The following is a 113,242-nucleotide window of genomic DNA, read 5'->3' as shown; positions in this document are numbered from 1 at the left end:
GCGGGCCATCGCCGTCGTGTCCTCCGACCGCGAGGTGGCCGAATCGGTGCGGCGGATGGGAGCCAGACCGGTTCCGTCTGCTCTGCTGTTGCGCCGGCTTGGTCGCGCCTAGATTACGAATTTAAGGTTTTACCCGTTGAGGTGAGACCTCACCCGCCACTTCTGTACTATTCGCCCCAGATGTTTACCCTGGGAGGCGACGCAGTGAGGTTTGGCCGGGTACCGGTGGCCGCGGGGATCGCGTTCGGACTGGTGCTTACCCCCACCGGGGCCGCGATCGCCGATCCCAAGCCGACGCTCGCTCAGGCCAAGGCCAAGCTGGAGAAGCTCAACGACAAGGCGGACAAGGTCGTCGACCGCTACAACACGGCCACGGAGCGGTACAAGAAGGCGAAGTCCAGCTACACGGACCTCGACAACAGCTACAAGCGCAAGCTGGCCACCGTCGCCGACCTGCGCGCCCAGGTGATCAGCATGGCCGTCGACAGCTACCAGCTCGGCGGCGACGTCACGTCCCTGCCGGGCTTCCTCGGCGCCGACAACCCCGACGACTTCCTCGCCCGCCTCGCGCTGACCGGCCAGATCTCCAAGGAACGGGCCGAGAAGCTGAGCGCCTTCGACCGGGAGAACCGCGGGCTCAAGACCGAGCGGGACAAGGCCGAGAAGGCCCTGGAGGCGGCCGACAAGGAGCGCGACGGGGTCCAGAAGGAACGCGCGGAGATCCTCAAGCTCATCGCCCAGCAGAAGAAGCTGCTGGAGAAGCTGAACGCCTACAACCCGGGCAACCCCAACAGCACCGGCATGAAGTACACCGGCTCCGCGTCGGGCAACGCGGCCTCGGTGCTGCGCTTCGCCTACGCGCAGATCGGCAAGCCGTACGTGTTCGGCGGGACCGGGCCGGGCGGCTACGACTGCTCCGGCCTGACGCAGGCGGCCTGGCGGGCCGCGGGGGTCTCGCTGCCGCGTACGACGTGGCAGCAGTGGGCCTGGGGGGCGAACCGCCGGGTGAGCCTGGACGCGCTGCAGCCCGGGGACCTCATCTTCAGCGAGGGACTGGGGCACGTCAGTATCTACGCGGGCAACGGGCAGATCGTTCACGCGCCGCAGACGGGCGACGTCGTGAAGGTCGTCAAGCTGTCGGCCTACGGGCGGCGGCTCGTGGGCGCCATCCGTCCCTGAGGCCCGTCCGTACGTCCTCCCGCGCCGGCGGCGCGGTGCCCTGTTATCGCAGTGAAAACTGTGACGAAAGTGACAAATCGCCCCTTACTGGGCCCTGTCCCGAGAAGTGTGAGTATGGTCACATTCCGGTAACGGAGGCCGGTCGCCGAGCAGGAGTTTCGATCCTGACTCGGTCCCTTGTCTGATCTTGACAAGCCGCCGTCCGCTTTGCCGATTCGTGAGGTGTCGGCGTAGCTTCTGGCGTCGCGGTGACACGCCATGTCGCCCGCAGAATCCGCCGGTCGCCTCCCGTGCATCCCCATGAGAAAAACCTCGACGGGGCGGCGACCTGCCGAATCCGTGCAGCCAGGAGGCACGGAGCCGGGGAACCACCGATCCCCCTCCCTAGGGGATCAGGGGTGAATCGGCGCTGTTCGCACGCGCCGTAGGGCTACTTCCAGGCCCGAATCCGTCAGCTAACCCGGTAGGCGTTCGTGGAAGTCTCAAGGAGAAATCCTGTCTACCTCCCCGCTTAACCCCCGTCTGTCCCGTCTTGCCCTGAGTGGCGCGGCGCTCACCATGACCGTGACGGCCGGAGGTGTGGTCCTCCACGCCCCGGCGGCTCAGGCGGCGACCACGAGCGACGCGGCCACGACCTCCACGACCTCGGTGCAGACCAGCACGAAGTCGTCGAAGTCCGCCAAGGCCGTCAAGACCGCCAGGTCGGCCAAGGCACGCAAGGTCGCTCGGCAGCAGGCGAAGGCTCACCGGGCCGTCGCCGTGGCCAAGAACCAGATCGGGGACCCGTACCGCTACGGCGGCACCGGCCCCGGCTCGTTCGACTGCTCCGGACTCGTCCAGTACGCCTGGAAGAAGGCCGGAATCAGGCTCCCGCGCGTGGCGAGCAGCCAGTTCGCCCGCACCCGGACGAAGGTCTCCTGGAAGAAGCTCAAGCCAGGCGACCTGATGTTCTTCAACGGGCTCGGCCACGTAGGCATGTACGTCGGCAAGGGCAAGATGATCCACTCGCCCAGGACCGGCGAACGGGTACGTATCGACAAGCTGAGCGGATGGCGCAAATCGTCGTTCGTCGGCGCGGTCCGTCCCGGTATGTGACCACAGCCCCGCCCCGATCCCCGTACGGGATCGGGCGGGGCTGTCGCCTTTTCCCACCCCGGGCACCCGTCCGGCCCGGCTACCATCGGGCATCGTGTCCGACCAGGTGAGCCGACGCCGACGAGCCGCCCCGGCGGCTCTCCTCCTCCTGGTGCCGCTCCTCGCGTTCATCCCGGTCGCGAGCGCGCCGATCGCGGCCGCTCCCGCGCCGCCCGCGGGCGCGCGCGGACTGTGGCCGGGGGAGTCCGTCACCGTCCGTGGGACACGGTCCATGATCATCGCCCCGGCCACGCCCACCTCGTCCGTGTCGCTGGCCGAGCTGGCGCACCTGGCCGACACGGCCGCGCTCCGCGTCGGAACGGTCCTCGGCGAGCCCGTACGCCCCCTCGTGGTCGTCCCCGCCTCCGCCGCCGAGGCGGCCCGCCTGGCCGGGACCGGCCCGATCGAGGGCCTCGCCGCGCTCGCCGACGGCGACCGGGTGCTCGTCGTCCCCGAGGTCTTCGCCCGCCTCAACCCCACCGGCAGGGACGTCGTCCTGGCGCACGAGCTCACCCACGTCGCCGCCAGCACCGACCGCCTCCCCATCTGGCTGTACGAGGGTTTCGCCGACTACGTCGGCTACCGCGACTCGGGACTGCCCGTACGGACGGCCGCCGCCGAACTGGCGGACGAGGTGCGCGCGGGACGCCTGCCCGCCGCACTGCCCGGCCCCGCCGCCTTCGCCGCCGACGGGAGCGACCCGGCGCGGCTCGCACGGGCTTACCAGGAGGCCTGGCTGGCGTGTCGCTTCCTCGCCGACCGCTTCGGCGAGGGGACTCTGGTACGCCTCTACCGTGAGGCCCGGGTGGACGGCGCCGACCGGGCACTCGCCGGGCTCGGGCTCTCCACGGCCACGCTGACGGCCCGCTGGCGCGCGTACGTGCGCGAACAGCTCGCGTGAGAGCGTGAGGGCGTGAGGGCGTGAGGGCGTGAGAGGGGGAGGCAGATGAGCGAACGCCGGCAGCCGGACGGCGCCAAGCCCGCCGGCGACGGCGGCGATCGGGCTGTGAGCGGCGCGCCCGCTTATGAAGGCGGTGATCAGGCCGTGAGCGGCGCGCCCGCTTATGAAGGCGGCGATCGGGCTGTGAGCGGCGCGCCCGCCTATGAAGGCGGCGATCGGGCCGTGAGCGGCGCGCCTGCCTACGACGGCCAGCAGGAGGGCGGCGAGGTCCGCCTGCGCCGCCAGGCCGCGCTCGCGCTGGCCGTCCTCGCCGCCCTCGTCCTGGCCGTGGCCGCCCTCACCACCCCCTGGCAGGCGCTGCTGACCGCAGGGGAGCCGCCCGGCCCGGCCCGCGACTTCACCGCCGCCCAGCTCGCCCGCTCCCAGGCGTTCGACGCCGCGACGAGCCTGCCGAGCTACCTCTCCCTGGCCCTGACGGTCCTCGTCGCGGGCCTCCTGGTCGCCACCCCGCTCGGCGCGCGGGCGACCGGGTGGCTGCGCGGCCCGTGGTGGCTGCGGACGATCCTGGGCGTGGCGGTGATCGCCGCGGCCACGCTGGCGCTCCGCTGGCCCCTCGGCATGTGGTTCGAGACCGTCCTGCGCGAGTACGGCCTGTCCACCCAGTCCTGGCCGTCCTGGAGCGGCGACCGGCTGAAGAACGCGGCCGTCGAGGCGTTCCTGCTCGCCCTGACCGTCACGGCGCTGGTGGCGCTGGCGCGCCGGTTCCGCCGCTGGTGGATCCCGGCGGCCGCGGGCGCGTTCGCCCTCACGGTGGCGGCCTCGTTCGTCTATCCCGTGGTGTTCGAGCCGATGTTCAACGACTTCACCCCCATGCGCGAGGGCCCGCTGCGTACGAGCCTGCTGGCGATGGCCGAGCGGGACGGCGTGCCGGTGGAGGACGTGCTGGTCGCCGACGCCTCACGCCGTACGACGGCGCTCAACGCCTACGTCTCCGGCTTCGGCGCCACCCGCCGCGTCGTCGTCTACGACACGTTGCTGCGCGCCCCGGAGGCGGAGGTGGAGCTGGTGGTCGCGCACGAGCTGGGCCACGCGAAGCACGACGACGTCCTCCACGGCACGCTCCTCGCCGGCCTGGGCGCGGCGCTGGGCGCCGTCCTGCTGTTCCTGATCTTCGACCTGGTACGCCGCCGCGCCGCCGTCCCCTCGATCGCCGACCCGCGCGCGGCCGGGGCGCTGATGGGCCTGATGAGCCTCGGCACCCTCCTCCTCGGCCCCGTCCAGAACGTGGTCAGCCGGCAGGTGGAGGCGCGGGCCGACCTGCACGCGCTGGAGTTGACGAGAGACCCGGAGACGTTCGTGGCCATGCAGAAACGCCTCGCCCTTTCCAACATTTCCGACTTGTCGCCCGATGCGGTGGAATATGTCCTCTATGCCTCCCATCCCTCCGGCCCCGAACGCATCGCCATGGCCCGCGCCTGGGCGCGACTGAACGGCGTCAACGCGCCGTGACCCACTCCGCCACAGATCCGGACACCAGGGTGGTCGTCGTCACGAACGACTTCCCGCCGCGGCCGGGCGGGATCCAGTCGTTCGTGCACGGGCTCGCGCTGCGCACGCCGGGCGTCGCGGTCTACGCCCCCGCCTGGCCGGGCTGCGAGGAGTTCGACCGGCGGCAGCCGTACCCCGTCGTACGGCACCCGACGCGGCTCATGCTGCCGACCCCCGACGTGGCGCGCCGGGCCGCTCGGCTGGTGGCCGAGCACGGCGCGCGTACCGTCGTCTTCGGCGCGGCGGCGCCCCTCGGCCTGCTCGCGCCGCACCTGCGCCGGGCCGGCGCGCGGCGCGTGGTGATGCTCACCCACGGCCACGAGGCGTCGTGGGCGAGCGCGCCGGGCTTCCGCGCCGTGCTGCGCAGGATCGGCGCGCACGCGGACGTGGTGACCTACCTCGGCGACTACACCCGCCGCCGGCTGGAGGCCGCGATCGCGCCCGGCAAGCTCGTCCGGCTGGCCCCCGGTGTGGACGCCGGGCAGTTCCGCCCCGGCCTGCCCGGGGCCGCCGTGCCGGGGCTCGCGGGCCGTCCCGTGGTGGTCTGCGTGTCGCGGCTGGTGCCGCGCAAGGGCCAGGACCGGCTCATCGCGGCCTGGCCCCGGGTGCTGCGGGCGGTGCCGGACGCCGTCCTGCTGCTGGTGGGCGGCGGGCCGTACCGGAGAAGGTTGGAGCGGCTGGCGGGCGGGCACCCCTCCATCCGCTTCACCGGCACCGTCCCGGCCGCGGACCTGCCGGGCTACTACGCGGCGGCCGACGTGTTCGCGATGCCGTGCCGTACCCGCTGGAACGGCGTGGACGTGGAAGGGCTCGGCATCGTGTTCCTGGAGGCGTCCGCGACGGGGCTGCCCGTGGTGGCCGGGGCGTCCGGGGGCGCGCCCGACGCCGTACGCCCCGGCGAGACCGGCTTGGTCGTGGACGGCGAGAACCCCGCCGAGATCGCCCAGGCCGTCGCCGAACTGCTCACCGATCCCGACAAGGCGCGCAAGATGGGAGTCAACGGCCGCGAGTGGATCACGCGGGAGTGGACGTGGGAGCAGGTGGCGGCCCGCTTCCACGCCCTCCTCTGACGGATCACCCCTTGGTCGCGCCCAGCGTCAGCCCGGCCACGAACTGCTTGTGCAGGAGCTGGAAGACGATCAGCGTCGGCAGCGCCACCAGCACCGAGCCGGCCGCCAGCAGGTTGTAGTCGGTGAAGAACTGGCCGCGCAGGTTGTTCAGCGCCGAGGTGACGGGCAGCTTGTCGCCCGACGACATCAGCACCAGCGCCCACAGGAAGTCGTTGTACATCCAGGTGAACTGCAGCGTGGCCAGCGCCGCCAGCACCGGCCGGCACAGCGGCATGGTCAGCCGCCAGTACCGTTTCCACACGCTCGCACCGTCCACCAGCGCCGCCTCGGTGATCTCCTCCGGGATCGTGCGCATGAAGTTCGCCATGACGAACACGCAGAAGCCGAACTGGAACGCCACGTGGACGAGGATCAGCCCGAGGTAGGAGTCGTACAGCGACTGCGAGTCCGACAGCCACGCGGGCAGCGGGACCATCGTGTAGAGCGTGTAGAGCGGCGTGATGAGCGCCTGCGGCGGCAGCAGGTTGCCCGCCGTGAACACGATCAGCAGCGTCCGGCGGCCGGGGATGCGCACCCGCGCGATCGCGAACGCCGTGAACGACGCCAGCAGCAGCGTGAGCACCAGGGCCGGGATCACGATGATCAACGTGTTGAGGTAGTAGCGGGGCAGCTCGGCCTGGCTCCACGCCTCACCGTAGTAGTCGAGCGTCAGCCGCTCCGGCAGCGAGAAGTAGCCCAGGCGGGCCGTCTCGTCGTACGGGCGCAGCGACGCGTACACCGCCAGCGCCAGCGGCAGCAGCCAGCCCAGCGCCACCAGCCCGAGGAAGACGTGCAGGAGGACGCGCAGCGGCCGCACCCGCGCGGCCGTCACCGCTCCTCCCCCCGGAACAGCTGCGACAGGTACGTCACGATGAACCCCAGCGAGATGACCAGCAGGATCACCGCGATCGCCGAGCCGAACCCGATCCGGCTGGCCTCGCCCACGATGTTCTCGGTGACCAGCACCGACAGCAGCTCCAATCCGTTCCTGCCCTTGTTGATGGCGTAGACGATGTCAAAGGCCCGCAGCGCCTCGATCACCGTGATCACCAACACGATCACGTTGACCGGCCGGAGCGTCGGGAACACCACGCGGAAGAACGCCTGGCGCTCGTTCGCCCCGTCGATGGCCGCCGCCTCCTTCAGCGCCGGATCGACCGCCTTCAGCCCCGCCAGATAGATGATCATGACGTAGCCGACGTGCCGCCAGCCCGCCGCGACCATGACGACCCAGATGTTGACCGCCCGGTCGCCGAGCCAGTCCACGTGCAGGCCGCTGACCGCGTTCAGCACGCCGTAGTCGGAGGAGAAGACGAGCTGGGCGATGAAGCCAACGACGGCCAGCGACAGCACGACCGGCATGTAGAGCGCGCTCTGGTAGACGCGCGACATCCGCAGCCGCCGGTCCAGCAGCACCGCGCAGAACAGCCCGAACGGCGTGGCGACCAGCCCGAGGAAGGCCAGCCACAACACGTTGTTGCGGACGGCCGACCAGAACGGCGGGTACGTCCCGGCCAGATCCTCGTAGTTCCGGCCGCCGATCCACTCGATCGGGCCGATGCCGTTCCAGTCGGTGGCCGACAGGCCGACGCTGGCCAGCGTGGGCCCCCAGACGAGGCCCACGTTGACGACGATGGCCACCCCCAGCCCGGCGACCAGGACGGTCACGTCGCGGGCGGAGTAGCGACGGGTCTTCGCGCTCATCAGCGGAAGATGGTGGCCTTCTGCTTCTCGATGCTCGCCAGCAGCGGATCGATCTCGTCCGGTTTGCCGACGAACGACTGCAACGAGGGGATCATGACCGTGGAGGCGAAGTCCGGCCGCGTGTCGCGGTCGAGGAACTGGGCGATGTGCTTGGCCTGCGACACGAGCTCCGCGCCGCGCTTCTGCAGCGCGCTGTAGCCGGAGGTGTCGGCCTTGGAGTTGGAGGCGAGGGTGCCCGGGTCGAGGCCCGTGGCGATGTTCTGGGACGAGGCCTGGGCGAGCTGCTTGATCAGCGCCTTGGCGCCGTCCACGTTCTTGGCCTTGGCCGAGACCATGTAGCCGTCGATGGGGGCGTCGATGGAGTCGGTGCCGTAGGCCGGGTTGATCTCGGGGAAGGTGAAGAAGTCGAGGTCGTCGCGGTCGGCCTCGGGGAACTGCTGGGCGACGAACATCCCGAGCAGGTACATCCCGGTCTTCTTCTGCGCCAGCGACTGCGCGGCCTCCTGCCAGGTGCGGCCCAGCGCCGCCGGCTGGTGGTACTCCATCAGCCCCCGCCAGGTGTCGAACACCTGCCGGACCTTCGGGTCGGTCCACGACTGCTTGCCCTGCATGAGCTGGATGTGGAAGTCGTAGCCGTTCGTCCGCATGTTGAGGATGTCGAACGTGCCCATGGCCGGCCAGCCGTCCTTGTCGGCGAACGCGATCGGGATCAGCCCGTCGGCCTTCATCTTCCCGGCCAGCGCGGTGAGCTCGTCCAGCGTCTTGGGCGGCTGGTAGCCCTTCTCCTCCCAGACGCTCTTGCGGTAGAAGACGGCCCACGGGTAGTAGGTGGACGGCACGAAGTACTGCTTGCCGTCCACGCCGGTCGACTGGTCCTTGAACGCCTGCGTGAAGTCGCCGCCGATGTCGCGCCACACGTCGGAGATGTCCAGGGCGAGGCCCTGCTCGGCGAAGAACTGCATGCGGTAACCGGCGAACCAGGTGAACACGTCGTCCGGCGTGCCGCGCAGGTAGCGGTTGATGTTCTCCTGGAACGTGTTGTGGTCGACGGTGTTGACCTTGACCGCGCCCTGCGTGAACGCCTTGATCTGGGCCTCCAGCGACTTCTTCGGCACCTCGTCGGAGGCGTTGGAGCCCAGGGTGACGGTGCCGAGGCCGCCGGAGGACGAGCCGCCGGGAGCGGGGGAGGGGCTGCCGGATCCGCAACCGGCGAGAATGGCCGGGACGCCGAACGCGGCGGCGCCGAGGAACAGAGAACGACGGGTTAACGGCGGCCGATGGTCCATGTGAGGTCCTCCTACCCGAACCTTCAGATTCCCCCGACTTCGCGCACTTTCATACATCGAAAAGCCAACATTTCCCACTTGTCAAAGCACGATTTCATGACAAAGCCCCCACATCGCAGCTCGGGTCCGGCCGTACGCACACGAAAGGGCGGGCCCGCTCACCGCGAACCCGCCCTTCGAGACGCCCCTGTGGATCAGGCGGCTTCCAGCCTCCGCTGAATGCCGACCAGCACGCCCAGCATCTCCTGCTGCGTCTCCTGCACCACCCCGAGCCGGCTCTCGACCGCGCCGAGCCGGCTGTCCACCGTGTCGAGCCGGCTGTTCACCGCGTCGAACTTGCCCTCGAACTTGGCGTCCATGACCTTGATGCGCGAATCGAGGATCTGGAGCTGGGCGTCGACCGACGAGAACCTGAGCTCGACCTTGGCGTCGAGGCTCTTGAGCCGCCTGCCGACCCCGTTGATGCGCTCGGTGAGGTCCTGCGCCAGCTCGCGCTGATCCGCCCGGATCTGAATGAGCTCGTTCTCCAGAGCCGTGGTGAACGCGGGGCCTGCTTCCTTGATGTCCATGCTGTTCTCCCTTACCGTGAGGTAAGGGACCGGGGATGGTACAGATTCCCGGTCCCGTTTTCTTTGCCGCAAGAATACCCCGGAAGGGACGGCGAGAAAGCCGGAATCGAAAGAAGATTCCCCTGGTCAGACGGCATATAGCCGATTAAATCGGAATTTGAGTGCCGCCGTCAGGTGCCCGCTCTCCGGCTCACCTCGATCCAGGAACGACTCCACACAGGTAGGTGGATTCCTCCAGCAAGCGCGGCGTCATCGTGATCCCGGTGAGGCGCTCGGCCAGGAGGAACGCCGGTCCTACGTGGGGGCCGGCGACCGCGTGGCCGGCGGAGTCGATCCGCTCCAGGATCTCTGCGAGTTCGTCCGGCTTCTCCTCTGAGTAGCTTTCATGGGGCCTGAACATGAACTCGATCTTCCCGTCCTTGATCCAGTGGGAATAACCTTCCTCGTGCGCGAACTCGAACCGGATCTTCCCGTCGTCGATCCAGTAGAAGTAGTCCATGTCATCCACGTCGAGGTAGAAGTGGGAGACGAGACGGGTGCCCGCCGACAGCGGCATGATGATCTCTTCGGTGACGCCGAGCCCGCTGCAGGCCTCGACGAGGAGCACCCAATCTCCGACGGCGACGGCTCCGAAGGTCTGCCGCCGGATCAGCCCATCAAGCGTCACGCGGGAGCAGTCCTCAACCCGGACGCCGAGTCGGGTCACCACTTCCTCAGGCGTCAGGCCGCGGACGTAGGTGAAGCAGTAGGCGTCCGCCAGGCCGGGAAAGCGCTCGGGGGAGAACCAGGAGTAGTCGTCAGGAGTCGCGATCATCTCGTCATGCTCGCAGCACCCACCGACACGACAAGCGCCATTTCAGCAGAGCGGACTGCCAGGCCAGTGCTGCGGCGAGTCCGGTCGCATCCGCCTGGACGACCCTCGGCAGCCCTCCGGCCCCGGCCATCTCCAGGGTGACCGACCGCCGGCCTCATCATGCCCGCCGGCCCGGCGAGCTCGACCAGCGTCAGATCACGCAATGCCGGGGCCGGATCAGTGCCCGCCGTACAGCTCCTCGACCTGCCCGGCGAAATCACGCATGACGAGGTTGCGCTTGACCTTGAGCGTCGGCGTCAGGTGCCCGCTCTCCTCGGTGATGTCCTGCTCCAGGATCGCGAACTTCTTGATCTGCTCGGCCTTCGACACCGACTGGTTCGCCCGGTCCACCGCGGCCTGCACCTCGGCCAGCACCTCGGGGTCGGTGCGCAGCTCGGCGACCGTCCGCCCGGCGGGCACCGCCTCCGGGTCCAGGGTCACGAGGGCGGCCACGAAGGGACGGCCGTCGCCGACGACCATCGCCTGGGAGATCAGCGGATGGGCCCGCAGCAGGTCCTCCAGCGGCCCCGGCGCGACGTTCTTGCCGGCCGCCGTCACCAGGATCTCCTTCTTGCGCCCGGTGATCCGCAGGTAGCCGTCGTCGTCCAGCTCGCCCACGTCGCCCGTGCGGTAAAAGCCGTCGGCGTCGAGGGCCTCGGCGGTCGCCGCCTCGTTCTTCCAGTAGCCGGCGAAGACGTTGCGCCCCTTGGCCAGCACCTCGCCGTCGTCGCCGATGCGCAGCGTGACGCCGGGCAGCGGCTTGCCCACGGTGCCGATCTTGTTGGCGCCCGGGATGTTGACCGAGCACGGCGCGGAGGTCTCGGTGAGGCCGTAGCCCTCGAAGACCTCGATGCCGACGCCCTTGAAGAAGTGGCCGAGCCGCTCGCCCAGCGCCGACCCGCCCGACACGGCGGCGGTCAGCCGCCCGCCGGTCGCGGCCCGCAGCTTGGAGTAGACGAGTCGGTCGAAGACGGCCTTGCGCAGCCGCAGCCCGAGCGGCGCGCCCCCGGCGCTCTCGGCCCGGCTCCAGGCCACCGCCACCTCGACGGCGCTGGCGAAGATCTTGCCCTTGCCGCCCGCGATGGCCTTCTGCTCGGCCCCGTTGTAGACCTTCTCGAACACGCGCGGCACGCCCAGCAGGAACGTCGGCCGGAAGTCCTGCAGGTCGGGGGCGACGTTCTTCATGTTGGGGGTGTGCGCCATGATCGCGCCCGCCTCGACGAGCACCACCTGGATCATCCGCGCGAAGATGTGCGCCAGCGGCAGGAACAGCAGCGCGGCCGGCTCCTTGCGGGAGAACAGCGGCTCCAGCGGCCCCCGCAGCACGTTGAGCGCGGTGAACAGCAGGTTGTCGTGCGTGATCCGGCAGCCCTTGGGCCGGCCCGTGGTGCCGGAGGTGTAGACGATCGTGGCGAGGTCGGCGGCGCAGACGCGGCCGCGCCGCTCGTCCACCTCGGAGGCGGGCACGTCGGCGCCGAGCGGCGGCGCGTCGACGCGCCAGACGGACTTCAGCTCGGGCGCGGCCTCGCGCACCGTCTCCTCGTGCGCGTCCAGCTCCACGAACGCGGCCTTGGCCTCGCTGTCGGAGAGGATCCAGCGCACCTGGTCGGCCGAGGAGGTCTCGTAGATCGGCACCGTGACCGCGCCGATCGACCAGATCGCGTAGTCGACGAGCGTCCACTCGTAGCGGGTGCGGGACATCAGCGCCACCCGGTCGCCGTGCTCCACGCCGGCCGAGATCAGCCCGCGGGCCACCGCCACGACCTGGTCGCGGAACTCCGACGCGGTGACCGCGGGCCACCCCGCGTCGGTCTTGCGGCGCATGACGACGACGCCGGGCTCCTGCTCGGCCCGCCGGAAGACCGTGTCGGCCAGGCTGGCCGAGGCAGGCACGTCGACCAGGATCGGGACGCTGTACTCGCGCACGGATCAACTCCTCTTCGAAGGACGCCTGGACGTTATCGCGTTAAGTTACGCGCCGGTAGCCTCGCAGGTCACGTCGTCATGGAGGCGTTATGAAGGGCATTCATCACGCTAGCAGCCACCGCTCGTAAGATTCCCCTCATGCGGGTCCATGTGGTGAGCGACGTCCATGGCAGGGCCGATGCCCTCGCCGTCGCCGGGCAGGGCGCCGACGCGCTGATCTGCCTCGGCGACCTGATCCTGTTCATCGACTACGACGACCACGCGCAGGGCATCTTCGCCGACCTGTTCGGCCGCGAGAAAGCCGCCGAGTTCATCGGGCTGCGCACGGCCAAGCGGTTCGACGAGGCCAGGGCCATGTCGGCGGCCCTGTGGGCGACGCTCGACGGCGACCCGCGCGAGCACATCGAGCGCAACGTCCGCGCCCAGTACGCCAGTCTGTTCGCCGCCATGCCCACCCCCGCCTACCTCACCTACGGCAACGTGGACCTGCCCCGCCTGTGGGCCGACTACCTGCGCCCCGGCCACCAGGTGCTCGACGGCCAGAGCGTGGAGATCGGCGGGCTGCGCTTCGGGTTCGTGGGCGGCGGGCTGAAGACGCCCTACCGCACCCCCAACGAGATCAGCGACGAGGAGTACGCCGCCAAGGTCGAGGCGGTCGGCGAGGTGGACGTGCTGTGCTGTCACATCCCGCCCGCCCTGCCCGAGCTGCTCTACGACGTCGTGGCCCGGCGCTTCGAACGCGGCAGCGAGGCCACGCTGGAGGCCATCAGGCGCACCCAGCCCCGCTACGCGCTCTTCGGCCACGTCCACAACCCGCTGCACGCCCGCGCCCGGGTGGGCCGCACCGAATGCGTCAACGTGGGCCATTTCCGGGGGAAGGGCGTTCCCTTCATCCTCGAATGGTGACCTGACCGGTACGGTGTCCTCATGGCTGATCGCACCACTTCGAGCATCACCATCGACGCCGCTCTCGCCGACGTCATGGCGGTCATCGCCGACTTTCCCCGTTACCCGGAGTGGGCCGGGTCGATCAAGAACGCCGAGGTCCTCGGCACGGGTGACGACGGCAGGGCGAGCAAGGTCCGTTTCGTCCTGGACGCCGGCATGATCAGCGACACCTACACCCTCGGCTACACCTGGGACGGCGACGACGGCGTCTCCTGGGAGATCGTCGATCCCGGCAGGATGGTCTCGCAGCTGCGCGGAAGTTACCGCCTCGCCGCCTCGGGCAGTGGCACCGGCGTGACGTACGAGCTGGCCGTCGATCTCAGCGTGCCGATGATCGGCATGATCAAGCGCAAGGCGGAGAAGGTGATCGTGGACACCGCGCTCAAGGGCCTCAAGAAGCGCGTCGAAGGCCGCTGAGGTGAACCCCAGGGTCCTGCTGTTCACCGGAAAGGGCGGCGTGGGCAAGACCACCGCCGCCGCGGCCACCGCGACCCTCGCCGCGAGCAAGGGCTTGAAGACGCTCGTCGTCTCCACCGACACCGCGCACTCGCTGGCCGACGCGCTCGCCGTCGAGCCCGGCGAGGTGGCGCCCGGCCTGCACCTGCACCAGGTCGACACGCAGCGGACGCTGGAGCGGCACTGGGGCGAGCTCCAGGACTACGCGAGGGGCGTGCTGTCGGAGCTGGGCCTGGACGAGGTCACCTCCGAGGAGATCACGGTGCTGCCCGGCGCCGAGGAGGTCATCGCCCTGCTGGAGCTGCGCGAGCACGCCCGCTCCGGCCGCTGGGACGTCATCGTCGTCGACTGCGCGCCCACCGCCGAGACGCTGCGCCTGCTGGCCCTGCCCGAGGCGCTCGACTGGCATGTCAACCGGCTCCTGCCGATCGGCCGCCGGCTGGTGCGGCTGGTCGCGCCGTTCGTGCGAGGCGTGGCCAGGGTCAGCGCGCCCGGCGAGGAGGTCATGAGCGCCGGCGAGCGCTTCCACCGCGGTCTCATGGAGGTGCGCGAGCTGCTCACCGGCGATCAGGCGTCCGTCCGGCTCGTGCTCACGCCCGAGTCGGTGGTGCTGGCCGAGGCCCGGCGCACCCTCACCTCGCTCAACCTGTACGGCTACCGCGTCGACGGCGTGATCGCCAACCGCGTCTTCCCGCCGGGCGGCGCCGACGAGTGGCGCGCCCAGTGGGTGGCGGCGCAGACGCGGCTGCTGACCGAGGCGGAGCAGTCGTTCGCCCCGCTGCCCGTCCACGTCGTCCCCTACCTGCCCGCCGAGCCCGTCGGCAGGGAGGCGCTGACCGAGGTCGGCGCGCGGCTCTACGGCGACAGCGACCCGTTCGCGCCGCCCGCCAGCCCTCCGCCGCTGCGCATGAGCGCCGACGAGCTGACCCTCGACCTGCCCGGCGCCGACCGCGCCGACGTCGACCTGGCCCGCAAGGGCGACGAGCTCATCGTCACGGCGGGCCCCTACCGCAGAATCCTCGCCCTGCCCGTCGCGCTCGCCCGCAGGAAGATCAGCGGGGCGGCGCTCCGCGACGGTGTGCTGCGGGTAGCGTTCAGCCCGGGGAGCGAATCCGGCTCCTGAGGAGTTGAGGAGGATGAGCGACCCCGCAGGCAGGGCCGCCGGTTCAGGGAGGGCCAGATGACCGAGAGCAACGACAGGGATCCGATCGGCACCGTCGCCGACGAGGCGCGCAAGCTGTTCGACTCGATCCAGGGGCGCGCCACGCGCCAGGTCGGCAAGCAGGTGTTCAACTCGTTCACCGGCGGCGGCCGGAGGGAGCGCGACGTGTGGGAGGAGGCCGTGTCCGACCCCCACGACGAGTACGTCTGCCGCGCCTGCCCGCTCTGCCGGGCGATCGCCGACCAGCGGGAGTCCGGCTCCGCCGCCTCCGCCGCCGACGTGACCGGTCACCTGATGGCCGCGGGCGGTGAGCTGTTCGCCGCCGTCCGGGGCGCGCTCGACGCGCTGAGCCGCCCCGCCCCGCAGAGCGGCACCAGGACGGACCCCCGGAGGGAGCCGCGGCAGGACGACCGGGCCGGCCGTGACGACGTGGAACACATAGATCTGGGATAGGGAGAACGACGGGCATGCTCACGATCGGTGTCGACATCGGCGGGACGAAGGTCGCCGCGGGTGTGGTCGACGACCAAGGGAAGATCGTCGAACACACGCTGCGGCCCACCGCCGCCGACCGCCCCGACCTGGTGGCCGACACGGTGGCCGACGTCGTTCGCGAGCTGTCCGCGGGCCGGCGGATCGAGGCGGTGGGCGTGGGCGCGGCCGGTTTCGTGGACGAGACCCGCTCGGTCGTGCGCTTCGCCCCCAACCTCGCCTGGCGCGAGGAGCCGCTGCAGAAGAAGATCAGCGACATGGTCGGCCTGCCGGTCGTCATCGAGAACGACGCCAACGCCATGGCCTGGGGCGAGACCAGGTTCGGCGCCGGACGCGGCCAGTCCCACGTGGTCTGCGTGACGCTCGGCACCGGCATCGGCGGCGGCCTGGTGTTCGACGGCGCGCTCTTCCGCGGCCGGTGGGGCATGGGCGCCGAGCTGGGCCACATGCAGGTCCAGCCGGGCGGCCGGCCGTGCGGCTGCGGCAACATCGGCTGCTGGGAGCAGTACGCCAGCGGCCAGGCCCTGGTCAAGGAGGCCAGGGAGCTGGCCGGCGCCGAGCCGGAGCGGGCCTCCGTCCTGCTCGGGCTGGCCGGCGGCAGGATCGACGGCGAGGAGATCACCGAGGCCGCCCGCCGGGGCGACGAGGTCGCGCTGCGGGCGTTCGCGTCCTTCGCCGACTGGCTCGGCCAGGGCATGGCCGACCTCGCCGCGGTGCTCGACCCCGGCTGCTTCATCGTCGGCGGCGGCGTGTCCAGGGCCGCCGACCTGTTCATCGACCGGGCCCGCGAGTCCTTCGCCGCCCGGCTCACCGGGCGCGGACACCGGCCGCTCGCCGACATCAGACTGGCCGAGCTCGGCGCCGCGGCCGGCGTCGTCGGCGCCGCCGACCTGGCCAGGCAGCGCTAGCGGCCCGTCCGTGACGGTCCGGATCGGCACGTACAACCTGCACGGGCTGCGCGACAGCCTGCCCGCGCTCACGCGCGTGATCGCCGGCCTGCGGGCCGACGTGCTGTGCGTGCAGGAGGCGCCCAGGTTCGGCCGGTGGCGGGCCAGGCGGCGCGCGCTCGCCGCCGCGGCGGGCATGCGCCTGGCCACCCCCGGCCGGCTCGGCGGCGTCGCCGTGCTGACCGGGCCACGGGTACGCGTGCTGGAGGCGCGCAGCCACGCGCTGCGCGTCTTCCTCGGGCTGGAGCTGCGCGGGCTCGCGATCGCCGTGGTGGAGGCCGGCGGGGCGCGGCTCGCGGTCGGCTCGTTCCACCTCGACCTGCACGACCCGGCGCGGGTTCACCACGCGGCCGAGGCGGTGGCGCTGATGGAGCGGGCGGCGGCGCCGTACGGGGCGGCGATCGTGCTCGGCGGCGACGTCAACGAGCGGCCGCACCAGCCGGCCTGGCGTTACCTGGCCGGGCGGCTGTCCGACTGCCACGAGGCGGCGGCGTCCCCTCTCGCGTCAAAAGGGTTGACGTTCCCGGCCGCGCGGCCCTCGGCGCGTATCGACGGGGTGTTCGCCGCGCCCGAGGCGCGGGTCGTGTCCTGCGGGGGAGCGGACGCCGCCGCGGCCGACCTCGCGGCCGCCAGCGATCACCTGCCGGTGGTGGCCGAGCTGTGCCTCCCCGGCGGCTGAGGACGGCACCCCGCGAAGGGTACATACGGGGACAAACAGGGGCATCCGGGCGCCCGAGTCGGGCACCGGGCGGGCGGGGACCGACGGCCAGCCCGTAGCATTTGTTCATGACCCGTCGCTCTCGGCGGCGTGCGCTCTTTCTGATCTTGGCGACGTCCGTGGCCTTGCCGCAGGTCACGCCCGCCGCGCATGCCGATCCTCGCAGCCCCGCCGCGATCGAGGCGTGGCAGCAGTCGACCAGCGTGCGCCTGCAGGCCGACGGCTCGCTGTCCGACGTGCTCGCCGTCTCGTCCGGCGACGTGTGGGCGGTCGGCCAGCAGCAGATCTGGGACGTGTGGAAGAACCGCGGCACCATCCGCCACTGGGACGGCTCCCAGTGGAGCGAGGTGGCCATCCGCGACGCCACGGCGGCCGGCAACCTGCGCAGCCTCGCCGCGGCCGGCCCGTCCGACGTGTGGGCGGTGGGCGACAGCCACGACGGGCTGCCCTACCTCGCGCACGGCGACGTGACCGGTTTCGACCGGGTCCGCCCGCAGGGGCTGCGCTCGGGCGACTGGCTCGGCGGCGTCGACGCCAAGGGCGCCAAGGTCGTGGCGGTCGGCAGCCGCGAGAAGCGCGCACTCGTGCTCACCGGCCAGAACGGCGCCTGGACGGTGCAGCAGCTCAAGGACAAGGGCGCGCTCTACGCGGTGGCGGGCGGCTTCGCCGTCGGCGACACCGGCACCGAGCCGCTCATCGCCCACAACTCGGGCGGCACGTGGAAGCCGATGCCGCTGCCCTCGATCCCCGGCGGCTACCTCCGCGACGTCCAGACCGACAACGCCAAGCGGGCGGTCGCGGTCGGCGGCGTCTACAGCGGCCCCGGCGACATCGCGCCGCTCGTGCTCGTCTGGAACGGCAAGCGCTGGAAGCGGCAGAGCCTGCCCGTCACCGGCGCCCGGCTCTACGGCGTGACCGGCGACGGCAAGGGCCGCTACTGGATGACCGGCTACGACCCCGACCGGGCGGCCGAGCCGTTCGTGGCGCGCTGCGAGAAGGGCTCGTGCTCGATCATCCGGGGCGGCGCCGACAAGGGCCGCAGCAGCGTGCGTCTCCAGGCCGTCACCTACCTCGCGGGCAAGGGCGCGGTGTGGGCGGTCGGGCACGCGGTCGACACCTCCGACCGCTACACCGACGTCGTGGAGTCGTTCGCCCCCAAGACCACGGCCGCCTCCACCGCCGCCCGGACGAGATCCTGAGCCGGCGGTGTGAGGGTCAGAGCACCGCGCCGTCGTCCCAGCCGGAGTCGTTGGACGGCGGACCGTCGCCCATGCGCACCACCAGCGCCACGAACCCGCCGATGAACGCCGCCACCGCCGTGAACAGCGCCCATCCCTCCATGTGCCAGTTCGCCATGGCGGCGATCAGGAGGTAGGCGGGGCCGCCGAACAGCGCCACCCACGCCACCTTCGTCGCCAGGTCGACCTTGGGCAGCGGCGGGGGCGGCGGCGGCACGTAGTGCCCCTCCTCCTCGCCGTCCTCGCCCTCGTCGTTCTTGTCCTCGGGCTCGTCGAGGTCCTCTTCGAGCTCCTCCGAGGGTTTCACCACCCGCCGGGTGGGCTCCGCGGGGACGTTCTCGCTGTCCGGCCATGGCTGGTCGGCCGAGTCGCGCTCGGCGGTGTCGTTGAAGGACGCGACGATCTGCCGCCAGACCTCGTCCTCGTCACTCTGGGGCGTCACCTAGATGGGCCTCTCCACAGTGATCGCGACTTCCCCCTGGGTGCGATCAGTCCCTCTGCAAGGGTACCGAGGCATGTGTCCGGATGAAGTCGAGGCTGCCGGCAAAGATCGTGTCGGCGTCGTTGTCGAGCGTCGCAACATGATAGCTATCGGTAAGCTCCTCGATCGTGGCGTGCGGGACCCTCCTGCGGATGATCGCCACACTCGTAGGCTTCACCACGTGGTCGTCCACGCTGCGGTAGACCAGCAGCGGCTGCGTCACCTTCGCCAGGTCGGCCTGCACCAGCGCCCACAGGCCGGGCAGCGAGGCCGCCGCCTTGACCGGGGTGCGGGCGTAGGCCAGCTCGCGCGCGCCGGCCTTCTTGACGTCGTTCGCGACGCCGGGCACCGACGGCACGAACCACTTCAGCAGCGGCGCCAGCCGCAGCAGCGGGACGTCGCTGGCGATGGACGGGTTGACCACGACCGCACCCCTGACGGCCGGGCCGTGCACCTCGGCGAGCCGCAGCGCCAGGCAGCCGCCGAGCGACAGCCCCGCCACGAACACCTCGGCGCAGCGCCCCTGGAGGTCCTCGAACGCCTTCTCCACCTCGGCGTACCAGTCTTCCCAATGGGTGCGGTTCATCTCCTGCCAGCGCGTGCCGTGGCCGGGCAGGCGGGGCAGCGAGACGCTGAGCCCGTGCGCCGCGAGGAACTCCGCCCATGGCCGCAGCGACTGCGGCGTGCCGGTGAACCCGTGGCAGAGCAGCACGCCGACTTGGCCTCCGTCGTGGTGGTAGGGCTCCGCGCCTGGCATGAGCGGCATAACAGCTCCTCCATGCAGTTTCATTCCAGCTGTTCATCCTGGAACGGCCCGATCGTCGCACGTTCAAGGGTGTTTGTGCGAGAGCTGGTGTAGTTGCAAGGCGCTCGGGATGGGAAGATGACTCTGCCCACGGACAAATTTGCTGGAAAAGAGGTGCCGGAGTGTTCTACTGGGTGGTCAAGGCCATCTTGGGGCCGTTCCTCCACCTCGTGTTCAGGCCGTGGGCCGAGGGCGTCGAAAACGTGCCCAGAGAGGGCGGGGTGATCCTGGCCGGCAACCACCTGTCGTTCGCCGACCACTTCTTCGGACCGCTCCAACTCAAGCGCAAGGTCATCTCGCTCGGCAAGTCCGACTACTTCACCGGGCGCGGCATCAAGGGCTTCTTCACCAGGCTGTTCTTCAGCGGCGTCGGCACCGTGCCGATCGACCGCTCCGGCGGCAAGGCCAGCGAGGCGGCGCTCCGCACCGGCCTGCGCATCCTGCGTGAGGGGCACATCCTCGGCATCTACCCCGAGGGCACCCGCTCGCCCGATGGCCGGCTCTACAAGGGCAAGACCGGCGTCGCCCGGCTGGCGCTGGAGTCGCGGGCCCCGGTCATCCCCTGGGCGATGGTCAACACCTACGAGATGATGCCGCCGGGACGGCCGCTGCCCAAGCTCGGCATCCGGCCCGGCGTCAGGTTCGGCAAGCCGCTCGACTTCTCCCGCTACTACGGCATGGAGGACGACCGGCTCGTGCTGCGCGCGGTCACCGACGAGATCATGTACGCCCTGATGGAGCTGTCCGGCCAGGAATACGTCGACAAGTACGCCGTCAGCGCCCGCATCGAGATGGAGCGGGCCGCCCGAGCGACCGGCGCGGCCAAGCAGTGAACTGAAGGTAGCGGCTCGGTGGCGTAGAGTGATGTGCGCTGTCCTGAGCCGAGGAGACCGCATGCTCGACCAAGCCCGTCCCGTCGTCCTGCTGCTGGCCAGGATCGCCCTCGGGGTGATCTTCCTGGTGCACGGCTACCAGAAGTTCGCGACCATGGGGATCGCGGGCACGGCCGAGTTCTTCGCCGCCGCCGGCATCCCGCTGCCCGGGCTGGCCGCGCCCGCCGTGGCCGCGCTGGAGGTGGCGGGCGGCCTCGCGCTCGTGCTCGGCGCGGCGCTGCCGATCGCGGGCGCGCTGCTCGCGCTCGACATGATCGGCGCGATCGTCTTCGTCCACGGCCCGCACGGGCTGACCGGCGACGGCGGCTACGAGTTCGTCCTGGCGCTGGCCGCCGGGAGCCTCGCGGTCGGCTTCACCGGCGGCGGCGCCTTCGCCCTCGACAACGCGCTGACCCGCCGCCGCCGCACCCAGCCCGTCATCACCTGAGCCGTTCTGAGCCGTTCTGAGCCGTTCCACGGCCGCGCCCGCCGGTCAGGTGAGGTGGGCGCGGATCTGCTCGATGTGCTGCGGCGTCGTACGGCAGCAGCCGCCGATGAGCGACGCGCCCGCCCGCTGCCACTCGGCGGCCGCCTGCCCGAACTCCACCGGATCGGCGAGCCCCAGCCAGCGCCGGTGACCGGCGTCCCAGCTCTCGCCCGAGTTGGGATAGACCACGACCGGCAGGCCGCCCTGCAGGGCCGCGATCAGCGCGGGCATGTGGCGGGGGGCCGTGCAGTTGACGCCGACGGCGACCACCCGCGCGTTGCCCGCGAACAGCGCTGCGGCCTCACGGATCGGGGTGCCGTCGTTCAGCCGCTCGCCGTCGCGGCACGAGAAGCTGACCCAGGCCCGGACGCCGGGCGTGTCCTCCAGCAGCCGGGCCAGGGCCCGAGCCTCCGGATAGGAGGGGATGGTCTCGCAGGCCAGCAGGTCGGCGCCGGCGGAGGCGAGGACGTCCCACCGGCGGCGGTGCCAGGAGTACAGAGCGTCCTCGTCGAGGTCGTAGTCGCCGGTGTACTCGGCGCCGTTGGCCAGGAAGGCGCCGTACGGGCCGACGGACGCCGCCACCAGGCCGCGCCCGGCCGCGTCGCGGGCCTGCCTGGCCAGCTCCACCGACAGCCTGATCAGCGCCTCCGCGCGGGCGGCGTCGATGCCGTGGCGGGCGAAGCCCTCGAACGTCGCCTGATAGCTGGCCGTCGTGGCCACGTCGGCGCCCGCCGCGAAGTAGTCGGCGTGCGCCTGGCGGATCAGCTCGGGGCGTTCGAGCAGCAGGCGGGCCGACCAGAGCTCGTCGCTGAGGTCGGCGCCGAGGCGTTCGAGGTGGGTGGACAGGCCGCCGTCCAGGACAAGTGTGGTCACCCGTACAGGGTATTTGCGCCGGAGGCACCTCCGGCGCAAACCCAGCGTGCTCCGGGCGGCGGCGTTCTCGTCAGGAGCGCTTCCAGAAGGGGCCGCGGCGCGGGGGGTGCGGGGCGTCCGGCGGGACCGGCGGGGAGCCGAGCAGGGCGGTCAGCGACGCGACGGCGTGGTCGTGGAGCGCGCGGGCGTCGGCGCCCGGCCGCTCGGCCGCCTCCAGGTCGCGGGCCAGCGCCTCCAGCCGCTCCTCGCCGCCCAGGTACGCCGCCAGCGCCGCCAGCCGCGTCCCGAGGTCGGCCAGGTACGCCAGGTCGGGCGCCGGCAGGGCCCTGAGCCGGTCCAACTCGGCGGCGAGCTGCGGACGCACCGCCTCCAGCCCCTGCGTACGGCGCGGCGCGGGCCGCGACTTGCCCCGCCCGCGCAGGCCGCCCGCGGGCGGACCGGCCGGGAAGGGCGCCCTCGGCGGCGGCATCGGCGGCCGCCCGGGGAAGCCGGGCCCGCCACCAGGAAGGCCGCTCTCCGGAGCGCCGGGCCCGCCGCCACCGGGGGCGGCCGGGCCGGGGGTGAGGAAGTCAGGGACGTCCAGGTCGTCGAAGCCCCCGGCCACCCCCAGCGTCGGCTCCGGCGCCCGCATCCGGGGAGCGGAGGGCGGCATGGCCATCAGGGCCGCCGCCGCGAAGGTGCCGCCCGCCGGCGGGACCGGCGAGTCCCATCCGCTCGGCGGCTCGACCGGCTGGATGACGTGGTGCTCGGGCTCGCCGCCGGCGACCTGGCGGGTGTCCACGGCCACGTACGCCGTGAAGCGGCACAACACGCCGTTGTCCAGCGAGACCCGTACGATCCGGGCCTCGAGGTCGTGCTCGCCCATGGCGTACCGGTCCTCGAGCTCGCGCAGGTGCGCGCGGGCCCAGACGGCGCGCAGGGCGGGGGCGTCCACCGGCACGCCCTCGACCCGCTCCTCCCACGGCCCGCCCGCGGCCACTCCGCGCACGGTCACCGCCGAGCCCTCGCGGCACCGCCCGTACACGCGCAGCGGCACGCCGGGGAAGATCGAGCCGAGGTGGGTGACGGTGTCAGGCTCGGCGTCCAGGCCGTCGAGCGACAGGTCCGTGACCAGGGGGGCGCCGATGCGGCGGTGGATGTGCTCCATGGCGGCGTCGAGGCGGTCCTCCGACTCGACCAGCTCGCACCGGCCCGCGCCGAGCCCGGCCAGGCGGCCGAGGAAGCCGGCGTTCACGGCCCGGTCGATGCCGACCGCGTGCACCCGCATGGCCGAGAGCGCGCCGCCCGCCTGCTCCAGGATCTGGTCCTCGTTGCCCACCTGGCCGTCGGTGACCAGCACCACGACCCGCTCCCGCCCGGCCTCGCCGCCGCCCAGCAGCGTGACGGCCTGGCGCAGCGGCTCCAGCAGCTCGGTGCCGCCGCGGGCGTCCACGCGGGCCAGGTGCTCGACGGCGCGGTAGCGGTTGCGGTCGGACGCCTCTGCCAGCCCCTCGAAGGCCCGCTCCACCACCGAGTCGAACGTCAGCACCGCGAAGCGGTCCTGCGGCGTCAGCGTGTCCACGATGCGTGCGGCGGCGCGGCGCGCGGCCACCATCTTCCAGCCGCCCATGCTGCCCGACCGGTCGAGCAGCAGCACCAGGTCGCGCGGCGTGCGGGTGGCCTGCAGCGGCGGCGGCACGACGGTGAGCGCGAACGTGCCGGCCTCTCCGTCGCTACCCCTGTGGAGCTGGAGCGACGTGGACGCCTCGAACGACAGGCGCAGGACGAAGTCGCGGTCCAGCCGCTCGCCGGGCTTCAGTCGTACCGTGTTGCCCTCCTCCTCCACGACGTGGAGGCTGGAGGCCAGCTCGCGCAGCTCCAGCCCGGCGGCGTCTACGGTCGCGGCGAGCGACAGGCGCACCGGGTGGGGGAAGCCGGGCAGCAGCACCGGCGGCGTGATCCGGGAGGCGTCCGGCACGGCGCCGGTGTCGGGCGCGACGCCGCCGCCCGCGGGCGGCCCGTCGATCGGGTCGCCGGGGATGTAGCGCGGCGCGACGACGAGCGGGAAGCGGAAGGTGGCCGCGCCGTCCTCGTACGGCAGCGGCTGGCTCAGCGTCAGCCGCACCGAGACGCGCTCGCCGGGCAGGATGTTGCCCACCCGGATGGTGAAGACGTCGGGACGGTCCTCCTCGGCGATGGCCGCCCGCCTGCCCTCGCGCAGCGCCCGGTCGTAGTCGGCCCTGGCCTGCGCCCGTTCCTTGAGCACGCCTTCGATGACGCGGTCGTCGGCCTCCATGCGGAAGCCGGTCACGGCGGCCCGGTCGGGCAGCGGGAAGACGTAGGTGGCCTCCAGCGTGACGTCGTACGGGTTGCGGAAGCCCTGCGTGACCTCGACCCCGGCGATCAGGCCCGAGATGTCCGCCGCGACGTCCACGCTCTCCAGCGGCAGGTTGCCGCGCTCGGTCAGCAAGGCGCCGAACCCGGCCTCCGGCACCGGCAGGCACCGGGCGGGCTCCAGCGAAGTGATCTTCATGTCAGCTTCCTCTCCGTCAGCACCGCGAGCAGCGGGCCCGCCGCCGCCAGCACCGCCTGGACGTCCTCTTCCGACGGGACCCGGCCGCCGTCCCACACGAGCCGGACCCCGCCTCCCAAGCTGATCCCCGTCACGACCATCGGATCCCCGGCCGCCGCGGGCGTGCTCCCGGAGCCGGCCGCCGGCCGCTCCGCCCAGAACCGCCCGCGCCCGCCCGGCGCCCCGTCGGCGGACGCGACGGGCGGAGGGACAGAGGGGGCGACTGGGGGAGAGGCCGAGGGAAGGATCGGAGGCTGGGCCGAGGGAAGGATCGGAGGCTGGGCCGGGGGATGGGGCGGGGGATGGGGCGCGGGATGGGCCGGGAGGGACGCCGTCTCCTCCAGGGTGTGGTCCGTCGCCCCCGCGAGGGCCGCCTGGATGTCGGCGATCGAGCGTCCCGCCGCCTGCAGGCGCTTGACGGCGACGAGCTGCAGCAGGTGCCGCCGCCCGTAACGGGCGACGCGGCCGCGCCGGGTGAGCGGCGGGTCGAGCAGCCCGATGGTGGTGTACCACCGGATCAGCCGTTCCCCGGGCACGTCGCGGACCCGCCCGCTGAGCGGCGCGGCGCCGTCGCGCAGTGCGCGCGCCGCGTGCTCGGCCAGCTCGCCGATGGTCCAGGTCTCGCTCATACCTCAACAATGACACTGTCACTATTGCAGTGTCAATGTTAGGCCGCCGCCGAGCTGGGCAGGGGGACAGAAGTTGCCGATTGATGGCAAGTAGCAACAAAACCGACGGACGGGGAGGAATCTCGATAATGGCCACGATCAAAGGTCCGCTCTCGGACGACGCCAGGAACACCGTCGCCGAGTGCCTGCAAGGCGCGCTGATCGACCTGATCGACCTGTCGCTGGTCGGCAAGCAGGCGCACTGGAACCTCGTGGGCAGCCACTTCCGCTCGGTCCACCTCCAGCTCGACCAGGTCGTCGCGCTCGCGAGGACGCACATGGACACGCTCGCCGAGCGTGCCGTCGCCCTCGGGATCAACCCCGACGGCCGGGCCGCCACCGTCGCGAAGGCGACCAAGCTGGCCCAGATGGAGAGCGGCTGGCTGGAGGACGGCAAGGTCGTCGCGACCATCACGGACTGCCTGGGCGGGATCAGCAAGCGCATGTACGAGCGCATCCGGCAGACCGAAGAGGCCGACCCGGTGACCCAGGACCTGCTCATCGCCGCGGTCCAGGAGATCGACAAGCAGCACTGGATGTTCCAGGCGATGACCTGAGCGGAGCACGGCATGCCCGGAGCCCGGGGACCGAGGAAGCGGCCCCGGGCTCCGCGCGTGACCGCCCCCTGGCGAGGTTTGCGCAGAGTTTGAACTCGCGAATCCCTGCCATTCATGTCCGTGCGGTCCACTAGCGTGGCACCTAGAGGGAGGCCCCACGATGTCCCACAAGACTCTCCTCCGCACGGGCCCGCTCATGCAGGGCGGCACCAGCCCGTACGGACCGCTCGGCCTGCCGGACGCCGAAGGTCTCGCGTTGCCCTCGGGGTTCACCGGCCGGGTGGTGGCCCGCAGCGGCGACAAGGTCGCCGGGCTGACCTGGCACGCCGCGCCCGACGGCGGCGCCTGTTTCCCCGACGGCGACGGCTGGATCTACGTGTCCAACTCCGAGCTGCCGCTGCTCGGCGGCGCGTCGGCGCTGCGCTTCGGCGCCGACGGCACGGTGGGCGACGCCTACCGCATCCTGTCCGGCACCGACCTCAACTGCGCGGGCGGCGCGACGCCGTGGCACACCTGGCTGTCGTGCGAGCTCGGCCACCGCGGCCGGGTCTTCGAGTGCGACCCCTACGGCGCGCGGGCCGCACGGCCCCGCCTCGCCATGGGCCGCTTCCGGCACGAGGCCGCCGCCTGCGACCCCGAGCGGCGCGTGGTCTACCTCACCGAGGACGAGCCGGACGGCTGCTTCTACCGCTTCAGCCCCTCCGACTGGGGCGACCTCACCGAGGGCACGCTGGAGGTGCTGTGCGGCTCCGGGCAGTGGCGGGTGGTGCCGTCGCCGGCCGGGCTGCTGCGGGAAACCCGCCACCAGGTGGCCGACGCGCGCCGCTTCGACGGCGGCGACGCCTGCCACTACGCGGGCGGGGTCTGCTACTTCACCACCAAGGGCGACGCCGGCCTGTGGGCCTACGACGGGCAGGCCGCCGCCCTCGACCGGCTGTGCGAGGGGGTGCGCACCATCACGGCCGCGCCCTCCGGCGACCTCTACGCGGCCCGGCGCACCACCCAGATCGACGTGATCGCGCCCGACCGGGAGGTCACGCCGTTCCTGCGGCTGGAGGGGCAGGCCGGGGTGGAGCTGACCGGCCTCGCGTTCTCGCCGCGCGGCGACCGGCTCTACTTCTCGGCCAGGCGCGGCCGGGCGGAGGGCCGCACGTTCGAGGTCGCCGGCCCCTTCCGAGCCTGAGAGCCCGGCGGGAGGCTCACAGGTCGAGCGTCCACCACTGCTCGTTGACCTCGATGCCGTTCTCCGTGCCCTTCTCCTCCGCCGTCAGCCGGAAGCCGGCCGCCTCGTAGATGCGCCGCGCGCTCACCAGGCAGTCGCGCGTCCACAGCGTGATCCGCCGGCGGCCGTCGGCCCTGGCGTGCCTCAGGCACTCCTCGACCAGCCGCCGCCCGATGCCCATGCCGCGCGCGGACGGCTCGACCAGCAGGATCCGCAGCTTCGCCTGGCCGTCGTCCTCGCGCACGTAGAAGACGCAGCCCACGCGCTCGCCGCCGGCCTCGGCGATCCAGCCGGCGTCCTTGGTGAAGTCGAGGCCCGCGACGATGCCGGCGACGGTCTGCTCGAAGGCGGTGCCCCAGCCGTATTCGCGGCTGTAGAGGTCGGCGTGCCGCTGGACGACCCAGCCGAGGTCGCCGGTGCGCGGCGGCCTGATCACGTACGGCTCCGGCCGGGGTTCCCCGTCCGACAGCAGCGACCTGATCGTGGCCATGCCGCCGACCAGCCGCCCCTGGTCGGCCTCCGGCAGCCCGGACAGCAGCCGCTCGATCTGCTCGGCCGAGCGCCGGTCGAGGTCGGCGTACGTGGCGGAGCCCTTGTCGGTGAGGCGGACGACCTGCTTGCGCGCGTCGGAGGCCGAGCGCTCGCGCCGGATCAGCCCCTCGGCGTCGAAGCGGGTGAGGATCCTGCTGAGGTAGCCGGCGTCGAGGTCGAGCAGCGAGCGCAGCTCCCCGGTCTCCATCGGCTCGGCGTGGGCCAGCTCGAACAGCACCCTGCCCTCGGTCAGCGAGTACGGCGAGTCCAGCATGCCCGCCCGCAGCACGCCGATCAGCTGGGTGTAGAAGCGGTTGAAGGCCCGGACCTCAGAAACCCTTGCTTGCGTCAACGAACTCATTGCCACAGTCAACCATGATTGGATGGGAGCTGTGAAGCTCCTGCGCATCGGCGGCTACGGCCCCGGCATCCTCACCTTCGGCGGCGACAGCGACGGGCGCTTCGGCGGCGAGGGCGACCTCACCCGGGTCGCCGCGCCGTCGTTCCTCGCCGTCCATCCCACGCTGCCGGTGCTCTACGCCGTCGGCGAGCTCGAACGCGGCTGGCTCACCGCCTTCGCCGTCCGCGACGACGGGCTCGCGCCCCTCGACGAACGGCCCAGCGAGGGCTCCAGCCCGTGCCACGTGGCCGTGGACCCGTCCGGCACGCTGCTCGCCGCCACCAACTACGGCGACGGCACGGCCGTGCTCTACCGGCTCGACGCGCGGGGCGCTTTCGAGGGCGAGCCGATCGTGCTGCGCCACGAGGGCTCCGGCCCCGACCCGGAGCGCCAGGAGGGCCCCCACGCCCACGAGGCCGTCTTCCACGACGGCGTCCTGCACGTCTCCGACCTCGGCACCGACGAGATCCGGCGCTACCTGCCCGACGGCACGCCGCTGGAGCCTCTCACCCTGCAGCCCGGCACCGGCCCGCGCCACTTCGCCTTCGCCGGGGGCCGCCTCTACGTCGCGGGCGAGCTCGACGGCACCGTCACCATGATCGAGGAGGACGGCCGGCGCACCGTCGCGCCCGCCTCCCGCGTCGCCGGCGTCGCCAGCGCCCCCTCCCACCTCCAGCTCGACGGCGACCACGTCTACGTCGCCAACCGCGGCCCCGACACCGTCACCGTGCTGAGCGCCGCGGACCTCGCGCCGGTGGCCGAGGTGCCCTGCGGCGGCGCGTGGCCGCGCCACTTCGCCATCGACGGCGACCGGCTCTACGTCGCCAACCAGCACTCGGGCACGGTGACCGTCCTCGCGCTGACCGGCGGCGTGCCCGAGCTCACGGGGGAGTCGTACGCGGCGGAGAGCCCCGCCTGCGTGCTGGTGGGCTGATTCTCCGCCGACAGGGTTCGGCGTTTGGTCTAGACCACTGGCGGGGGATGTGGGCAGAATGCGAGCTGAATACTGAGGTCAGGTTCGTGAACCCCAACGGGAGGAACCCGCCATGCGTATCGGAGTGCTCACAGGAGGGGGCGACTGCCCCGGGCTCAACGCCGTGATCAGGGCTGTCGTACGTAAGGGGGTGAGCGTCTACGGCCACGAGTTCGTGGGCTTCCGCGACGGCTGGCGCGGCCCCCTGGAGGGCGACACCATGCCGCTCGACATCCAGGCCGTCCGCGGCATCCTCCCGCGTGGCGGCACCATCCTGGGCTCCTCCCGGACCAACCCCATCAAGATCGAGGGCGGCGTCGACCGCATCAAGGAGAACCTGGCCGCCGGCGGCGTGGACGCGCTGATCGCCATCGGCGGCGAGGACACCCTGGGCGTCGCCAGGCAGCTCTACGAACGCCAGGTCAACGTCGTGGGCGTGCCCAAGACCATCGACAACGACCTGTCCGGCACCGACTACACCTTCGGCTTCGACACGGCCGTCAACATCGCCACCGAGGCCATCGACCGCCTCCACACCACGGCCGAGTCCCACCACCGGGCGCTCATCTGCGAGGTCATGGGCCGCCACGCGGGCTGGATCGCGCTGCACGCGGGCATGGCGGGCGGGGCCAACGTCATCCTCATCCCCGAGAAGCCGTTCGACATCGACCGCGTCTGCGAATACGTCGAGTCCCGCTTCCGCACCCGCTACTCGCCGATCATCGTCGTCGCCGAGGGCGCCCATCCGCTGGAGGGGCAGATGGCGCTGCAGGCGAGCGAGCTGGACGCGTTCGGGCACGTACGCCTCGGCGGCATCGGCGAGACGCTGGCCAAGGAGATCGAGAAGCGCACCGGCAAGGAGGCCCGCACCACGGTGCTCGGCCACATCCAGCGCGGCGGCACGCCGACCGCCTACGACCGGGTGCTCGCCACCAGGTTCGGGCTGCAGGCGATCGACGCGGCCCACGAGGGCGACTACGGCAAGATGGTCGCGCTGCGCGGCACCGACATCGTGAGGGTGGGCCTCGACGAGGCGACGTCCGAGCTGAAGACGGTGCCGGTGGAACGTTACGCCGAGGCCGAGGTCTTCTTCGGCTAGCTGCAAGCCGCCTGCAAGCGCCGGCCGTACCTTTGGGCCCAGCGGGGTTTCCGCTACAACCCGCTCAAGGGTACGGCTTGCGCCGCGGAGAGTCGGCGGCCCACCACGTGTCGCAGGCCGTACCCCCACTCATAGATCACCTGCGGGGCGTGCCGAACAGGTCGACCTCCGGCACGCCCCCCTCCCCGAGCCCGCGCAGCCGCTCGCGGAGCTCCGCCTCGCCGCGCAGCTCCTTCTCCGACGGCGACAGGATGAGGGCGAGCAGCAGCCCCACGGTCACCAGGCTGAGGCCGACGATCAGCGGCAGCAGGAAGTCGATGCCGCGCGCGCCCGGCGGCGTCGCCATCTCCGTGTGGTCGTGCACCGACAGGGCGAACATGCCCGTGTAGTGCATGCCGGAGACCGCCACGCCCATCACCAGCGCCGCCGCGCCGACCTTCAGCGCGCCGCTGACCCGCAGCGTGAACCACAGGGCCGCCGTGGCCGCCCCGATCGCGACGAGCACCGACAGCGCCACGACGACGGGGTCGTAGGAGAGGTGGGCGGACAGGTTCATGGCGGACATGCCGAGGTAGTGCATGCCGGCGACGCCGAGCCCGGTCAGCAGGCCGCCGCCGAGCAGGTAGGGCAGCCGCTCACCGCGGTGGGAGGCGAGGAACAGCCCGAGCCCCACGACGACGACGGCGAGCACCGCGGAGGCGGCCGTGCGCGGCACGTCGTAGCGGATGACCGTGCCGCTCACGGAGAAGCCCATCATGGCGATGAAGTGCATGGTCCAGATGCCCGTGCCGCCGATGGCGAGCGCGGCGCCGAGCAGCCAGTAGTTCGCCTCGCGCCCGCCCATGAGCCGCGCCCGCGAGGTGAGCATGAGGCCGAGCATGCTGCCGGCGGTGGAGATGAGGTACGCCATGACAGGCGTCAGCGGCCCGAAGGAGAAATGGTCAATCGGCGACATGACTCACCAGTCCCTTACGCAGAGATAAGGGAGTATCCACAGCGAGTCGTCAGGGCGCAACCACCTGTTGCCAAACTGTGCCTATGAGACGTGAGGGACTCTCGGCTCCTGCGGCATCGGCGGGCGCGGGCGGGCCAGGCGCTCCTGCCGGGCCGTACGCCGGCGCAGCTCCAGCTTGGCCACGAGCTCGGCGTCCTCGTGCAGCTCCTCCTGGGACGGCGACAGCAGCACCATGAGCAGCATGGTGAGCGTGATCAGGCTGATCACGGTCATGAGCGGGACGAGGAAGTCGAGGGCGTCGGCCCCCGTCGCCGGGGTGGGCCGCCCGTCGGCGGGCGCGTGCACCGTGACGCGCATGGCGGCCATGCCGGTGTAGTGCATCCCGGACACCGCGAGGCCCATGACGAGGGCGGCGGCGGTGATCCAGACCGGCTTCTTGACCCGCAGCGTGAACCAGAGCGCCGCCGTCGCCGCGACCACGGCGATCGCCACCGAGAGCACCACGGTGGGGCGGTCGTAGGAGACGTGGGCGGACATGTTCATGGCGTACATGCCGAGGTAGTGCATGGAGGCCACGCCGAGGCCCGTGAGCAGGCCGCCGCCGAGCAGCGCGGGGAGCCGGCCCCGGCCGTAGGAGACGAGGAACAGGCCGGTGCCGACGACCACGATCGCCACGAGCGCCGACGCCACGGTGAGCGGGACGTCGTAGGTGATCCTGGTGCCGTCCACGGCGAAGCCCATCATCGCGACGAAGTGCATCACCCAGATGCCGGTGCCGCCGATGGAGACGGCCGCGCCGAGCAGCCAGCGGGTCCGCGCGCCGCCGCGCGAGGCGTGCGCCTGGGCGGTGAGCCGCAATCCCAGCATCGACCCGAGGCAGGACATCACGTACGCGAGCGCCGGCGTGAGCGGACCGTGGGTGAAGTGGTTCACGGCAGAGGTCATGGGGCGGGGGTCCTCGGGGGTTAGGGGTCACCGAATTCTTCCATCCCGGATATCCCTTACGCATGGATACTTGAACTATCTGTCAAATGTCCTGTCGGAAACGGCGCAGGCCGCACGCGGACTAAACTCGATGGGTCACGGCGTTGCGATGAAGGCCGTCCCATCCCTGTTCCCCGGAGGTTCCACCATGACGATGTCCGCCCTGGGCGAGCCGTGCGTACTGCTCAAGCTGGGCGAGATCGTCCTGAAGGGCAAGAACCGCGAGCTGTTCGAGCGCCGCCTGATCGCCAACATCCGGCACGCGCTGGAGGGCAGCACCGACCTCAAGACCGACGTGCGCAAGCGGCACGGCGTGATCGCGATCTTCCTGCCCGAGGGCACGACCGTCGAGCAGGCCGAGGTCGTCGCGCAGCGCGTCGCCGAGGTGCCCGGACTGGTCTGGATCCACCGGGCCTGGCGGGTCGCCAAGGACCCCGAGGCCGTCCTCAAGGCCGGCCTGGAGCTGGTCGGCGAGAGCGAGGAGGCCAAGCGCGGCGCCCGCTTCGCGGTCCGCTCGCGCCGCCGCGACAAGCGCTTCCCCCTGCGCTCCAACGAGCTCGACCGCCTGGTCGGCGGCGCCATCAACGACGAGTACGGCCTCCCCGTCGACCTGCGCAACCCCGAGCTGACCCTGCACATCGAGGTCGACAGGGACGAGGTGTTCGTCTTCACCGGCGGCATCCCCGGCCAGGGCGGCCTGCCCGTCGGCAGCAGCGGCCGGGCGCTGGCCCTCATGTCGGGCGGCATCGACTCCCCGGTCGCCGCCTACCGCATGATGCGGCGCGGCCTCCACGTCGACTTCCTGCACTTCTCCGGCATCCCGTTCACCACCTCCGAGTCGATCTACAAGGCGTACGCGCTGGTGCGCAAGCTCGACCGCTTCCAGGGCCGCTCGCGGCTCTGGGTGGTGCCCTTCGGCAAGGCGCAGCAGTCGATCCGCACCTCCGGCCAGGACCGGCTGGCGGTCATCGCGCAGCGGCGGCTCATGCTCAAGACCGCCGAGGAGGTCGCCCACCGCATCAAGGCGGCCGCGCTGGTCACCGGCGACGCGCTCGGGCAGGTCTCCTCGCAGACCCTGACCAACATCACCGCCCAGGACAACGCGGTCGAGCTGCCGATCCTGCGCCCGCTCGTCGGCTGGGACAAGACCGAGATCATGGCCGAGGCCCGGCGCATCGGCACGCTGGAGATCTCCGAGCTGCCCGACGAGGACTGCTGCTCCCTGCTGGCCCCCAAGCGGGCCGAGACCCGCGCCAAGATCGAGGACCTCAAGCAGATCGAGCGGCGGCTGGACGCCGAGGAGCTCTGCGTCCAGCTCGCCGACTCGATCCAGGAATACACCCTCTGAGACGAGAGGGCTGAGACCAGGGGCGGCGCCCGGAGCGCCGGCGCCGCCCCGGTCCTCAGAGCGCCAGCGCCGCCGCCGCCGACTTGCCGAGCAGCGGCGGCAGGTCCGTCATGACCTGGGCCAGCTCGCCCAGGTCGTCCTCCACCAGCGCCTGCGGGCCGTCGCAGAGCGCCTGCTCGGGGTGCGGATGCACGTCGATGATCACGCCGTCGGCGCCCACCGCCAGGGCCGCCCGGGTCAGCGGCAGCACCAGGTCGCGCCGGCCGCCCGAGTGCGACGGGTCCACGATCACCGGCAGGTGCGACAGCCGCTGCGCCACCGGCACCGCCGCGATGTCGAGCGTGTTGCGGGTCGCCTGCTCGAAGGTGCGGATGCCGCGCTCGCACAGCACGATGTCGAGGTTGCCGCGCTGGGCGACGTACTCGGCGGCCATCAGCCACTCCTCGATGGTGGCGCTCATGCCGCGCTTCAGCATCACCGGCCGGCCGGCCGCGCCGACCGCCTGCAGCAGCGCGAAGTTCTGCATGTTGCGGGTGCCGACCTGCAGCATGTCCGCGTACGCGGCCACCAGCTCCACGTCCCGGGCGTCCACCACCTCGGTCACGATCGGCAGCCCGGTCTCCTCGCGCACGTCCGCCAGGATGCGCAGGCCCGCCTCGCCCAGCCCCTGGAAGGCGTACGGCGAGGTGCGCGGCTTGAACGCCCCGCCGCGCAGCAGCCGCGCCCCCGCCGCCTGCGCCATCCGGGCCGCGTCCAGCGTCTGCTGGTGGGTCTCCACGGCGCACGGCCCCGCGATGAGCGTCACGGTGCCGGGGCCGATCGGCACGCCGCCCACATGGACCGTGGAGCGTTCGGGATGGTTCTCCCGGCTCACCAGTTTGTACGGCGCGGAGATCCGCATCACGTCGCGCACCCCGGGCATGCCGCGCAGGCTCGCCCCGTCGAGCTGGGCCACGTCGCCGACCAGGCCGACGATCGTGCGCCGTACGCCCTTGCTGACGAACGCCTCCACGCCGGCCGCCTGCACGAGGCCGACGATCGCCTCGACGTCGCCGGACGTGGCCTCGGGCCCCATGACGATCACCATCTGAACACTCTCCTTGTCGTCCCCGGAAAACACGAAAGGCCCCGGGTCCTGTCGGACCCGGGGCCTTTCGTTCGCCTGTCTGCTAGCGCAGCGTCAGATGGCGAACGGACTCGGGTCCGTCGCCATACCAAAACAGGAACGCGTTGCGCATAGGCCCGCATCCTATCGCACGAGACCCGGCCGCGAGCCGCGCGCGGACCGGTGGCAGGATGTGCGTCAGACGCGAGTCAGGTGAGGGGAGAGATCGTGGAGGAGTCGCGCCTGCCACCAGGCCAGTACGTCCCGCGAGGCCGACCCGTCATCCACTACGGCAGGGTGCCGCAGTTCAAGCCGGAGACCTGGGACTTCAAGGTGTTCGGCGCCACCGCCTCGGGCGAGGAGCACCGTTTCACCTGGGGCGAGTTCGAGTCCCTGCCCCGCGTGACGCGCGTGGCCGACTTCCACTGCGTGACCAAGTTCTCGCTCATGGCCAACGAGTGGCGCGGCGTCACCCCGGCGACCCTCATGGCGGCCGCCCCGCCCGACCCGGGCGTCAGCCACGTCATGATCTGGGCCGAGTACGGCTACAGCGCCAACCTGCGCATGTCCGACTTCGCGGCCCCCGACACGCTGTTCGCGATGGAGCTGGACGAGAAGCCGCTCAGCGCCGAGCGCGGCCACCCGGTCCGCATCGTGGTGCCGCACCTGTACGCGTGGAAGAGCGTCAAGTGGGTGCGCGCCGTCGAATACCTCCTGGAGGACCGGCGCGGCTTCTGGGAGGAGCGCGGCTACCACAACGTCGCCGACCCCTGGCGCGAGCAGCGCTACTCCTACCAGGAAGAACCCGGCGAAGGGCCTCCCTGACACCCGGACTCAAGCGGACACGGCGGGTGCGCCCGGCGTCACCTGGGTGTAGCCGAATCAGCACGCTCCGTTGGCGTGTCGCTTGTGACCTTCGCGTTCATGCGGCAGCGTGGCCGCCATGCTGAGAGTGCTGGCCGTGGACGACGAGGTCCCCGCCCTGGAGGAGCTGGCCTACCTGCTGCGCCAGGACGACCGGATCGAGCACGTCTCGACCGCGGCCGACGGCGTCACGGCGCTGCAGGACATGGTCCAGATGATCGGCGGCGGCGAGCGGCTCGACGCCGTGTTCCTCGACATCGGCATGCCGGGGCTCAACGGGCTCGACCTGGCCCGGCTGGTCGGCGGCTTCCCGAGCCCGCCACGGCTGGTCTTCGTCACCGCTCACGAGGAGTGCGCGGTGCAGGCGTTCGAGCTGGAGGCGGTCGACTACCTGCTCAAGCCGATCCGGGCCGAGCGGCTGTCGGAGGCCGTGCGCCGGCTGGAGGCCGCCGCGGCGCCCGCGCCCGTGCCGGTCCAGGACGACGTCATCCCGGTCGAGCTGGGCGGGCGCACCCGGTTCGTGCCGCAGCAGGCCGTGCGCTACGCCGAGGCCAAGGGCGACTACGTGCGGCTGCACACCGTGGACGGCAGCTACCTCGTCCGCATGTCGCTGGCCGCGCTGGAGCGGCGCTGGTCGCAGGCCGGGTTCCTGCGCATCCACCGCAGCACGCTGGTGTCGGCGCGGCACGTCAGCGAGCTGCGCTTCGAGGGCGGGCGGGTGGTCCTCACCGTCGGCGGCGAGCAGCTCCCGGTGAGCCGCCGGCACAGCCGCCAGGTGCGCGAGCAGCTCGTCCGCCAGCACCGGGGCGTGATCTCGTAAGGGCGTGAAACGGGGTGCGGGCACTCCCGCCCCGGCGCCGCTCACGGGGCGGGGCCGTCCGCGCCGGTGGTAATGATTTCCCTGGTCACATGCCCTCGGGCGGCAGGGCGGACGGGCCGGATGAGAAGGCGGACGCGGGTGCCGGACCACCGGGCACGCCCCTGATCGGCCGCTCGTCGTTCCGGGGTGACCGCTCGTCGTCAACCCACTCTCCGTACAGCGCTGACTACGGACCGTTCGACGCGCTGGTCGGCAACGGGGTTTCGCTCCCAAGATCGCATCCGTAGTGTCATGGCATCGGAAGCCACTCCGGCGCATCGGGGGGACGAGCCGGGGGGGCTCACCGCAGGTCTGATGCGCCGGACTCACCGGCGGCCCTCGCCGGCCGCCGCGGCGGCCGGGCCCTTGACCGGGGGGTGGGGCCCGCCACGCCGGACCGTGAAGGGGCGCCCGCCGAGGCCGGTTCGCCGGCCCCGCGATCCGGCCACGGGGGCGGTCGGATCGCGCGCGCGGGCGCCCCAGCGTCACAAGATCCCGCCGTGGGCGGGGCTCAGTGGGCGTCGCGCAGTTTCTTCAGCAGAGCGATGTCCTCGGCGTGCTTGGGCGCCTTGCCGGGCGTCTCGATGCAGATGGGCACGCCCGCCACCGCCGGATGCCGCATGATCTCCGCGAACGGCTCCGCGCCGATGTGCCCCGCCCCGATGTTCTCGTGCCGGTCCTTCTTCGCCCCGCACACGTCCTTGGAGTCGTTGGCGTGGATCAGCTTGAGCCGGCCCGGCGCGATGCGGTGCAGCGCGTCGAACGTCTCGGCCGCCCCGCCCGGCGCGGCCAGGTCGTGGCCGGCGGCGAAGGCGTGGCAGGTGTCGAGGCAGACGCAGGCGCGCGGATGCCACTCCAGCGCCGCCAGGTAGGGCTCCAGGTCCTGGACGGTCGCGCACAGCATGGCGCCCTGCCCGGCCATCGGTTCGAGCAGCAGGTCGGGCCCGCCGTCGGGGATCTCGTCGAGCAGCGGCAGCAGGTGCTCGCGGAGCTGGCGCATGGCGTCGTCGCGCGGCTGCGTCACCGCCGAGCCCGTGTGCACCACGACACCCTTCGCGCCGGTCTCGACGCCGCGCCGCAGCGCGTGCCGGACCACGCCGACCGAGCTGGCGAGCGTGTCGGCGTTGGGCGAGCCGAAGTTGACGAGGTAGGGCACGTGGATGAAGGCCGTGACCCCCGACTCGGCCAGCTTGGCGTCCTGGTCGGGCTTGCCGTCGTTGAGCGCCCAGCCGCGCGGGTTGGTGACGAACACCTGGATCATCTCGGCGCCGATCTCGGCCATGTACTTCAGGCCGCCGGTCGCCAGGCCGCCGGTCACGGACACGTGTCCGCCGATCAGGGATGTTGGGCTCATGATGCCCTCAGTTTAGGCGCACCCCGCGCCGCCCGGAGCCGCCGCCACCTGCGCGAACCCCCGTGCCGGCAGTGAGCGTGTTGGAGCATGACACGAAAAGCGGGCCGCCCCAGGGGCGGGAGTTGGGAGTTCTCGCGGATGGACCGGGCACGAAGGGCCTGTGTGTACTTCTCACATGCCCGCAACGCTCAGCGCGCTCGCCGCGTTCAACGCCGCCCCGGCGGGACAGGCCGAGGAGGAGCTGCGCGCCTGCTGCGCCTCCACCGCCTTCGCCGCGCGGGTGGCGGCGGGCCGGCCGTACGGTGACCTCGCCGCACTGCTGGCCGCGGCAGAGGCGGCGACCGGCGCGCTGGCCTGGCCGGACGTGCTGGAGGCGCTGGCCGCCCACCCGAGGATCGGGGAGCGGCCGGTCGGCGCGGGCCGGGAGGCGGCCTGGTCGCGGCAGGAGCAGTCCGGCGTCGGCGACGACCTGCGCGCCGCGCTCGCCGAGGGCAACCGGGCCTACGAGGCCCGCTTCGGGCACGTCTACCTGGTGTGCGCCACCGGCCTCGGCGGGGCCGAGCTGCTGGCGCGGCTGCGCGAGCGGCTCGGCAACGACGAGGAGCGCGAGCGCGCGGCCGTACGCGGCGAGCTGGCGAAGATCACCCGGTTGCGGCTGGTCAAGCTGATGGGAGGAGGGGAGTGAGCTTCTCGACGCACGTGCTCGACGCGGTCGCCGGGCGGCCGGCCGCCGGGGTGCGGGTGCGCCTGGAGGACGCCGGCGGGCGCGTCCTGGCCGAGGGCCGCACCGACGGCGACGGCCGGATCAAGGGGTGGGACACCGCGGGCGCGGGCGTGCACCGCGTCGTCTTCGACACCGGCGGCTACCTCGCCGAGACCTTCTATCCCGAGGTGGTCATCGCCTTCACCGTCACCGACCCCGCGCAGCACCACCACGTGCCGCTGCTGCTCAGCCCCTACGCCTACTCCACCTACCGAGGAAGCTGATGACCGTCAAGCTCGGCCCCAACCGCTACGGCAAGGCGGGCGTCAGGCTCGTCCGGGTGGTCCGCGAGGGCCCCGTCCACCACCTCAAGGACCTCAACGTCGCCACCGCGCTCTCCGGCGACATGGAGGCCGTGCACCTGACCGGCGACAACGCCGCCGTGCTGCCCACCGACAGCCAGAAGAACACCGTGCACGCCTTCGCCAGGAAGCACGGCGTCGGCGAGATCGAGGAGTTCGCGCTGCTGCTGGCCCGGCACTTCGTCGGCGCGGGGCGGGCCGTCCACCACGCGCGGGTGGAGATCGAGGAGTACGCCTGGCGCCGCGGCGGCCCGCACTCGTTCGTCCGCGACGGCGGCGAGGTGCGCACCTGCGTCGTCCACCACGACCGCGACGGCCGCACCACGGTGGTGTCGGGACTCAAGGACCTGGTGCTGCTCAACACCACCGGCTCGGAGTTCCACGGGTTCGCCGTGGACGAGTACACCACTCTGCAGCCCACCACCGACCGCATCCTGGCCACGGCCGTCACGGCCCGCTGGCGGCACCGCGGGGAGAGCGCCGACCACGCGGCCTCGTACGAGCGGGCCCGCGGCTGCCTGCTGGAGGCGTTCGCCGGCACCCACAGCCTGTCGCTCCAGCAGACCCTGTACGCCATGGGCGAGCGCGTCCTGACCTCCTGTCCCGAGCTGTGCGAGGTGCGGCTCGCCCTGCCCAACAGGCATCACTTCCTGGTGGACCTGTCGCCGTTCGGCCTGGACAACGACAACGAGGTCTACCACGCGGCCGACCGGCCGTACGGGCTCATCGAGGGCGGCGTGCTCCGCGAGGACGCGCCCGACGCCGGATTCGCCTGGGAGTAGCCACGATGGACTTCTTGCGGCCCACGACGTGGGCGGAGGCGCTGGCCGCCAAGGCGGACCAGCCGGAGGCGGTGTCCCTCCAGGGCGGCACCGACGTCATGGTGGAGATCAACTTCGCGGTGCGCAGGCCGCCCGCGCTGCTCGACCTCACCCGGGTGGCCGAGCTGCGGGAGTGGTCCGTGGCCGGCGGGGAGTGCCGGATCGGGGCCGGGGTGCCGTACCGGGTGATCGTCGAGGAGCTGGGCGGCGTCGTGCCGGGGCTGGCGCAGGCGGCCCGTACGGTCGGCTCGCCGCAGATCCGCAACCGCGGCACGGTGGGCGGCAACCTCGGCGCGGCCTCGCCCGCCGGCGACAGCCATCCGCCCCTGCTGGCCGCCGGGGCGGTGATCGAGGTGGAGTCGCGGGACGGGGGCGTGCGGACGATCCCCGCCGCGCGGTTCTACCTCGGCGTCAAGCGCAGCGCCCTGCGGCCGGACGAGCTGATCAGGGCCGTACGCGTGCCGAGCGCGCCCGGCCCTCAGTACTTCTCCAAGGTCGGCACGCGCAACGCCATGGTGATCGCGGTGTGCTCGTTCGCGATCGCGCTCGACCCCGCGCGGCGGCGGGTGGGCACCGGCATCGGCTCGGCCGCCCCCACCCCGCGACGGGCCGAGGAGGCCGAGGAGCTGATGGCCCGCGAGCTCGACTGGGACGCGCCCGTGCTCGACCCGGCGCTGGTCGAGCGGTTCGGGCGGCTGTGCGCGGGGGCGGCCGCGCCGATCGACGACGTACGCGGCACCGCCGCCTACCGTCTGCGCGCCCTCGACGTCATGGCCCGCCGCACGCTGACCTGGGCCTGGAACGACCACCGAGGAAGGAGGGCGGCCTGATGCGCGTCACGTTCACCGTCAACGGCCGCGAGGAGAGCGCCGACGGCGTGTGGGAGGGCGAGAGCCTGCTGTACGTGCTGCGCGAGCGGCTCGGCCTCCCCGGCTCCAAGAACGCCTGCGAGCAGGGCGAGTGCGGCTCGTGCACCGTCTACCTGGACGGCGAGCCGGTCTGCTCCTGCCTGGTCGCCGCCGGGCAGGCCGAGGGCCGGCGGGTGCGCACCGTGGAGGGCCTGGCCGAGGGGGACAGGCTCGACCCGGTGCAGGAGGCGTTCGTCGAGTGCGGGGCCGTGCAGTGCGGCTTCTGCACGCCCGGGCTGCTCGTGCAGGCGCACGACCTGCTGGAACGCCTGCCTGACCCGTCCGACGCGGAGATCCGCGAGGCGCTGGCGGGCAACCTGTGCCGGTGCACCGGCTACGAGAAGATCCTTGACGCGGTGCGCCTGGCCGCCACCAGGAAGGGGGCCGCCGGATGAGCCTGATCATCGAGAACGTGCACCTCGCGCCGGTCGCCGGCCCCGAGATCGCCGCGGGCTGGCTGAGGATCGAGGGCGACAGGATCGCCGGGCTGGGCCCCGGCCCCGCCCCCGACGCGCCCGGCGCGGAACGCCTCGACGGCACCGGCTGCCTGGCCACCCCCGGGCTGGTCAACACCCACCACCACCTCTACCAGTGGGCCTCCCAGGGGCTCGCGCAGGACGCCACCCTGTTCGAGTGGCTGGTGGCGCTCTACCGCGTGTGGGCCGCCATGGACGCCGAGATCGTCAGGGGCGCCTCGGCGGCCGGGCTCGGCTGGCTGGCGCTGTCCGGCTGCACCACCTCCAGCGACCACCACTACCTGTTCCCGAAGGGGCGGGGCGACCTGTTCGCGGCCGGGATCGAGGCGGCGCGCGAGGTCGGGCTCCGCTTCCACCCCGCCCGCGGCTCCATGGACAGGGGAGAGTCGCGCGGCGGGCTGCCGCCGGACGAGGTGGTCGAGGACCTGGACGAGATCCTCGCCGCCACCGCCGAGGCCGTCGACGCCTACCACGACCCGTCGCCCTCCTCGATGCTGCGGGTGGCGGTCGCGCCGTGCTCGCCGTTCTCGGCGAGCGGCGAGCTGATGACGCAGTCGGCCGCCCTGGCGCGGGACATGGGCGTACGCCTGCACACCCATCTCGCCGAGACCGTGGACGAGGACGAGCACTGCCTGGAGCAGTTCGGCCTGCGGCCCGTGGACTACATGGACAAGCTGGGCTGGCTCGGTCCCGACGTGTGGCTCGCCCACACGGTGCACCTCAGCGACGCCGACATCGCCAAGCTCGCCATCACCGGCACCGGCGCCGCCCACTGCCCGTCCTCCAACGGCCGGCTCGGGGCCGGCATCGCCCGCGTCTCGGAGATGCTGCGGCGCGGCGTGAACGTGGGCCTCGGCGTGGACGGCGCCGCCTCATCCGAGCTGACGCCGCTGGCCGGCGAGATGCGCCAGGCCCTGCTGTTCCAGCGGGCCCGCTACGGCCCCCGGGCGCTGACCGCCCGCCAGGCACTGGAGCTGGCCACCCTGGGCGGGGCGCGCAACCTCGGCCGCGAGGGCGAGCTGGGCACGCTGGAGCCCGGCAAGCTCGCCGACGTCGCCCTGTGGCGGGTGGACGGGCCGTACGCGGCGGCCGTCGCCGACCCGGTCTGCGCGCTGGTCTTCGGGCCCGCGCTGCCGCTCGTCCGGCTGCTGGTCGGGGGACGTACGGTGGTCGCGGACGGCGAGCTCAGGACCGCCCCCCAGGACGCGCTCGGGCGGGCCGGGGCCGAGGCGGGGCGCAGGCTGCTCGAACGGGCCGGAGGCGCGGCATGACCGTTAAGGTGTGGATGTCCTGATCGAACATCCCCCCGGAAGGCGGCCCCGTGACGGCGGAACTCCCCGAACAGCGGCTGGCGCGGCTCAAGAGCACCTTCGCCGCGATCGACACCGACGGCGACGGCTACATCAGCGAGAGCGAGCTGAAGCAGCACTTTCCCGACCTGCCGGCCGAGGCGCTGGGCGCTTTGAGCCAGAGCGCCGACTCCGACCAGGACGGCCGCTACTCCCTGGAGGAGTTCATCCGTACCGTCTCCTGACGCAGGCCCGCCACGCCCGTGATGCCAGGATGATGAGGCACGCCCTCCTGCCCGCTCGCACCGGGCAGGAAGGCGTGTGCGGCCATTGTTCATCATCATGTGGGAGTTGGTAGTGGTTCAGCATGTTCTGGTGGCTCCGGACAAGTTCAAGGGGTCGCTGACGGCGGCGGAAGTGGCGGCGCGGGTGACGGCGGGACTCGGCGTGCCCACGGTGGAGCTGCCGGTGGCCGACGGCGGCGACGGCACCGTGGACGCCGCCGTGGCCTGCGGCTTCGAACGCGTCACGATCGAGGTCACCGGGCCGACGGGTGAGCGCGTCACGGCCTCCTACGCCTGGCACCCCGGCGACGCCACGGCCGTGGTCGAGCTGGCCGAGGCGTCCGGGCTGCGCCGGCTCCCGGCCGGGCCCGAGCCGCTGACCGCCACCAGCCACGGCACCGGCGAGCTGGTCGCGCACGCGGTACGGCACGGCGCCCGGCGCGTGGTCCTCGGGCTCGGCGGCAGCGCGTGCACCGACGGCGGCGCGGGAATGGCGCAGGCGCTCGGCGCCCGCCTGCTGGACGCCGAGGGCCGCGAGCTGCCCAGGGGCGGGGCGGCGCTGCGCACGCTGGACCGCATCGACCTGTCCGGCTTCCCCGACCTGTCGGGGGTCTCGTTCGTGGTCGCGAGCGACGTGGACAACCCGCTGCTCGGCCCGCACGGCGCCGCCGCCGTGTACGGCCCCCAGAAGGGCGCCACCCCGGACGAGGTGAAGGTCCTGGAGTCGGGGCTGACCCGGCTGGCCGCCGTGGCGACCCGTACGCACGGTCTGATGGGCGCGGTCGAGCACGACGACATCGTCCGGGCCATGGGCGTGGCCGGCGCGCCGGGGGCGGGCGCGGCCGGCGGCGTCGGCTTCGCGGCGCTGGCGTTCCTGCACGCCGAGATCCGCCCCGGCATCGACTACCTGCTCGGGCTGCTCGGCTTCGGCGAACACGCCGCCGGCGCCCGGCTGGTGATCACCGGTGAGGGCTCGCTCGACGAGCAGTCGCTGCGCGGCAAGGCCCCCATCGGGGTCGCGCAGGCCGCGGCCAGGGCCGGCGTGCCCGTCGTCGCCGTGTGCGGGCGGCGTACGCTCTCCGACGCCGAGCTCAAGGCGGCCGGCATCGAGGCCGCCTACGCCCTCACCAACCTGGAGCCCGACCCGGAGCGCTGCATGGCGGAGGCCGGCCCCCTGCTGGAGCGCCTGGCCGCCGGGATCGCCGCCGACCGCCGCCTCGCGGAGGGGACGCCATGACGCCGTTCGACCTCGTGGTGCGCTCCCGCAGGACCGTCACGCCGGAGGGGGAGCGGCCCGCCGCGGTGGCCGTGCGGGGGGAGCGGATCGAGGCCCTGCACCCCTACGACGCCCCGCTCGACGCCGCCGAGGACGTCGACCTGCGCGACCTCGCGCTGCTGCCGGGCCTGGTGGACACGCACGTGCACGTGAACGAGCCGGGCCGCACCCACTGGGAGGGGTTCGACTCGGCGACCAGGGCGGCGGCCGCGGGCGGCGTCACGACGATCGTCGACATGCCGCTCAACGCGCTGCCGCCCACGGTCGACGTGGCCGCGCTGGGGGCCAAGCTGGCCGCCGCGCGCGGGCGGTGCCACGTGGACGTCGGGTTCTGGGGCGGGGCGGTGCCGGGCAACGTCAAGGAGCTGGGCCCGCTGCACGAGCGCGGCGTGCTCGGCTTCAAGTGCTTCATGTCGCCGTCGGGGGTGCCGGAGTTCCCGCCGCTCGCGGGCGGCGACCTGCGGCGGGCGCTGGAGGAGGTGGCCGGGTTCGGCGGGCTCATGGTGGTGCACGCCGAGGACCCGGCGCTGCTGGCGGAGCCGGGCGGGCCGACGTACCCCGAGTTCCTGGCCTCGCGGCCGGAGGCGGCCGAGCGCGCCGCCGTCCGCCGGCTCGTGGAGCTGGCCAGGGAGACCGGCGCGCGGGTGCACGTCCTGCACGTCTCCGCCGCCGCCTGCCTGGACGTGCTGGCGGCGGCCCGCGCCGACGGCCTGCCGGTCACCGCGGAGACCTGCCCGCACTACCTGACGCTGGAGGCCGAACGGGTGCCCGAAGGCGCGACGGCGTTCAAGTGCTGCCCGCCGATCCGCTCGGCGGCCAACCGCGACCTGCTGTGGCGAGGGCTGGCCGAGGGCACGCTGAGCTGCGTGGTGTCGGACCACTCGCCGTCCACGGCCGACCTCAAGGTGCCCGACTTCGCCGCGGCCTGGGGCGGGATCGCCTCGCTGCAGCTCGGCCTGTCCGCCGTGTGGACCGAGGCGGCCCGCCGGGGGCACCGGCTCGCCGACGTGGCGCGCTGGATGGCCGCCGCCCCGGCCGCGCTGGCCGGGATCCCCGGCAAGGGCGCGATCGCGCCGGGCCACGACGCCGACCTCGTCGCCTTCGACCCGGCCGCCGCACTCGCCGTGGACGCCGCCCGCCTGCACCACAAGAACCCCGTCACCCCCTACCACGGGCAGGTGCTCAAGGGCGCGGTGCTGACCACCTGGCTCCGCGGCCGGCCCGTGGACGGCGAGCCGCACGGGAAACTCCTCCTGAGAGGAAGCACGGGATGACCCGCTTCACCGCCCTGCCCGACCTCGCCCTGCGCACCCTCGGCGGGGCGGTCGTGGCCGCCAGCGACGAGTCCTTCGCCGAGAAGGAGAGCCTGATCCGGCCGGGACGGCCCGGCTTCCGCCCCGGGACCTTCGGGCCCAAGGGCCAGGTGTACGACGGCTGGGAGACCCGGCGCCGGCGCGAGCCCGGCCACGACTGGGCGCTGGTCCGGCTCGGCGTGCCGGGGGCGATCCGCGGCGTGGTGATCGACACCGCCTGGTTCAAGGGCAACTACCCGCCGTACGCGACCGTCGAGGCCGCCCGCGTCGAGGGCCACCCGTCGCCCGCCGAGCTGCTGGCCGCCCCGTGGACGGAGATCGTGCCGCGGGCCGCGCTGAAGGGCGACGCCGAGCACCACTTCGAGGTCGCGGGCGGCTTCCACGCCACCCACGTACGGCTCGGCATCTTCCCTGACGGCGGCGTCGCCCGGCTGCGCGTGCACGGCGAACCCCGACCCGACCTGTCGGTGTACGACGGCCTCGGCCTCGACCTGGCCGCCCTCGCCAACGGCGGCGTCGTCACCGCCTGCTCCGACGACTTCTACTCGGCCCCCCACAACGTCATCGCCCCCGGCCTGGCCCGCCACCAGGCGGAGGGCTGGGAGACCGCACGGCGGCGGGACGGTGGCAACGACTGGCTGACCATCCGGCTGGCCGGGCGCGGCGTGCTCAGGCTGGCCGAGATCGACACCACGAACCTGCTCTTCAACGCCCCCGCCGCGGTCACGCTCACCGGTTTCGACGGGGAGCCCGGCGCGGCCGCGCCCGTGGAGCTGCTGCCGCGCACCCGCCTGCAGCCGGACACCCCGCACCGCTTCCGCCTGGCCGCGGCCGCGCCGGTCACCCACGTGCGGGTGGACATCCACCCGGACGGCGGCCTGGCGCGGGTCCGCCTCCACGGACACCTGACGCCCTGACCCGGCGTCCGGGGGTCAGTCCGGGGGTCAGGCCGGGGGTCACTGCCAGAGGTGGACGGTGGCTCCGGCCGGGCGCTCGCTGTTGGGGAGCGGGCGCTGGAACTGCACCACGCCGCGGTTGCCGAGCCGGTGGACCTGCACCTTGAAGCCCTGCGCCTCCAGGTCGCGGCGGGCGTCGTTGACGTTCTTGCCGATCACCTGGGGGACGATGGCGAGCTGCTGGTCGTCGCGGGCCTGGGTGTCGCCCTGGCCGAACCACTGCCAGAAGTCGGTCTGGCAGCGCGCCACCGTGACCATGACCTGCGCGCCCCCGTCGACCTCGGACTTGGCCTTCGGCACCTGGGCGATGACGGTGCACGGCTCGGCGTCGTCGTCCACCTCCTGGACCTGCACCTGGAAGCCCTGCTGGCCGAGGTAGGCGGCGGCCTCGTCCTTCGGCATGCCGCCGACGTCGGGCATCAGCAGGCCGGCGCTGACGAAGATGTCGACCCGCGCGCCCTCCTTGACCTTCTCGCCCACCTGCGGCGAGGAGCGGATCACCTTGTCGCGCTCGACCTCCGTGTTGGGCAGGCGCTTCACCGAGCCCGGGGTGAGCCCTTCCTTGGCGAGCGCGGCGCGGGCGTCGTTGCCGGTCATGCCGGTGACGTTGGGCACGACCACGCGCTTGGGGCCGAGCGAGGGCGTCAGCGTGATCGTGCTGCCCTGCTCGACCTCGGTGCCGGCGACCGGCTCGGTGGCCAGCACCAGGCCCTCGGCGGTCTTCTCCGAGTACTGGCCGGGAGCCTTCTGGACCTTGAAGCCGCCGTTGACCGCGCTCTGCTCGGCCAGCAGCATGTTCCTGCCGACCAGGCTGGGCACCTTGACGTAGTCGGGCTGGGCGAAGAACCACCCGGTCAGCGCGATGGCGGCGACCATGACGACGGCCAGCGCCACCAGGAACCAGTTGGGCCGGAACCCGCGCCGCCGCGCCGGCTCGGGCACCTCGACGCGCGGCTGGATGAGCGTGTGCGCGGGGGCGTCCTGCGGCATCGACGGGGCCGCGTGCACGGCGGTGCGGTCGTTGGGCTGGGACGGCGGCTGCGGGCGGAACTGCGCCCCGGACCCGGCCATCGGGCCGGACAGCGCTCCAGGAACCGCACCCGACATCGCCCCCGACACCGCGCCCGACACCGCCCCCGAGCCCGTCATCGCGCCCGAGCCGGGGAACGGCACCGGCCCGGAGCCCGGCCCCGGCCCGTACGGCTGCCCCTGCGGCGTCGGCGGGAGCGTGGTGCGCGGCAGCATGCGGTGCGCGTCGACCGCCGCCACCAGCAGGGCCGTGGCGTCCTTCGGCCGGTCGTGCGGCTCGCGCGCGGTCGCCTGCGCCACCAGCGTGTCGATCAGCGGCGGCACGTCGGGCACCAGCGCGGAAGGCGGCGGTACCGTGTCGTGGACGTGCCGGTAGGCGATCGACATCGGCGTCTCGCCGTCGTAGGGCTGCTGCCCGGTCACCAGCTCGAACAGCATGATGCCGGCCGCGTAGACGTCGCTGCGCACGTCGGCCGCGCCGGTGAGCACCTGCTCGGGCGCCATGTAGCCGATGGTGCCGATCATCACGCCGGTGCGCGTCTGGTTGGTCGCCTCGATGGCCTTGGCCAGGCCGAAGTCCACGACCTTGACCCGCCCGTCGTCGGTCATCAGGACGTTCTCGGGCTTCACGTCGCGGTGCACCATGCCGGCCTGGTGGGCCGCGCCCAGGGCGGCCAGCACCGGGATCAGGATCTCCAGCGCCTCGCGGGCGGGCAGCCGGCCGCGCTCGCGCAGGACGTCGCGGAGCGTGCGGCCCGGCACGTACTCCATCGACAGGTAGACGACGTCGTTGTCGGTGCCCTGGTCGAAGACGTGCACGACGTTGGGATGGGAGAGACTGGCCACCGACTTCGCCTCGCCGATGAACCTCCTGACGAACGCCGGGTCCTCGGCGAGCGAGCGGTGCATGACCTTCAGCGCGACGGTCCGGTCCAGCCGGACGTCGAGCGCCAGGTAGACGGTCGCCATACCGCCCCGGGCGATCCGGCTCTCGATGCGATAGCGTCCATCGAGGAGCCGCCCGACCAGAGGGTCCGCAGTCGTCGTATCCACCCCGCTGAGTTTACGGGCGTTTTGGCACCGGCAGGGCCCGGCCGCCCGAAACCGATGCCGAGCCGTGCCCCCTGCGACGCGCCGGAGCCCCGCGAGCCCCGGCGCGCCCCTCCTGTCTCCCGCGTCAGGGCGTCATGGGGGAGGACGCCTCGGCGTAGCGGCGGCGCGGGATGCGCCCCGCCTGCCGCGCCAGCCGCCCGGCCGTCACCGCCGCCTTCATGGCCGCCGCCATCAGGTCGGGGCGCTGGGCCCGGGTGACCGCCGTCGCCAGCAGCACCGCGTCGCAGCCGAGCTCCATCGCCAGCGCGGCGTCGCTGGCCGTGCCGATCCCCGCGTCGAGGATCACCGGCACCGACGCGGCCTCCACGATCAGCTCGATGTTGTGCGGGTTGCGGATGCCGAGGCCCGACCCGATCGGCGCGCCCAGGGGCATCACCGCCGCGCAGCCCGCCTGCTCCAGCCGCCGGGCCAGCGCCGGGTCGTCGCCGATGTACGGGAGCACCACGAACCCGTCGGCCACCAGTCGCTCGGCGGCGTCGAAGGTCTCGATGGGGTCGGGCAGCAGCGTCCGCTCGTCGGCGATGACCTCCAGCTTGACCCAGTTCGTGCCGAGCGCCTCCCTGGCCAGCCGGGCCGTCAGCACGGCGTCGCCCGCCGTGAAGCAGCCGGCCGTGTTGGGCAGCACCTTGATGTCGCGCTCGCGCAGCACGTCGAGCACCGAGCCGCGGGCGCGCGGGTCGAGCCGCCGCATGGCGACCGTGGTCAGCTCGGTGCCGGAGGCCGCCAGCGCCTGGTCCAGCACCTCCAGCGAGGGGGCGCCGCCGGTGCCCATGATGAGCCGGGAGGAGAACTTCTCCCCGGCGATGATCAGATCATCCACCCTGCACCGCCGTCAGCACCTCCACGCGGTCGCGCTCGCGCAGCGCCGTGGTCTCCCAGGCGCCGCGCGTGACCACCTCGTCGTTCAACGCCACGGCGACCCCGGTGGTCGCCGCGGTCAGGGCCCGTACGGCCTGCGCCACGGTCGTCCCGTCGGCGACCTCGTGCGTGGCCCCGTTGATCTGCACCATCATGCGATCTCTCCAAATCTCGCCGGCGAGCACAACGCCGCCAGCCCGCCCTCCTCGCCGCCCGCCTCCCCGGCCACCAGGGCCGCCGTCAGAGGCGCGAGCAGCACGCCGCCCCGGTGGTGTCCGGTGGCGAGCACCAGCCCGTCGCCGGCCGGCCCGACGATCGGCACGTTGTCCGGCGTGCCGGGGCGCAGGCCCGCCACCACGTCGGCCAGCTCCAGCTCGGTCACGCCGGGCACCAGCTCCCTGGCGTCGCGCAGCAGCTCGTACAGGCCGCCGGCGGTCACCCGGGTGTCGAAGCCCAGCTCCTCCTGGGTCGCGCCGACCACCAGCTCGCCGTCGCCCCGGGGGACGAGGTAGACGGGGGAGCCGTGCACGGAGCCGCGTACGCACCGGGTCAGCAGCGGCTGCGGCGAGCGCAGGCGCAGGATCTGCCCCTTGACCGGCCGCACCGGCACCCCGGCCAGCGCCGCGCTCCAGGCCCCGGCCGCCAGCACCACCGTCGTGGCGGGCAACTCGGCACCCCCCTCCAGCCGCACACCCGTCACCCGCCCCTCCGGCGCGTCCCCGTGCCGCGGCCCGGCCCCCCGCCCCTCCGGCGCGTCCCCGTGCCGCGGCCCGGCCCCCCGGCCCTCCGTCGCGTCCTCGCGCCGCCCGGCGACCCGGGCCGCCGGCCCGTCCTCGCGCAGCAGCGCGGTGACGCGGGCGCGGACGAGCGGCACCTCCCGCCGTTCCAGCGCGGCCAGCAGCGCCGCCGTCACCCGGCGCGGGTCCACCCAGGCGTCGCCGGCGGCCAGCAGGCCGCCGCGCACCGACGGCGCCAGCATCGGCTCCAGGCGGCGGCACTCGCGCCCGGTCAGCCGCTCCACCGGGAGCCCCAGCTTTTCCGTGAACGCGGCCAGCTCGTCCAGCGCCGCGAGGTCGTCGGCCCCGAACGCCACGTCGAGCGTGCCCTCCGCGCGCAGGTCCACCCCGCGCGCCCCCTCGGGCAGCCCCGCGTCGGCGGCCAGCTCAGCGGCGAAGGCCGGCCAGCGGCGCAGCGACGCCAGGCCCAGCCGCAACAGCGGCTCCTCGGTGTAGGTCACCTCGCTGACCGGCGCCAGCATGCCCGCCGCCGCGTGCGAGGCCCCGCCCGCGGGATCGGGATCGACCACGGTGACCGGCCGCCCCGCCCGCGCCAGCCGCCACGCGACCGACAGCCCGACGACCCCGCCGCCGACGATGACCTCCACCATGCGCTCCCTTCGCCGGCATGATCCGGATCAGGTGTCTTGCGGTCGAAGGCCCTGTGCAGCCTTCCTCTCAGCCCGGTCACGGCCGGACTCCCGCGCGTCTTACGCCCCCAGCCTACGACCTCGCCGGCGGCGCCAGGCACGCCCCCCTTCGCCGCCGGGCCCCGTACCCGTCTATGGTCTTGGTCGTGGACCATGTCGTGGTGGTGGGAGCGGGCCTGGCCGGCGTACGCACGGTCGAGGCGCTGCGCGGGCGCGGATTCGGCGGCAGGATCACCCTCGTCGGGCGGGAACGCCACCGCCCCTACGACCGTCCGCCCCTGACCAAGAGCGTGCTGCTCGGCGAGACCGACACCACGTTCGTCGACACCGACCTCGCCGCGCTGCGCGTCGCCTTCCGTCCCGGCGTGTCCGCGACCGCGCTGCGGCCGGGCGCCGTCGAGACCACCGAAGGCGAGCTGCGCTACGACGGCCTGGTCATCGCCACCGGCGCCGACCCGGTCCGGCTGCCCGGCGACGGCCCGCAGCACGTCCTGCGCACCCTCGACGACGCGCACGAGCTGCGCGCCGCGCTCGTGCCCGGCGCCCGCGTCGTGGTCGCCGGCGCGGGCTGGGTGGGGGCCGAGGTGGCCACGGCCGCCCGCCGGGCCGGCTGCGCGGTCACCGTGGTCGAGGCCGGTCCCGCGCCGCTCGCCACCGCCGTCGGCCCGGAGATCGGCGCCCGCACCGAACGCTGGTACGACGGCATCGACCTGCGGCTCGGCGCCATGGTCCACTCCGTCGAGGAGGGCGGCGTCGAGCTGGTCGGCGGCGAGTTCCTGGACGCGCACGTGGTCGTCGCCGGCATCGGCGTGCGCCCGGCCGTCCAGTGGCTTGCCGACGCCGACCTCGACCTGCACAACGGCGTCGTCGTGGACGAGCACCTGCGCGCCTCGCTGCCCGGCACGGTCGCGGTGGGCGACTGCGCCGCCTGGTGGTCGCGCCGCTTCCAGGACCGGCTGCGGGTCGAGCACTGGGACACCGCGCTCAACGCCCCCGAGGTCGCCGCCGCGAGCCTGCTCGGCGAGGACGCCGTCTACGACCCGGTGCCGTACTTCTGGTCGGAGCAGTTCGGGCACATGGTCCAGTACGCCGGTCATCACCCCGCGGGCGAGCGCCTGCTCTACCGCGGCGGCCCCGAGGGCAAGTGGTCCGCCGTCTGGCTGAGGGGCGACGACACCCTCGCCGCGGTGTTCGCCGTCGACCGGCCGCGCGACCTCGTCCAGGGCCGCCGCATCATCGGCGCGGGCTCCCGGCTGGACGCGGAACGCCTGGTAGATCCAGACGTCCCCCTACGGGATTGTGTTGTTTGAGCAAGCACGGCATGTGGTAGTTGTGGTTCCGTGACGCTTTCTGTTGCACAGATCGACCGGGAGACCGACCAGCTCGTCAGCGAGTGGCTCACGCTCCCCGAAGTGGCCCAGCGCCTGGAACTCCCGATCGGGCGGGCCAAGCAACTCCTCAAGGATCACAAGCTCCTCGGCGTACGCCGGGAGGGCAGCGGGTCCCCGCAGGTGCCCGCGGTGTTCCTCGACGGGAAGGACGTGATGAAGGGCCTGCCCGGCACCCTGACCGTGCTGCAGGACGCCGGCTACGACGACGCCGAGTCCCTGCGCTGGCTCTTCACCCCCGACGACTCGCTGCCAGGCTCGCCCATCGAGGCGATCAAGGCCGGCCGTCACACAGAGGTCAAGCGGCGTGCCCAGGCCCTCGCTTTCTGACGCCCGCCTCTATCTCTGCACCGACGGCCGCCGCGACCGCGGCGACCTCGCGCAGTTCCTCGACACGGTGCTGGCAGGCGGCGTGGACATCGTCCAGCTGCGGGAGAAGGGCCTGGAGGCCCGCGAAGAGCTCGCCCTCCTCGAGGTCTTCCGCGACGCCTGCGACCGGCACGGCAAGCTGCTGGCCGTCAACGACCGGGCCGACATCGCCCACGCCGCCCGTCCCGACGTGCTCCACCTGGGGCAGGACGACCTTCCCACGACGGTCGCGCGAGAGATACTCGGCGACGACATCGTCATCGGACGGTCCACCCACTCCGCCGCCGAGGCCTCCGCCGCGGCCGTGGAGGAGGGCGTCGACTACTTCTGCTGCGGGCCGATCTGGCCCACGCCGACCAAGCCCGGCCGCCCGGCCCCCGGCCCGTCGCTGCTGCGGCACGCGGCGTCGCTGGGCGAGGCGCGGCCGTGGTTCGGCATCGGCGGCATCGACCTCGGCAACCTCGACGAGGTCCTGTCGTACGGCGTGCGCCGGGTCGTCGTCGTGCGCGCCATCACCGAGGCCGACGATCCCGGCGCGGCGGCGGCGGAGTTCGCCAAGCGCCTGGCCGCGGCGGCCTGACCCACCCACCCGACCCTCGCGCCGCCCCGCCCTCCGGCGGGGCGGCGCTCGCATGTCCGGCGCGGCTGCTCAGGTGGCGGCGATCGCCGGCTCCTTCGGCTGTCCGGTGCGGCCGGTCGAGTGGTGCGGGAGGTGGCGGCGGTCGCCGGCTCCTTCGGCTGTCCGGTGCGGCCGGTCAGGTGGTGCGGGACGTGGCGGCGATGGCGAGCTCCTTCAGCGCCGTGCGCGCCTCCTCGGTCACCGGGGCCCGGTCGAGCGCGGCCAGCGCCTCGCCGAGGTAGTCGCCGATGAGGCCCTCGCACGCGCTCAGCGCGCCGGTGCCCTCGATGACGCCGCGCAGCGTGGCGACGCCGTCCTCGTCGAGGCCGGGGTCGCCGAGCAGGCGGCGCACGGTCGCGGCCTCGACGGGGGAGGCGGCGGAGAGCGTGCGCGCCACGAGCATGGTGCGCTTGCCCTCGCGCAGGTCGTCGCCCGCGGGCTTGCCGGTCTGCGCCGGGTCGCCGAAGACGCCGAGGATGTCGTCGCGGAGCTGGAAGGCGATGCCGACCCGCCGCCCGTAGCCGGTGCACAGCTCGTCCATCCAGGGCGCGAGCTCGCGGGCGGCCAGCGCGAGGCCGAGGCGCAGCGGCTGCTCGACGGAGTACTTGCCGCTCTTGTAGAGCGCCACCCGCAGCGCCGAGTCGAAGGTGTTCTCGCCGTGGGCCTGCTCCAGCAGGTCGAGGTACTGGCCGCACATCAGCTCGGTGCGCATGTGGTCGTGCACGGGCTGGGCCGCCTCCAGCGACTCGCGGGGCAGCCCGCTGGTGCGCCACATCTCGCCCGACCAGATCAGCAGCAGGTTGCCCAGCAGGATCGCGGCGCCCTCGCCGAACTGGGCGGCCGAGCCGTGCCAGCTCTCCTTCTCGTGCAGCGCCTCGAAACGGCGGTGCGCCGCCGGCATGCCCCTGCGCAGGTCGCTCTTGTCCATCACGTCGTCGTGCACGAGCGCGCTGGCCTGCAGCAGCTCAAGGGAGGCGGCGGCGGTGAAGATGCCGGGGCCGTCCGCGCCGCCCGCGCCGCGCCACCCCCAGTAGCAGAACGCGGGCCGCAGCCGCTTGCCGCCGGCCAGCAGGTCCTCGGCGGCCGTGCGGAGCGGCTGGAAGTCGGGGTCACCGGAGGCGGGCAGCTGGCGTTCGACGAAGGCGCCCAGGGCACGCTCAACCCGCGTGCGCAGGACGTCCATGCTCGCGGCGTCACTGGTCATGACTCCGAGACTAGTGGCCGGTTCGAGCGGTTCCGATCGGGGCGCGCGCGAGCGGCGCCGATCCGCGGCCACGGCGGGCCGCGCCGCTGCCTGTAACCTGTGGGGCATGGCGCTTGGTCGACCCTCCGTCCTGCCGGGACGTGTCCCCACCGTCCGCGACATGCTCGCCTCCGGCAAACGCACGTTCTCGTTCGAGTTCTTCCCGCCGAAGACCGACGAGGGCGAGCGGCAGCTGTGGAAGGCGATCAGGGAGCTGGAGTCTCTGCGGCCGACGTTCGTGTCGGTGACCTACGGCGCCGGCGGCTCCACCCGTGACCGCACCGTCGACATCGTCGAGCGCATCGCGCACGACACCACGCTGACCCCCGTGGCCCACTTCACCGCGGTCAACCACTCCGTACGCGAGCTGCGCCACCTGGTGGGGCGCTTCGCCGACGCCGGGGTGCGCAACATCCTGGCCGTGCGCGGCGACCCGCCCGGCGACCCCACGGGCGAGTGGGTGCGGCATCCCGAGGGCGTGCTCTACGCCGAGGAGCTCGTACGCCTGGTCCGCCAGGCGGGCGACTTCTGCGTGGGCGTGGCGGCGTTCCCGTACAAACATCCGCGCTCGGAGTCCATCGAGTCCGACACCGACTACTTCGTACGCAAGTGCCGGGCCGGGGCCGACTACGCCATCACCCAGATGTTCTTCCAGGCCGACGACTACCTGCGGCTGCGCGACAGGGTGGCGGCCCAGGGCTGCGACACGCCGATCATCCCGTGCATCATGCCGGTCACCCAGATGAGCACGATCGCGCGTTCCGAGCAGTTGTCGGGTGCGCCGTTCCCGGCGGACGTGGCGGCGCGCTTCGAGGCGGTCAAGGACGATCCCGCGGCGGTGCGGCGGCTCGGCATCGACCACGGCGCCGAGCTGTGCCAGCGGCTGCTGGACGAGGGCGCGCCTGGCATCCACTTCATCACCTTCAACCGCTCCAGCGCCTCCCGCGAGGTGTTCCAGCGCCTGGAGCCGGCCTCGCTGCCCGCCTGAGAGGCCCGCCTGAGAGGCCCGCCTGAGAGGCCCGCGTAAAGGCCCGCCCATGAGCGGGTGCGGGCCGTCATCCGCCCGCAGGGGGACCGGGCGGATGACGGCAGGATAACCGGATCGGTCGGTAAAGGGTCGGTCACTTTCCGTGATGACTCATGCCCGAGGTCATCACGCGGTAAACCACGATTCAGGGGAGAGGGAGCGGGCGGCCCGCGATGGCGTACTCCTCGTAGCCGCCGGGGAAGACGAACCCGGACAGCAGGTCGACGAAGCCGAGGCTCGCGTAGAGGTGGCGGGCGGCGGTCGGCTGGTCGTGGGTGGACAGCACGGCCGAGCGTTCGGGGCGGCCCGCGCAGATCGTCCTGATCATCGCGCGGCCGATGCCCTTGCCCTGGTAGTCGGGGTGCACGTGGATCTCGGCCAGCTCGAAGGCGTGGCCCAGCCAGGCGTGGGCCGCCTCGGGCCCGGTCCGCTCGGTGAGCGCCCGCAGCACGACGTCGTGCCACCACTGCCCGGGCGCGCCGCGGAAACCGTAGGCGAAGCCGACGACGTACGGCTTCTCCCGGTGACCCGGCGAAAGGGATGAATCGCGCAATTCTGCGAAATAAGCCTGGAAATAGGGATATGACGCGTGGTTGCGCATGATGGTCTTGCGGCCGGCGATCTGGTCCGCGGGCGGGCGCATCGCGGCCGTGTAAATGCCGATCACCGTGTCCAGCCGCTCGGTGAACTCGGCCGGTCCCGCCCCGCGAAACTCGATCACCGTCGCACCCTACTCGACGTCCACCGCGACGCCTCCGGTGATCCGCACCAGCTCCTCGAACGTGGTCGGGAACACCGTCAGCGGATGCCCGCCCGCCGCCCACACCACCTCGTGCTTGCCCAGCCAGTTGTCCACCAGCGTGCGCACCGGCGCGGGATGCCCGACCGGGGCCACGCCGCCGATGGGCTGACCGGTCGCCGCCCGGACGAACTCGGGGGTGGCCCGCCGTACCTGCGCCGCGCCCGCCGTACGGGCGATGAGGGCGGTGTCGACGCGGTGCGCGCCGCTCGTCAGCACCAGCAGCGGCTCGCCGTCGGCGTCGAAGATCAGGCTGTTGGCGATGGCGCCGACCTCGCAGCCGAGCTGCGCCGCCGCGGTGGCCGCCGTGGGCGCCTTCTCCGGCAGCACGATGACCTCGCCGTCCGCGCCCAGCTCGCGCAGGGCGGCCTGCACGACGACGGCGTTTGGTGGCAACTTCTCAGACATGGGGACACTCTAAACAGGTTGACGGCTTCATTACCCGTTCATGGTGACTGGTGTAGGGTCCTGTGATCCGTTGTCCACGGCATGAGAGGTGGTACGGGTGGGAGTTTCGCGACTGCCCGGAATGGCGGCTCTGCTGACGGCCGGAGCCTTGGCGCTCTCGGGATGCGGCACGGCGGCGCTCAACCCGCCCGCGCGGAGCCTCTCCACTCCCGCGACGGCTGTCGCGCCCGCGGGGGCGCAGGCCGGTCCCACGACCACCGCTCCCGCGGCCGCCCCGCGCAAGACGCTGAAGCTGGGCGCCAAGGGCAAGGCCGTCACCTGGGTGCAGCGGCGGCTCACGGAGCTGGGCTACCGTCCCGGCAAGGCCGACGGCAGCTACGGCGGCACCACGCTGGCCGCCGTGTGGGCGTTCCAGAAGGTCAACGGGATCAAGCCGACCAGCACGATCGCCAAGCGCACCTGGGACGCGCTGGAGAGCCCCAGGGCCCCCAAGGTCCTGGTGCCGCGCGGCCGGGCGACCCGCGCCGAGGTCGACCTGAGCAAGCAGATCATGGTGCTGTACGTCGGCGGCAGGCCCGAGCTGATCACGCACATCTCCTCCGGCAGCGGCGTGCCGTACTGCGAGACCGCCGTGTGGCAGGGCAAGGAGCAGCGCTTCTGCGGCTCGGCCACCACCCCCACCGGCGACTACCGCACCACCTGGCGCGCGAGCGGCTGGCACCGGTCCTACCTCGGCGAGCTGTACAACCCGATCTTCTTCAACGGCGGCATCGCCTTCCACGGCGCGCTCTCGGTGCCGCTCGCCCCGGCCTCGCACGGCTGCGTCCGCCTGCCGATGAACGTGGCCGAGGCGCTGCCCGGCCTGCTGGGCAAGGGCGTTCCGGTGCACGTGCGAGGCCGCTTCAGAGGGCTGTGAGCGGGCCTCACGACGCGGGACGGGGCTCCTCCTCCCGCAACGGCGTCCGCGGGGCTTCGGCGGGCCTGTGGCGGGCCGTCAGCGCCAGCCCTGCGGCCTGCGCGAGCCCTGCAGCGGGCAGCAGGAAGGCCGTGGCCGGCTGCCAGGCGGGCAGGCCGGCCACGAAGTCCGCCGCCTGGTAGAGGCCGCCCAGGAGCCGCGGCGGGTTGACGAACGCCACCACGCAGCCCAGCGCGTACGGCACGATCAAGAAGCCCGACAGCACGAGCAGGAACGTCCGCCCCCGCCCGCCGCGCCCCAGCAGCGGCCCGATGACCAGGTAGGCCAACGCGGCCACCCCCACGACCAGGGCGGTCAGCGCCACCACGCGCCAGGCGTCCACGCCGAGCGAGGTCAGGCCGTCGGCGCCGATCCGGCCGCCCTCCCACCGGGGGCCGCGCGCCTGCGCTTCAGCGGCCTGATGGACGGCCGTCCGCCCGGCCAGCGCGTACGCCGCCACCAGCACCGGCCCCAACACCAGCAGCGCCACGCCGATCCGCCGCCCCCGGCCGCCCATGCGCCTCCCTTGCTCGCCCGGTCTCAGCTTGCCATCCCCGGCGGCTCGACCGGGATCCGGCCGGCGGCCCGGGCCTCGATGGAGCGCAGCCCTTCCAGCGCCAGCTCGGCCGCGCGCATGCCGGTCGTCTGGAGGTCCTTCAGCGACCGTTCGTGCCCGACGTGGGCCATCACGGCCAGCTTGACCGCCCCGAACAGCGCGCCCACGGCGGCGGCCGCCTCGACCTCGTCCAGCTCGTCCGGGCACGCCTGGCGCAGGGCCGCGGCCAGCTTGAGCTGGCTGTCGTACATGAGCAGCAGCGCCCGCGCTCGCAGGGCGGGCTCGTCCATGATGAGCCGCATCCGCAGCTCGGCCTCCTCGAACGTCGGCGCCTCGTCCTCCAGCGTCCACCCGAACCCGGCCTCGACGAGCCGCAGCAGCAGCGCCGCGGCCGTCTCGCCGGGGCGGCGGCCGGCCAGCAGCTCCAGCGCGCGCTCCATGCGCTCCTCGCCGTCGTGGAAGACCAGGTCGTCCTTGCCGCTGAAGTAGCTGAAGAACGTGCGGGTGGAGACCTCCGCCGCGGCGGCGATCTCCGCGAGCGTCGTGTCGGCGTAGCCCTTGCGCGCGAACAACCGGAGCGCCGCGTCGATCAGCGCCCGGCGCGTGCGCTGCTTCTTGCGCTCCCGAAGTCCCGCCATGTCCGAACTTTACTGCATGCGAAGTTCTCTTTCATTCATTGCAATTTTGCAATGGCTGAGGTTTTCTGGGAGTACGTTTCGGAGAGGAGCCGAGGCATGTCCGATCTGACCCTTCCCATGGCCCGGCGGCGCCCGCTGGACCCACCCGACGAGCTCGGCGAGCTACGGCGGCAGGCACCCCTGCACCGCCTGACCTTCGCCGACGGCCATCTGGGCTGGCTCGTCACGGGCTACGCCGCCGCCCGCGCGGTGCTGGCCGACCCGCGCTTCTCCAACCGGCCGGAGGGGATGCACCCGCCGCTCCCCGGCAGGATGGAGCTGGCCAAGCGGCAGGACTTCCAGGTGCCGCCGGGCATGTTCCTGCGTACCGACCCGCCCGAGCACACGCGCTTCCGCCGGCTGCTGACCGGGCAGTTCACCGTACGCAGGATGAAGGCGCTGGAGCCGCGCATCGCCGAGATCACCGAGGAGCACCTGGACGCCATGGAGGCCGCCGGGCCGCCCGCCGACCTGGTGGAGTCGTTCGCGCTGCCCATCCCCTCGCTGGTGATCTGCGAGCTGCTCGGCGTCCCGTACGAGGACCGCGCCCGCTTCCAGGAGGACGCCAGGGTGCTGTTCAACCTGGAGACCAAGGTCGAGGACGCGCTGGCCGCCGTGGGCAGCACCATGGGCTACCTGCACGACCTCATCGGGCGCAAGCGCGACAAGCCGGACGACGACCTGCTGAGCGGGCTCATCGAGGGCGGCGAGCTGACCGACGAGGAGCTCACCGGGGTCGGGTTCCTGCTGCTCGTCGCGGGACACGAGACCACCGCCAACATGCTCGGGCTCGGGACGTACGCGCTGCTCACCAACCCCGCGCAGCTCGCCGCGCTCCGCGACGACCCCTCCATCGCCGAGACCGCCGTCGAGGAGCTGCTGCGCTACCTCACGATCGTCCACCTGGGACCGCTCAGGAGGGCCCTCGAGGACGTCGAGATCGAGGGCGTCCTCATCAGGGCGGGGGAGACGGTCGCGCTCAGCCTGGCCGCCGCCAACCGCGACCCGGAGCGCTTCCCCGGCGGCGACACCCTCGACGTCACCCGGCCCGCGACGGGCCATCTCAGCTTCGGCCACGGCATCCACCAGTGCCTCGGACAGCAGCTCGCGCGTACGGAGATGCGCATCGCCTACCCTGCGCTGCTGCGCCGCCTGCCTGGCCTACGCTTGGCCGTAACGCCGGAGGAGGTGCCGATGCGCTCGGACATGAGCATCTATGGAGTGCACCGCCTCCCTGTCACCTGGTAGAGGTCATCACCATGGAAATCAAGGCAGACACGACCGTGTGCATCGGTGCCGGCATGTGCGCGCTGACGGCTCCGGAGTTGTTCGACCAGAGCGAGGACGAGGGCACGGTGCTGGTCCTGCGGCGCGAGGTGCCGGCTGACAAGGAGGACGCCGTACGGCGGGCCGTCAACCTGTGCCCCTCGGGCGCCATCTCCGCCACCTGACCGCCGCCCTCCTCCCGCCGGGAGGGGCCGCGAGCAGTGGCCGCCGCCGTCGCGACACGCCGTCGCGTCGGCGGCTTTCCTGCTTTCCAGCTGCTTTCCTTCAAGGTCATCGAACCTGTGTTCGTGGAACCGGTTGACATCGGAGGGTGATCGAAATTATGTTCGACCTAGTGACGGTGAGGCTCGCGGCTCAACGTCACGAGGACCTGGTCGCGGGCTGATCGCTTCCCCAAGCGCGACCCGCGGCCAGGCTCCACGGGCGAAGGTCACGTCCTCGTCGTCGGCGGAGACGAACGGGCGTGTCCTGGCCGGACGGGGAGAGGGGAAGCTCCTCGTCCGGCCGGCCCGGCGGAAATGTCGGTGGCGTCTGAGAGTGTTGACATCACCGGTGGAGATGCCGGCAGCCGCCCACGATTTCGAGGAGGCGCGCAAGATGGCACCAAGGCCGAGAGACACGCCCGGGCCCCGGCTGTCGCCCGCGGTCCGGGCACACCTGGCCGACGCACGTTCCAGCCTGGCGGAGGCGAGCGCCGCTCGCACCCCGGCGACCCGATACGTGGCCGCGCACCTGGCGGCCCTGAGAGCGGCCGCGGCGATGCTCGCCGCCCGCCCCCGTCCCGGCGAGACTCGCAGGCGCAAGCTGCGCAGCGCGTGGGACCTGCTGCCCGAGGCGGAGCCGCACCTGACCGAGTGGGCCGCCTACTTCTCGGTGACCGCCGCCAAGCGGGCCGCCGCGGAGGCGGGCATGACCAGCCGGATCAGCGCGGCCGACGCCGACGAGATCCTGGCCGAGGCCGACACGTTCGTGTCCACCGTCGAAGATCTGCTGGGGGTTCCCGTCCAGCCCCAACTACCACTGAACGTCCCCCTCGCCGGCTGACTACCTGACTCCGCCGCCGACGGCGACGAGGGGACACCTGGGACGACCTGACCGCCGACCCGTCGGGGCGATCTGACCATCGGCCCGTCAGTGCGCTTGGCCGCCGACCCGACCGTTGGCCTGTCCGCTGGCCCAACCGCCGGCCTGTCTGCCGGCCCATAAGAATGATTTGACCGTCGGCCTAGCAGCGTGGCCCGACCACCGGCTCGACCGTCGGCCGTCAGGGGGCCTGCCGTCGGTCTGTCGGCGCGGCCTGGCCACCGGTCCGGCTGCTGGCCCGTCGGCGCGGCCTGACCACCGGCGCGACGTTGGCCCCGATCGCCGGTCGTCAGCGCGGCCTGCGTGCGCGACTTGTGCGCGCGGCTCGATCGCCGACCTGTCAGTGGCTCGGCGGCTGCTTTCTGTGTGCCCAGGACGCCCGCCCCGCCTTCGCTTTCGCGTACGGCGCTCGCGAGCCGACCGGTGTCCGAGGCCGGGATGGGGGCTGAAATGGTGAGCGCTTCCGGCCGAGGCCGGTCGGAATCGGGCCCTGGCGGGAAGCGCTCGGCTACGTCACTCCTGTCAGTCGGCGCAGATCGCGAAGACGCTGATGCCGACGTCGTTGTAGCCGATCTGGCGGCCGATGCCGATCCAACCGCGGCCGTCGTCGGTGGGGAACGAGCCGACCAGGATCGCTCCGTTGCCGCGGGCCTCGGCGCCGCCGCCGAGAACCCTCTTGCTGCCGGGGCAGTACAGCGTGCGGCGCTGGAAGTTGGGGACGTTGGCGTTGGGTAGCGTGACGAGCTGGTAGCCCGCGGGCAGCGCCGACGCGCGGGTCGCGGTGGCGGAGGCGGTCGAGGTGCTGGCCACGGCCACGGTGGTCACGCACGCGCCCGCCGCGAGGAGGGCGAGGGGGAGGGTCAGGAGCTTCTTGGACTGCATTCGTTCTCCTTCTTGCGAACCCCGGTGGACGCGATCCGGGCAGCACGAGACACGCCGGCGTATCCGGTGCTTTGCGGAGTGCGGTCACGAGGGCTAGAGGGCCTGACACGAAGAGTATCCATGTGATTACGCTCCGCGTCCAGAAGTCTTTACCCAGGGGCCGGAGAAGGGCGGAAAAGCGAAGGAGCCCGCCGGGCGTGGCGGGCTCCTTGAAAAAGGGTCAAACGGCCGGGCGGTCGGCCCGTACGGGTCCGGGGGCCGGCCCCGATGGGGCGGGACGACCGCGCGGGGTCAGAAGGACTCGACGGCCCTGCGGGCCTCCGCGTCGAGGACGCCCCAGCTGATGAGCTCCTCGGTCAGCTCGCTCGGCGACTTGTCATAGATCACGGCGAGGGAGCGCAGGTCCTCCTGGCGGATGGACAGCACTTTGCCGTTGTAGTCGCCACGCTGGCTCTGGATGGTGGCGGCGTAGCGCGCCAGCGCCCCGGCCTTCTCCTTCGGCAGCGTCGCCAGCCGCTCCAGGTCGATCACAAGCTTGGGTGTCGGCCCCAGCGGGCTGGGCGCGGCCCCACCCGGCAGCAGCTCCGAGACGGGCACCCCGTAGAAGTCGGCAAGCTCGGCAAGCTTCTGCACCGTGACCGCGCGGTCGCCACGCTCGTACGAGCCCACGACCACGGCTTTCCACCTGCCACGCGACTTCTCCTCGACTCCATGCAGGGACAGGCCCTGCTGGGTGCGGATGGCGCGAAGTCGTGCACCCAGCGACTTTGCGTACTCAGACGGCATCGTGTGGCCCCCCGGCTCTCGTATGTATCGCTCTCAGTAGATTGTGCTCCCTTGCGGCATATGCCCCAGCCACCGGGGGGTCTGGTGCCAGGCTCGGCACCATCGGTAGCCATGGCTCTGGGTTTACCCCAGAAGGCCGCGAGGTGTGGTTACGCACAGTGACGGTAAAGGGGTGGACGCCGAAGGTCAAGCTGATTGGAAAAAAGATGCCGAATCCGGTCCGGTATGGATCGCCGCAAACGCCCCTCATGTCCCAGAGGTAACACTACTTTGTCACAGAATGCCCATGCGTGCGCCCATGTCAGGGCTGCCGCGTGAGAATCATGACAGGGCGGGTCGAGGCCCGTACGATCTTCAGCGAGGTGTCCCCGAGGAACACCCGCCGAAGTGGCCCGGTGTCACTCGAAGCGCATATGATCATCTCGCCGGGCAGCCACGAGGCCGCGCCGAGCGCCTGCGCGACCGTCCGCCCCTCCAGCACCTCGACCTCCACGCGCAGCCGCCGGGCCTGGCCGCGGGCCGCCGCGCGCAGGTCGGCCGCGGCCTGCTCGCGCAGCCGCGCCAGCATGTCCTCCTCGGCCCTGACCCGGCGGGCGGGACCGACGACCAGCGTCACCAGCCGCAGCGGCAGGCCCAGCGCCACCGCCGTGCGGGCGGCGTCCTTGACCGCCGCGTCGCAGCCGGGGCCGCGCCGGTAGGCGAGGGTGAGCCGGTCGAAGGCGGGCGGCGGCTCGTCGCCGTACCCGCGCGGGGCGAGCAGGACGGGCACGGACGAGGCGTGCAGGAGCTGGTCGGCGGTGCTGCCGACGGAGATGCGCCCCCTGGCGCCGCCGGGGGCCGAGCCGATCACCACGACGTCGGCCGAGCGCCTGCGGGCCAGCTCCACCAGCCCGCGCCCGCTGTGCCGGCCGGCGTGGACGACGTACCCGGCCTCGTCGCCCGCCAGCTCGCGGGCCTCGGCGAGCGCGGCGTCGGCCTGCTCGGCCAGGTACGCCCGCCAGGCGCTGTCCTCCGCCCGCGCCGGGCCCGGGGGCGACCAGACGGGCGGGCGGACGTACGCCACCGTCAGGCGGGCGCCGGCCCGCCGCCGCAGCAGCAGCGCCAGCGCCAGCCCGTCCCGGCCGCGCGGCCCCGGCACGTACCCCGCGAGCAGTTCGCCCAGTCTCATGGCTCCACCTCGGTGTTCAGCCGAGACCGGCGGAAGCCGTACAGGAAGTAGCAGGCCAGCCCGGCCGCCATCCACAGCCCGAACGCCGCCCAGGTCACCCCGGCCAGCCCCGCCATCACCAGCACGCACATGACGGCCCCCAACACCGGCGTGAGCGGGAAGAACGGGACGCGAAAGCCGCGCGGCAGGTCGGGCCGGCGCCGCCGCAGCACCACCACGCCCACGTTGACCAGCGCGAAGGCGAACAGCGTGCCGATGCTGGTGGCCTCGGCGAGCTGCCCCAGAGGCACCAGTCCGGCCAGCACCGACACGAACCCGGCCACGATGAGGGTGTTGGCGACCGGCACCTGCCGCCGCGGATCCACCCGCTGGAACACGCGCGGGACGAGCCCGTCGCGCGACATCGCGAACAGGATGCGGGTCTGCCCGTAGAGAACGGTCAGCACGACGCTGGCGATGGCCACGACCGCGCCGAACGAGATGATCAGCCCCGGCCAGGTCGCCCCGACGGCGAGGTCCGCGATGGCCGACAGGCTCGCCTCCGAGCTGTTGCGGCCGAACTCCGTCCACGGCCTGGCGCCCACGGAGGCCACCGCCACCAGCACGTACACGGCGGTCACGACGGCCAGCGACAGGATGATGGCCAGCGGCAGGTCGCGCCGCGGGTTGCGCGCCTCCTCACCGGCCGTGGAGGCCGCGTCGAAGCCGATGTAGGAGAAGAACACCTGCGAGGCCGCCGCGGTCACCCCCGCCACCCCCAGTGGCGCGAACGGCGTCATGTTGCCCGCCTGGAAGGCCGTGAACGCCACCGCGCAGAAGAACAGCAGCACCGCCACCTTGATCAGCACGAAGACGACGTTGGCCCGCGCGCTCTCCGACGCCCCGTGCAGCAGCAGCCAGGTCGCCAGCGCCACGATGAGGATCGCGGGCAGGTTGACCACGCCGCCGTCCTGGCCGGGGGAGCGGGTGATCGCCGCCGGCAGCTCGAAACCGGCCAGCGAGCGCAGGAACGCGTTGAGGTAGTCGCCCCACCCGACGGCCACGGCCGCCACGGACACGGCGTACTCCAGCATCAGGCACCAGCCGCACACCCAGGCCACCAGCTCGCCCATCGTCGCGTACGCGTACGAGTACGACGACCCGGACACCGGGATCGTCCCGGCCAGCTCCGCGTACGACAGGGCCGACAGCAGCGCCGTGAACGCCGCCAGCACGAACGACAGCACCACGGCCGGGCCCGCCTTGGGCACCGCCTGCCCGAGGATGACGAAGATGCCGGTGCCGAGCGTCGCGCCCACGCTGAACAGCGTGAGCTGCCACAGCGACATCGTCCGCCGCAGCTCGCCGCCCTCGCCGTGGCCGCCCTCGGCCACGATCCGCTCGGTGGGCTTGGTGCGGAAGAGCCGCCCGACCGGCGTCATCCGCCCCACCCCCTGCCCCCGCGAAAGCACTGCCGGCCTGCGGCGTCGTCCGCGCCGGCGTGACCGGATCGTGCCCGAGGACCGGCCGAGTATGCGCAGCTTCCGGCCGGTCCCTAGATGCCGTCGCGTTCGAGCGGGCAGCTCATGCAGCGGGGCCCGCCGCGGCCCCGCCCCAGCTCGCTGCCCCTGATGGTGATCACCTCGATGCCGTGGTCGCGCAGGTAGGCGTTCGTCGTGGTGTTGCGCTCGTAGGCGACGACCACGCCGGGCTCCAGCGCCAGGCCGTTGCAGCCGTCGTCCCACTGCTCGCGGGCCGCCGCCCGCACGTCCTGCGCCGCGCTCAGCACCGTGATCTCCGGCAGGTCCAGCGCGTGGGCGATGGCCTTGTGCATGTCCTCGGGCGGGTGGTCGGTGAACCTGAGCTCCTTGGCGGTGCGGCCGGGCTCGATCGTGTACGCCGGCAGCATCCCGAGGCCCGCGTACTGGGTGAACACCCCCTCGTCGAGCATCGTCATCACCGTGTCGAGATGCATGAACGCCCGCGCCTTCGGCAGGTCCACGGCCACGATCCGGTGCGCCGCCCCGGCGCGGAACAGCCGCCGCGCCAGCATCTCCACCGCCTGCGGCCGGGTGCGCTCGCTCATCCCGACCAGGACCGCGCCGCGGCCGAGCACCAGCACGTCGCCGCCCTCCATGGTGGCGGGCGCGGCCGCGTGCCCCGGCGTCCAGCAGTGGAAGCCGCCCTGCTCGGGACGGTCGAAGCCGGCGGCGAACATCGGGTGGAACATGTAGACGGCCTCCATGTTGACCGTCTCGCGCATGCGGGCCTTCCTGCGCATCGCGTTGATGGCCACGCCGTCGTACACCCAGCAGGACGGGTCGCGGGTGAACAGGTGGTTCGGCAGCGGCGGCAGGATGAAGTCGTGCTCGCCCATGGCGTGGAAGGTCACCGACTGCGGCGCGCACCCCAGCTCGGCCAGCTCGCCCTTGGTGATGCCGCCGGTCAGGTAGAGCTGGAGCGTGGCGGAGTCCATGCCGTCCAGGGTGTTGCGGATGTCGTCGATGGCCACCGGCCCGAGCCAGCGCTCGTCCACGACGGCGTCGAGGATGTGCTTGCGGGCCTCCGGGATCTCGACCGTCTCCCGCAGCAGGTCGTCGAGCATGTGGATGACCACGCCCCGCGAGCGCAGCACCTGCTGGAACTCCTCGTGCTCCTCGATGGCGCGCTGCACCCACAGCACGTCGTCGAACAGGAACGCGTCCTTGTTGGCGGGGGTGAGCCGTTTGAGTGCGAGGTCGGGTCTGTGCAGGAGGACCTGCCGGAGCCGCCCGACCTCAGAATCGACGTGAAAGGTCATCCTTGCGGTATCCCCGTGCGGTGGCGGATCTCACGCCGCGCCACGCACGGCGCACCACGGGGCGCTCACGTCGTACCTGGTCGCCCCTGGTACTGTGTGTCACGGCCAACACCCTTTAATGACCCGTCCCGTGAGGCGGGAAAGGCGGTGAGTTTCGTCATGTCCGACCCCCGGCCCGAGCCGCGGGCCGATGCGCGGGCGGTCCTTGAGGCCCCCGATGTCCACCGGGCGCTGACCCGCATCGCGCACGAGATCCTCGAACGCACCAAGGGCGGCGACGGCGTCGTCCTTCTCGGCATCCCCACCCGCGGCGCCACCCTGGCCCGCCGCCTCGGCGACCGCATCGAGCAGTTCGAGGGCGTCAAGATCCCCGTCGGCTCCGTCGACGTCACCATGTACCGCGACGACCTGCGGCTCCGGCCCGCCCGTCCGCTCGGCCGCACCGAGCTGCCGCCCGACGGCGTCGACGGCAAGATCGTCGTCCTGGTCGACGACGTCCTCTACTCCGGCCGCACCGTCCGGGCCGCGCTCGACGCGCTCAACGACCTCGGCCGCCCCACCGCCGTCCAGCTCGCCACGCTGGTCGACCGCGGCCACCGCGAGCTGCCCATCCGCGCCGACTACGTCGGCAAGAACCTCCCCACGGCCAAGAGCGAGAAGGTCAGGGTCTACCTGCAGGAGACCGACGGGCGCGACGCGGTGCTGCTGATGAAGGGCCTGCCGGCGAAGGAGGGATCCAGGTGAACCGCCACCTCATCTCCGCGGGCGACCTGTCCAAGGACGACGCCCTGCTCATCCTCGACACCGCCGAGGAGCTGGCGAGGGTCTCGGAACGTTCCATCAAGAAGCTGCCGACGCTGCGCGGCCGCACGGTGGTCAACCTGTTCTTCGAGGACTCCACCCGCACCCGCATCTCGTTCGAGGCGGCGGCCAAGCGGCTGTCCGCCGACGTCATCAACTTCTCGGCCAAGGGGTCGAGCGTGTCCAAGGGCGAGTCGCTCAAGGACACCGCGCTCACCCTGGAGGCCATGGGCGCCGACGCGGTCGTCATCCGCCACGGCTCCTCCGGCGCGCCGCACCGCCTGGCCACCTGGGTGCACGGCAGCGTCGTCAACGCCGGCGACGGCACCCACGAGCACCCCACGCAGGCGCTGCTCGACGCCTTCTCGATGCGCCGCCGCCTCGGCGGCCTCGAGGGCCGCAGGATCACGGTCGTGGGCGACATCCTGCACAGCCGGGTCGCCCGCTCCAACGTGCTGCTGCTGCACACGCTCGGCGCCGAGGTCACCCTGGTCGCGCCGCCCACGCTGCTGCCGGTCTCGGTCGGCGACTGGCCGTGCGAGGTCTCCTACGACCTCGACGCCGTGCTGCCCAAGTCCGACGTGGTCATGATGCTGCGGGTGCAGAAGGAGCGGATGAACGCCGCCTACTTCCCGAGCGAGCGCGAATACTCCCGCCGCTACGGGCTCGACCGCGACCGCTTCGCCAAGATGCCGGACGAGGCCATCGTCATGCACCCCGGCCCGATGAACCGGGGCATGGAGATCGCCGCCGAGGTGGCCGACTCGGCCCGGTCCACCATCGTGGAGCAGGTCGCCAACGGCGTCACCATCCGGATGGCCGTCCTTTACCTGCTCCTCGGGGGAGAGACCGCATGATCGTCGTCAAGAACGTCAGGATCCTCGGCGGCGAGCCCGCCGACATCAGGATCGACCAGGGCGTCATCGCCGAGATCGGCCAGGGGCTGAGCGGCGGCGAGGAGATCGACGGCGGGGGCGCCGTCGCGCTGCCCGGCCTGGTCGACCTGCACACCCACCTGCGCGAGCCCGGCCGCGAGGACGCCGAGACCGTGCAGACCGGCACCCGCTCGGCCGCCCGCGGCGGCTACACCGCCGTGCACGCCATGGCCAACACCTCGCCCGTCGCCGACACCGCCGGCGTGGTCGAGCAGGTGTGGCGGCTCGGCCGCGAGTTCGGCCACTGCGACGTGCACCCGGTCGGGGCCGTCACCGTCGGCCTGGAGGGCCGCCAGCTCGCCGAGCTCGGCGCGATGGCCGACTCTGCGGCCCGGGTGCGGGTCTTCTCCGACGACGGCCGCTGCGTGGACGACGCGGTCCTCATGCGCCGCGCCCTGGAGTACGTCAAGGCGTTCGACGGCGTCGTCGCCCAGCACGCCCAGGAGCCGCGCCTGACCCAGGGCGCCCAGATGAACGAGGGCGTCGTCTCCGGCCGGCTCGGCCTGAACGGCTGGCCCGCGGTCGCCGAGGAGGCGATCATCGCCCGCGACTGCCTGCTGGCCGCCCACGTCGGCTCCCGCCTGCACGTCTGCCACGTCTCCACGGCCGGCTCGGTCGAGATCATCCGCTGGGCCAAGTCCAAGGGCTGGGACGTCACCGCCGAGGTGACCCCCCACCACCTGCTGCTCACCGACGACCTCGTCGAGGACTCCCCGGTGGGCGCCTACAACCCCATCTACAAGGTCAACCCGCCGCTGCGCACCCGCGCCGACGTCGAGGCGCTGCGCGCCGCGCTGGCCGACGGCACGATCGACATCGTCGCCACCGACCACGCGCCCCACCCGGTCGAGGACAAGGAGACCGAGTGGTCGGCGGCGGCCATGGGCATGGTCGGCCTGGAGACGGCGCTCAGCGTCGTCCAGGAGGCCATGGTGGAGACCGGGCTGCTCGACTGGGCGGGCGTCGCCCAGCGCATGAGCGCCGTGCCGGCGCGCATCGGGCGGCTGTCCGGGCAGGGGCAGCCGCTGGAGGAAGGCGCTCCGGCCAACATCACGCTGTACGACCCGTCCGCGCGGACCGAGGTGGATCCCTCCGCCTTCGCGTCCAAGAGCAGGAACACCCCCTACGAGGGCATGACGCTGCCCGGCAGGGTGGTGGCCACGTTCCTGCGGGGCAGGCCGACCGTACTCGAAGGGAAGCTGGTTTGAACACGCCCGCCGTGCTCGTACTGGAAGACGGCCGCGTCTTCCACGGAACCGCCTACGGAGCCGAAGGCGAGACGTTCGGCGAGATGGTCTTCAACACCGGCATGACCGGCTACCAGGAGACCCTCACCGACCCCTCCTACCACCGCCAGATCGTCGCCATGACGGCGCCGCACATCGGCAACACCGGCGTCAACGACGAGGACCCCGAGTCCCGCCGCGTCTGGGTCGCCGGCTACGTCGTGCGCGAGCCGTCGCGGGTCGTCTCCAGCTGGCGGGCCAACCGCTCGCTGGACGACTACCTCAAGGAGCAGGGCGTCGTCGGCATCGCGATCCCCGGCACCCGCGCCCTGACCCGCCACCTGCGCGAGCGCGGCGCCATGCGGGCGGGCATCTTCACCGCCCCCGCCGCGCCGGTCGAGGAGCTGGCCGAGCGGGTCAGGCAGGCGCCGCGCATGGAGGGCGCCGCCCTCGCCGGCGAGGTCGCCACGACCGAGCCGTACGTCGTGCCCGCGATCGGCGCCAAGCGGTTCACCGTCGCCGCCGTCGACCTCGGCATCAAGGGCATGACCCCGCAGCGCATGGCCGAGCGCGGCTGCGAGGTGCACGTGCTGCCCGCCGACGCCACCTTCGAGCAGGTCATGGCCGTCAAGCCGGACGGGGTGTTCCTGTCCAACGGCCCTGGCGACCCCGCCACCGTGGACGTCACCACGCTGCGCCGGGTGCTGGAGGCGAAGGTGCCGTTCTTCGGCATCTGCTTCGGCAACCAGATCTTCGGCCGGGCGCTCGGGCTGTCCACCTACAAGCTGCGTTACGGCCACCGGGGCGTCAACCAGCCGGTCCAGGACGTACGCACCGGCAAGGTGGAGATCTCCGCGCACAACCACGGGTTCGCGGTGGACGCGCCGCTCGACGGGCCGTTCGACACCCCCTACGGTCAGGCCGAGGTCAGCCACGTCAACCTCAACGACCGCTGCGTGGAGGGGCTGCGCCTGCTCGACGGCAGCGCCTTCAGCGTCCAATACCATCCGGAGGCCGCGGCGGGGCCGCACGACGCCGCCTACCTTTTCGACGAGTTCTGCGAGGTCATGAGCCGTGCCCAAGCGTGAGGACATCAGGTCGGTCCTGGTGATCGGCTCGGGGCCGATCGTGATCGGCCAGGCGTGCGAGTTCGACTACTCGGGCACCCAGGCGTGCCGGGTGCTGCGGGCCGAGGGCTTCCGCGTCATCCTGGTCAACAGCAACCCGGCCACGATCATGACCGACCCCGAGTTCGCCGACGCCACCTACGTCGAGCCGATCACCCCGGAGTTCGTCGAGAAGATCATCGCCAAGGAGCGGCCGGACGCGCTGCTGCCCACCCTCGGCGGCCAGACCGCGCTCAACACGGCGGTCGCGCTGCACGAGTCGGGCGTGCTGGAGACGTACGGCGTCGAGCTGATCGGCGCCGACTTCGACGCCATCCAGGCGGGCGAGAACCGCGAGCGGTTCAAGGAGATCGTCGCCAAGGTCGCCCGCGAGCACGGGCTCAACGCCGAGTCCGCCCGCTCGGTCATCTGCCACACCATGGACGAGGTGCTGGCCGGCGCGGCCGAGCTCGGCTACCCGCTGGTGGTGCGGCCCTCGTTCACGATGGGCGGCGCCGGCTCCGGCTTCGCCTACACCGAGGACGACCTGCGCCGCATCGCCGGCGCCGGCCTCGACGCCTCGCCGACCACCGAGGTGCTCCTGGAGGAGTCCATCCTCGGCTGGAAGGAGTACGAGCTGGAGGTCATGCGCGACAAGGCCGACAACGTCGTCATCGTGTGCTCCATCGAGAACATCGACCCGATGGGCGTCCACACCGGCGACAGCGTCACCGTCGCGCCCGCGCTGACCCTGACCGACCGCGAATACCAGAACATGCGCGACGTCGCCATCGCGGTCATCCGCGAGGTCGGCGTCGACACCGGCGGCTGCAACATCCAGTTCGCGGTGGACCCGCGCACCGGCCGCATGATCGTCATCGAGATGAACCCGCGCGTGTCGCGCTCGTCCGCGCTCGCCTCCAAGGCCACCGGCTTCCCGATCGCCAAGATCGCGGCCAAGCTGGCCATCGGCTACACCCTCGACGAGATCCCCAACGACATCACCAAGGAGACCCCGGCCTCCTTCGAGCCGACCCTCGACTACATCGTGGTCAAGGTGCCGCGCTTCGCCTTCGAGAAGTTCCGCGGCGCCGACCCCACGCTCACCACGCACATGAAGTCCGTGGGCGAGGCGATGGCCATCGGCCGCTCCTTCCCGGAGGCGCTGCAGAAGGCGCTGCGCTCCCTGGAGAAGAAGGACTCCGCCTTCACCTGGGCGGGCGAGCCCGGCGACAAGGACGAGCTGCTGGCCGCCTGCCGCACCCCGCACGACGGCCGCCTGCGCACCATGCAGCAGGCCATCAGGGCCGGCGCCACGCCCGAGGAGCTGTACGAAGCCACGAGCGTCGACCCGTGGTTCATCGACCAGCTCTTCCTGCTCGACGAGGAGGCCGCGGCCGTCGCCGCGGCGCCCGAGCTGACCGCCGAGGTGCTGGGCCGCGCCAAGCGCCACGGCTTCAGCGACGCCCAGCTCGGCGAGATCCGCGGCATCGACGAGGCGCGGGTGCGCGACCTGCGCCACGCCCTCGCGCTGCGGCCGGTCTACAACACCGTCGACACCTGCGCCGCCGAGTTCGCCGCCAAGACGCCCTACCTCTACTCGACGTACGACGAGGAGAGCGAGGTCCCCTACGGCGAGCGGCGCAAGGTCATCATCCTCGGCTCCGGGCCCAACCGCATCGGCCAGGGCATCGAGTTCGACTACGCCTGCGTGCACGCCTCGTTCGAGCTGTCGCGGGCCGGGTTCGAGACCGTCATGGTCAACTGCAACCCCGAGACCGTCTCCACCGACTACGACACCTCCGACCGGCTCTACTTCGAGCCGCTCACCCTGGAGGACGTCCTGGAGGTGGTCCACGCCGAGCAGCAGACCGGGCCCGTCGTGGGCGTGATCGTGCAGCTCGGCGGGCAGACGCCGCTCGGGCTCGCGCAGGCGCTCAAGGACGCCGGCGTGCCCGTCGTCGGCACCTCGCCGGAGTCCATCCACCTCGCCGAGGAGCGCGGCGCGTTCGGGCGGGTGCTGGCCGAGGCCGGGCTGCCGGCGCCGAAGCACGGCACCGCGCTCACGGTGGCCGAGGCCAAGGAGATCGCCGACGAGATCGGCTACCCGGTGCTGGTGCGGCCCTCGTACGTGCTGGGCGGGGCCGGCATGGCCATCGTCTACGACGAGCAGACGCTGAGCACCTACATGGCGGCCCAGGAGGGCGGCCACCCGGTGCTCGTCGACAAGTTCCTCGACGAGGCCATCGAGATCGACGTGGACGCGCTCTACGACGGCGAGGAGCTCTACCTCGGCGGCGTCATGGAGCACATCGAGGAGGCCGGCATCCACTCCGGCGACTCGGCGTGCGCCCTGCCGCCCATCACGCTCGGCGGCCACGACATCAAGCGCATCCGCGCGGCCACCGAGGCCATCGCGCGGGGCGTGGGCGTGCGCGGGCTGCTCAACGTCCAGTACGCGATGTCGGCCGGCGTCCTCTACGTCCTGGAGGCCAACCCGCGGGCCTCGCGCACCGTGCCGTTCGTGTCCAAGGCCACGGCCGTGCCGCTGGCCAAGGCGGCGGCCAGGGTGATGCTGGGCGCGTCGATCGCCTCCCTGCGCGCCGAGGGCATGCTGCCGGCCGAGGGCGACGGCGGCACGCTGCCGCTCGACGCCGCGATCGCGGTCAAGGAGGCGGTGCTGCCGTTCAACCGCTTCCGCGGCGTCGACATCGTGCTCGGGCCTGAGATGCGCTCCACCGGCGAGGTCATGGGCATCGACGCGTTCTTCGGCATCGCCTTCGCCAAGTCGCAGGCCGCCGCGTACGGCGAGCTCCCGACCAAGGGACGCGCGTTCGTGTCCGTGGCCAACCGCGACAAGCGTGCGATGATCTTCCCTGTGAAGGCTCTGGCGGATCTCGGCTTCGAGATCCTCGCCACCGAGGGCACCGCCGAGGTGCTGCGCCGCAACGGCGTCCATGCCAAGATCGTGCGCAAGCACAGTGAGGGGCAGGGCCCGGGAGGTGAGCCGACGAGCGTGCGCGCCATCCTCGACGGCGAGGTCGACCTCATCGTCAACACGCCCTTCGGCAGCCCGGGCCAGTCGGGGCCGCGTCTCGACGGCTACGAGATCCGCACCGCCGCGGTGCTGCGGGGCATCCCGTGCATCACGACCGTCGCGGGGCTCGCGGCCGCGGCGGCGGGCATCCAGGCGATCGTCCGCGGCGACGTGGGCGTACGGTCGCTCCAGGAGCACGGGCAGGCGCTGCGGGGCTGAGCCCCGCAGGGGAGGTGAGGACGACTGGCCGGCACACCGGTGCAGGTGACGGGCACGGTGCTGACGACGCGCCGGGTCGACGCCTACCATGCGCTGACGGTGGTCGCGCCCGGCATCGCCGAGCGCTTCCGCCCCGGTCACTTCGTCTCCGTGGCCGTGGGCGGGACGCACACCTCGATGGTGACGCGCCGCGCGTTCTCCGTCCACGACGTCAAGTCCGACTACGGCGGCACGGTCGAGCTGGTCTTCACCGTACGCGGCCGGGGCACGGCCTGGCTGGCCGAGCGGCGCGCCCGCGACACGCTCGACCTGGTCGGGCCGCTCGGCCGCCCCTTCCCGCTGCCTCGTGACCCGGCGCACTGCGTGCTGGTGGGCGCCGAGTACGGCTCGGCCGTGCTGTTCCCGCTGGCCGACGCGCTGCTGGCGCGCGGCTGCCGGGTCGACTTCGTGCTGGGCGGCGCGGGCGCCGAGCGGGTCTTCGGCGCCATGCGGGCCCGCCGCATCGCCGAGACGACGACGCTGACCACCGAGGACGGCTCGCTCGGGCTGCGCGGCAAGGTCACCGACGCGCTGCCCTCGGTGATCGCCGACACCCGGGCCGACGCGGTCTACGCCTGCGGGCCGATGGAGACGCTGCGGGCGGTGACGGCGGTGGGCATGGAGTTCGACATCCCGGTGCAGGTGGCCGTCGAGGAGCGGATGGCCTGCGGCATCGGGGTGTGCATGACGTGCGTGATCCCGGTCATCGGGGAGGACGGGGCGACCAGGATGGTCCGGGCGTGCGCGGAGGGGCCGGTGTTCCGGGGGGAGCGGGTGCGGTTCGAGGACGTGGGAACGATCCCGTTCGACGCGCTCGGCGCCCCCGGAGGCGGTGCACGACATGTCAGTTGATATGCGTACGTTCCTGGCGCACGTGGAGCTCGCCAACCCGATCACCACGGCTGCCGGATGCGCCTCCTCGGGGCGGGAGCTCGCCCAGTTCTTCGACCTGCACCGGCTCGGCGCCCTCACCACCCGCTCCATCACCATGGCGCCGCGCGCCGGCCGGCCGACGCCCCGCATGGCCGAGACGCCCTCGGGCATGCTCAACGCGGTCGGGCTGCAGGGGCCGGGCATCGAGGCGTTCCTGGAGCGCGAGCTGCCCTGGCTGGCCCAGCGCGGCATCAAGACCATCGTCTCCATCGGCGGCGGCACCGTCGCCGAATACTCCGAGCTGGCCCGCAGGCTCGCCGACGCGCCCGGCGTCACCGCGCTCGAGGTCAACCTCTCCTGCCCCAACATCGAGGACCGCGGCCGGATCTTCGCCCGCGAGGGCAGCGCCGCCGCCGAGGTCATCGCCTCCGTACGCTCGATCATGCGCTACGACGTGCCGGTCGTGGCCAAGCTCGCCCCCGACGTGGCCGACATCGTGTCCGTGGCGCGGGCCTGCGTGGACGCCGGCGCCGACGCGCTTTCCATGATCAACAATCCGCTCGGCATGGCCATCGACACCGAGGCCCTGCGCCCGTCATTGGCCGCCGTCACCGGCGGGCTGTCGGGGCCGGCCATCCTGCCGCTCGCCGTACGCTGCGTGTGGCAGGTGCACGCCGCGCTGCCCGGGGTGCCGCTCATCGGCATCGGGGGCGTCATGAGCGGCAGGGACGCCTTCCAGCTCGTCCTGGCGGGCGCCTGCGTGGTCGGCGTGGGCACCGCGCTGTTCCACGACCCCTACGCCTGCCTGCGCATCGAGCGCGAGCTTGAGGACCTCCTGCGGGCCCGCGGGTTCCAGCGGCTCGCCGACGCCGTCGGGCTGGCCCACCGCCCGCCGGGGAGCGCCCCCAGGCACCTGCTCGTCGACACCGGGGAGAGCGCGCCGTGACGCGCCCCCGGCCCACTACGCATCTCAACCACGACGCACCTGAACCACGACGCACCCGAACCACGACGCACCTGAACCACGACGCACCCGAACCACGACGCACCCGAACCACGACCGAACGACCGAGGAGAGCACGACTTGACCCCCGCACCGATCGCCGTCGCACTCGACGCCCCTGACCTGGAGACCGCCGCGCGCTGGGCGTCGCTGGTGACTCCGCACGTCAGCACGGTCAAGGTGGGCCTGGAGCTCTACCTGCGCTACGGTCCCGACGTGATCGCCTCCGTGCGCGGCGCCAGCGGCGTGCGGGTCTTCCTCGACCTGAAGCTGCACGACATCCCCAACACCGTCTCCGGCGCCGCCCGCGCGGTCGCCCGCCTGCGGCCGGCCATCCTGACCGTGCACGCGGGCGGCGGCCCGGCGATGATCCGCGCCGCGGTCGAGGCCGCGCCGCACACGGCGATCGCCGCGGTCACCGTGCTGACCTCGCTGGACGAGGCCGACCTGGAGCGCATCGGGCTCCGCGGCCCGGCCGACGACGCGGTGCGCCGCCTCGCCGCGCTGTCGGTGGAGGCGGGGGCCACCGCGCTGGTGTGCTCGCCGCACGAGGTGTCGGCCGTGCGGCGCGAGGTGGGGGACGGCATCACCCTCATCACGCCCGGCGTACGGCCGGCCGGCGCGGACGTGCAGGACCAGGCGCGGGTGGCGACGCCGGAGCAGGCTCTCGCCGACGGCGCGGACCTGCTCGTCATCGGCCGGCCCATCACCGGCTCCCCGGACCCGGGCGCGGCCGCCGCCGCGATCGCCGCCTCGCTGCGGCGCGCGTCCTGACGGGACACACCGGGGCACGGGCCGGTGCGGCCTGTCCGGCAAGATCATAGCGGGGTGCCATCCCAAGATCAAAGCAGGTTTCGGGCCTGGTGGGGACGGGGTTTCGGACATCGGCCGGGCGCGGGGACGCGATCGCCGATGCGTTTCGCGACAGCGGCGGGATCGGACGTCCGTACGCGGATGTGAGGGCGATTTGATCAGCACTGTGTGATTTTACTGTCACGGACAGTGATGAAGTGGATTTTGTGAGGAGAGAAACTGCTCTTGGCGTTGCTTAGGGGGCGATGACCAGCTAGTTTCCCTTCCCGTCCGAGTACATCGACAGAAATTCGAGGTGACCCGGCGTGGCTCTTCCTCCCCTGACCCCTGAGCAGCGCGCCGCAGCCCTGGAGAAGGCTGCCAAGGCCCGTAAAGAGCGTGCCGAGGTCAAGAACCGGCTCAAGCATGGCGCGGTTTCTCTGGCTGAGGTGCTCAAGGATGGGCAGACCGACGACGTCATCGGCAAGATGAAGGTGTCGGCTCTGTTGGAATCACTCCCCGGCGTGGGCAAGGTCCGCGCCAAGCAGCTCATGGAGCGGCTTGCCATCGCCGAGTCCCGTCGCGTACGGGGCCTCGGCGCGAACCAGAGGGCCTCCCTCGAGCGCGAGTTCGGTGGCAACGAGAGCTAATCTCGGTTCCACACGGAAACGCGGGTTCAACAGGGGGTAGGAAAGTGACCGACAGGTCCTGGTCCGGCGGTGCACGTGCCCACGAGGCGGTCGGGCCGGGGGCGGAGGTCGGATTCCTGCCCATGAACGAACGACGCCTGACGGTCCTTTCGGGGCCGTCGGGCGTCGGCAAGTCCACGGTCGTCGCCGAGCTCCGGCGGGCACACCCCGAGGTGTGGCTGTCGGTCTCGGTGACCACCAGGAGCCCGAGGCCCGGCGAGGTCAACGGGGTCCACTACTTCTTCGCCGACGGCGAGGAGTTCGACCGGCTGGTGGAGTCGGGCGAGCTGCTGGAGTGGGCGGAGTTCGCGGGCAACCGCTACGGCACGCCGCGCGAGCCGGTGCTGAAGAAGCTCGCCGACGGCGTCCCCACCCTGCTGGAGATCGACCTGGAGGGCGCCAGGCAGGTGCGCCGCACCATGCCGGAGGCCCTGCTGGTGTTCCTGGCCCCGCCCACCTGGGAGGAGCTGGAGAAGCGGCTGCGCGGGCGCGGCACCGAGCCGGAGGACGTCATTGCGCGCCGGCTGGCGGCCGGGCGCGTCGAGATGGCCGCCGAGCCGGAGTTCGACCTGACCTTGGTCAACACGAGTGTCCAGGACGTGTGCGACCGGCTGATAGCCTTGATGACTGACCCTCAGGGGGTCACGACTACCACCAAACGAGAGGTCTGACATCGTGGCAGGCACCGTTGCGGCCGCGGAGGGCATCACCAACCCGCCGATCGACGCGCTGCTCGACATCGTCGACAGCAAATACTCCCTGGTGATCATGGGCGCCAAGCGCGCTCGCCAGATCAACGCCTACTACTCGCAGCTCGGCGAGGGCCTGCTGGAATACGTCGGGCCGCTGGTCGAGACGCACGCCCAGGAGAAGCCGCTGTCCATCGCGCTGCGCGAGGTCTCCGAGGGGCTGCTGACCGCCGAGCCCATCGAGGGCGCGGCCTGACCCTTTCGATGAAGGTCGTCCTGGGCGTCAGCGGCGGCATCGCCGCTTACAAGGCGTGCGAGCTGCTGCGGCTGTTCACCGAGTCCGGTCACGAGGTGCGGGTCGTCCCGACCCGCGAGGCCCTGAATTTCGTGGGCGCGCCCACCTGGGCCGCCCTGTCGGGCAACCCCGTGTCGGCCGAGGTGTGGGACGACGTCCATCAGGTGCCCCACGTGCGGATCGGCAAGAGCGCCGATCTCGTCGTGGTGGCGCCGGCGACCGCCGACCTGCTCGCCAAGGCGGCGCACGGGCTGGCCGGCGACCTGCTCACCAACACGTTGCTCACCGCGACGTGCCCGGTCGTCTTCGCGCCCGCGATGCACACCGAGATGTGGCAGCACCCCGCCACCCGCGCCAACGTCGCCACGCTGCGCGAGCGCGGCGCGATCGTCCTCGATCCTGCCGTCGGGCGGCTCACCGGAGCCGACACCGGCCCCGGGCGGCTGCCCGACCCCGCCGAGATCTTCCAGGTCTGCCTGCGCGTGCTGCGCGGCAGGCCGCGCGACCTGGCCGGGCGCCGGGTCGTGGTGTCCGCGGGCGGCACCCGCGAGGCCATCGATCCCGTCAGGTTCCTCGGCAACCGCTCGACCGGGTTGCAGGGCTACGCCCTGGCCCGCACGGCGGCGGCGCGCGGCGCGGAGGTCACGCTGGTGGCCGCCAACGTCGCGCTGCCCGACCCGGCCGGGGCCACGGTCGTCCGGGTGGAGTCGGCGGCCCAGCTGCGCGAGGCGGTGCTGGCCGCGTCGGAGGGGGCCGACGTCGTCGTCATGGCCGCCGCGGTGGCCGACTTCCGGCCCGCGGACCGGCACGACATCAAGATCAAGAAGACGGACGGCGAGCCCGAGCCCATCCGCCTCACCAAGAACCCCGACATCCTCGCCGAGCTGGGCGAGCTGCGCCGCGCGGCCCGCGAGGCCGTGGGAGAGCCTGTGGCGGCCGGGCCCGCGGTCATCGTCGGGTTCGCCGCCGAGACGCACGACGTGCTCGCCAACGGGCAGGCCAAGCTCGCCCGCAAGGGCTGCGACCTGCTGGTGGTCAACCAGGTGGGGGAGGGCCGGGCCTTCGGCACCCCCGACAACGCGGCCACCGTGCTGGTCGCCGGCGGAGAGCCGGTGGAGGTGCCGCTCGGGCCCAAGGAGGACGTGGCCGACGCCGTCTGGGACCTGGTGGCAGAGCGACTCCTGTGACCTGTGTCACAAAAGCGGCGAAAACGTACAAAGCGTGTTAGATCGATTACTCGATCACCTGTTGCGACATTCCACCCTGCCTGCGGATACTTGGGGCGGAGGGGGACGGAATGCCGCTGGGTTCTGCTGTCAGGGATCGGTGCCGGACGTTGCTCGGGGGGCAGGGGGACATCCACTACGTGTTCCCCGCGTCCGCGGTGGGGCCGGCGGGCACGGGACACTTCCTCGTCGTCGTCACGGAGGCGTCCATCGCGGTGCTCGCCACCCGTACGCTGAGGACCGACCGCCCGATCGGCGTGTACGCCGAGTTCCCGCGCATGACCCGCCTCGGCCCCGTCCTGCCGGGACCGGTTCTGGAGCTGGGCTCGATGATGTTCGCCTTCGACGAGGAGTACGCCGCGGTCGTGGCGGCCGCCGACGCGGAGGTGTTCGCCCCCGAGACGCTGCCCCACGATCCGCTGCCGGACCTGTGACCCGCGCGACGCGAGCGTACGGATGGGGCATGGTTTCGCGACCCGGCACCCGGTAGGGCTAGACTTCGGCGAGGCCCCGGCGCGCGTCCCGATGTCCCGGGCCGTCGATACGTCAGCAGCCGCTGCATTGAGGAGCCACTGAGTTGTCACGTCGCCTGTTCACCTCCGAGTCGGTCACCGAGGGCCACCCGGACAAGATCGCCGACCAGATCAGTGACGCGATTCTCGACGCCATGCTCAAGGACGACCCCAAGAGCCGGGTCGCCGTCGAGACACTGATCACCACTGGCCAGGTCCACGTCGCAGGCGAGGTCACGACCGAGACCTACGTCGACATCCCCGGCGTCATCCGCGAGAAGATCCTCGAGATCGGCTACGACGCCTCCCACAAGGGTTTCGACGGCGCCTCGTGCGGCGTGTCGGTGTCCATCGGCGCCCAGTCGCCGGACATCGCGCAGGGCGTCGACGACGCCTACGAGCACCGCGTCGACGGTGACGGCGACGAGCTCGACCGCCAGGGCGCGGGCGACCAGGGTCTCATGTTCGGCTACGCCTGCCGCGAGACCCCCGAGCTGATGCCGCTGCCGATCACGCTGGCCCACCGGCTCTCCCAGCGGCTGTCGCAGGTCCGCAAGAACGGCACCGTCCCCTACCTGCGCCCCGACGGCAAGACCCAGGTCACCATCGAGTACGACGGCGACACGCCGGTCCGCCTCGACACCGTGGTCGTCTCCACGCAGCACGCGGCCGAGATCGACCTCAAGGAGATGCTGACGCCCGACATCAAGGAGCACGTGGTCGACCCGGTGCTCGCCGACCTCGAGATCGAGGTCGAGGGCTACCGGCTGCTGGTCAACCCGACCGGGCGCTTCGAGATCGGCGGCCCCATGGGCGACGCCGGCCTGACCGGCCGCAAGATCATCATCGACACCTACGGCGGCATGGCCCGCCACGGCGGCGGCGCGTTCTCCGGCAAGGACCCGTCCAAGGTCGACCGCTCGGCCGCCTACGCCATGCGCTGGGTCGCCAAGAACGTCGTCGCGGCCGGGCTCGCCGACCGCTGCGAGGTGCAGGTGGCCTACGCGATCGGCAAGGCGCAGCCCGTCGGTCTGTTCGTCGAGTGCTTCGGCACCGAGAAGCTGCCGGTGGAGCAGATCCAGGGTGCCGTGCTCCAGGTGTTCGACCTGCGCCCGGCGGCGATCATCCGCGACCTCGACCTGCTGCGGCCCATCTACTCCGAGACCGCCGCCTACGGGCACTTCGGGCGCGAGGGCTTCTCCTGGGAGTCCACCGACCGCGCCGAGGCGCTCCGCACGGCCGCCGGTCTCTGACCGATCTCCGGTGACGCCGGGAGGGCCGCCCTGAGGGGCGGCGCCTCCTGCAGACGTCGCCTGCGCGAGCCCGGATGGCACCACTCGGTGCGATCCGGGCATTCGCCTGCCCCTCGCCGGACGCCCCTCGTCGGAGGAGGTACGGGCGGGCGTGGCGGGTCTGGTAGACGTTATGCGTGACCGACTCCGACGACGCCCTCCTGCCGCTCGACGCCGTGCGGCCTGCGGCCTCGTCGAAGGACACCAAGGGCGCCGTCGTGCCCGCGCCCGAGCGGCCCGTGGCCCGGGTCGCCGTGGACAGCCCGCTGCCCCACCTCGACCGCCCCTTCGACTACCTGGTGCCCGCCGCCCTGCACGAGACGGCCGAGCCCGGGGTGCGGGTGCGGGTGCGGTTCGCCGGCAAGCTGGTCGACGGGTTCCTGCTGGAGCGGGTGGACGAGAGCGACCATGAGGGGCGGCTCATGCCGCTCGAACGCGTGGTGTCCCCCGAGCGGGTGCTGACCCCCGAGATCGCCGGGCTGGCCAGGGCGGTCGCCGACCGCTACGCGGGCACCTTCACCGACGTGCTCCGCCTCGCCATCCCGCCCCGCCACGCCAAGGCCGAGTCCGAGACCCCGAAGCCGGACCGTTCCACGCGGCCGGACGCTCCCGAGGGGACGGACGTCCAGGGCGAGGGCGCGGGAAGTGTCGAGGACGGCGAAGGCGGCGGGGCGGTGGGAGGTGTCCGGGGCGGGGAGAGCGCCTGGGACGCTTATCCGATGGGGCCGTCCTTCCTGGATGCGCTTCGCCACGGCAGAGCCCCCAGGGCCGTCTGGTCCGCGCTGCCCGGCGCTCTCGGCTGGGCCCGCCCGATGGCCGAGGCCGTACGCGCGACGCTGGACGGCGGAAGGGGAGCGGTCGTCGTGGTCCCCGACGGCAAGGACGTGGCGCTGGCCGACGCCGAGCTCGCCGGCGTGCTGGGGCCGGGCAGGCACGTGGCGCTCACCGCCGACCTCGGCCCCGCCGAACGGTACCGCCGCTGGCTGAAGGTGCTGCGCGGCCAGGTGCGGGCCGTGGTCGGCACCCGGGCCGCCATGTTCGCCCCGGTCGCGGAGCTGGGGCTGGTGGCGATCTGGGACGACGGCGACGACCTGCACGCCGAGCGGCTGGCCCCCTACCCGCACGCGCGGGAGGTGCTGGGCCTGCGCGCGCACCGCACCGGGGCGGCCATGCTGATCGGCGGCTACGCCCGTACCGCCGAGGCCACCCAGCTCATCGCCGGGCGCTGGGCCCGTCCCATCGTGGCGGCGAGGACCACGATCAGGAGCCTCGCGCCGCGCGTACGGCCCGCGGGCGAGGACGCCGAGCTGGCCAAGGACCAGGCCGCGCGGCAGGCGCGCCTGCCCAGCCTCGCCTGGCGGGCCCTGCGGCACGGGCTGGACGGCGGCGGCCCGGTGCTGGTCCAGGTGCCGAGACGCGGCTACCTGCCCGCCCTGGCCTGCCGGCACTGCCGTACGCCCGCCCGGTGCGTGCTCCCGCCCACCCGCACCCTCCTCGCCCCGCCCGGGACGGACGCGTCCCCGGCCGTCGCCCCCTCCGGCCCGTCGTCGGGCTTCCCAGGGGGCGGGGGAGAGGCGCGTGGGCGCGCGGGTGGTGGACAGGACCTGGGCCGTCCCCCCGGCGGTCCGGCCCGCGTGCCGTCGGGCATCGCCGGTGGTGGGCAGGAGGCGCGTCACCTCCCGGGTGGTTCGTCCCGCCCGGCGTCGGGCCTGGCCGGTGGCCAGGAGGCTGGTCACTTCCCGGGTGGTTCGTCCCTCGCGCCGTCGGACCCGGCCGGCGGTGGACAGGAAGTGCTTCACCTCCCGGGCGGCCCACCGGAGGACCCGGTGCGACGTGGGGAGAGCGAGCGCGGCTTCTCCGGCGATCCGGACCGTCAGGGCCCTCCGGGGTCCGATGATCGGGCCCGTCATGTTCGTCCGGGGTCCGGTGATTCGGGACGGGAGGTCGTCGGCGAGGGGGTCAGCGCCGCGCTGCCGCTGGAACTGGCGGGGACGCCGGCCGCGTCGTGTCACGGGCCCCTGGCCCTGCGTGGCGGACATGCCGCGCCCTACTGCCGCTGGTGCGGCCGGGTGGACGCCGCGTGGCGCTGTCCGTCGTGCGGCAGCCCGCACCTGCGGGCCGTGGTCATCGGCGCCCGCCGTACGGCCGAGGAGCTGGGCCGGGCCTTCCCGTCGATCCCCGTGCGCACGTCCGGGCGGGACGGGGTGCTGGCGACCGTGCCCGCCTCCCGCGCGCTGGTCGTCGCCACGCCGGGGGCCGAGCCGGTGGCCGAGGGAGGGTACGCCGCGGCCGTCCTGCTCGACGGCTGGGCGCTGCTCGGCCGGGCCGACCTGCGGGCCGGCGAGGAGGCCGTACGCCGCTGGATGAACGCCGCCGCCCTGCTGCGCCCCGGCGCGGAGCTGGTGGTGCTGGCCGACGCCGCGCTGCCCGCCGTACAGGCTCTGGTGCGCTGGGACCCGATCACGCACGCCGAGCGCGAGCTGGCCGACCGGGCCGAGCTGGGCTTCCCGCCCGCCGTCCGGATGGCCACGCTCACCGGCCCGGCGGCCGCCGTCCGGCAGATGATCGACGAGGCCCACCTGCCCGCCGAGGCGCAGGTGCTCGGCCCCGTGCCGGTCGACGACGAGGGCCAGGAGCGGGCCATGATCCGGGTACGCAGAACCGGTGGTGCGGCGCTGGCGGCAGCGCTCAAGGGGGCCAGCGGGGTGCGCGCAGCGCGTAAGACGCCGGATGTCGTGAGGGTGAGTGTCGACCCACTCGACCTGATTTAGACCGTTTCCCCGATTCGCTCATCCGGAGACCAGCCGTTAGCGTGCCCCTGTGTCGATCGAATGGGTGAACCAAGCCATCGACGACCTGCGCGCCTGGGGGCGCGCGCGGGAAGTCGAGGTGGACGCGGACGAGGTCCGCCTGCTCTGCGACTACGCCAGCGACTACCTCAACGTCAACGAACCAGGTGATTTCACTCCCGAGACCTTCGACGAGCTGCTCCTGTCCATCTATCCGCGCAAGGTCATCGCGCCTCCGGAGAGCGCCCCGGAGACCATCGCCGCAGCCCGCACCCTGGTCGCCTACCTCACCGAGACGGGCGCCGTACCCGAGGAACGGGCGGCCCGCATGCGCGAGCGCATCGCCGACATCGAGCCCCGCCTGTCCGACGCGCTCGCCGACACCGCCAACTTCGGCATGGCCAAGAGCCTGTTCAGCTCCATCGGCCCCGAGTCGCTGGAGCAGTCGATCGCCATCCCCTCCGGCGAGGTGCCCGACCTCGGCGAGGCGCCCTGCGACTGCCCCGGCTGCACCCCGCTGCCCGCGGCCCGCCTCGCCCCGCCCGAGGAGCTGACCGCCGCCCTGGGCGAGGTCCCGATGCTGCGCGAGCGGCCACTGCCGGGGGCCGGCGAGCCGCTGCGCGAGTGGGCCGACGTCGTCACCGGCGTTCTCGAACGCGACCCGCGCGGCTCGGTCACCGGCTCCGCCGAGCTGGACGAGGGCCTCTACGACCTGTTCGACATGCTCTACCGCCTCCAGGTGCGGGTGCCGGTCGGCGTGATCGGCGACTACCTCGACGACCTGTCCTGCGACGGCGAGGTCGACCTGGACGCCGTGCTCGACCGGCTGTCCTGGTGCGGCCTGCTCCGGGTGGAGGACGGCGAGGCCGAGCTCACCCCGCTGGCCGTCTGGGGCCTGCGCGAGCACTACCTCGCGCTCGGCCTCGACGCCCCGCTCGCCCCCGACCTGGCCGAGGCCGACGCGTTCGGACTCATCCAGGGGCTGCTCGAAGGCGTGCCCGCCGAGCTCGCCGAGGGCGACATCGACCGCTGGCTGAGCGGCCGCACCCCCGGCGAGGCGGCCGGCGAGCTGCTGGCCGCCGCCTCCGGCGCGCCCGCCGTGGCCCGCGGCATCGCCGTCACCATCGTCGACCGGCTCGGCGCCGAGGCCGAGCCCCAGGTACGCGACCACCTCGACGACGCCGAGCTGCGCCCCCACGTCATCCACTGGCTGGCCGCCCGCCGCCTGCCCGCGCCGCAGCTCACCCAGGACGAGCTGCTGTGGGTCAGCGTGGACATGCTCGCCCTCGCCATGCCGGCCGCCGAGGAGGACCCGGAGATCTTCGCCGAGAACATGGCGGCGTCCGGTCCGCCGGCGCATATGATCGAGGAGATGTGGCGGGTCGACCACCCTGACGTCGTCGAGGTCCTGGAGCTGCTGGGACGCTCGATCCCCGACGGCACGGTCGCCAAGGCCGCCCGCAAGGCGGCCTTCAAGGCCCGCTCCCGGACGATCCGTTGAGTACGCTCATGTGACTGCCGTGCAGTAAGTTTCGTGAGTGGCCAACAACGTCTTCGACCTCGCCGAGCTGCGCAAGCTGATCGATGAGCAGGCTGCCGTGCCCCCACGGCAGGCCGAGGCGGCTCCCGCCGAGGAGCACGAAGCGCTGACCTTCCCGCCGGTCCTGCTGGCGTCCGACGCCGAGCTGGCCCGGGCCGTCCCCGCGGTGCCGCTCGTGGCCGACGCCATCAGGCTCACCGCGTGGACGGGCGAGCGCGCCGTCGGCCCCGACGGGCACCTCGGCGAGTCCGACGCGGCGGCCGCCGCCGCCCGGTTCGGCCTGAGCGCCGCCCGGCTGCGCCTGGTCTGGATCGTCGCCGTCAACACCGGCCTGCTGCGCATCACGGCCGGACGGGCCGCGCGGGGGCCGCTGTCGATGCAGCTCACGGTCGAGGCCACGCTGGAGTTCTGGGACGGCGTGGTCATGGACGTCCTCGACCGCGCCGACGAGGGCCTGACCGGCTCGGCCGTGGTGGACGGCCACCTGGCCGAGATGCTCGCCACCATCTACTCCGTACGCTCCGGCGTCGCCACCGCCAACCTCGCCCGTGGCATCCTCCAGTCCCACGAGGTCGCCTGCGCCCCCGGGGCCGCCGAGATGCGCAGGCTGGCCGCCGCGCTGCCGGCCGAGCTGCTGGAGGCGCTGTCGCTGCTCACGTACTGCGGGCTGGTCGAGCAGACCCCCGCGGGGCGCACCGCGCTCACCCCGCTCGGGGTGTGGGCCGTCCGCCGCGACCTGCTGCGTGAGGGGCACGACGCGCCGACCGCGGAGGAGGTGGAGGTCTTCGCCGACCTGTCGGCGGCCGAGCTGGTCGAGGCGCTGGTCAAGGGCACGGCCACGCAGAGCGCCGTCGCCGGGTGGCTGGAGCGCCGCTCGCCCGAGTCGGCCGCGCGCGACCTCGTCGCGATCGCCGCCTCCGGCACCGCCGGGCAGCGCGGCGCGGTGGGCGCGATCCTGGAGGAGCTGGGTCCCGAGGCCGAGGCCCCCGTGCGCGAGGCGCTCGACGAGCCCCTCCTGCGCCGCTACGCCGCCTCCTGGCTGCACATCCGCGACCTGCCGGCCCCGGCGCTCGGCCCCGAGGACCACACCTGGCTCGCGGTCGACTCCCTGGCGGCCCTGCTGCACCTGTCCGGGCCCGCCGCGGCGCGGCTCGACCCGCCGGAAGACCTCGTCAAGCTCGTCGCCGAGATGCCCGCCGTCGGCCACCCCGACACCATCGCCGTGCTCGACCTGCTCGCAGGCCGCCACGACGACGAGTCGGTGGCCAAGGCCGCCCGCAAAGCCGCGATGAAGGCCCGCTCGCTCCAGCACACTAAACTGGGCTGATCCCTCGCGACGAAACGGAGTGACCCCTTTGGCGATCCAGTCGATCCGGCTGTTCGGAGACCCGGTGCTGCGCACCCCGGCGGCCCCGGTCGTCGATTTCGACAAGGAGCTCCGCAAGCTGGTCAAAGACCTCACCGACACGATGATGGACGCGCCGGGCGCGGGCCTCGCGGCCCCGCAGATCGGCGTCGGCCTGCGGGTGTTCACCTACTACGTCGACGACCAGCTCGGCCACCTGATCAACCCCGACCTCGACCTGTCGTCCGAGCTGGACGAGGAGGGCGAGGAGGGCTGCCTGTCCTTCCCCGGGCTGTCGTTCCCGACGCCGCGGGCCGTGCGCGCCGTGGCCAAGGGCTTCAACATGCACGGCGAGCCGGTCACGCTGGAGGGCACCGACCTCATGGCACGATGCTTCCAGCACGAGACCGACCACCTCGACGGCATCCTGTTCATCGACCGCATGGATCCCAAGCAGCGCAAGCTCGCCATGAAGGCGGTCCGCGAGGCCGAGTGGAGCGGGCTCGCCGCGCCCGTCGTCAAGTTCTCGCCGCACGCGACCGGCGGAAAGGCACTCTGACAAGCATGCGTCTGGTCTTCGCGGGCACGCCCGAGACGGCTCTGCCGTCGCTGCGCACCCTGATCGACTCGCCCCGGCACGAGGTGGTGGCCGTCGTCACCCGGCCCGACGCCCAGTCCGGGCGCGGGCGCAAGGTCCACCCCTCGCCGGTGGCCGAGCTCGCCGAGGAGGCGGGCATCGAGGTGCTGCGCCCGCAGAAGGCCGGCGATCCCGCGTTCCTCGACCGGCTGCGGGAGATCGGGCCCGACTGCTGCCCCGTGGTGGCCTACGGCGCGCTGCTGCCCCAGTCCGCGCTCGACGTCCCCCGGCACGGCTGGATCAACCTGCACTTCTCGATCCTGCCCGCGTGGCGCGGCGCCGCGCCCGTCCAGCACGCGGTCCTGCACGGTGACGAGATCACCGGCGCGACCACGTTCCAGATCGTCAAGGAGCTCGACGCCGGGCCCGTCTACGGGGTCGTCACCGAGGAGGTCCGCCGCGACGACACCAGCGGGGCGCTGCTGGAGCGGCTTTCTGTGTCCGGGGCGGGGCTGCTGGCCGCCACGCTCGACGGGGTCGAGGACGGCACGCTGGAGGCCCGGCCGCAGCCGGCCGACGGCGTCACCATCGCCCCCAAGCTCAACGTCGCCGACGCGCGGGTCGCCTGGGACAAGCCGGCTATGCACGTCGATCGCCTCATCCGGGCCTGCACGCCCGGCCCCGGCGCGTGGACCGAGTTCCGCGGCACGCGGATCAAGCTCGGGCCGGTGCGGCCGGTCCCCGGGGAGCGGCTGGCTCCCGGCGAGGTCGCCGCGGGCAAGTCCCGCGTGCTCGTCGGCACCGCCACGGACGCGGTCGAGCTGGGCGAGGTGCAGCCCCAGGGCAAGCGGGTCATGGGGGCCGTGGAGTGGGCTCGGGGAGTCCGCCCGGAGGGCAAAGAGATCTTCGCGTGAGCGGTCAGCACAACGACGGGGGCCGCGACCGGCCCCGCGGCGGCGCGAAGAACCGCGCCGGCGGCCAGTCCCGCGACGGCCAGGCCCGCGGTGGGCAGGGGCGGGCGCAGGGCGGGCGTGGGGGGCGGCGGGTGCCTCGGGATGAGGCCAGGATCGCCGCGTTCGACGTCATCAGGGCCGTGGACGAGCGTGACTCCTACGCCAACCTGCTCCTGCCGCGCATCCTGCGCGAGCGCGGCATCAGGGGCCGTGACGCCGCCCTCGCCACCGAGCTGGCCTACGGGACGCTGCGCGGGCTCGGCACGTACGACGCAATCATCGAGATGTGCAGCGACCGCGCGCCCGATCCCGACGTGCGCGACGCCCTGCGGCTCGGCGCCCACCAGCTCCTGCGCATGCGGGTCCCGCCGCACGCCGCCGTCGGCACCACGGTCGACCTCGTACGCCTGCGCGTCGGCCCCGGCCCCGCCAAGTTCGCCAACGCCGTGCTGCGCAAGATCGCGTCCAGGACGATCGAGGAGTGGGTGCCCATCGTCGCGCCCGACGCCGGCGCCGACCCGGTCGGCCACCTCGCCGTCGCCCACGCGCACCCGCGCTGGATCGTCTCGGCCTTCCGCGACGCGCTCGGCGGCGACGCCGAGCTGACCGACCTGCTCGCCGCCGACAACGTCCGTCCCCTGGTGACCCTGGTCGCCCGGCCGGGGCGCAGCTCGGTCAAGGAGCTGGAGGAGGCCGGGGCCACGCCGGGCCGCTACTCGCCGTACGCGGCCTATCTGGGTGAGGGCGACCCCGGGCAGATCGAGGCCGTGGCGGGCACCCGTGCGGCCGTCCAGGACGAGGCCAGCCAGCTCGTGGCGCTCGCCCTCACCCGCGTCCCGCTCGACGACGGCGACGCGCCGGCGGGCGGTCCGGGCGGCGGCGGGGAGCGGTGGCTCGACATGTGCGCCGGGCCGGGAGGCAAGGCCGGGCTGCTCGACGCCATCGCCACCCACGGCGACACGGCCGCCGACGGCCCGGCCGGGTTCCCCGGCGGGGCGCGGCTGCTGGCGGCCGACGTCCAGTTCCATCGCGCGCGGCTGGTGTGGCAGACCACCCGGCACGCGGACGTGATCACTGCCGACGGCACCGAGCCCGCCTGGCGTCCCGGGGTGTTCGACCGGGTCATGCTGGACGCGCCCTGCACCGGGCTCGGCGCGCTGCGGCGGCGGCCGGAGGCCCGGTGGCGCCGCGACCCGTCGGCCATCGCCGAGCTGGGCCGGCTGCAGCGCCGGCTGCTCGGCACCGCCCTCGACGCGGTCCGGCCCGGCGGGGTCGTCGCGTACGTCACCTGCTCGCCGCACCTGGCCGAGACCAGGGTCGTGGTGGGCGACGTGCTCGCCCGCCGCGACGACGCCGAGCAGCTCGACGCGCGCGCCTACCTGCCCGAGGTCGACGGTCTCGGCGACGGCCCGCACGCGCAGTTCTGGCCGCACCGCCACGGCACCGACGCGATGTTCCTGGCGCTCGTCCGCAAGCGCCGTCCGTGACGCGGCGGGGGCACGTCTCCCGCCGTTCACTAGACTGGGCGAAATCATGGCCGTACAGATCTCGCCCAGCATCCTCGCCGCCGACTTCGCCAGGCTCGCCGACGAGGCCGCCGCCGTGCCCAACGCCGACTGGCTGCACGTCGACGTCATGGACTACCACTTCGTGCCCAACCTGACCCTCGGGCTGCCCGTCGTCGAGGCGCTGCGCAAGGCGACCGCCACGCCGCTCGACTGCCACCTGATGATCGCCGACCCCGACCGCTGGGCGCCGCAGTACGCCGAGGCGGGCGCGGGCAGCGTCACCATCCACGCCGAGGCCGCCAAGGCGCCCGTCCGCACGCTGCGCGAGATCCGCGCGCAGGGGGCGCGGGCGGGGCTCGCGCTCAACCCGGCCACGGCGGTCGAGCCGTACGAAGACCTGCTGCCCGAGCTCGACATGCTGCTGCTGATGACCGTGGAGCCGGGCTTCGGCGGGCAGAAGTTCCTCGACATGGTGCTGCCGAAGGTCCGCCGGGCGCGTGAGCTGGTGCGGCGGCACGGCGGCCGGATCTGGGTGCAGGTCGACGGCGGCGTGGACGCCGAGACGATCGGGCGGTGCGCCGAGGCGGGGGCGGACGTGTTCGTGGCGGGCAGCGCCGTCTACGGCGCCTCCGACCCGGGCGCGGCCATCGACGAGCTGCGCGCGGCCGCCACCCGCGCCCAGGGCTGACCATCCCGCGTCCAGGGCTGAGCACCCGCGCCCAGGGCTGACCATTCCGCGTCCAGGGCTGAGCACCCGCGCCCAGGGCTGACCATTCCGCGTCCACGACTGAGCATCCAGCGTCCACGGCTGAGCACCCGCGCCCGGGGTTGAGCCGCCGGCGTGGCGGTTTCCATGCCCGGCCGGGATTGACACCCGACGGGGCCACAATCGACACATAGATGTCACCCAACCTGGGTAATTATCCACTTATGAGTGACCATGGCATCTTCGGCCCCGGCTCGGTCACCTGGCGGGTGATGGGCGAACCCATCCTGCTCGTCGGCGGCTTCCGCGCCCTGCTCATGCAGGGCCTGCACCCGCGGGCGATGCGCGGCGTGCTGCAGAACTCCGCGCTCATGGACCCGGCCGAGTCCTGGGCGCGCTTCCAGCGCACCACGGAGTTCGTCCGGGTCCGCACGTACGGCACCACTGAGGAGGTCGAGCGGGCGGGCCGCCGGGTACGCAAGATCCACGCCAGCCTCACCGCCCACGACCCCGACACCGGAGAGACCTACCGTCTCGACGACCCCGACGCCCTGCGCTGGGTGCACGTCGGCGAGGTCGACTCCTACCTGTCGGTTGCCCGGCGGGCCGGCGTACGGCTGAGCGACGCCGAGGCCGACACGTTCGTGGCCGAGTGGCGGCGGGCCGCCGAGGTGGTAGGGCTCAAGGCCGAGGACGTGCCGGGCTCGGTCGCCGAGCTGGAGGACTACATCCGGGCCGAACGGCCGGGGCTGCGTTTCGTCCCGGAGGCGGCCCATCCGCTGCGCCTGTCGCTCAACGCGCCGCTGCCGCTCCTGCTGACCCCGCTCAAGCCCGCCCTGCCGGCGCTCACGCTGCTGGCCTTCGCCACGCTGCCGCGCTGGGCCCGGCGGCTGTACGGCCTGCCCGCCACCCCCGTCGGCGACCTGTGGGCGACGGCGACCCTGCGTACCCTGCACACCGGGCTCGGGCTGGTGCCCCCGCAGGTCAGGTACGCGCCGGTGGCCCGCCGGGCGCGCCGGATGACGGCCGCCTGAATCCCCGCGCAGGGGGCGGTCGCGCTCGGCGTTTCGGACATGGCACACTGATGGGAGAACAGAGCTAGCGTGCTCCGGGGTCGGTGAAACTCCGAACCGGCGGTTACAGTCCGCGACCCGGCCGATGCCATCGGCCGGTTGACCCGGTGAAATTCCGGGACCGACGGTTAAAGTCCGGATGGGAGGCAGCGCGCGAGGTGTCCGGCATACCGCCGGATGCCTGCTGTGGTGCATGTCGTGCACCATCGAGTCCCCCGGGGCCCGCCGTGGCTTGAAGCTACTGGCGAGTAGGAGACCCCGGGTGGAGCTACCCGAGCAGGACGCCGCCCCCATGGCGCGCGCCGTCGCGCTGGCCGCGCGCGGTCACGGCACCACCAGCCCCAACCCGGTCGTCGGCTGCGTCGTGCTGGACGCGGACGGCGCGGTCGCCGGGGAGGGCTTCCACGCGTACGCGGGCGGGCCGCACGCCGAGATCGGCGCGCTCGCCCAGGCGGGGGAGCGGGCCCGGGGCGGCACGGCGTACGTGACGCTGGAGCCCTGCGACCACACCGGGCGGACGGGGCCGTGCAGCCGGGCGCTGCTCGACGCCGGGATCGCGCGGGTCGTGGTCGCGGTGGCCGACCCCAACCCCAAGGCGGCGGGCGGCGCGGCGCGGTTGCGGGCCGCCGGGGTCGAGGTGACCACGGGCGTGCTGGCGGCCGAGGCCGAACGGGTCAACGAGGAGTGGCTCACCTACGCGCGGCTCGGCCGCTCCCACGTGACCTGGAAGTTCGCCGCCACGCTCGACGGCCGCTCGGCCGCCGAGGACGGCACCAGCCAGTGGATCACCTCGCCGGAGTCACGGGCCGACGTGCACCGGATGCGGGCCGCCGCCGACGCGATCGTCGCGGGCGTCGGCACCGTGCTCGCCGACGACCCCCGCCTCACCGCCCGACCGGACGGCCCGTCCGCGCGGCGCAGTGACCCCCGGCTCACCGCCCGACCGGAGGGTCCGTCCGCCCGGCGCAGGCCGCCGCTGCGGGTCGTGGTCGACACCGAGGCCCGTACGCCCCCCGAAGCCCGCGTGCTCGACGACCAGGCCCCCACCCTCCTCGCCGTGGCCGACGACGCCGACACCGGCCGGCTCAAGGCCGACATCCTGCGCCTGCCCCGCCACGGGAGCGGCCTCGACCTGCGCGCCCTGCTGACCGAGCTGGCCGCCCGCGAGGTCGTCGGCGTCTTCCTCGAAGGCGGGCCCGCGCTCGCGGGATCGTTCCTGCGCGGAGGGCTGACCGACCGGGTGGTCGCGTACGTGGCCCCGGCGCTGCTCGGCTCCGGCCGCGCCGCGCTCGGCCCGGCCGGGGTGGGCACGATCGACGCCATCCATCGCCTGACCTTTGACGAAATTTCCCCCATAGGGCCAGATGTTCGGCTGATCGCCCGGCCCGTCGCGCAACCCAGCAGGGAGCAGTGATCGATGTTCACCGGAATCATTGAGGAAAAGGGCGAAGTCGTCGCCATCGAACACGCCGGCGGCGGCGCCCGGCTGTCCGTACGCGGCCCGCTGGTCACCTCCGACGCCCGCCACGGCGACTCCATCGCCGTCAACGGCGTGTGCCTGACGGTGGTCGAGGCCGCGGACGGCGTCTTCACCGTGGACGTGATGCGGGAGTCCCTCGACCGCACCTCCCTCGGCGCGCTGTCCGCCGGGTCCGCGGTCAACCTGGAGCGGGCCGTACGCGCCGACCAGCGCCTCGGCGGCCACATCGTGCAGGGCCACGTGGACGGCACCGCCGTGCTGCTGTCCCGCGCCCCCGGCGAGAACTGGGACGACCTGCGCTTTTCCCTCCCGGAGCCGCTGAGCCGGTACGTCGCCGAGAAGGGCTCCATCGCGATCGACGGAATCAGCCTGACGGTCACCACGGTTGACGACGACGGCTTCGGCGTGAGCCTCATCCCGACCACGCTGCGGCTCACCACCATGGGCGAACGCCAGGTGGGCGACCTGGTGAACATCGAGGTCGACGTGATCGCGAAGTATGTGGAAAGGCTGGTGGTCAGGCAGTGAACTGGGCGGACGCCGGATTCACGGTATTCGGCACACACGTGCTCTGGACGGACCTGATCGGCAACATCGCCGCGCTGTCCACGGTGCTGCTGGCCATGCGCAAGTCGATGTGGACCTGGCCGGTGCAGTTCGCCGGCTCGGTGCTGCTGTTCATCGCCTCGATCAACGCGCACATCACCGGCAACGCGCTGAAGCAGGCCATGTTCGGCATCCTGGCGCTGTACGGCTGGTGGGCGTGGCGGCGCGGCACCCAGGGCGGCAAGCAGCTCCCGATCAGGCCGGCCGCCCTGTGGGAGCGGCTGGTGCTGGTCGGCGCGCTGCTGGCGGGGACCGCGCTGGTCGGGCTGCTGTTCTGGGTGACGAAGCTGTCGTGGGGCGCGCAGGTGCCGCTGCCGAAGGGCGCGTTCCTGGTGGCCGCCGACGCCTACATCTTCGTCGGCAGCGCGATCGCCACCTGGGCGCAGGGGCGGGCGCTGGTCGACTTCTGGATCGTGTGGGTGGCTGTCGACCTCGTCGGGGTGCCGCTCGCCTTCAGCTCGGGGCTGGTCGTCTCCGGATGGGTGTACGGGGTGTTCTTCGTGCTGGTCGTCGTCGGGTTCGTCAAGTGGCTGCGCGAGTACCGCGCGGGCACGGGCGCCGCGCCGCAGGTGGCGGTGGCCCAGTGAGGGAGGAGAAGAAGATCGAGCTCGACCCGATCGAACGCGCCATCGAGGACATCCGCAACGGCAAGCCGGTCGTGGTCGTGGACGACGAGAACCGCGAGAACGAGGGCGACCTCATCTTCGCCGCGGCCAAGGCGACGCCCGAGCTGTGCACGTTCACGATCCGGCACACCAGCGGCATGATCTGCGTGGCCATGGAGGGCAGGGAGCTCGACCGGCTCGGGCTGCCGCTCATGGTCTTCCACAACAAGGAGCGCATGCGCACGGCGTACACGATCACCGTGGACGCCCGCGACGGCGTCACCACCGGCATCTCCGCGGCCGACCGGGCGCGGACCATCCGCACGCTCGCCGACTCCGCGACCGAGCCCAACGAGCTGGTCCGCCCCGGGCACGTCTTCCCGCTGCGCTACCACGAGGGCGGCGTGCTGGCCAGGCGCGGCCACACCGAGGCCGCCGTGGACCTGGCCAGGCTCGCCGGTCTGTCCGGGGCCGGGGCGCTGGCCGAGGTCGTCAACGACGACGGCAGCATGGCCCGCCTGCCCGAGCTGCGGCGCTTCGCCGACCGGCACGGCCTCGCGCTGGTCTCCATCGAGCAGCTCGTGGACCACCGGCGGCGGGTCGAGAGCATGGTCACCCGGGTCGCCGAGACGCGCCTGCCGAACGTGTACGGCATGTGGCGCGGCTACGGCTACGCCAGCGCCCTCGACGGCGGCGAGCACATGGCGCTGGTCTACGGCGAGCTGGGCGACGGAGAGAACGTCCTGGTACGCGCCCACTCCGAGTGCCTGACCGGCGACGTGTTCGGCTCGCTGCGCTGCGACTGCGGTGTGCAGCTCGACAGCGCGATGTCGGCCATCGCCCAGGAGGGCCGCGGCGTCGTCGTCTACCTGCGCGGGCACGAGGGCAGGGGGATCGGGCTGCTGGCCAAGCTCAAGGCGTACAGCCTGCAGGACAACGGCTCCGACACCGTGGACGCCAACCTGGAGCTCGGGCTGCCGGTGGACGCGCGGGAGTTCTCCAACGCGGGGCAGATCCTCGCCGACCTCGGCGTGAAGTCGGTGCGGCTGCTCACCAACAACCCGTCCAAGCTCAAGGGCATGGACGGCTACGGCATCAAGGTCCTCGGCCGCGAGCCCATGCCCGTGGCCATGAACCCCTACAACGAGCGGTACCTGAAGGCCAAGCGCGATCGCCTCGGCCACGACATCTCGGAGGCATCATGAGCGGGGAAGGACGCCCCCAGGCCGCGGCGCCGGACGCGGCGGGGCTGACGGTGGGGGTGGTGGCCGCCACCTGGCACGCCAAGATCACCGACCAGCTCGTGGCGCGGGCCGTGGCGGCGTGCGACGACAGCGGCGCGCGGGCCACCGTGGTGCGGGTGCCGGGATCCCTGGAGATCCCGGTGGTCGCCCAGGCGCTGGCCCGCCGCTGCGACGCCGTGGTGGCGCTCGGCGCGGTCATCCGCGGCGAGACCGCCCACTTCGACTACGTCTGCGACTCGGTGACCGCCGGTCTGACCCGGGTCTCGCTGGACGAGCGCACGCCGGTCGGCAACGGCGTGCTCACCTGCGAGACCCTGGACCAGGCGCTCGACCGGTCGGGGCTGCCGGGCAGCAAGGAGGACAAGGGGTACGAGTCGGCGGTCGCCGCACTGGAGACCGCGCTCCTCCTGCGCGATCTTTCCTGAGCCGCGCGCCCGCAGGGGGAGCGGCCCGGTCCCGACATGGGACCGAACCGGCGACTCCTCCTGCGGGACCTGCCCTGAGCTGCGGTAGGTTCTCCTCGTGTCCGAGCCCGCCGTCCCGCCGCCGTCCCTGCCCGTCACCTGGCGCCCGCGCGTCCCGCGCATGGTCGCCTACGGCTTCGCCGCGCTGGTCGTGGCGGGCGCGGTGATCATGGCGATCTTCATCTCCGAGCCGTTCAAGCTGCCCGACCGCATCGCGATCGTCGCGTTCGGCGTGGCGGTGGCGTACGTGCTGCACCTGCTGGGCCGGGTGCGGGTGGACGCCGACGAGCAGGGCGTGACCCTCGTCAACGCCGTACGCACCCACCGCTACTCCTGGCCGGAGGTCCTGGAGGTGTCGATGACGCCGGGCGAGCCGTGGCCGCGCGTCGACTTCTCCGACGGCAGCACGATCGGCGCGATGGGCATCCAGGGCTCGGAGAAGGAGCGCGCCGCGCAGGCCGTCGCCGAGCTGACGGCGCTCATCCACGAGCGCGGAGAGGCGCCGGAGCGGCCCTGACCTCAAGTCGGGCCGGCGTCTTATCGCCGGGCGGGGTGGCGACGTAGCCTGAAGGCGTGCTGCGCCGGACAATCAGGACGATGGACATCCAGTCGCCGGAAAAGCTCATCGAGCTGCTCGATCGGCACGCCTACCTGGCCGACGAGGGGCTCGCGACGGCCGCCTTCCTCGCGCTGCGCATGGGACGGCCGCTGTTCCTGGAAGGGGAGGCGGGCGTCGGCAAGACCGAGCTGGCCAAGACCCTCGCCACGCTGCTGCGGGCGCCGCTCATCCGGCTCCAGTGCTACGAGGGCCTGGACGCCGCCCAGGCGCTCTACGACTGGGACTTCGCCCGCCAGCTCCTGCATCTCAAGGCCGCCGAGGCGGCCGGGGTCACCGACGTCGCCCGGCTGGAGGGCGAGATCTACGACCGGCGCTTCCTCATCGCCCGCCCGCTGCTGAAGGCCGTCGAGACGCAGCCCAGCGTGCTGCTGGTGGACGAGATCGACCGGGCCGACGACGAGTTCGAGGCGTTCCTGCTGGAGGTGCTGTCGGACTTCACGATCTCGATCCCCGAGCTGGGCACGATCAGGGCGGAGACGCCGCCGGTGGTCGTGGTGACCTCCAACCGCACCCGTGAGGTCCACGACGCGCTCAAGCGGCGCTGTCTCTACCACTGGCTGGAGCACCCGTCCTACGACCGCGAGGTGGCCATCCTGCTGCGCCGCCTGCCGCAGTGCACCGAGACCCTGGCGCTGCAGGTGGCGCGGGCGGCCGAGCGGCTGCGCCGGGCCGACCTGGTCAAGCCGCCCGGCGTGGCCGAGACGCTGGACTGGACGGAGGCGCTGCTGACGCTGGGCGCGAAGGAGCTGGACCCGGGGCTGGCCGCCGCCACGCTGGGGGCGGCGCTGAAGTACCGGGAGGACGTGGTGAGCGTCCTCGGCAACGGGCTGCTGTCCCATGACTGACCTCTCCGGGGACGCAGGCGGGCTGGTCGCCGTCATGACGGGTTTCGCCAGGACGCTGCGGGCGGCCGGGGTGGCCGCCGACCACGACCGCACCCAGAGCCTGCTGGCCGCGCTCGCCCATCTCGACGTGACCGACCGCGCCGCCGTCTACTGGGCCGGGCGGCTCACGCTGTGCGCGACGCCGGACGACCTGCCCCGCTACGACCGCTGCTTCGCCGCCTACTTCGCCGGGCGGCGCGCGACGCTCGCCCGTACGGCCGTCACGAGCGTCACCCGGCACCTGGCGGCGCACGAGGACCCGGGCGGCGAGGAGGAGGGCGGCGGCGAGGCGACGGCGGCCCCCGCGACCGCGAGCCGCGCCGAGATCCTGCGGCACCGGGACGTGGCCAGGCTCACCGCGGCCGAGCGGGCCGAGGTGCACCGCCTGCTTGCCCTGCTGCGCGACCGGCGGGCCCGGCGGCGCTCGCGCCGCTTCGAGCGTGCCCGCCGCGGCGCGCTCGACCGGCGCAGGACGATCCGCGAGGCGCTGCGCAAGGGCGAGGTGGCCGGGCTCCGCCACCGCGCGCACGCCACCCGACCCCGTGCGGTGGTGCTGTTCGTGGACGTCAGCGGCTCCATGGCCCCCTACGCCGAGACCCTGCTGCGCTTCGCCCACGCCCTGGTCAGGAGCGAGCCGCGGGCCACCAGGGTCTACTCCGTCGGCACCCGCCTCACCCCGCTCACCGCCGAGCTGCGCCACCGCGACCCCGGCACCGCGCTGAACGAGGCCTCGAAGGCCATCCCCGACTGGAGCGGCGGCACCCGGCTGGGGGAGGAGCTGCGCGAGTACCTGACCCGGTTCAGCGCGCGGGGCGCGATCGTGGTGATCGCCTCCGACGGCTGGGAACGCGGCGACCCCGGCCTGCTGGCCGCCCAGATGGCCAGGCTCTCGCGGCAGGCGTACCGCGTCATCTGGGTCAACCCGCACAAGGGGTATGAGGACTACCAGCCGCTCACGGGCGGGATGCGGGCCGCACTGCCGTACATCGACGACCTGGTGGCCGGGCACAGCCTGGCCGCCTTCGAGCAACTCAGCGAAAGGCTCGCCCATGCGTGACGTGCTGCCGGAGATCATGCGCTGGTACCGGTCGGGGCTCAAGTTCGGGCTGGCCACCGTGGTCAGCACGTTCAGCAGCGCGCCGCGACCGCCGGGCGCGGCGATGGCGGTGCGCGGCGACGAGGTCGTGGGCAGCGTGTCCGGCGGCTGCGTCGAGGGCGCGGTGTTCGAGCTGGCCGGCGAGATCGACACGCCGGTGCTCCAGCGCTACGGGGTCACCGACGACGACGCCTTCGCCGTCGGGCTCACCTGCGGCGGCATCATCGACATCCTCGTCGAGCCCATCTCGATCGAGACCTTCCCCCAGCTCGGCGAGGTGGCCGCGTCGATCGAGGCGCACGAGCCGGTCGCCGTCGCCACCGTCGTCTCCGGCCCGGGACGGATCGGGGCGCGCCGGATCATCTGGCCGGACCGCGCCTCGGGCACCCTCGGGGTGCGCCGGCTCGACGAGGCCGTGGACGACGACGCCCGCGGCATGCTCGCCCAGGGCGCGACCGGCATCCGCCGCTACGGCGGCGAGGGGGAGCGGCGGCTGGACGACCTCGCGGTGTTCGTGCACGCGTTCGCGCCGCCGCCGCGCATGCTGGTGTTCGGGGCGATCGACTTCGCGGCGGCGGTGGCGCGGGTCGGCAAGTTCCTCGGCTACCACGTCACGGTCTGCGACGCCCGGCCGGTCTTCGCCACGCAGAAGCGCTTCCCCGACGCCGACGAGGTCGTGGTCAAGTGGCCGCACGACTACCTCGCCACGGTGGAGGTGGACGAGCGCACGGTGATCTGCGTGCTCACCCACGACCCGAAGTTCGACGTGCCGCTGCTGGAGGTGGCGCTGCGCACCGGCGCCGGGTACGTCGGGGCGATGGGCTCGCGCCGTACGCACGAGGACCGCCTGGCCCGGCTGCGCGAGGCCGGGCTCACCGAGGAGGAGCTGGCCCGGCTGCGCTCGCCCATCGGCCTGGACCTCGGCGCGCGCACCCCCGAGGAGACCGCCGTGTCGATCGCCGCCGAGCTGATCCAGCTCCGCTGGGGCGGCACCGGCCGCCCGCTGTCCACCACGCGCGGCCGCATCCACCACGAGTCGCCGTGATCGCGGGACTGCTGCTCGCGGCCGGGCGCGGCGCACGGCTCGGCACGCCGAAGGCGCTCGTCGAGTACGACGGCGAACGCCTGCTCGACCGGGGCGTACGGCTGCTCGCGGAGGGCGGCTGCCACCCGGTCGTGGTGGTGCTGGGCGCGGCCGACGCGCAGGTGCGCGGGGCGGTCGCGGTGCGCAACCCCGGCTGGGCCTCCGGCATGGGCTCGTCGCTGCGGGCCGGCCTGGCCGCGCTGCCCGAGGAGGCGGAGGCCGTGGTGATCGCGCTGGTCGACCAGCCGCTGATCCGGCCGGGCGCGGTGCGCGCGCTGATCGAGGCGCGCGCCGGGCTGGCCGTCGCGACGTACGGGGGCCGGCGCAGGAACCCGGTGCTCGTCGCCCGCGAGCACTTCGCCGAGGTGGCCGAGCGCGCGGTGGGGGACGTCGGGGCCCGCGCGTTCATCAAGGCCCATCCCGAGCTGGTGACCGAGGTGCCGTGCGACGACCACGGTGACCCCGCCGACATCGACACGCCGGGGGACCTCGCCGCCCTGCGAAGCCAGGGCTAGAAGCGGAACGAGGCGATCGCCGCGCGGTGGTCGCTGCCGGTCGCCGGGGCCACGCCCGCCTCGGTGGCCTCCATCCCCTTGAACAGGATGTGGTCGGGCCGGGTGACCGGGAACTCGGCCGGCCAGGTGAAGCCGAACCCGTCGCCCGCGACGCTCTGCGCGTCGGTGAGCGGCGGGGTGAGGCCGCGCAGGTTGCGGTCGGTGGTGGCGGTGTTGAGGTCGCCGAGCAGCAGGATGCGCTTGCTCGGATCGGCGTCGACCAGCGCGCGGGCGCGGGCCAGCGAGGCGTCGCGCGAGGCGGTGTGGCCGGGCCGGGCCGAGGCGAGGTGCATGACGTAGACGGTGACCTTGCCCTTGGGGGTCTCGGCGACGGCGCGCAGGGCGCGCGGCCAGCCCAGGCCGACGTCCAGCGGCTCGGTGCGGCTGAGCGGGTAGCGGCTCCACAGGCCGACCGTGCTGACCGGGTAGTGGTACTTGAACATCTTGTTGAGCTGCTTGGCGGCCGGGCCGCCGGGCGTCAGCTCCTGGGCGGCCAGCAGGTCGAGGTCCTTGGCGATGGCGCGTACGGCCTCGCCGGAGGCGTCGTTGCGCACGCCGACGTTGACCGTGCCCACGGACAGGTCGCTGGCCCCGCCGGGCGGCGTGCGCAGGAGCGTCGAGCCGAACATCGCCGCCCACACCACCCCCGGCACCAGCGCGGCCGCGGCGGCCACGGTGGAACGCGCCAGCGCGGCGGCGAGCAGCAGTACCGGCACGGCCAGCCCGATCCAAGGCAGCAGGCTCTCCAGGACGGGGGTGAACCCGCCGAGCGAGGGGATCAGCCGATGACCCGCCAGAGCCGCGGCCACCACCGCAGACAGCACCACGACAACGCGACTCAGCACCCGTCCCAGGCTAGCCGCTCCCCGCCGGAGAGCCGACGCGATAGCCTGTTCGCGTCGAAACGGAACATCATTCGGTTCTAGGGGAGCCCGGCATGCGCATCGGTATGGCAATCAACTACTCGGGCGGCTTCAAGGAGACCGTCGCCGAGCTGGCGGACTACGAGAAGGCCGGACTGGACATCGTGTTCGTGGCCGAGGCCTACAGCTTCGACGCGGTCAGCCAGATGGGCTACATCGCGGCGAAGACCGAGCGGCTGCAGATCGCCTCCGGCATCCTGCCGATCTACTCGCGCACGCCGACGCTCCTGGCCATGACCGCCGCCGGGCTCGACTTCGTCTCCGACGGGCGTTTCACGCTCGGCATCGGCGCGTCGGGGCCGCAGGTGATCGAGGGGTTCCACGGGGTGCCGTACACCGCGCCGCTGGCGCGTACGCGGGAGGTCATCGAGATCTGCCGCCAGGTGTGGCGGCGCGAGCGCGTGGAGCACCAGGGCCGCCACTACCAGGTGCCGCTCCCGCCCGGCCAGGGCACCGGCCTGGGCAAGGCCCTGAAGATCATCAACCACCCGGTGCGTCCCCGCATCCCCATCGTGGTCGCCGCCATCGGGCCGAAGAACGTCGAGCTGGCCGCCGAGCTGGCCGAGGGCTGGGAGCCGATCTTCTACGTTCCGGAGAAGGCCGGCGAGGTCTGGGGCGAGGCCCTGGCCGCGGGCAAGGCCAAGCGCGACCCCGAGCTGGGCGAGCTGGACGTGATCGCGCAGGCGTCCCTCGCGATCGGCGACGACGTGTCCGGGCTGCTGGAGTTCGGGCGGCCGATGGCGGCCCTCTACATCGGCGGCATGGGCGCCAAGGGCAAGAACTTCTACAACGACCTGGCCAGGCGCTACGGCTACGAGAAGGAGGCCGAGGAGATCCAGGACCTCTACCTCGCGGGCAAGAAGGACGAGGCCGCCGCCAAGGTGCCCACCGAGCTGCTGGAGAAGCAGTCGCTGATCGGCAGCGAGGGCTTCGTGCGCGACCGGGTGCAGGCGCTGAAGGAGTCGGGGGTCACCACGCTGAACGTGGCGCCGCTCGGGCGTACGCACGAGGAGCGGGTCCGGCTCATCGAGCAGATCAAGGACATCGCCGGATGACCGGTTAAGTGGGGTGAATCACCCTTTCCGTGAGGAATGCTCCGGATCTCACCGGCGTTGACAGGCCCCGTGAGGTTCTCCCTGGTGCTCGTGCTGCTCGTCGAGCGGCTGCACGTCGACCTGTGCCGGTTGCACACGTCGCTGTGTCGCTGACCGTACGACGTCGCGACCACCCATAACCTCACAAGTCCGGAGCTTTCCTCCCGTGAAGAGATTCTCTTTCTCGCTCCAGCTCCTCACCGGCCTCGCCGCCGGCGTCGCGCTGGGCTTCGCCGCCAGGATCTGGGACGTGACCTGGCTGGCCGAGACCCTGAACAGGGTCGGCCAGATCTTCGTCCAGCTGCTCAAGCTCGCCGTGCCGCCGCTGGTCTTCACCGCCGTGCTGGTCAGCGTCGCCAACCTGCGCAACGTCAACGGTGCGGCCAGGCTCGCCGCCAAGACCCTGATGTGGTTCCTGATCACCGCCGCGGTGGCGGTGGCCCTCGCCATCGGGCTCGGCCTGCTCATCGACCCCGGCCGCGGCGTCAGCCTCGACACCGGCGCCGCCAAGGCCCCCGAGCACGCCGGCACCTGGCTCGACTTCGTCACCGGCATCCTCCCGACCAACGTCGTCACCGCCTTCACCGAGGTCAACGTCCTCCAGATCGTCTTCCTGGGCGCCGTGCTCGGCGCGGCCGCCCTGGCGGCGGGGGAGAAGGCCGAACCGGCCCTCGCGCTCGCCCGGTCGGTGCTGGAGCTGGTCCAGAAGGCGCTGTGGTGGGTCATCAGGCTCGCGCCCATCGGCACGGCGGGCCTCATCGGCAAGGCCGTGTCCACGTACGGGTGGGACCTGCTCGCGCCGCTCGCCAAGTTCAGCGCCGGGGTCTACGCCGGCTGCCTCCTGGTGCTGCTGGCCGTCTACCCGACGCTGCTGGCGGTCTGGGGCAAGGTCAGCCCCGTGCGCTTCTTCCGCAACGCCTGGCCCGCGATCGAGCTGGCGTTCGTCTCGCGCTCGTCGGTCGGCACGCTGCCGCTGACGCAGCGGGTCACGGTCGAGCGCAACGGCGTGGACCCCGACTACGCCTCCTTCGCGGTGCCGTTCGGCGCGACCACCAAGATGGACGGCTGCGCCTCGGTCTACCCGGCGCTCGCCGCGATCTTCGTGGCGCAGGTCTTCGGCGTGCCGCTCGGCCTCGGCGACTACCTGCTGATCGCGTTCGTCTCGGTCGTCGGCTCGGCCGCCACCGCGGGGCTCACCGGCGCGACCGTCATGCTGACGCTCACGCTCAGCACCCTGGGACTGCCGCTGGAGGGCGTCGGCCTGCTGCTGGCCATCGACCCGATCCTCGACATGATGCGCACCGCCACCAACGTCGCCGGCCAGATGGTGGTGCCGGTGCTGGTGGCCCGCTCGGAGGGCCGCCTCGACACGGCGGTCTTCAACGCCCCTCCGCAGCCGCTCGACGACGCCCCGTCCGGGACGCGGCGGACGCCGGAGCCGGTCGCCGCCTGACCCGCTCCCTCTCGCTCTCGCGGAGGCGCGCGGCGCCGTGGGGGCCTATGGTGGGTCGGAAATCATGATTTTCGAGTGTTTGGCGGAGATATGTCCGACGCGACGACGCCGGCGTTGATAGCCGACCGGTACCGGCTGGAGGAGCGCATCGGCGCCGGACCGGTGGGCGAGGTGTGGCGCGGGTACGACACCCGCGCCGACTGGGTCGTGGCCGTGAAGCTGCTGCGGGGCGCGGGAACCCCGGAAACGCTCAGGCAGCACGCCCAGGCCGTGGCCAAGGTCATCCATCCGAACGTGGCCATGGTCCTGGACGTCGGCGAGCACGACGGGGCGCCGTTCCTGGTGATGGAGCACCTCACGGGGATGAGCCTCGGCGAGGAGCGGGAGGCCGCGGGCGGCACCCTCGGCGTGGTGGAGACGTGCGACCTGGTGGCGCAGGCGGCCGCCGGGCTGGACGCCGCGCACCGCGCCGGGGTGGTGCACGGGGAGATCGACCCCGACAGCTTCCGGCGGGCCGGCAGCGGCGTGCTCAAGGTCGTCGGGTTCGGGCTCGGCGGCGCGGCCACGCCCGGCGGCGACCCCCGCTACCTGGCCCCCGAGCGGGCCGCGGGGGACGAGGCGCGACCTGCCGGCGACGTGTACGCCCTCGGCTGCGTCTGCTACGAGCTGCTGTCCGGCCGCCACCCCTTCGAGGCCGCCGGCACGGAGGACGCCCCCGCCACGGGCGTCTCCGGTGCGGGCGTCTCCGCCACGGGCGTCTCTGCCACGGGCGTCTCCGCCACGGGCGTCTCCGCCACGGGCGTCTCCGCCACGGGCGTCTCCGCCACGGGCGTCTCCGCCACGGGGCCGGTGCCGCCCAGTGCGCTCAGGGCCGGGGTGCCCGCCGAGCTCGACCGCCTGGTGCTGGCCATGATCGCGGAAGACCCCGCCCGCCGCCCGGCCGGCGGCGAGACCATCCGCCGCGCGCTGGTGACCATCGCCCACCCCCGCGCCAACCCCGACGCCCCGGCGGCCCCCGCCGGCGTGCCCGTGACCGGCGCCATGCTGCGCGGCGACGTTCCCGGCGCCGCACCGGCGGCCCGCGCCGGGGACACCGCCGTCTACCAGGCCGGCGACCTCGCGATGGAGGGCCCGCGGCAGCCGGCGCGCGGCGGGCGCAGGCTCGTCGTCCAGCTCGGCGCGGCCGTGGCCGCCATCGTCGCGGTGACCGTCGGCATGGTCCTCTGGGCGAACGCGGGCGGCGACGAGCCCGAGGGCCGCGACCCGGTCGCGGTGGCCACCCCCAGCGACGCGCCCACCACGGACGTCGTGCCGGGACAGACGCCCACCACGACGTCCGACTGGCCCACCGGCGAGCCCTCCAGCCCGCCGGCCCAGCCGTCGCCGGGCAACGTGATCACCTTCGGGCCGGACAGCGAGCTGCCCAGCGCGCTGCGCGAGACGCCCCCCGTCCGCGGCACCCTCCGCCCCGGCCAGGAGCCGCCCGGCGGCTTCGACCGGTGGCTGAGCGCGTTCGACCAGGCCGTGACGCACCAGGTCGGCACCAACGGCATCAACCCGCGCGTCGCCTCCAAGGCCCAGGACAAGCTGCGCAAGGCGGCGGGCAAGTACGCCGCCGGCCACCGCGAGGCCGCGCTCAAGCAGGTCGCCGGCGTCTACCGCGACCTGGAGCGCGCCCAGCAGAAGGGCGACATGGAGCCGACCGGCCCGCTCGCCGAGTTCATCCGCGAATGGGCCGTACCGGACCGCTGACCCGTCGCGCGCCGCGAGGGCCGGTGAGCGGCCGTAGATTGGCGGGATGACCTTCGACCACGCGGCGCGCCTGGCGCGGCTCGCCGCGCTGCTCCCCGCCCGCGAGGTGCCGGCGCTCCTCGTCACCTCCGCGGTCAACGTCCGCTATCTGACGGGCCTGGCCAGCTCGAACGCGGCCGTCCTGGTCCGGGCCGACGGCTCGGCGCTGCTCGCCACCGACAACCGCTACATCGGCAAGGCCCGCACCCTCGGCGTCCCGGTCGTCGAGGCGTCCGACGTGGCGGCCCGGCTGGCCGAGCCGGGCGCGGGCATCGAGGCGTCGAGCATGACCGTGGCCACCTACCGCCGCCTGGGCGAGGGGCTGGTGCCGCTCGGCCCGGTGGTCGAGGAGCTGCGCGCCGTCAAGGACGACGCCGAGCTGGAGCTGCTGCGCACCGCCTGCGCGATCACCGATCAGGCGTTCGCCGACGTCTCGGCCCGCATCGTCCCCGGCATGACCGAGCGCGAGCTCGCCCGGCTGCTGGAGAACCGCATGACCGAGCTGGGCGCCGACAAGCCCGCGTTCGACTCGATCGTGGCCGCGGGCGAGAACGGCGCGATCCCGCACCACGCCCCCACCGGCAGGGAGCTGCGCGCCGGCGACCTGGTGACGATGGACTTCGGCGCCCGCTACCAGGGCTATCACGCCGACATGACCCGTACGGTCAGCCTCGGGCCGCCCGCCGGCTGGCAGCGCGAGCTCTACGACCTGGTGGCCGAAGCCCAGCGGGCGGGCCGGCACGCGCTCGCGCCCGGCGCGGCGGCCGGTGACGTGGACCGCGCGGCCCGCTCGATCGTGGCGGAGGCGGGCCACGGCGAGCACTTCAGGCACGGCCTCGGGCACGGCGTCGGCCTGGAGATCCACGAGGAGCCGTTCCTGGGCCCCTCGCGTACCGGTAGACTAGAGGATCGAGTTCCGATCACCGTCGAGCCTGGGGTCTACCTCCCCGGCCGAGGCGGCGTCCGGATCGAGGACACCCTCGTGACCCGTGCGGGCGGGCCGGAGCTTTTCACCAAGACGACCAAGGAGCTGCTCGTCCTTTAGAGCGGCCGCACGCGGGAGAAGAACGAGTGGCGACGACCAACGACCTCAAGAACGGCATCGTGCTGAAGCTCGAGGGCGGTGAGCTCTGGAGCGTTGTCGAGTTCCAGCACGTCAAGCCGGGCAAGGGCGGCGCGTTCGTGCGCACCAAGCTGAAGAACGTCCTCTCCGGCAAGGTCGTCGACAAGACCTTCAACGCCGGCGTGAAGGTCGACGTGGCCAACGTCGACAAGCGCGAGATGCAGTACTCCTACCGCGACGGCGACGACTTCGTCTTCATGGACACCGAGACCTACGACATGGTCAACGTGTCCGCCGCCACGGTCGGCACCGCCGCCAACTACATGCTGGAGAACACCACGGCCACGGTCGCCTTCAACGAGGGCGCCGCCCTCTACGTCGACCTGCCCGCCGCGGCCGAGCTCACCATCGCCGAGACCGAGCCGGGCCTGCAGGGCGACCGCTCCACCGGCGGCACCAAGCCCGCCAAGCTGGAGACCGGCGCGGAGATCAAGGTCCCGCTGTTCATCACGACGGGCGAGAAGGTGAAGGTCGACACCCGCACCGGCGAGTACCTCGGCCGGGCCTGAGGTGTCGGCACGTGGCAAGGCGCGCAGGCGTGCGCTCGACATCCTCTTCGAGTCCGAACTCCGCGGCGAGGATCCGCTGAAGATCCTCGCCGAGCGCGTGGAGCGGCAGGAGCCCCCGGTCAACGAATACACCTCGGCCATCGTTGAGGGCGTGGCCAGGCACCGCCCGCGCATCGACGAGCTCATCACCACCTACGCCGAGGGCTGGACCCTCGACCGCATGCCCGCGGTCGACCGCAACCTGCTGCGCGGCGGCACCTACGAGCTGCTGTGGATGCCCGACGTCCCCGAGGGCGTGGTGATCAGCGAGTGGGTGCACCTGGCGGGCGAGCTGTCCACCGACGAGTCCCCTCAGTTCGTCAACGGGCTGCTGGCCAGATTCAAGCAACTCAAGCCAAGCCTCACCCTTTAGAGACCCGTCGAAACCGGTCGTTTCGGGGTAGCCTCCAAGCACAGCGACCGCTCGGCCGTGGGGGCGCGGGCGGCGTGATCGCGTACGGAGAAGTGGCGCGTCACCAGCCGCGACGCGCCCCTTCTGCGTTTCCCGCCCCTCTCGGGCCCGTTCCCCCCACCGGGCAGCGGGCGATGCCCCGCACGGCGTAGGCTGGGGCGCGTCCGCGAAGGAGCCCGCCGCGAAGCAGCAGCTCGCGGGGCGAGAGGGAGGCGAGCCCAACGGTGCGTGCTGAAAGCGTCACGAGGACCCCGGCGGTGCGCACCGCCGTCGTCTGGGACGCGCTGCGGTCGGTCCTGGCCGAGCGGGCCGCGGCCACCGGCCGCGAGGCGCTCGACATCGTCGACGCGGGCGGGGGCACCGGCGGCTTCGCCGTGCCGCTCGCCGCGCTGGGCCACTCCGTCACCGTCGTCGACCCGAGCCCCGACTCGCTGGCCGCGCTGGAGCGCCGGGCCAAGGAGAAGGGCGTGGGCGTGCGTTCGCTGCAGGGCGACGCCGACGCCCTGGGCGAGCTGCTCCAGCGCGACAGCGCCGATCTGGTGCTCTGCCACAGCGTCCTGGAGTACGTCGAGGACCCCGTCAGCGCGCTGGCCGCCGTCGCGGGCGTGCTGCGCCCGGGCGGCGCGGTCAGCGTGCTGGCCGCCAACCCGGTCGCCACGGCGATCCACCGCGCGCTCGCCGGCCAGTTCGACGAGGCGCGGGCGGTGCTCGACGACCCGCGGGGCACCTGGGGCGATCGCGACCCCACGCCCCGCCGCTTCACCGCGGAGGCGCTGAACGGGTTGCTGGAGGCCGCCGGGTTCGCGGCCGGGCCGGTCCACGGCGTGCGCGTCTTCGCCGACCTGGTGCCGAGCCGGCTGGTGGACGGCGAGCCCGGCGCGGCCGAGTCGCTGGCGGCGCTGGAGCAGGCCGCCGCCGCGCATCCGGTGCTGCGCGACATCGCGGCCCAGCTGCACGTGCTGGGCCGCCGCGCCTGAACGCCCCTCGGGGCGTCCCCTGTATCGAATTCGTGTTCGGATAGAATCGACGGCGTGTCCCGTAAGCAGATCACCGGCATCGGCCCCGCTCCGCGCACCGGGGCCGATGACAGCGGCTGCCCCATCCTCCACGTCGACATGGACGCCTTCTTCGCCAGCGTCGAGCTGCTCGAACGCCCCGAGCTGCGCGGCCGCCCGGTCATCGTGGGCTCGCCCGCCGGGCGCGGCGTCGTGCTGAGCGCCACCTACGAGGCCCGCGCCCACGGCGTGCACTCCGCGATGCCGATGAGCCGGGCCCGCAGGCTCTGCCCGCAGGCCGTGATCATCCCGCCCAGCCACGGGAAATACTCCGAGGTCTCCAAGGGCGTCATGGAGATCTTCCACGCGATCACCCCGCTGGTCGAGCCGATCGCCTCCGACGAGGCGTTCCTCGACGTCGGCGGCGCCCGGCGGCGGCTCGGCCCGCCCGCCGCCATCGCCGCGACGATCAAGGAGCAGGTCCTGGAGCGCTACGGCATCACGTGCTCGGTGGGCGTGGCCGCCAGCAAATTCGTCGCCAAGCTGGCCTCCAAGCAGTGCAAGCCGGACGGCCTGCTGGTGGTCCCGGCCGACGAGGTGGTCGCCTTCCTCCACCCGCTGCCCGTGTCGGCCCTCTGGGGCGTCGGTGAGCGCACCGAGCAGTCCCTGGTCCGTCTCGGCATCCGCACCGTCGGAGACCTCGCCAGGGTGCCGCCCGGCACGCTCCAGCGCGAGCTGGGGCAGGCGGTGGGCGGCCATCTGGCGGCGCTGGCCTGGGGGCGCGACGAGCGCCCGGTGACCGCGCACGTGCCCGACAAGAGCATCGGCAACGAGGAGACCTTCGCCGCCGACGTCGACGACCCCGACGTCATCAGGCGTGAGCTGCTGCGGCTGTCGGAGCGGGTCGCCGCGAGGATGCGTAAGGGCGGCCACGTGGGAAGAACTGTAAGTGTGAAGCTTCGCCGAGCCGATTTCACGACGATCACGCGCTCGCGCACGTTGCGCGAGCCGACCGACGTGGCCCAGGTGATTTACGCCACTGCCTGCGAGCTCTACCAGGCCGCGGGCCTGGAGCGGGTGCGGCTGCGGCTCGTGGGGGTGCGGATGGAGAACCTGCGCCCGGCGGAGGAGGCCACCAGGCAGCTCAGCCTCGGCGAGCGGGAGACCGGGTGGCGGGAGGCCGAGCAGGCGATGGACAAGGCGATTCGAAGATTCGGTCCCGATGCGGTGGTCCCAGCATCGCTCGTACGTGGCAAGCTTGATGAAATAGAGACATGACGCCGATGTCCCTACTTCGTGGTGCGCCGGAGTCACAATTTTGGGGAGAGGGGGGCGAGATGGGCCACAATGGAGCCATGACGTCACCTCCGGTTTGGTCTGCGTTGGACGTTTGCTTTCGCCTACGTCTACAGCCTCGTATTCTGGGGATAACCGACCGCGAGGTTCGGACACCCCGTGTCGTCCGTTGCCGTCTTCCCCGTCCTGGGGCTGTCCTTGGGAGGCGCCGTGCCGCTCTCTGAGCACGAGCAGCGCTTGCTCGACCAGATCGAGCAGGCCCTCTACGCCGAGGACCCGAAGTGGGCCAACACCGTAAGGATCAGTGACCCGCGCCGTCACTACAAGCGTCGCCTCATCAAGGCCACCATCGGCTTTGCCCTCGGCGTCGTCGTCATGATGGTCGGCGTCGTCGTGAGCGGCAATGCTCTGATCCCCCTCGGCGTCGGCGGTTTCGTGGTCATGCTCGCCGCGTGTCTGTGGGGCCTGTCGAGCTGGAAACGCATGAACGGGTTCGGCGACGTCCCGCCGGCCGCCCCCGGGCAGGCCGCGCCGGGCAGGCCCGCCCGCCGGAGCAACCGGGGCACCTTCATGGAGCGCATGGAGGAGCGCTGGCGCCGCCGGCACGACGAACGCTGACGTAGGACCAGAGGACGTAGGACAGAAGAGCGTGCGGCCCCTCCCCGATCGGGGAGGGGCCGCACGCTCTGTCATGTTCCGCCCGCGCGGCCGGTCAGGAGCCCTTCTCCGCCGCCGTGCGCCGCAGCCTGATGGTCTCCAGCAGGTCGAACCCGTCCAGCAGCCGCTCGCCGAAGCCGCGCAGCCGCCGCAGCGTGGACGGCGGCAGCAGCACCGCCCGGATCCGCCGCCGCCGCGACACCGTGGCCGCGATCGCCTGGCGCACCGTGCGCAGCTCCTTGCGCAGCGGCCCGGTGCGGCCCGGGTCACGGGCGAACAGCACCCGCTCGACGGCCGAGGCGATGGCCGACAGGGCCGCCGCCGCGTCCGCGCCGAACTCGTACTGCTGCACCAGCCGTCGCGCCAGCGCCCGCGGGGTCTCGCTGGCGTGGCGGGCCAGGCCGTAGTCGTACAGGACGTCGTCCAGCTCGGCCCAGGCCGCCGTGACCGAGGGGGCGCGTCCGGCGGTGGCCCTGGCCGTCACCCCGTCCGACGGCTGTGCCGGTTGCCGGTCCAGCGCCCTTATCCGGCGGTTCCTGGTGACCACCCGCGCGGCGGCGGGGATCAGCAGGACGAGCAGCAGCCCGGCGAGCCCGAGGGCGACCTTGCCGATCACCGGCGAGGACTCCTCCGGCGCCGGCGCGCCGCCCGGCAGGAGCTGGCTCTCCCGGTCCACCGCGCGCGGGTTCTGCTGCGAGCCGGGGGCGATCTCGTCGCTGCCCGCAGAGCTCGTCGCGCCCGGCGTCGGCGTCGAGGAGTCACCGGTGGACTCGGGCGCCGGCACCGAGTACGCCGGCGGCCGCGCGCTGCCCTGCCCCAGCGAGCCCGAGGGCGTCGGCTCGAACGGCAGCCAGCCCACGCCCTCGAAGTACAGCTCGGGCCACGAGTGGGAGTCGTTGGTCCCCACCTGCCACCGGCCGCCGACGACGCTCCCGCCGGTGTAGCCGATCGCCACCCGCGCCGGGATGCCCATCAGCCGGGCCAGCACCGCCATCGACGCGGCGAACTGCTCGCAGTAGCCCGTCCGGCTGTGCAGCAGGAAGTCGGCCAGCGCCGAGGTGCTGTGCCCCTGCGTCCGCAGGTTGTAGGTGAAACCGCCGTCCTCGGTGAACCACTTCTGCAGCTTCACCGCCGCCTCGTACGGCGAGGACACCTCACCGACGATGCGCCGCGGCAGCGCCCGGATCTCGGCCGGCAGGTCCTCGGGCAGCGCGAGGAAGCGCGGGTCCACCGCGTCCCGGTCGAACGGCAGCGACTCCAGCAGCTCACGGGTCGGCGCCGGCTCCGACGTCAGCACCCGGTAGCCCAGCCCCGCCGCCTCGTCCCGGGTGGAGAAGACCATCAGCGTGTCCACGTCGGCCCGCCAGTCGCCGTCCACCTGGATCTCCCTCGGCGGGTACGGCAGCGGCAGGAACATCAGCTCCGCGACCTGGTCGCTGATCTCGATGTCGGTGGTCACGTTCGTGACGTCGGTCCTGCCGGTCAGTCCCGGCGGCTCGGGCAGCGGGCCGTTGTCGGTGCGGTTGGCGACGGCGCCCTTCGGCTTGGTCATGCCGAACTGCTGGCCGTCGAACGTGTCGAGCGCGTAGATCCGCAGGTAGCGAGGCTGGTTGTCGTTGCTGGCGTAGGTGAGGACGATGCGCCGCTCGGGCAGTTCGAGCTGGCCACGCAGACCGGCGATCGGGTTGGGGATGCTGATGGAGTTGCCGCGCCCGCCCGTCCCGCTGCCGCCCACGCCGAACTGGAAGAATGACACCGGCTCCATCGCCGGCAGCAACGCGGGCACCAGCACGGCCAGCGCGATCGCGGCGAACCCGATCCGCTTGCCCGACAGCCGCAGCCCGCTCGTGTCGGCCGCCGCCGTCTGCCGCGCCGTCTGCCGGGCCGGAGCCCCGGTCCGTCCCGGGGCTCCCTGCGACGGCGTCGCCGCCATGCGGGTCCTGCGCACCAGCACCGCCCGGCCCCAGTGGCCGATCCGCTCCCGCCCGTCCGCGACGAGCAGCCCGACGAAGCCGAACGCGGCGATGATGAACGCCGGCCAGCTGATCGGGTCGGGCAGGATCGTCGCCGGGACCGTCGCGAGCGCCAGCAGCGGCAGCCCCGCCAGGGCGGCCCGGCGCAGCCGCGCCGCGAACAGGTCCACGAGGATCGCGATGAGCGCGACCCCGCCGGTGGTCAGCAGCACGATGCCCTCGGTGTCGGGCACCGGGGCGGCGAAGCGCTGGATGTCGGCCCAGCCGACCCCGAGCAGCCGGCCGAGCTCCAGCACCGACGCCTTCGTCGGCACCACCAGCCCCCACGCCTCCTCGGCGGCGAACGACACCGTCAGGTAGATCCCCGTGACGGCCAGGGCCAGGACCGGCGCCGCCCACGCGGGCAGCGACAGGCGGCTGCTCACCAGGCCGGCCGCCATCACGGCCAGCACCGCGCCGAGCGACGACCAGAACCACGTACCGCCCTCGAACAGGGGGTAGAGCAGGATGGCCGCGGTGAACGTGGCCGCCCCCGAGGCGACGGTCAGTCTCATTTCCTCCCCCTCACGCCGGGCCTCCCGCGGGATTGAGCACGTACCGGCCGCGGTTGGCGGCGTGCTGCCACACCGACGCGATCGAGGCGCCGGCGGGCAGGTTGACGATGCGCCAGCCGTACCCGGCGAGCACGGCCTGCACAGCCTGGTGGTCGTCGGCCGAGCCCGGCGCGCCGCCGTCCCAGGTGCCGACGTCGAGCAGCACCGCCACGCCGGTGATGCTGCTGTGCCGCAGCCGGGCCAGCTCCCTCGCCTCCTCCGGCTCCAGCGCGCCGAGCACGGCCACGATCAGCCCGTCGCCGCCGCCCTGGCGCAGCGCCGAGACGCCCATCTCCAGCGAGCGGGCGGGGCTGTGCCTGATCACGGCGAGGGTGTCGAGCAGCGAGTAGCTGAGCCCGCTGTCGGTCAGGTGCTCGGGCCCCTGGTCGGTGACCAGCCGCAGGCCCAGGCCCTCGTGGGCGAGGTGCACGCCGATGGAGGCCGCGGCCGAGACCGCCACCTCGAACGACGAGCGCGGCCCCTCGCCGCGGTGGGCGTGCCTGCGGGTGTCGAGCAGGAGCGCGC

At 72.9% G+C, this 113,242-nt stretch carries 114 protein-coding genes and 3 riboswitches (2 of these 117 cut by a window edge); of the genes, 81 read left to right on the top strand and 33 right to left on the bottom strand.

What is annotated here, in order from left to right; genetic code table 11:
* The 6 genes from ACBR40_RS24995 to ACBR40_RS24970 form a co-directional block, all read left to right on the top strand.
* Positions 1-112 carry the end of an NYN domain-containing protein gene (locus ACBR40_RS24995; RefSeq protein WP_371250309.1) on the top strand. It extends 1,211 nt beyond the left edge of the window, so only the last 112 of its 1,323 coding nucleotides appear in the window; its start codon lies off the left edge, out of view; it ends in the stop codon at positions 110-112.
* Between the two features lie 140 nt (positions 113-252).
* Positions 253-1,179 carry an NlpC/P60 family protein gene (locus ACBR40_RS24990; protein ID WP_371250308.1) on the top strand — a complete coding sequence of 309 codons (927 nt, stop codon included), beginning with the start codon at positions 253-255 and terminating at the stop codon, positions 1,177-1,179.
* A gap of 319 nt (positions 1,180-1,498) precedes the next feature.
* Positions 1,499-1,664: riboswitch (cyclic di-AMP (ydaO/yuaA leader) on the top strand.
* Between the two features lie 73 nt (positions 1,665-1,737).
* On the top strand, positions 1,738-2,274 hold the full coding sequence (locus ACBR40_RS24985) for a C40 family peptidase (protein ID WP_364445656.1): 537 nt from the start codon (positions 1,738-1,740) through the stop codon (positions 2,272-2,274).
* 94 nt (positions 2,275-2,368) lie between these two features.
* Entirely contained in the window at positions 2,369-3,214 is an 846-nt protein-coding gene (locus tag ACBR40_RS24980) for a hypothetical protein (protein WP_371250307.1), read from the top strand.
* 45 nt (positions 3,215-3,259) lie between these two features.
* A complete protein-coding gene (locus tag ACBR40_RS24975; protein ID WP_371250306.1) occupies positions 3,260-4,723 on the top strand; it encodes a M48 family metallopeptidase in 1,464 nt (487 codons plus the stop codon).
* On the top strand, positions 4,720-5,832 hold the full coding sequence (locus ACBR40_RS24970; protein ID WP_371250305.1) for a glycosyltransferase family 4 protein: 1,113 nt from the start codon (positions 4,720-4,722) through the stop codon (positions 5,830-5,832). The genes ACBR40_RS24975 and ACBR40_RS24970 overlap by 4 nt, the downstream gene beginning before the upstream one ends.
* Positions 5,833-5,836: 4 nt before the next feature.
* Here ACBR40_RS24970 and ACBR40_RS24965 read toward each other — a convergent pair whose 3' ends face one another.
* The 6 genes from ACBR40_RS24965 to ACBR40_RS24940 form a co-directional block, all read right to left on the bottom strand.
* Positions 5,837-6,703, bottom strand: coding sequence for a carbohydrate ABC transporter permease (locus ACBR40_RS24965; protein WP_344214667.1), 867 nt, complete (start codon positions 6,701-6,703; stop codon positions 5,837-5,839).
* Positions 6,700-7,575, bottom strand: coding sequence for a sugar ABC transporter permease (locus ACBR40_RS24960; protein ID WP_344214669.1), 876 nt, complete (start codon positions 7,573-7,575; stop codon positions 6,700-6,702). The genes ACBR40_RS24965 and ACBR40_RS24960 overlap by 4 nt, the downstream gene beginning before the upstream one ends.
* Positions 7,575-8,861, bottom strand: a complete 1,287-nt coding sequence (locus tag ACBR40_RS24955; RefSeq protein WP_344214671.1) for an ABC transporter substrate-binding protein — start codon at positions 8,859-8,861, stop codon at positions 7,575-7,577. Before ACBR40_RS24955 ends, ACBR40_RS24960 begins: the two co-directional genes overlap by 1 nt.
* 194 nt (positions 8,862-9,055) lie before the next feature.
* Positions 9,056-9,430, bottom strand: a complete 375-nt coding sequence (locus tag ACBR40_RS24950; RefSeq protein ID WP_344214673.1) for a hypothetical protein — start codon at positions 9,428-9,430, stop codon at positions 9,056-9,058.
* Between the two features lie 190 nt (positions 9,431-9,620).
* Positions 9,621-10,244 (bottom strand): DUF6461 domain-containing protein, encoded by a 624-nt coding sequence (locus ACBR40_RS24945; protein ID WP_371250304.1) that lies wholly within the window; start codon positions 10,242-10,244, stop codon positions 9,621-9,623.
* A 216-nt stretch (positions 10,245-10,460) separates the two neighbouring features.
* Positions 10,461-12,209 carry a long-chain fatty acid--CoA ligase gene (locus ACBR40_RS24940; protein WP_371250303.1) on the bottom strand — a complete coding sequence of 583 codons (1,749 nt, stop codon included), beginning with the start codon at positions 12,207-12,209 and terminating at the stop codon, positions 10,461-10,463.
* Positions 12,210-12,347: 138 nt separating this feature from the next.
* On the opposite strand from ACBR40_RS24940, the gene ACBR40_RS24935 reads away from it, so the two are divergent.
* From ACBR40_RS24935 to ACBR40_RS24905, 7 genes are all read left to right on the top strand, one after another.
* A complete protein-coding gene (locus ACBR40_RS24935) occupies positions 12,348-13,115 on the top strand; it encodes a metallophosphoesterase (protein ID WP_344214679.1) in 768 nt (255 codons plus the stop codon).
* A 21-nt stretch (positions 13,116-13,136) separates the two neighbouring features.
* A complete protein-coding gene (locus tag ACBR40_RS24930; RefSeq protein ID WP_344214681.1) occupies positions 13,137-13,574 on the top strand; it encodes an SRPBCC family protein in 438 nt (145 codons plus the stop codon).
* Between the two features lies 1 nt (position 13,575).
* Positions 13,576-14,736, top strand: coding sequence for an ArsA family ATPase (locus ACBR40_RS24925; RefSeq protein ID WP_371250302.1), 1,161 nt, complete (start codon positions 13,576-13,578; stop codon positions 14,734-14,736).
* A gap of 57 nt (positions 14,737-14,793) precedes the next feature.
* Entirely contained in the window at positions 14,794-15,228 is a 435-nt protein-coding gene (locus ACBR40_RS24920; RefSeq protein ID WP_344214685.1) for a DUF5304 family protein, read from the top strand.
* Between the two features lie 14 nt (positions 15,229-15,242).
* The gene (locus ACBR40_RS24915; protein ID WP_344214687.1) at positions 15,243-16,175 is read left to right on the top strand and encodes an ROK family glucokinase; all 933 of its coding nucleotides are present in this window, start codon (positions 15,243-15,245) and stop codon (positions 16,173-16,175) included.
* Positions 16,176-16,185: 10 nt separating this feature from the next.
* Positions 16,186-16,893: an endonuclease/exonuclease/phosphatase family protein gene (locus tag ACBR40_RS24910; RefSeq protein WP_371250301.1), complete on the top strand. Its 708-nt coding sequence runs from the start codon at positions 16,186-16,188 to the stop codon at positions 16,891-16,893.
* Positions 16,894-17,000: 107 nt separating this feature from the next.
* Positions 17,001-18,131, top strand: coding sequence for a hypothetical protein (locus ACBR40_RS24905; protein WP_371250300.1), 1,131 nt, complete (start codon positions 17,001-17,003; stop codon positions 18,129-18,131).
* Positions 18,132-18,147: 16 nt separating this feature from the next.
* On the opposite strand, the gene ACBR40_RS24900 is transcribed toward ACBR40_RS24905, so the two are convergent.
* Entirely contained in the window at positions 18,148-18,612 is a 465-nt protein-coding gene (locus tag ACBR40_RS24900) for a hypothetical protein (RefSeq protein WP_344214693.1), read from the bottom strand.
* 46 nt (positions 18,613-18,658) lie between these two features.
* The gene (locus ACBR40_RS24895) at positions 18,659-19,417 is read right to left on the bottom strand and encodes an alpha/beta fold hydrolase (protein WP_344214695.1); all 759 of its coding nucleotides are present in this window, start codon (positions 19,415-19,417) and stop codon (positions 18,659-18,661) included.
* 161 nt (positions 19,418-19,578) lie between these two features.
* Between ACBR40_RS24895 and ACBR40_RS24890 the strand changes: the two genes are divergently transcribed.
* Together ACBR40_RS24890 and ACBR40_RS24885 are read left to right on the top strand one after the other, a co-directional pair.
* Positions 19,579-20,289 carry a lysophospholipid acyltransferase family protein gene (locus ACBR40_RS24890; protein WP_371250299.1) on the top strand — a complete coding sequence of 237 codons (711 nt, stop codon included), beginning with the start codon at positions 19,579-19,581 and terminating at the stop codon, positions 20,287-20,289.
* A 61-nt stretch (positions 20,290-20,350) separates the two neighbouring features.
* Entirely contained in the window at positions 20,351-20,776 is a 426-nt protein-coding gene (locus tag ACBR40_RS24885; protein WP_344214699.1) for a DoxX family protein, read from the top strand.
* 45 nt (positions 20,777-20,821) lie between these two features.
* Here ACBR40_RS24885 and mmuM read toward each other — a convergent pair whose 3' ends face one another.
* From mmuM to ACBR40_RS24870, 3 genes are all read right to left on the bottom strand, one after another.
* Positions 20,822-21,688 (bottom strand): homocysteine S-methyltransferase, encoded by an 867-nt coding sequence (gene mmuM / locus ACBR40_RS24880; protein ID WP_344214701.1) that lies wholly within the window; start codon positions 21,686-21,688, stop codon positions 20,822-20,824.
* 70 nt (positions 21,689-21,758) lie between these two features.
* Positions 21,759-24,200 carry a VIT domain-containing protein gene (locus tag ACBR40_RS24875; protein WP_371250298.1) on the bottom strand — a complete coding sequence of 814 codons (2,442 nt, stop codon included), beginning with the start codon at positions 24,198-24,200 and terminating at the stop codon, positions 21,759-21,761.
* Entirely contained in the window at positions 24,197-24,868 is a 672-nt protein-coding gene (locus ACBR40_RS24870) for a helix-turn-helix domain-containing protein (protein ID WP_371250297.1), read from the bottom strand. Before ACBR40_RS24870 ends, ACBR40_RS24875 begins: the two co-directional genes overlap by 4 nt.
* Positions 24,869-24,996: 128 nt before the next feature.
* Between ACBR40_RS24870 and ACBR40_RS24865 the strand changes: the two genes are divergently transcribed.
* Both ACBR40_RS24865 and ACBR40_RS24860 read left to right on the top strand, forming a co-directional pair.
* Entirely contained in the window at positions 24,997-25,464 is a 468-nt protein-coding gene (locus tag ACBR40_RS24865) for a Dps family protein (protein WP_371250296.1), read from the top strand.
* Positions 25,465-25,624: 160 nt separating this feature from the next.
* Entirely contained in the window at positions 25,625-26,647 is a 1,023-nt protein-coding gene (locus ACBR40_RS24860) for an alkaline phosphatase PhoX (protein WP_371250295.1), read from the top strand.
* Between the two features lie 16 nt (positions 26,648-26,663).
* Here the strand turns inward: ACBR40_RS24860 and ACBR40_RS24855 are convergent, their stop codons facing one another.
* Entirely contained in the window at positions 26,664-27,578 is a 915-nt protein-coding gene (locus tag ACBR40_RS24855; protein ID WP_371250294.1) for a GNAT family N-acetyltransferase, read from the bottom strand.
* A 22-nt stretch (positions 27,579-27,600) separates the two neighbouring features.
* Between ACBR40_RS24855 and ACBR40_RS24850 the strand changes: the two genes are divergently transcribed.
* Positions 27,601-28,551 carry a lactonase family protein gene (locus tag ACBR40_RS24850; protein WP_371250293.1) on the top strand — a complete coding sequence of 317 codons (951 nt, stop codon included), beginning with the start codon at positions 27,601-27,603 and terminating at the stop codon, positions 28,549-28,551.
* Positions 28,552-28,663: 112 nt separating this feature from the next.
* Positions 28,664-29,689 carry a 6-phosphofructokinase gene (locus ACBR40_RS24845; RefSeq protein ID WP_329580691.1) on the top strand — a complete coding sequence of 342 codons (1,026 nt, stop codon included), beginning with the start codon at positions 28,664-28,666 and terminating at the stop codon, positions 29,687-29,689.
* Positions 29,690-29,825: 136 nt separating this feature from the next.
* Here ACBR40_RS24845 and ACBR40_RS24840 read toward each other — a convergent pair whose 3' ends face one another.
* Positions 29,826-30,644: an MHYT domain-containing protein gene (locus ACBR40_RS24840; protein ID WP_371250292.1), complete on the bottom strand. Its 819-nt coding sequence runs from the start codon at positions 30,642-30,644 to the stop codon at positions 29,826-29,828.
* Between the two features lie 81 nt (positions 30,645-30,725).
* Positions 30,726-31,589 (bottom strand): MHYT domain-containing protein, encoded by an 864-nt coding sequence (locus tag ACBR40_RS24835; RefSeq protein ID WP_371250291.1) that lies wholly within the window; start codon positions 31,587-31,589, stop codon positions 30,726-30,728.
* A gap of 187 nt (positions 31,590-31,776) precedes the next feature.
* On the opposite strand from ACBR40_RS24835, the gene thiI reads away from it, so the two are divergent.
* Positions 31,777-32,976, top strand: a complete 1,200-nt coding sequence (gene thiI, locus ACBR40_RS24830; RefSeq protein ID WP_344214719.1) for a tRNA uracil 4-sulfurtransferase ThiI — start codon at positions 31,777-31,779, stop codon at positions 32,974-32,976.
* A 55-nt stretch (positions 32,977-33,031) separates the two neighbouring features.
* Here the strand turns inward: thiI and aroF are convergent, their stop codons facing one another.
* Complete coding sequence (gene aroF / locus ACBR40_RS24825) at positions 33,032-34,063, bottom strand: 3-deoxy-7-phosphoheptulonate synthase (protein WP_364445599.1); 1,032 nt, start codon at positions 34,061-34,063, stop codon at positions 33,032-33,034.
* 246 nt (positions 34,064-34,309) lie between these two features.
* Here aroF and ACBR40_RS24820 point away from each other — a divergent pair, with 246 nt between their 5' ends.
* Together ACBR40_RS24820 and ACBR40_RS24815 are read left to right on the top strand one after the other, a co-directional pair.
* On the top strand, positions 34,310-34,906 hold the full coding sequence (locus ACBR40_RS24820) for a molybdopterin-dependent oxidoreductase (protein WP_344214723.1): 597 nt from the start codon (positions 34,310-34,312) through the stop codon (positions 34,904-34,906).
* A gap of 118 nt (positions 34,907-35,024) precedes the next feature.
* Positions 35,025-35,765, top strand: a complete 741-nt coding sequence (locus ACBR40_RS24815; RefSeq protein WP_371250290.1) for a LytR/AlgR family response regulator transcription factor — start codon at positions 35,025-35,027, stop codon at positions 35,763-35,765.
* A gap of 550 nt (positions 35,766-36,315) precedes the next feature.
* Here ACBR40_RS24815 and ACBR40_RS24810 read toward each other — a convergent pair.
* Positions 36,316-37,158: a deoxyribonuclease IV gene (locus ACBR40_RS24810; RefSeq protein ID WP_371250289.1), complete on the bottom strand. Its 843-nt coding sequence runs from the start codon at positions 37,156-37,158 to the stop codon at positions 36,316-36,318.
* A gap of 175 nt (positions 37,159-37,333) precedes the next feature.
* On the opposite strand from ACBR40_RS24810, the gene uraD reads away from it, so the two are divergent.
* The 10 genes from uraD to alc all read left to right on the top strand — a co-directional run bounded on the left by uraD (position 37,334) and on the right by alc (position 45,507).
* A complete protein-coding gene (gene uraD / locus ACBR40_RS24805; RefSeq protein WP_371250288.1) occupies positions 37,334-37,843 on the top strand; it encodes a 2-oxo-4-hydroxy-4-carboxy-5-ureidoimidazoline decarboxylase in 510 nt (169 codons plus the stop codon).
* A complete protein-coding gene (uraH, locus tag ACBR40_RS24800) occupies positions 37,840-38,145 on the top strand; it encodes a hydroxyisourate hydrolase (protein ID WP_344214729.1) in 306 nt (101 codons plus the stop codon). The genes uraD and uraH overlap by 4 nt, the downstream gene beginning before the upstream one ends.
* Entirely contained in the window at positions 38,145-39,005 is an 861-nt protein-coding gene (gene pucL / locus ACBR40_RS24795; protein ID WP_371250287.1) for a factor-independent urate hydroxylase, read from the top strand. Before uraH ends, pucL begins: the two co-directional genes overlap by 1 nt.
* 5 nt (positions 39,006-39,010) lie before the next feature.
* Positions 39,011-39,874 (top strand): xanthine dehydrogenase family protein subunit M, encoded by an 864-nt coding sequence (locus ACBR40_RS24790; RefSeq protein ID WP_371250286.1) that lies wholly within the window; start codon positions 39,011-39,013, stop codon positions 39,872-39,874.
* The gene (locus tag ACBR40_RS24785; protein ID WP_329580656.1) at positions 39,874-40,347 is read left to right on the top strand and encodes a (2Fe-2S)-binding protein; all 474 of its coding nucleotides are present in this window, start codon (positions 39,874-39,876) and stop codon (positions 40,345-40,347) included. Before ACBR40_RS24790 ends, ACBR40_RS24785 begins: the two co-directional genes overlap by 1 nt.
* The gene (locus ACBR40_RS24780; RefSeq protein WP_344214737.1) at positions 40,344-41,699 is read left to right on the top strand and encodes an 8-oxoguanine deaminase; all 1,356 of its coding nucleotides are present in this window, start codon (positions 40,344-40,346) and stop codon (positions 41,697-41,699) included. Before ACBR40_RS24785 ends, ACBR40_RS24780 begins: the two co-directional genes overlap by 4 nt.
* A gap of 50 nt (positions 41,700-41,749) precedes the next feature.
* A complete protein-coding gene (locus tag ACBR40_RS24775) occupies positions 41,750-41,962 on the top strand; it encodes an EF-hand domain-containing protein (protein ID WP_329580652.1) in 213 nt (70 codons plus the stop codon).
* 130 nt (positions 41,963-42,092) lie between these two features.
* Positions 42,093-43,238 (top strand): glycerate kinase, encoded by a 1,146-nt coding sequence (locus ACBR40_RS24770; RefSeq protein ID WP_371250285.1) that lies wholly within the window; start codon positions 42,093-42,095, stop codon positions 43,236-43,238.
* Positions 43,235-44,551, top strand: coding sequence for an allantoinase AllB (gene allB, locus ACBR40_RS24765; protein ID WP_371250284.1), 1,317 nt, complete (start codon positions 43,235-43,237; stop codon positions 44,549-44,551). The genes ACBR40_RS24770 and allB overlap by 4 nt, the downstream gene beginning before the upstream one ends.
* Entirely contained in the window at positions 44,548-45,507 is a 960-nt protein-coding gene (gene alc, locus ACBR40_RS24760; protein ID WP_371250283.1) for an allantoicase, read from the top strand. Before allB ends, alc begins: the two co-directional genes overlap by 4 nt.
* 39 nt (positions 45,508-45,546) lie before the next feature.
* On the opposite strand, the gene ACBR40_RS24755 is transcribed toward alc, so the two are convergent.
* The 4 genes from ACBR40_RS24755 to ACBR40_RS24740 all read right to left on the bottom strand — a co-directional run bounded on the left by ACBR40_RS24755 (position 45,547) and on the right by ACBR40_RS24740 (position 49,933).
* Complete coding sequence (locus tag ACBR40_RS24755; protein ID WP_371250282.1) at positions 45,547-47,628, bottom strand: PASTA domain-containing protein; 2,082 nt, start codon at positions 47,626-47,628, stop codon at positions 45,547-45,549.
* Between the two features lie 124 nt (positions 47,629-47,752).
* Entirely contained in the window at positions 47,753-48,508 is a 756-nt protein-coding gene (locus tag ACBR40_RS24750; protein WP_344214743.1) for a thiazole synthase, read from the bottom strand.
* Positions 48,501-48,701, bottom strand: coding sequence for a sulfur carrier protein ThiS (thiS, locus tag ACBR40_RS24745; RefSeq protein WP_364445575.1), 201 nt, complete (start codon positions 48,699-48,701; stop codon positions 48,501-48,503). The genes ACBR40_RS24750 and thiS overlap by 8 nt, the downstream gene beginning before the upstream one ends.
* Positions 48,698-49,933: an FAD-dependent oxidoreductase gene (locus tag ACBR40_RS24740; RefSeq protein ID WP_344214747.1), complete on the bottom strand. Its 1,236-nt coding sequence runs from the start codon at positions 49,931-49,933 to the stop codon at positions 48,698-48,700. Before ACBR40_RS24740 ends, thiS begins: the two co-directional genes overlap by 4 nt.
* Positions 49,921-50,037: riboswitch (TPP riboswitch) on the bottom strand. Its footprint overlaps the gene before it by 13 nt.
* A gap of 81 nt (positions 50,038-50,118) precedes the next feature.
* Here ACBR40_RS24740 and ACBR40_RS24735 point away from each other — a divergent pair.
* From ACBR40_RS24735 to thiE, 3 genes are read left to right on the top strand one after another with little or no spacing between them, the layout of a single operon-like run.
* Complete coding sequence (locus ACBR40_RS24735; RefSeq protein WP_371250281.1) at positions 50,119-51,282, top strand: NAD(P)/FAD-dependent oxidoreductase; 1,164 nt, start codon at positions 50,119-50,121, stop codon at positions 51,280-51,282.
* Between the two features lie 30 nt (positions 51,283-51,312).
* On the top strand, positions 51,313-51,690 hold the full coding sequence (locus ACBR40_RS24730; protein WP_344214751.1) for an Rv2175c family DNA-binding protein: 378 nt from the start codon (positions 51,313-51,315) through the stop codon (positions 51,688-51,690).
* Entirely contained in the window at positions 51,668-52,309 is a 642-nt protein-coding gene (gene thiE, locus ACBR40_RS24725) for a thiamine phosphate synthase (RefSeq protein WP_364445570.1), read from the top strand. Before ACBR40_RS24730 ends, thiE begins: the two co-directional genes overlap by 23 nt.
* A gap of 175 nt (positions 52,310-52,484) precedes the next feature.
* Here the strand turns inward: thiE and ACBR40_RS24720 are convergent, their stop codons facing one another.
* A complete protein-coding gene (locus ACBR40_RS24720) occupies positions 52,485-53,552 on the bottom strand; it encodes a polyprenyl synthetase family protein (RefSeq protein WP_371250280.1) in 1,068 nt (355 codons plus the stop codon).
* Between the two features lie 106 nt (positions 53,553-53,658).
* Here ACBR40_RS24720 and metF point away from each other — a divergent pair, with 106 nt between their 5' ends.
* The gene (gene metF / locus ACBR40_RS24715; protein ID WP_344214757.1) at positions 53,659-54,579 is read left to right on the top strand and encodes a methylenetetrahydrofolate reductase [NAD(P)H]; all 921 of its coding nucleotides are present in this window, start codon (positions 53,659-53,661) and stop codon (positions 54,577-54,579) included.
* A 184-nt stretch (positions 54,580-54,763) separates the two neighbouring features.
* Here metF and ACBR40_RS24710 read toward each other — a convergent pair whose 3' ends face one another.
* The gene (locus tag ACBR40_RS24710; protein WP_344214759.1) at positions 54,764-55,339 is read right to left on the bottom strand and encodes a GNAT family N-acetyltransferase; all 576 of its coding nucleotides are present in this window, start codon (positions 55,337-55,339) and stop codon (positions 54,764-54,766) included.
* Between the two features lie 9 nt (positions 55,340-55,348).
* A complete protein-coding gene (locus ACBR40_RS24705) occupies positions 55,349-55,825 on the bottom strand; it encodes a YbaK/EbsC family protein (RefSeq protein ID WP_344214761.1) in 477 nt (158 codons plus the stop codon).
* A 97-nt stretch (positions 55,826-55,922) separates the two neighbouring features.
* Here ACBR40_RS24705 and ACBR40_RS24700 point away from each other — a divergent pair, with 97 nt between their 5' ends.
* On the top strand, positions 55,923-56,741 hold the full coding sequence (locus tag ACBR40_RS24700; protein WP_371250279.1) for a L,D-transpeptidase family protein: 819 nt from the start codon (positions 55,923-55,925) through the stop codon (positions 56,739-56,741).
* Positions 56,742-56,748: 7 nt separating this feature from the next.
* Here the strand turns inward: ACBR40_RS24700 and ACBR40_RS24695 are convergent, their stop codons facing one another.
* The gene (locus ACBR40_RS24695; protein WP_371250278.1) at positions 56,749-57,297 is read right to left on the bottom strand and encodes a hypothetical protein; all 549 of its coding nucleotides are present in this window, start codon (positions 57,295-57,297) and stop codon (positions 56,749-56,751) included.
* Positions 57,298-57,320: 23 nt separating this feature from the next.
* Positions 57,321-57,974 (bottom strand): helix-turn-helix domain-containing protein, encoded by a 654-nt coding sequence (locus ACBR40_RS24690; RefSeq protein ID WP_344214767.1) that lies wholly within the window; start codon positions 57,972-57,974, stop codon positions 57,321-57,323.
* A gap of 96 nt (positions 57,975-58,070) precedes the next feature.
* Here ACBR40_RS24690 and ACBR40_RS24685 point away from each other — a divergent pair, with 96 nt between their 5' ends.
* The 3 genes from ACBR40_RS24685 (at position 58,071) to ACBR40_RS24675 (ending at position 60,344) form a co-directional block, all read left to right on the top strand.
* On the top strand, positions 58,071-59,261 hold the full coding sequence (locus ACBR40_RS24685; protein ID WP_344214769.1) for a cytochrome P450: 1,191 nt from the start codon (positions 58,071-58,073) through the stop codon (positions 59,259-59,261).
* A gap of 11 nt (positions 59,262-59,272) precedes the next feature.
* A complete protein-coding gene (locus tag ACBR40_RS24680; RefSeq protein WP_344214771.1) occupies positions 59,273-59,464 on the top strand; it encodes a ferredoxin in 192 nt (63 codons plus the stop codon).
* 433 nt (positions 59,465-59,897) lie between these two features.
* Positions 59,898-60,344 carry an SAV_6107 family HEPN domain-containing protein gene (locus tag ACBR40_RS24675; protein ID WP_344214773.1) on the top strand — a complete coding sequence of 149 codons (447 nt, stop codon included), beginning with the start codon at positions 59,898-59,900 and terminating at the stop codon, positions 60,342-60,344.
* 561 nt (positions 60,345-60,905) lie between these two features.
* Here the strand turns inward: ACBR40_RS24675 and ACBR40_RS24670 are convergent.
* The 5 genes from ACBR40_RS24670 to ACBR40_RS24650 all read right to left on the bottom strand — a co-directional run bounded on the left by ACBR40_RS24670 (position 60,906) and on the right by ACBR40_RS24650 (position 65,998).
* Positions 60,906-61,265 (bottom strand): hypothetical protein, encoded by a 360-nt coding sequence (locus ACBR40_RS24670; RefSeq protein WP_344214775.1) that lies wholly within the window; start codon positions 61,263-61,265, stop codon positions 60,906-60,908.
* 291 nt (positions 61,266-61,556) lie between these two features.
* The gene (locus tag ACBR40_RS24665) at positions 61,557-62,051 is read right to left on the bottom strand and encodes a transcriptional regulator (RefSeq protein WP_026214021.1); all 495 of its coding nucleotides are present in this window, start codon (positions 62,049-62,051) and stop codon (positions 61,557-61,559) included.
* A 301-nt stretch (positions 62,052-62,352) separates the two neighbouring features.
* On the bottom strand, positions 62,353-63,219 hold the full coding sequence (locus ACBR40_RS24660; protein ID WP_371250277.1) for a universal stress protein: 867 nt from the start codon (positions 63,217-63,219) through the stop codon (positions 62,353-62,355).
* Positions 63,216-64,640, bottom strand: coding sequence for an amino acid permease (locus ACBR40_RS24655; RefSeq protein WP_371250276.1), 1,425 nt, complete (start codon positions 64,638-64,640; stop codon positions 63,216-63,218). Before ACBR40_RS24655 ends, ACBR40_RS24660 begins: the two co-directional genes overlap by 4 nt.
* A gap of 113 nt (positions 64,641-64,753) precedes the next feature.
* Positions 64,754-65,998 (bottom strand): arginine deiminase, encoded by a 1,245-nt coding sequence (locus ACBR40_RS24650; protein WP_371250275.1) that lies wholly within the window; start codon positions 65,996-65,998, stop codon positions 64,754-64,756.
* A gap of 159 nt (positions 65,999-66,157) precedes the next feature.
* Between ACBR40_RS24650 and pyrR the strand changes: the two genes are divergently transcribed.
* The 32 genes from pyrR to ACBR40_RS24490 all read left to right on the top strand — a co-directional run bounded on the left by pyrR (position 66,158) and on the right by ACBR40_RS24490 (position 99,820).
* Positions 66,158-66,742, top strand: coding sequence for a bifunctional pyr operon transcriptional regulator/uracil phosphoribosyltransferase PyrR (gene pyrR, locus ACBR40_RS24645; RefSeq protein ID WP_344215055.1), 585 nt, complete (start codon positions 66,158-66,160; stop codon positions 66,740-66,742).
* The gene (locus ACBR40_RS24640) at positions 66,739-67,656 is read left to right on the top strand and encodes an aspartate carbamoyltransferase catalytic subunit (protein ID WP_344214783.1); all 918 of its coding nucleotides are present in this window, start codon (positions 66,739-66,741) and stop codon (positions 67,654-67,656) included. The genes pyrR and ACBR40_RS24640 overlap by 4 nt, the downstream gene beginning before the upstream one ends.
* Positions 67,653-68,942 carry a dihydroorotase gene (locus tag ACBR40_RS24635; protein WP_371250274.1) on the top strand — a complete coding sequence of 430 codons (1,290 nt, stop codon included), beginning with the start codon at positions 67,653-67,655 and terminating at the stop codon, positions 68,940-68,942. The genes ACBR40_RS24640 and ACBR40_RS24635 overlap by 4 nt, the downstream gene beginning before the upstream one ends.
* An 11-nt stretch (positions 68,943-68,953) precedes the next feature.
* Complete coding sequence (gene carA / locus ACBR40_RS24630) at positions 68,954-70,048, top strand: glutamine-hydrolyzing carbamoyl-phosphate synthase small subunit (RefSeq protein ID WP_371250273.1); 1,095 nt, start codon at positions 68,954-68,956, stop codon at positions 70,046-70,048.
* A complete protein-coding gene (carB, locus tag ACBR40_RS24625) occupies positions 70,035-73,322 on the top strand; it encodes a carbamoyl-phosphate synthase large subunit (protein ID WP_344214788.1) in 3,288 nt (1,095 codons plus the stop codon). The genes carA and carB overlap by 14 nt, the downstream gene beginning before the upstream one ends.
* A 24-nt stretch (positions 73,323-73,346) precedes the next feature.
* On the top strand, positions 73,347-74,213 hold the full coding sequence (locus ACBR40_RS24620; protein ID WP_344215057.1) for a dihydroorotate dehydrogenase electron transfer subunit: 867 nt from the start codon (positions 73,347-73,349) through the stop codon (positions 74,211-74,213).
* Entirely contained in the window at positions 74,203-75,180 is a 978-nt protein-coding gene (locus tag ACBR40_RS24615; RefSeq protein ID WP_344214789.1) for a dihydroorotate dehydrogenase, read from the top strand. Before ACBR40_RS24620 ends, ACBR40_RS24615 begins: the two co-directional genes overlap by 11 nt.
* A 138-nt stretch (positions 75,181-75,318) precedes the next feature.
* Positions 75,319-76,011, top strand: coding sequence for an orotidine-5'-phosphate decarboxylase (gene pyrF, locus ACBR40_RS24610; protein WP_344214790.1), 693 nt, complete (start codon positions 75,319-75,321; stop codon positions 76,009-76,011).
* A gap of 344 nt (positions 76,012-76,355) precedes the next feature.
* Entirely contained in the window at positions 76,356-76,679 is a 324-nt protein-coding gene (gene mihF / locus ACBR40_RS24605) for an integration host factor, actinobacterial type (RefSeq protein WP_020541698.1), read from the top strand.
* Between the two features lie 122 nt (positions 76,680-76,801).
* A complete protein-coding gene (gmk, locus tag ACBR40_RS24600) occupies positions 76,802-77,389 on the top strand; it encodes a guanylate kinase (RefSeq protein WP_344214793.1) in 588 nt (195 codons plus the stop codon).
* 4 nt (positions 77,390-77,393) lie between these two features.
* Positions 77,394-77,663, top strand: a complete 270-nt coding sequence (rpoZ, locus tag ACBR40_RS24595) for a DNA-directed RNA polymerase subunit omega (RefSeq protein ID WP_020541700.1) — start codon at positions 77,394-77,396, stop codon at positions 77,661-77,663.
* A gap of 8 nt (positions 77,664-77,671) precedes the next feature.
* Positions 77,672-78,889 carry a bifunctional phosphopantothenoylcysteine decarboxylase/phosphopantothenate--cysteine ligase CoaBC gene (coaBC, locus tag ACBR40_RS24590; RefSeq protein WP_371250272.1) on the top strand — a complete coding sequence of 406 codons (1,218 nt, stop codon included), beginning with the start codon at positions 77,672-77,674 and terminating at the stop codon, positions 78,887-78,889.
* Positions 78,890-79,038: 149 nt separating this feature from the next.
* The gene (locus tag ACBR40_RS24585; RefSeq protein ID WP_371250271.1) at positions 79,039-79,362 is read left to right on the top strand and encodes a hypothetical protein; all 324 of its coding nucleotides are present in this window, start codon (positions 79,039-79,041) and stop codon (positions 79,360-79,362) included.
* A gap of 143 nt (positions 79,363-79,505) precedes the next feature.
* Complete coding sequence (metK, locus tag ACBR40_RS24580; protein WP_091076153.1) at positions 79,506-80,693, top strand: methionine adenosyltransferase; 1,188 nt, start codon at positions 79,506-79,508, stop codon at positions 80,691-80,693.
* Between the two features lie 176 nt (positions 80,694-80,869).
* A complete protein-coding gene (locus ACBR40_RS24575) occupies positions 80,870-83,503 on the top strand; it encodes a primosomal protein N' (RefSeq protein ID WP_371250270.1) in 2,634 nt (877 codons plus the stop codon).
* Between the two features lie 49 nt (positions 83,504-83,552).
* Entirely contained in the window at positions 83,553-85,022 is a 1,470-nt protein-coding gene (locus ACBR40_RS24570; protein ID WP_371250269.1) for a hypothetical protein, read from the top strand.
* Positions 85,023-85,059: 37 nt separating this feature from the next.
* Complete coding sequence (locus ACBR40_RS24565; protein ID WP_344214803.1) at positions 85,060-86,388, top strand: hypothetical protein; 1,329 nt, start codon at positions 85,060-85,062, stop codon at positions 86,386-86,388.
* A gap of 28 nt (positions 86,389-86,416) precedes the next feature.
* Positions 86,417-86,965, top strand: a complete 549-nt coding sequence (def, locus tag ACBR40_RS24560; protein WP_344214805.1) for a peptide deformylase — start codon at positions 86,417-86,419, stop codon at positions 86,963-86,965.
* A 5-nt stretch (positions 86,966-86,970) separates the two neighbouring features.
* Positions 86,971-87,897: a methionyl-tRNA formyltransferase gene (gene fmt, locus ACBR40_RS24555; RefSeq protein WP_371250268.1), complete on the top strand. Its 927-nt coding sequence runs from the start codon at positions 86,971-86,973 to the stop codon at positions 87,895-87,897.
* Positions 87,894-89,423, top strand: a complete 1,530-nt coding sequence (locus ACBR40_RS24550; protein ID WP_371250267.1) for an RsmB/NOP family class I SAM-dependent RNA methyltransferase — start codon at positions 87,894-87,896, stop codon at positions 89,421-89,423. Before fmt ends, ACBR40_RS24550 begins: the two co-directional genes overlap by 4 nt.
* 46 nt (positions 89,424-89,469) lie before the next feature.
* Positions 89,470-90,132 (top strand): ribulose-phosphate 3-epimerase, encoded by a 663-nt coding sequence (gene rpe, locus ACBR40_RS24545; RefSeq protein ID WP_344214809.1) that lies wholly within the window; start codon positions 89,470-89,472, stop codon positions 90,130-90,132.
* A gap of 242 nt (positions 90,133-90,374) precedes the next feature.
* Positions 90,375-91,184, top strand: coding sequence for an oxygenase MpaB family protein (locus ACBR40_RS24540; protein WP_344214811.1), 810 nt, complete (start codon positions 90,375-90,377; stop codon positions 91,182-91,184).
* Between the two features lie 65 nt (positions 91,185-91,249).
* Positions 91,250-91,380: riboswitch (FMN riboswitch) on the top strand.
* A gap of 105 nt (positions 91,381-91,485) precedes the next feature.
* Entirely contained in the window at positions 91,486-92,637 is a 1,152-nt protein-coding gene (gene ribD / locus ACBR40_RS24535) for a bifunctional diaminohydroxyphosphoribosylaminopyrimidine deaminase/5-amino-6-(5-phosphoribosylamino)uracil reductase RibD (protein ID WP_371250266.1), read from the top strand.
* Positions 92,638-92,640: 3 nt separating this feature from the next.
* Positions 92,641-93,231 (top strand): riboflavin synthase, encoded by a 591-nt coding sequence (locus ACBR40_RS24530; protein ID WP_344214815.1) that lies wholly within the window; start codon positions 92,641-92,643, stop codon positions 93,229-93,231.
* Positions 93,228-93,896 carry a nicotinamide mononucleotide transporter family protein gene (locus tag ACBR40_RS24525; RefSeq protein WP_344214817.1) on the top strand — a complete coding sequence of 223 codons (669 nt, stop codon included), beginning with the start codon at positions 93,228-93,230 and terminating at the stop codon, positions 93,894-93,896. The genes ACBR40_RS24530 and ACBR40_RS24525 overlap by 4 nt, the downstream gene beginning before the upstream one ends.
* Positions 93,893-95,119 carry a bifunctional 3,4-dihydroxy-2-butanone-4-phosphate synthase/GTP cyclohydrolase II gene (locus ACBR40_RS24520; RefSeq protein ID WP_371250265.1) on the top strand — a complete coding sequence of 409 codons (1,227 nt, stop codon included), beginning with the start codon at positions 93,893-93,895 and terminating at the stop codon, positions 95,117-95,119. The genes ACBR40_RS24525 and ACBR40_RS24520 overlap by 4 nt, the downstream gene beginning before the upstream one ends.
* On the top strand, positions 95,116-95,583 hold the full coding sequence (gene ribH, locus ACBR40_RS24515; RefSeq protein ID WP_344214821.1) for a 6,7-dimethyl-8-ribityllumazine synthase: 468 nt from the start codon (positions 95,116-95,118) through the stop codon (positions 95,581-95,583). Before ACBR40_RS24520 ends, ribH begins: the two co-directional genes overlap by 4 nt.
* Positions 95,584-95,680: 97 nt before the next feature.
* Entirely contained in the window at positions 95,681-96,139 is a 459-nt protein-coding gene (locus ACBR40_RS24510; RefSeq protein WP_344214823.1) for a PH domain-containing protein, read from the top strand.
* Between the two features lie 80 nt (positions 96,140-96,219).
* Entirely contained in the window at positions 96,220-97,086 is an 867-nt protein-coding gene (locus tag ACBR40_RS24505; protein ID WP_344215064.1) for a MoxR family ATPase, read from the top strand.
* Positions 97,079-98,182 (top strand): VWA domain-containing protein, encoded by a 1,104-nt coding sequence (locus tag ACBR40_RS24500; RefSeq protein WP_371250264.1) that lies wholly within the window; start codon positions 97,079-97,081, stop codon positions 98,180-98,182. The genes ACBR40_RS24505 and ACBR40_RS24500 overlap by 8 nt, the downstream gene beginning before the upstream one ends.
* Positions 98,175-99,266 carry an XdhC/CoxI family protein gene (locus tag ACBR40_RS24495; RefSeq protein WP_344214827.1) on the top strand — a complete coding sequence of 364 codons (1,092 nt, stop codon included), beginning with the start codon at positions 98,175-98,177 and terminating at the stop codon, positions 99,264-99,266. The genes ACBR40_RS24500 and ACBR40_RS24495 overlap by 8 nt, the downstream gene beginning before the upstream one ends.
* On the top strand, positions 99,266-99,820 hold the full coding sequence (locus tag ACBR40_RS24490; RefSeq protein ID WP_344215066.1) for a nucleotidyltransferase family protein: 555 nt from the start codon (positions 99,266-99,268) through the stop codon (positions 99,818-99,820). The genes ACBR40_RS24495 and ACBR40_RS24490 overlap by 1 nt, the downstream gene beginning before the upstream one ends.
* Here the strand turns inward: ACBR40_RS24490 and ACBR40_RS24485 are convergent.
* Positions 99,817-100,704, bottom strand: a complete 888-nt coding sequence (locus ACBR40_RS24485) for an endonuclease/exonuclease/phosphatase family protein (protein ID WP_344214829.1) — start codon at positions 100,702-100,704, stop codon at positions 99,817-99,819. The genes ACBR40_RS24490 and ACBR40_RS24485 overlap by 4 nt on opposite strands.
* A gap of 92 nt (positions 100,705-100,796) precedes the next feature.
* On the opposite strand from ACBR40_RS24485, the gene ACBR40_RS24480 reads away from it, so the two are divergent.
* From ACBR40_RS24480 to ACBR40_RS24440, 9 genes are all read left to right on the top strand, one after another.
* Entirely contained in the window at positions 100,797-101,837 is a 1,041-nt protein-coding gene (locus ACBR40_RS24480; RefSeq protein ID WP_344214831.1) for an LLM class F420-dependent oxidoreductase, read from the top strand.
* 205 nt (positions 101,838-102,042) lie between these two features.
* Positions 102,043-103,329: a dicarboxylate/amino acid:cation symporter gene (locus ACBR40_RS24475; protein WP_371250263.1), complete on the top strand. Its 1,287-nt coding sequence runs from the start codon at positions 102,043-102,045 to the stop codon at positions 103,327-103,329.
* 90 nt (positions 103,330-103,419) lie between these two features.
* A complete protein-coding gene (locus ACBR40_RS24470) occupies positions 103,420-105,081 on the top strand; it encodes a serine/threonine-protein kinase (protein WP_371250262.1) in 1,662 nt (553 codons plus the stop codon).
* A 46-nt stretch (positions 105,082-105,127) separates the two neighbouring features.
* On the top strand, positions 105,128-106,165 hold the full coding sequence (locus ACBR40_RS24465) for a M24 family metallopeptidase (protein WP_371250261.1): 1,038 nt from the start codon (positions 105,128-105,130) through the stop codon (positions 106,163-106,165).
* A gap of 26 nt (positions 106,166-106,191) precedes the next feature.
* On the top strand, positions 106,192-106,752 hold the full coding sequence (gene efp / locus ACBR40_RS24460) for an elongation factor P (protein ID WP_344214840.1): 561 nt from the start codon (positions 106,192-106,194) through the stop codon (positions 106,750-106,752).
* A 1-nt stretch (position 106,753) separates the two neighbouring features.
* Positions 106,754-107,164 (top strand): transcription antitermination factor NusB, encoded by a 411-nt coding sequence (gene nusB, locus ACBR40_RS24455; protein ID WP_329580500.1) that lies wholly within the window; start codon positions 106,754-106,756, stop codon positions 107,162-107,164.
* 263 nt (positions 107,165-107,427) lie between these two features.
* Positions 107,428-108,180, top strand: a complete 753-nt coding sequence (locus ACBR40_RS24450; protein ID WP_344214843.1) for a methyltransferase domain-containing protein — start codon at positions 107,428-107,430, stop codon at positions 108,178-108,180.
* Positions 108,181-108,234: 54 nt separating this feature from the next.
* Positions 108,235-109,476: a DNA polymerase IV gene (locus ACBR40_RS24445; protein WP_344214845.1), complete on the top strand. Its 1,242-nt coding sequence runs from the start codon at positions 108,235-108,237 to the stop codon at positions 109,474-109,476.
* Between the two features lie 228 nt (positions 109,477-109,704).
* A complete protein-coding gene (locus tag ACBR40_RS24440; protein WP_371250260.1) occupies positions 109,705-110,112 on the top strand; it encodes a DUF3040 domain-containing protein in 408 nt (135 codons plus the stop codon).
* 94 nt (positions 110,113-110,206) lie between these two features.
* Here ACBR40_RS24440 and ACBR40_RS24435 read toward each other — a convergent pair whose 3' ends face one another.
* Positions 110,207-112,678, bottom strand: a complete 2,472-nt coding sequence (locus tag ACBR40_RS24435; protein WP_371250259.1) for a transglutaminaseTgpA domain-containing protein — start codon at positions 112,676-112,678, stop codon at positions 110,207-110,209.
* 10 nt (positions 112,679-112,688) lie between these two features.
* On the bottom strand, positions 112,689-113,242 hold the 3' end of the coding sequence (locus ACBR40_RS24430; RefSeq protein WP_344214851.1) for a DUF58 domain-containing protein. It continues 709 nt past the right edge of the window; 554 of the gene's 1,263 nt are visible here — the last part of the coding sequence; its start codon lies off the right edge, out of view; it ends in the stop codon at positions 112,689-112,691.

Origin of the sequence: Nonomuraea sp. AD125B (assembly GCF_041402765.1) — a bacterium.
GTDB lineage: Bacteria > Actinomycetota > Actinomycetes > Streptosporangiales > Streptosporangiaceae > Nonomuraea > Nonomuraea bangladeshensis.
The sequence above is the reverse complement of the archived record's forward strand: the minus strand, read 5'-3'. Positions and strand labels throughout refer to the sequence as shown.

Coding starts and splice junctions, on each gene's coding strand:
- ACBR40_RS24500 (WP_371250264.1), top strand. CDS start 97,079: ATGACTGACCTCTCCGGGGACGCAGGCGGGCTGGTCGCCGTCATGACG.
- ACBR40_RS24915 (WP_344214687.1), top strand. CDS start 15,243: ATGCTCACGATCGGTGTCGACATCGGCGGGACGAAGGTCGCCGCGGGT.
- ACBR40_RS24955 (WP_344214671.1), bottom strand. CDS start 8,861: ATGGACCATCGGCCGCCGTTAACCCGTCGTTCTCTGTTCCTCGGCGCC.
- ACBR40_RS24505 (WP_344215064.1), top strand. CDS start 96,220: ATGGACATCCAGTCGCCGGAAAAGCTCATCGAGCTGCTCGATCGGCAC.
- ACBR40_RS24465 (WP_371250261.1), top strand. CDS start 105,128: ATGACCTTCGACCACGCGGCGCGCCTGGCGCGGCTCGCCGCGCTGCTC.
- ACBR40_RS24790 (WP_371250286.1), top strand. CDS start 39,011: ATGGACTTCTTGCGGCCCACGACGTGGGCGGAGGCGCTGGCCGCCAAG.
- ACBR40_RS24690 (WP_344214767.1), bottom strand. CDS start 57,974: ATGGCGGGACTTCGGGAGCGCAAGAAGCAGCGCACGCGCCGGGCGCTG.
- ACBR40_RS24985 (WP_364445656.1), top strand. CDS start 1,738: ATGACCGTGACGGCCGGAGGTGTGGTCCTCCACGCCCCGGCGGCTCAG.
- aroF (WP_364445599.1), bottom strand. CDS start 34,063: ATGGTGATCGTCATGGGGCCCGAGGCCACGTCCGGCGACGTCGAGGCG.
- metF (WP_344214757.1), top strand. CDS start 53,659: ATGGCGCTTGGTCGACCCTCCGTCCTGCCGGGACGTGTCCCCACCGTC.
- ACBR40_RS24665 (WP_026214021.1), bottom strand. CDS start 62,051: ATGCCGTCTGAGTACGCAAAGTCGCTGGGTGCACGACTTCGCGCCATC.
- ACBR40_RS24660 (WP_371250277.1), bottom strand. CDS start 63,219: ATGAGACTGGGCGAACTGCTCGCGGGGTACGTGCCGGGGCCGCGCGGC.
- ACBR40_RS24895 (WP_344214695.1), bottom strand. CDS start 19,417: ATGCCGCTCATGCCAGGCGCGGAGCCCTACCACCACGACGGAGGCCAA.
- ACBR40_RS24975 (WP_371250306.1), top strand. CDS start 3,260: ATGAGCGAACGCCGGCAGCCGGACGGCGCCAAGCCCGCCGGCGACGGC.
- ACBR40_RS24740 (WP_344214747.1), bottom strand. CDS start 49,933: ATGGTGGAGGTCATCGTCGGCGGCGGGGTCGTCGGGCTGTCGGTCGCG.
- ACBR40_RS24705 (WP_344214761.1), bottom strand. CDS start 55,825: ATGTCTGAGAAGTTGCCACCAAACGCCGTCGTCGTGCAGGCCGCCCTG.
- thiS (WP_364445575.1), bottom strand. CDS start 48,701: ATGATGGTGCAGATCAACGGGGCCACGCACGAGGTCGCCGACGGGACG.
- ACBR40_RS24615 (WP_344214789.1), top strand. CDS start 74,203: ATGTCAGTTGATATGCGTACGTTCCTGGCGCACGTGGAGCTCGCCAAC.
- ACBR40_RS24920 (WP_344214685.1), top strand. CDS start 14,794: ATGACCGAGAGCAACGACAGGGATCCGATCGGCACCGTCGCCGACGAG.
- pucL (WP_371250287.1), top strand. CDS start 38,145: ATGACCGTCAAGCTCGGCCCCAACCGCTACGGCAAGGCGGGCGTCAGG.
- ACBR40_RS24435 (WP_371250259.1), bottom strand. CDS start 112,678: ATGAGACTGACCGTCGCCTCGGGGGCGGCCACGTTCACCGCGGCCATC.
- ACBR40_RS24945 (WP_371250304.1), bottom strand. CDS start 10,244: ATGATCGCGACTCCTGACGACTACTCCTGGTTCTCCCCCGAGCGCTTT.
- allB (WP_371250284.1), top strand. CDS start 43,235: ATGACGCCGTTCGACCTCGTGGTGCGCTCCCGCAGGACCGTCACGCCG.
- gmk (WP_344214793.1), top strand. CDS start 76,802: ATGAACGAACGACGCCTGACGGTCCTTTCGGGGCCGTCGGGCGTCGGC.
- ACBR40_RS24670 (WP_344214775.1), bottom strand. CDS start 61,265: ATGCAGTCCAAGAAGCTCCTGACCCTCCCCCTCGCCCTCCTCGCGGCG.
- coaBC (WP_371250272.1), top strand. CDS start 77,672: ATGAAGGTCGTCCTGGGCGTCAGCGGCGGCATCGCCGCTTACAAGGCG.
- ACBR40_RS24785 (WP_329580656.1), top strand. CDS start 39,874: ATGCGCGTCACGTTCACCGTCAACGGCCGCGAGGAGAGCGCCGACGGC.
- ribH (WP_344214821.1), top strand. CDS start 95,116: ATGAGCGGGGAAGGACGCCCCCAGGCCGCGGCGCCGGACGCGGCGGGG.
- ACBR40_RS24720 (WP_371250280.1), bottom strand. CDS start 53,552: ATGACCAGTGACGCCGCGAGCATGGACGTCCTGCGCACGCGGGTTGAG.
- alc (WP_371250283.1), top strand. CDS start 44,548: ATGACCCGCTTCACCGCCCTGCCCGACCTCGCCCTGCGCACCCTCGGC.
- ACBR40_RS24695 (WP_371250278.1), bottom strand. CDS start 57,297: ATGGGCGGCCGGGGGCGGCGGATCGGCGTGGCGCTGCTGGTGTTGGGG.
- ACBR40_RS24845 (WP_329580691.1), top strand. CDS start 28,664: ATGCGTATCGGAGTGCTCACAGGAGGGGGCGACTGCCCCGGGCTCAAC.
- ACBR40_RS24685 (WP_344214769.1), top strand. CDS start 58,071: ATGTCCGATCTGACCCTTCCCATGGCCCGGCGGCGCCCGCTGGACCCA.
- ACBR40_RS24885 (WP_344214699.1), top strand. CDS start 20,351: ATGCTCGACCAAGCCCGTCCCGTCGTCCTGCTGCTGGCCAGGATCGCC.
- ACBR40_RS24540 (WP_344214811.1), top strand. CDS start 90,375: ATGAGTGACCATGGCATCTTCGGCCCCGGCTCGGTCACCTGGCGGGTG.
- ACBR40_RS24780 (WP_344214737.1), top strand. CDS start 40,344: ATGAGCCTGATCATCGAGAACGTGCACCTCGCGCCGGTCGCCGGCCCC.
- ACBR40_RS24655 (WP_371250276.1), bottom strand. CDS start 64,640: ATGACGCCGGTCGGGCGGCTCTTCCGCACCAAGCCCACCGAGCGGATC.
- ACBR40_RS24840 (WP_371250292.1), bottom strand. CDS start 30,644: ATGTCGCCGATTGACCATTTCTCCTTCGGGCCGCTGACGCCTGTCATG.
- ACBR40_RS24950 (WP_344214673.1), bottom strand. CDS start 9,430: ATGGACATCAAGGAAGCAGGCCCCGCGTTCACCACGGCTCTGGAGAAC.
- ACBR40_RS24650 (WP_371250275.1), bottom strand. CDS start 65,998: ATGACCTTTCACGTCGATTCTGAGGTCGGGCGGCTCCGGCAGGTCCTC.
- thiI (WP_344214719.1), top strand. CDS start 31,777: ATGACGATGTCCGCCCTGGGCGAGCCGTGCGTACTGCTCAAGCTGGGC.
- ACBR40_RS24855 (WP_371250294.1), bottom strand. CDS start 27,578: ATGAGTTCGTTGACGCAAGCAAGGGTTTCTGAGGTCCGGGCCTTCAAC.
- ACBR40_RS24875 (WP_371250298.1), bottom strand. CDS start 24,200: ATGAAGATCACTTCGCTGGAGCCCGCCCGGTGCCTGCCGGTGCCGGAG.
- rpe (WP_344214809.1), top strand. CDS start 89,470: ATGGCCGTACAGATCTCGCCCAGCATCCTCGCCGCCGACTTCGCCAGG.
- pyrR (WP_344215055.1), top strand. CDS start 66,158: ATGTCCGACCCCCGGCCCGAGCCGCGGGCCGATGCGCGGGCGGTCCTT.
- ACBR40_RS24850 (WP_371250293.1), top strand. CDS start 27,601: ATGGGAGCTGTGAAGCTCCTGCGCATCGGCGGCTACGGCCCCGGCATC.
- ACBR40_RS24675 (WP_344214773.1), top strand. CDS start 59,898: ATGGCACCAAGGCCGAGAGACACGCCCGGGCCCCGGCTGTCGCCCGCG.
- ACBR40_RS24635 (WP_371250274.1), top strand. CDS start 67,653: ATGATCGTCGTCAAGAACGTCAGGATCCTCGGCGGCGAGCCCGCCGAC.
- ACBR40_RS24870 (WP_371250297.1), bottom strand. CDS start 24,868: ATGAGCGAGACCTGGACCATCGGCGAGCTGGCCGAGCACGCGGCGCGC.
- ACBR40_RS24865 (WP_371250296.1), top strand. CDS start 24,997: ATGGCCACGATCAAAGGTCCGCTCTCGGACGACGCCAGGAACACCGTC.
- ACBR40_RS24960 (WP_344214669.1), bottom strand. CDS start 7,575: ATGAGCGCGAAGACCCGTCGCTACTCCGCCCGCGACGTGACCGTCCTG.
- ACBR40_RS24860 (WP_371250295.1), top strand. CDS start 25,625: ATGTCCCACAAGACTCTCCTCCGCACGGGCCCGCTCATGCAGGGCGGC.
- ACBR40_RS24835 (WP_371250291.1), bottom strand. CDS start 31,589: ATGACCTCTGCCGTGAACCACTTCACCCACGGTCCGCTCACGCCGGCG.
- ACBR40_RS24530 (WP_344214815.1), top strand. CDS start 92,641: ATGTTCACCGGAATCATTGAGGAAAAGGGCGAAGTCGTCGCCATCGAA.
- ACBR40_RS24905 (WP_371250300.1), top strand. CDS start 17,001: ATGACCCGTCGCTCTCGGCGGCGTGCGCTCTTTCTGATCTTGGCGACG.
- uraD (WP_371250288.1), top strand. CDS start 37,334: ATGCCCGCAACGCTCAGCGCGCTCGCCGCGTTCAACGCCGCCCCGGCG.
- ACBR40_RS24935 (WP_344214679.1), top strand. CDS start 12,348: ATGCGGGTCCATGTGGTGAGCGACGTCCATGGCAGGGCCGATGCCCTC.
- ACBR40_RS24470 (WP_371250262.1), top strand. CDS start 103,420: ATGTCCGACGCGACGACGCCGGCGTTGATAGCCGACCGGTACCGGCTG.
- ACBR40_RS24680 (WP_344214771.1), top strand. CDS start 59,273: ATGGAAATCAAGGCAGACACGACCGTGTGCATCGGTGCCGGCATGTGC.
- ACBR40_RS24810 (WP_371250289.1), bottom strand. CDS start 37,158: ATGAGCCCAACATCCCTGATCGGCGGACACGTGTCCGTGACCGGCGGC.
- fmt (WP_371250268.1), top strand. CDS start 86,971: ATGCGTCTGGTCTTCGCGGGCACGCCCGAGACGGCTCTGCCGTCGCTG.
- ACBR40_RS24495 (WP_344214827.1), top strand. CDS start 98,175: ATGCGTGACGTGCTGCCGGAGATCATGCGCTGGTACCGGTCGGGGCTC.
- ACBR40_RS24930 (WP_344214681.1), top strand. CDS start 13,137: ATGGCTGATCGCACCACTTCGAGCATCACCATCGACGCCGCTCTCGCC.
- ACBR40_RS24815 (WP_371250290.1), top strand. CDS start 35,025: ATGCTGAGAGTGCTGGCCGTGGACGACGAGGTCCCCGCCCTGGAGGAG.
- ACBR40_RS24480 (WP_344214831.1), top strand. CDS start 100,797: ATGCGCATCGGTATGGCAATCAACTACTCGGGCGGCTTCAAGGAGACC.